Source organism: Acidobacteriota bacterium, from assembly GCA_033549365.1.
Lineage (GTDB): Bacteria > Acidobacteriota > Aminicenantia > Aminicenantales > Saccharicenantaceae > JAWSUF01.
This window is the reverse complement of record JAWSUF010000007.1, coordinates 1-115343: the sequence shown is the minus strand read 5'-3', so window position 1 is coordinate 115343 and position 115343 is coordinate 1. Positions and strand designations below refer to the sequence as shown.

Annotated in this window: 102 protein-coding genes, 1 tRNA gene and 2 pseudogenes (1 of these 105 running past the window's edge); 60 read left to right on the top strand and 45 right to left on the bottom strand. The window is 58.5% G+C overall.

The annotated features are described in order from the left end of the window. From SCM96_11280 to SCM96_11240, 9 genes are all read right to left on the bottom strand, one after another. Positions 1-116, bottom strand: the beginning of a protein-coding gene (locus tag SCM96_11280) for a hypothetical protein (GenBank protein MDW7761204.1). 667 nt of this gene lie to the left of the window's left edge; the window shows 116 of its 783 coding nt (coding positions 1-116); the start codon lies at positions 114-116; its stop codon lies beyond the left edge, outside the window. Between the two features lie 61 nt (positions 117-177). Then, positions 178-906: a DNA repair protein RecO gene (gene recO, locus SCM96_11275; GenBank protein MDW7761203.1), complete on the bottom strand. Its 729-nt coding sequence runs from the start codon at positions 904-906 to the stop codon at positions 178-180. A gap of 17 nt (positions 907-923) precedes the next feature. Continuing rightward, positions 924-2300, bottom strand: coding sequence for a sigma-54 dependent transcriptional regulator (locus SCM96_11270; GenBank protein ID MDW7761202.1), 1377 nt, complete (start codon positions 2298-2300; stop codon positions 924-926). After that, entirely contained in the window at positions 2297-4462 is a 2166-nt protein-coding gene (locus SCM96_11265; protein ID MDW7761201.1) for an ATP-binding protein, read from the bottom strand. The genes SCM96_11270 and SCM96_11265 overlap by 4 nt, the downstream gene beginning before the upstream one ends. Beyond that, complete coding sequence (locus tag SCM96_11260) at positions 4459-5253, bottom strand: DUF4115 domain-containing protein (protein MDW7761200.1); 795 nt, start codon at positions 5251-5253, stop codon at positions 4459-4461. The genes SCM96_11265 and SCM96_11260 overlap by 4 nt, the downstream gene beginning before the upstream one ends. Positions 5254-5543: 290 nt before the next feature. After that, on the bottom strand, positions 5544-6440 hold the full coding sequence (locus SCM96_11255; GenBank protein MDW7761199.1) for a permease-like cell division protein FtsX: 897 nt from the start codon (positions 6438-6440) through the stop codon (positions 5544-5546). Then, positions 6437-7105, bottom strand: coding sequence for a cell division ATP-binding protein FtsE (gene ftsE / locus SCM96_11250; protein ID MDW7761198.1), 669 nt, complete (start codon positions 7103-7105; stop codon positions 6437-6439). The genes SCM96_11255 and ftsE overlap by 4 nt, the downstream gene beginning before the upstream one ends. Positions 7106-7109: 4 nt before the next feature. Continuing rightward, positions 7110-7292, bottom strand: a complete 183-nt coding sequence (locus SCM96_11245; protein ID MDW7761197.1) for a hypothetical protein — start codon at positions 7290-7292, stop codon at positions 7110-7112. Next, on the bottom strand, positions 7289-7657 hold the full coding sequence (locus SCM96_11240; protein MDW7761196.1) for a DUF6677 family protein: 369 nt from the start codon (positions 7655-7657) through the stop codon (positions 7289-7291). The genes SCM96_11245 and SCM96_11240 overlap by 4 nt, the downstream gene beginning before the upstream one ends. A 118-nt stretch (positions 7658-7775) precedes the next feature. Here SCM96_11240 and SCM96_11235 point away from each other — a divergent pair, with 118 nt between their 5' ends. From SCM96_11235 to SCM96_11195, 9 genes are all read left to right on the top strand, one after another. Next, entirely contained in the window at positions 7776-8261 is a 486-nt protein-coding gene (locus tag SCM96_11235; GenBank protein ID MDW7761195.1) for an SH3 domain-containing protein, read from the top strand. Continuing rightward, positions 8258-9172 carry a M48 family metalloprotease gene (locus tag SCM96_11230; GenBank protein MDW7761194.1) on the top strand — a complete coding sequence of 305 codons (915 nt, stop codon included), beginning with the start codon at positions 8258-8260 and terminating at the stop codon, positions 9170-9172. Before SCM96_11235 ends, SCM96_11230 begins: the two co-directional genes overlap by 4 nt. A gap of 18 nt (positions 9173-9190) precedes the next feature. After that, a complete protein-coding gene (locus tag SCM96_11225; GenBank protein MDW7761193.1) occupies positions 9191-11278 on the top strand; it encodes an adenylate/guanylate cyclase domain-containing protein in 2088 nt (695 codons plus the stop codon). Between the two features lie 3 nt (positions 11279-11281). Further along, a complete protein-coding gene (locus tag SCM96_11220) occupies positions 11282-12097 on the top strand; it encodes an MBL fold metallo-hydrolase (protein MDW7761192.1) in 816 nt (271 codons plus the stop codon). A gap of 153 nt (positions 12098-12250) precedes the next feature. After that, positions 12251-12328 (top strand) — tRNA-Arg (locus tag SCM96_11215). A gap of 100 nt (positions 12329-12428) precedes the next feature. Continuing rightward, positions 12429-13082, top strand: a complete 654-nt coding sequence (locus tag SCM96_11210; protein MDW7761191.1) for a tetratricopeptide repeat protein — start codon at positions 12429-12431, stop codon at positions 13080-13082. A 28-nt stretch (positions 13083-13110) separates the two neighbouring features. Further along, entirely contained in the window at positions 13111-13356 is a 246-nt protein-coding gene (locus SCM96_11205; GenBank protein MDW7761190.1) for a YfhL family 4Fe-4S dicluster ferredoxin, read from the top strand. A gap of 73 nt (positions 13357-13429) precedes the next feature. Next, positions 13430-14362, top strand: a complete 933-nt coding sequence (locus SCM96_11200) for a site-2 protease family protein (protein MDW7761189.1) — start codon at positions 13430-13432, stop codon at positions 14360-14362. A gap of 158 nt (positions 14363-14520) precedes the next feature. Beyond that, positions 14521-15243 carry a hypothetical protein gene (locus tag SCM96_11195; protein ID MDW7761188.1) on the top strand — a complete coding sequence of 241 codons (723 nt, stop codon included), beginning with the start codon at positions 14521-14523 and terminating at the stop codon, positions 15241-15243. Here SCM96_11195 and hypF read toward each other — a convergent pair. From hypF to SCM96_11170, 5 genes are read right to left on the bottom strand one after another with little or no spacing between them, the layout of a single operon-like run. Further along, on the bottom strand, positions 15209-17494 hold the full coding sequence (hypF, locus tag SCM96_11190; protein MDW7761187.1) for a carbamoyltransferase HypF: 2286 nt from the start codon (positions 17492-17494) through the stop codon (positions 15209-15211). The two genes, SCM96_11195 and hypF, sit on opposite strands and share 35 nt — an antisense overlap. Further along, a complete protein-coding gene (locus SCM96_11185; GenBank protein ID MDW7761186.1) occupies positions 17491-18174 on the bottom strand; it encodes an epoxyqueuosine reductase QueH in 684 nt (227 codons plus the stop codon). Before SCM96_11185 ends, hypF begins: the two co-directional genes overlap by 4 nt. 43 nt (positions 18175-18217) lie before the next feature. Beyond that, positions 18218-19051: a hypothetical protein gene (locus SCM96_11180; protein MDW7761185.1), complete on the bottom strand. Its 834-nt coding sequence runs from the start codon at positions 19049-19051 to the stop codon at positions 18218-18220. Positions 19052-19063: 12 nt separating this feature from the next. After that, on the bottom strand, positions 19064-20380 hold the full coding sequence (locus SCM96_11175; GenBank protein MDW7761184.1) for a M14 family metallopeptidase: 1317 nt from the start codon (positions 20378-20380) through the stop codon (positions 19064-19066). After that, positions 20377-21627, bottom strand: coding sequence for a hypothetical protein (locus SCM96_11170; protein ID MDW7761183.1), 1251 nt, complete (start codon positions 21625-21627; stop codon positions 20377-20379). The genes SCM96_11175 and SCM96_11170 overlap by 4 nt, the downstream gene beginning before the upstream one ends. 84 nt (positions 21628-21711) lie before the next feature. Here SCM96_11170 and SCM96_11165 point away from each other — a divergent pair, with 84 nt between their 5' ends. After that, a complete protein-coding gene (locus SCM96_11165) occupies positions 21712-22704 on the top strand; it encodes a beta-ketoacyl-ACP synthase III (protein MDW7761182.1) in 993 nt (330 codons plus the stop codon). A gap of 22 nt (positions 22705-22726) precedes the next feature. Here SCM96_11165 and SCM96_11160 read toward each other — a convergent pair whose 3' ends face one another. From SCM96_11160 to SCM96_11120, 9 genes are all read right to left on the bottom strand, one after another. Further along, positions 22727-23218: a TlpA disulfide reductase family protein gene (locus SCM96_11160; protein MDW7761181.1), complete on the bottom strand. Its 492-nt coding sequence runs from the start codon at positions 23216-23218 to the stop codon at positions 22727-22729. Between the two features lie 90 nt (positions 23219-23308). After that, on the bottom strand, positions 23309-24208 hold the full coding sequence (locus SCM96_11155) for a 3-methyl-2-oxobutanoate dehydrogenase subunit beta (protein MDW7761180.1): 900 nt from the start codon (positions 24206-24208) through the stop codon (positions 23309-23311). Beyond that, complete coding sequence (locus tag SCM96_11150) at positions 24205-25359, bottom strand: transketolase C-terminal domain-containing protein (protein ID MDW7761179.1); 1155 nt, start codon at positions 25357-25359, stop codon at positions 24205-24207. Before SCM96_11150 ends, SCM96_11155 begins: the two co-directional genes overlap by 4 nt. Then, a complete protein-coding gene (locus tag SCM96_11145; protein MDW7761178.1) occupies positions 25356-25661 on the bottom strand; it encodes a 4Fe-4S binding protein in 306 nt (101 codons plus the stop codon). The genes SCM96_11150 and SCM96_11145 overlap by 4 nt, the downstream gene beginning before the upstream one ends. 4 nt (positions 25662-25665) lie before the next feature. Further along, the gene (locus tag SCM96_11140) at positions 25666-26220 is read right to left on the bottom strand and encodes a 2-oxoacid:acceptor oxidoreductase family protein (GenBank protein ID MDW7761177.1); all 555 of its coding nucleotides are present in this window, start codon (positions 26218-26220) and stop codon (positions 25666-25668) included. Positions 26221-26291: 71 nt separating this feature from the next. Then, the gene (rffA, locus tag SCM96_11135; protein ID MDW7761176.1) at positions 26292-27428 is read right to left on the bottom strand and encodes a dTDP-4-amino-4,6-dideoxygalactose transaminase; all 1137 of its coding nucleotides are present in this window, start codon (positions 27426-27428) and stop codon (positions 26292-26294) included. Continuing rightward, entirely contained in the window at positions 27425-28153 is a 729-nt protein-coding gene (locus SCM96_11130; GenBank protein MDW7761175.1) for a GNAT family N-acetyltransferase, read from the bottom strand. The genes rffA and SCM96_11130 overlap by 4 nt, the downstream gene beginning before the upstream one ends. Beyond that, entirely contained in the window at positions 28150-29118 is a 969-nt protein-coding gene (locus tag SCM96_11125) for a glycosyltransferase family 2 protein (GenBank protein ID MDW7761174.1), read from the bottom strand. Before SCM96_11125 ends, SCM96_11130 begins: the two co-directional genes overlap by 4 nt. Continuing rightward, positions 29115-29798: a class I SAM-dependent methyltransferase gene (locus SCM96_11120; GenBank protein ID MDW7761173.1), complete on the bottom strand. Its 684-nt coding sequence runs from the start codon at positions 29796-29798 to the stop codon at positions 29115-29117. Before SCM96_11120 ends, SCM96_11125 begins: the two co-directional genes overlap by 4 nt. A 157-nt stretch (positions 29799-29955) precedes the next feature. On the opposite strand from SCM96_11120, the gene SCM96_11115 reads away from it, so the two are divergent. From SCM96_11115 to SCM96_11085, 7 genes and pseudogenes are all read left to right on the top strand, one after another. Continuing rightward, positions 29956-32067 (top strand): hypothetical protein, encoded by a 2112-nt coding sequence (locus tag SCM96_11115; protein ID MDW7761172.1) that lies wholly within the window; start codon positions 29956-29958, stop codon positions 32065-32067. A gap of 88 nt (positions 32068-32155) precedes the next feature. Then, complete coding sequence (locus SCM96_11110; GenBank protein ID MDW7761171.1) at positions 32156-34693, top strand: amidohydrolase family protein; 2538 nt, start codon at positions 32156-32158, stop codon at positions 34691-34693. After that, on the top strand, positions 34674-35918 hold the full coding sequence (locus SCM96_11105; protein ID MDW7761170.1) for an amidohydrolase family protein: 1245 nt from the start codon (positions 34674-34676) through the stop codon (positions 35916-35918). The genes SCM96_11110 and SCM96_11105 overlap by 20 nt, the downstream gene beginning before the upstream one ends. A gap of 53 nt (positions 35919-35971) precedes the next feature. Further along, complete coding sequence (locus SCM96_11100) at positions 35972-36748, top strand: hypothetical protein (protein ID MDW7761169.1); 777 nt, start codon at positions 35972-35974, stop codon at positions 36746-36748. A 234-nt stretch (positions 36749-36982) separates the two neighbouring features. After that, positions 36983-37210, top strand: a pseudogene (locus SCM96_11095) (hypothetical protein). A gap of 65 nt (positions 37211-37275) precedes the next feature. After that, positions 37276-37404: a DUF5674 family protein gene (locus tag SCM96_11090; GenBank protein ID MDW7761168.1), complete on the top strand. Its 129-nt coding sequence runs from the start codon at positions 37276-37278 to the stop codon at positions 37402-37404. Then, positions 37401-37757 (top strand): hypothetical protein, encoded by a 357-nt coding sequence (locus SCM96_11085; GenBank protein ID MDW7761167.1) that lies wholly within the window; start codon positions 37401-37403, stop codon positions 37755-37757. The genes SCM96_11090 and SCM96_11085 overlap by 4 nt, the downstream gene beginning before the upstream one ends. A gap of 165 nt (positions 37758-37922) precedes the next feature. Here SCM96_11085 and SCM96_11080 read toward each other — a convergent pair whose 3' ends face one another. From SCM96_11080 to thiC, 3 genes are all read right to left on the bottom strand, one after another. Beyond that, positions 37923-39323 carry a serine hydrolase domain-containing protein gene (locus SCM96_11080; GenBank protein ID MDW7761166.1) on the bottom strand — a complete coding sequence of 467 codons (1401 nt, stop codon included), beginning with the start codon at positions 39321-39323 and terminating at the stop codon, positions 37923-37925. Between the two features lie 82 nt (positions 39324-39405). After that, complete coding sequence (locus SCM96_11075; protein ID MDW7761165.1) at positions 39406-40308, bottom strand: TIM barrel protein; 903 nt, start codon at positions 40306-40308, stop codon at positions 39406-39408. After that, positions 40292-41599: a phosphomethylpyrimidine synthase ThiC gene (thiC, locus tag SCM96_11070; GenBank protein MDW7761164.1), complete on the bottom strand. Its 1308-nt coding sequence runs from the start codon at positions 41597-41599 to the stop codon at positions 40292-40294. The genes SCM96_11075 and thiC overlap by 17 nt, the downstream gene beginning before the upstream one ends. 88 nt (positions 41600-41687) lie before the next feature. On the opposite strand from thiC, the gene SCM96_11065 reads away from it, so the two are divergent. From SCM96_11065 to SCM96_11010, 12 genes are all read left to right on the top strand, one after another. Next, the gene (locus tag SCM96_11065) at positions 41688-42257 is read left to right on the top strand and encodes a hypothetical protein (protein MDW7761163.1); all 570 of its coding nucleotides are present in this window, start codon (positions 41688-41690) and stop codon (positions 42255-42257) included. Between the two features lie 58 nt (positions 42258-42315). Beyond that, positions 42316-42867 (top strand): 16S rRNA (guanine(966)-N(2))-methyltransferase RsmD, encoded by a 552-nt coding sequence (gene rsmD, locus SCM96_11060; GenBank protein MDW7761162.1) that lies wholly within the window; start codon positions 42316-42318, stop codon positions 42865-42867. 85 nt (positions 42868-42952) lie between these two features. After that, positions 42953-43828, top strand: a complete 876-nt coding sequence (locus SCM96_11055) for a hypothetical protein (GenBank protein ID MDW7761161.1) — start codon at positions 42953-42955, stop codon at positions 43826-43828. A gap of 32 nt (positions 43829-43860) precedes the next feature. Further along, positions 43861-44067 carry a 50S ribosomal protein L31 gene (gene rpmE, locus SCM96_11050; protein MDW7761160.1) on the top strand — a complete coding sequence of 69 codons (207 nt, stop codon included), beginning with the start codon at positions 43861-43863 and terminating at the stop codon, positions 44065-44067. 5 nt (positions 44068-44072) lie between these two features. Next, positions 44073-45176 (top strand): peptide chain release factor 1, encoded by a 1104-nt coding sequence (gene prfA / locus SCM96_11045; protein ID MDW7761159.1) that lies wholly within the window; start codon positions 44073-44075, stop codon positions 45174-45176. Then, entirely contained in the window at positions 45082-46017 is a 936-nt protein-coding gene (gene prmC / locus SCM96_11040) for a peptide chain release factor N(5)-glutamine methyltransferase (protein ID MDW7761158.1), read from the top strand. The genes prfA and prmC overlap by 95 nt, the downstream gene beginning before the upstream one ends. 74 nt (positions 46018-46091) lie before the next feature. Then, positions 46092-47744 (top strand): urocanate hydratase, encoded by a 1653-nt coding sequence (gene hutU, locus SCM96_11035; GenBank protein ID MDW7761157.1) that lies wholly within the window; start codon positions 46092-46094, stop codon positions 47742-47744. A 238-nt stretch (positions 47745-47982) separates the two neighbouring features. Then, on the top strand, positions 47983-48201 hold the full coding sequence (locus tag SCM96_11030; protein ID MDW7761156.1) for a hypothetical protein: 219 nt from the start codon (positions 47983-47985) through the stop codon (positions 48199-48201). Positions 48202-48262: 61 nt separating this feature from the next. After that, positions 48263-49255 (top strand): 6-bladed beta-propeller, encoded by a 993-nt coding sequence (locus tag SCM96_11025; protein ID MDW7761155.1) that lies wholly within the window; start codon positions 48263-48265, stop codon positions 49253-49255. Beyond that, positions 49252-49737, top strand: coding sequence for a redoxin domain-containing protein (locus SCM96_11020; protein ID MDW7761154.1), 486 nt, complete (start codon positions 49252-49254; stop codon positions 49735-49737). Before SCM96_11025 ends, SCM96_11020 begins: the two co-directional genes overlap by 4 nt. Next, positions 49710-50444 (top strand): hypothetical protein, encoded by a 735-nt coding sequence (locus SCM96_11015; protein ID MDW7761153.1) that lies wholly within the window; start codon positions 49710-49712, stop codon positions 50442-50444. Before SCM96_11020 ends, SCM96_11015 begins: the two co-directional genes overlap by 28 nt. Continuing rightward, positions 50441-51301 (top strand): ABC transporter ATP-binding protein, encoded by an 861-nt coding sequence (locus SCM96_11010; GenBank protein MDW7761152.1) that lies wholly within the window; start codon positions 50441-50443, stop codon positions 51299-51301. Before SCM96_11015 ends, SCM96_11010 begins: the two co-directional genes overlap by 4 nt. A gap of 80 nt (positions 51302-51381) precedes the next feature. Here SCM96_11010 and SCM96_11005 read toward each other — a convergent pair whose 3' ends face one another. From SCM96_11005 to SCM96_10950, 12 genes are all read right to left on the bottom strand, one after another. Further along, a complete protein-coding gene (locus SCM96_11005) occupies positions 51382-53751 on the bottom strand; it encodes a hypothetical protein (protein ID MDW7761151.1) in 2370 nt (789 codons plus the stop codon). Positions 53752-53860: 109 nt separating this feature from the next. Beyond that, positions 53861-55624 (bottom strand): hypothetical protein, encoded by a 1764-nt coding sequence (locus SCM96_11000; GenBank protein ID MDW7761150.1) that lies wholly within the window; start codon positions 55622-55624, stop codon positions 53861-53863. A 72-nt stretch (positions 55625-55696) separates the two neighbouring features. Then, positions 55697-56287: an exopolysaccharide biosynthesis protein gene (locus SCM96_10995; GenBank protein MDW7761149.1), complete on the bottom strand. Its 591-nt coding sequence runs from the start codon at positions 56285-56287 to the stop codon at positions 55697-55699. A gap of 1 nt (position 56288) precedes the next feature. Further along, a complete protein-coding gene (locus tag SCM96_10990) occupies positions 56289-57410 on the bottom strand; it encodes a hypothetical protein (protein ID MDW7761148.1) in 1122 nt (373 codons plus the stop codon). A 16-nt stretch (positions 57411-57426) separates the two neighbouring features. Further along, a complete protein-coding gene (locus SCM96_10985) occupies positions 57427-58212 on the bottom strand; it encodes an SDR family NAD(P)-dependent oxidoreductase (protein ID MDW7761147.1) in 786 nt (261 codons plus the stop codon). Then, entirely contained in the window at positions 58209-59450 is a 1242-nt protein-coding gene (locus SCM96_10980; protein MDW7761146.1) for a pyridoxal phosphate-dependent aminotransferase family protein, read from the bottom strand. Before SCM96_10980 ends, SCM96_10985 begins: the two co-directional genes overlap by 4 nt. A gap of 81 nt (positions 59451-59531) precedes the next feature. Then, entirely contained in the window at positions 59532-60485 is a 954-nt protein-coding gene (locus SCM96_10975; protein ID MDW7761145.1) for an ATP-dependent 6-phosphofructokinase, read from the bottom strand. Positions 60486-60502: 17 nt separating this feature from the next. After that, positions 60503-60814 (bottom strand): zinc ribbon domain-containing protein, encoded by a 312-nt coding sequence (locus SCM96_10970; protein MDW7761144.1) that lies wholly within the window; start codon positions 60812-60814, stop codon positions 60503-60505. A 1-nt stretch (position 60815) separates the two neighbouring features. Beyond that, positions 60816-62303 carry a sodium/proline symporter gene (locus SCM96_10965; GenBank protein ID MDW7761143.1) on the bottom strand — a complete coding sequence of 496 codons (1488 nt, stop codon included), beginning with the start codon at positions 62301-62303 and terminating at the stop codon, positions 60816-60818. A gap of 92 nt (positions 62304-62395) precedes the next feature. Next, on the bottom strand, positions 62396-64150 hold the full coding sequence (locus tag SCM96_10960) for a sodium:solute symporter (GenBank protein MDW7761142.1): 1755 nt from the start codon (positions 64148-64150) through the stop codon (positions 62396-62398). Between the two features lie 69 nt (positions 64151-64219). Next, positions 64220-65221, bottom strand: coding sequence for a hypothetical protein (locus SCM96_10955; protein MDW7761141.1), 1002 nt, complete (start codon positions 65219-65221; stop codon positions 64220-64222). 149 nt (positions 65222-65370) lie between these two features. Further along, on the bottom strand, positions 65371-66171 hold the full coding sequence (locus SCM96_10950) for an ion transporter (protein ID MDW7761140.1): 801 nt from the start codon (positions 66169-66171) through the stop codon (positions 65371-65373). A gap of 123 nt (positions 66172-66294) precedes the next feature. Between SCM96_10950 and SCM96_10945 the strand changes: the two genes are divergently transcribed. Together SCM96_10945 and SCM96_10940 are read left to right on the top strand one after the other, a co-directional pair. Next, positions 66295-66588 (top strand): antibiotic biosynthesis monooxygenase, encoded by a 294-nt coding sequence (locus tag SCM96_10945; GenBank protein ID MDW7761139.1) that lies wholly within the window; start codon positions 66295-66297, stop codon positions 66586-66588. 139 nt (positions 66589-66727) lie between these two features. Next, on the top strand, positions 66728-67708 hold the full coding sequence (locus SCM96_10940) for a hypothetical protein (GenBank protein MDW7761138.1): 981 nt from the start codon (positions 66728-66730) through the stop codon (positions 67706-67708). A 182-nt stretch (positions 67709-67890) separates the two neighbouring features. Here SCM96_10940 and rsgA read toward each other — a convergent pair whose 3' ends face one another. From rsgA to SCM96_10925, 3 genes are all read right to left on the bottom strand, one after another. Further along, the gene (gene rsgA, locus SCM96_10935; GenBank protein MDW7761137.1) at positions 67891-68964 is read right to left on the bottom strand and encodes a ribosome small subunit-dependent GTPase A; all 1074 of its coding nucleotides are present in this window, start codon (positions 68962-68964) and stop codon (positions 67891-67893) included. 4 nt (positions 68965-68968) lie between these two features. Next, entirely contained in the window at positions 68969-71680 is a 2712-nt protein-coding gene (locus tag SCM96_10930) for a protein kinase (protein ID MDW7761136.1), read from the bottom strand. A gap of 158 nt (positions 71681-71838) precedes the next feature. Further along, positions 71839-72903 carry a DUF5700 domain-containing putative Zn-dependent protease gene (locus SCM96_10925; GenBank protein MDW7761135.1) on the bottom strand — a complete coding sequence of 355 codons (1065 nt, stop codon included), beginning with the start codon at positions 72901-72903 and terminating at the stop codon, positions 71839-71841. A 138-nt stretch (positions 72904-73041) separates the two neighbouring features. Here SCM96_10925 and SCM96_10920 point away from each other — a divergent pair, with 138 nt between their 5' ends. Both SCM96_10920 and SCM96_10915 read left to right on the top strand, forming a co-directional pair. Beyond that, a complete protein-coding gene (locus SCM96_10920; GenBank protein MDW7761134.1) occupies positions 73042-73263 on the top strand; it encodes a ribbon-helix-helix protein, CopG family in 222 nt (73 codons plus the stop codon). Next, the gene (locus SCM96_10915) at positions 73260-73673 is read left to right on the top strand and encodes a putative toxin-antitoxin system toxin component, PIN family (GenBank protein MDW7761133.1); all 414 of its coding nucleotides are present in this window, start codon (positions 73260-73262) and stop codon (positions 73671-73673) included. Before SCM96_10920 ends, SCM96_10915 begins: the two co-directional genes overlap by 4 nt. A 153-nt stretch (positions 73674-73826) precedes the next feature. Here SCM96_10915 and SCM96_10910 read toward each other — a convergent pair whose 3' ends face one another. Then, positions 73827-74990, bottom strand: a complete 1164-nt coding sequence (locus tag SCM96_10910) for an ATP-binding protein (protein ID MDW7761132.1) — start codon at positions 74988-74990, stop codon at positions 73827-73829. Between the two features lie 112 nt (positions 74991-75102). Between SCM96_10910 and SCM96_10905 the strand changes: the two genes are divergently transcribed. Then, entirely contained in the window at positions 75103-75996 is an 894-nt protein-coding gene (locus SCM96_10905; protein MDW7761131.1) for a hypothetical protein, read from the top strand. A gap of 32 nt (positions 75997-76028) precedes the next feature. Here SCM96_10905 and SCM96_10900 read toward each other — a convergent pair whose 3' ends face one another. After that, the gene (locus tag SCM96_10900; protein ID MDW7761130.1) at positions 76029-76475 is read right to left on the bottom strand and encodes a hypothetical protein; all 447 of its coding nucleotides are present in this window, start codon (positions 76473-76475) and stop codon (positions 76029-76031) included. Positions 76476-76812: 337 nt separating this feature from the next. Here SCM96_10900 and SCM96_10895 point away from each other — a divergent pair, with 337 nt between their 5' ends. Further along, positions 76813-77844, top strand: coding sequence for a thiamine pyrophosphate-dependent dehydrogenase E1 component subunit alpha (locus SCM96_10895; protein ID MDW7761129.1), 1032 nt, complete (start codon positions 76813-76815; stop codon positions 77842-77844). Next, a complete protein-coding gene (locus SCM96_10890; GenBank protein ID MDW7761128.1) occupies positions 77841-78872 on the top strand; it encodes a transketolase C-terminal domain-containing protein in 1032 nt (343 codons plus the stop codon). Before SCM96_10895 ends, SCM96_10890 begins: the two co-directional genes overlap by 4 nt. Positions 78873-79171: 299 nt before the next feature. On the opposite strand, the gene SCM96_10885 is transcribed toward SCM96_10890, so the two are convergent. Continuing rightward, complete coding sequence (locus SCM96_10885) at positions 79172-79492, bottom strand: nucleotidyltransferase domain-containing protein (GenBank protein ID MDW7761127.1); 321 nt, start codon at positions 79490-79492, stop codon at positions 79172-79174. A 110-nt stretch (positions 79493-79602) separates the two neighbouring features. Between SCM96_10885 and SCM96_10880 the strand changes: the two genes are divergently transcribed. The 24 genes and pseudogenes from SCM96_10880 (at position 79603) to SCM96_10765 (ending at position 114544) form a co-directional block, all read left to right on the top strand. Continuing rightward, positions 79603-79893 (top strand): hypothetical protein, encoded by a 291-nt coding sequence (locus SCM96_10880; GenBank protein MDW7761126.1) that lies wholly within the window; start codon positions 79603-79605, stop codon positions 79891-79893. Further along, positions 79856-80512, top strand: a complete 657-nt coding sequence (locus SCM96_10875; protein MDW7761125.1) for a nucleotidyl transferase AbiEii/AbiGii toxin family protein — start codon at positions 79856-79858, stop codon at positions 80510-80512. Before SCM96_10880 ends, SCM96_10875 begins: the two co-directional genes overlap by 38 nt. A gap of 97 nt (positions 80513-80609) precedes the next feature. Continuing rightward, positions 80610-81887, top strand: a complete 1278-nt coding sequence (locus tag SCM96_10870) for a helix-turn-helix domain-containing protein (protein MDW7761124.1) — start codon at positions 80610-80612, stop codon at positions 81885-81887. Between the two features lies 1 nt (position 81888). Further along, positions 81889-82929 carry a Fic family protein gene (locus SCM96_10865; protein ID MDW7761123.1) on the top strand — a complete coding sequence of 347 codons (1041 nt, stop codon included), beginning with the start codon at positions 81889-81891 and terminating at the stop codon, positions 82927-82929. A 158-nt stretch (positions 82930-83087) separates the two neighbouring features. Continuing rightward, complete coding sequence (locus SCM96_10860) at positions 83088-84398, top strand: ATP-binding protein (protein MDW7761122.1); 1311 nt, start codon at positions 83088-83090, stop codon at positions 84396-84398. Between the two features lie 37 nt (positions 84399-84435). Beyond that, complete coding sequence (locus tag SCM96_10855; GenBank protein MDW7761121.1) at positions 84436-87159, top strand: hypothetical protein; 2724 nt, start codon at positions 84436-84438, stop codon at positions 87157-87159. Further along, entirely contained in the window at positions 87156-88478 is a 1323-nt protein-coding gene (locus tag SCM96_10850; protein ID MDW7761120.1) for an AAA family ATPase, read from the top strand. Before SCM96_10855 ends, SCM96_10850 begins: the two co-directional genes overlap by 4 nt. Before the next feature lie 125 nt (positions 88479-88603). Next, positions 88604-89563, top strand: a complete 960-nt coding sequence (locus tag SCM96_10845) for an HNH endonuclease (GenBank protein MDW7761119.1) — start codon at positions 88604-88606, stop codon at positions 89561-89563. A 174-nt stretch (positions 89564-89737) separates the two neighbouring features. After that, positions 89738-91132, top strand: a complete 1395-nt coding sequence (locus SCM96_10840; GenBank protein ID MDW7761118.1) for a DUF4007 family protein — start codon at positions 89738-89740, stop codon at positions 91130-91132. After that, positions 91129-91593 carry a hypothetical protein gene (locus SCM96_10835; GenBank protein ID MDW7761117.1) on the top strand — a complete coding sequence of 155 codons (465 nt, stop codon included), beginning with the start codon at positions 91129-91131 and terminating at the stop codon, positions 91591-91593. Before SCM96_10840 ends, SCM96_10835 begins: the two co-directional genes overlap by 4 nt. After that, positions 91590-95522 (top strand): DNA methyltransferase, encoded by a 3933-nt coding sequence (locus SCM96_10830; protein MDW7761116.1) that lies wholly within the window; start codon positions 91590-91592, stop codon positions 95520-95522. The genes SCM96_10835 and SCM96_10830 overlap by 4 nt, the downstream gene beginning before the upstream one ends. An 11-nt stretch (positions 95523-95533) precedes the next feature. After that, positions 95534-97378: a DUF262 domain-containing HNH endonuclease family protein gene (locus SCM96_10825; protein ID MDW7761115.1), complete on the top strand. Its 1845-nt coding sequence runs from the start codon at positions 95534-95536 to the stop codon at positions 97376-97378. After that, positions 97371-101426, top strand: a complete 4056-nt coding sequence (locus tag SCM96_10820; protein MDW7761114.1) for a hypothetical protein — start codon at positions 97371-97373, stop codon at positions 101424-101426. The genes SCM96_10825 and SCM96_10820 overlap by 8 nt, the downstream gene beginning before the upstream one ends. Then, positions 101413-103821: a hypothetical protein gene (locus SCM96_10815; GenBank protein MDW7761113.1), complete on the top strand. Its 2409-nt coding sequence runs from the start codon at positions 101413-101415 to the stop codon at positions 103819-103821. Before SCM96_10820 ends, SCM96_10815 begins: the two co-directional genes overlap by 14 nt. Then, positions 103821-105827, top strand: a complete 2007-nt coding sequence (brxL, locus tag SCM96_10810; GenBank protein ID MDW7761112.1) for a BREX system Lon protease-like protein BrxL — start codon at positions 103821-103823, stop codon at positions 105825-105827. Before SCM96_10815 ends, brxL begins: the two co-directional genes overlap by 1 nt. 502 nt (positions 105828-106329) lie before the next feature. Then, positions 106330-106464, top strand: a pseudogene (locus SCM96_10805) (helix-turn-helix domain-containing protein). A 57-nt stretch (positions 106465-106521) separates the two neighbouring features. Next, complete coding sequence (locus SCM96_10800; GenBank protein MDW7761111.1) at positions 106522-107211, top strand: hypothetical protein; 690 nt, start codon at positions 106522-106524, stop codon at positions 107209-107211. 565 nt (positions 107212-107776) lie between these two features. Then, complete coding sequence (locus SCM96_10795; protein MDW7761110.1) at positions 107777-107995, top strand: hypothetical protein; 219 nt, start codon at positions 107777-107779, stop codon at positions 107993-107995. Positions 107996-108283: 288 nt separating this feature from the next. Continuing rightward, positions 108284-109003: a TIGR02391 family protein gene (locus tag SCM96_10790; protein MDW7761109.1), complete on the top strand. Its 720-nt coding sequence runs from the start codon at positions 108284-108286 to the stop codon at positions 109001-109003. A 680-nt stretch (positions 109004-109683) separates the two neighbouring features. Beyond that, positions 109684-110259, top strand: coding sequence for a hypothetical protein (locus SCM96_10785; protein ID MDW7761108.1), 576 nt, complete (start codon positions 109684-109686; stop codon positions 110257-110259). 84 nt (positions 110260-110343) lie between these two features. Next, positions 110344-111504: an SIR2 family protein gene (locus SCM96_10780; protein ID MDW7761107.1), complete on the top strand. Its 1161-nt coding sequence runs from the start codon at positions 110344-110346 to the stop codon at positions 111502-111504. A 111-nt stretch (positions 111505-111615) separates the two neighbouring features. Further along, positions 111616-112755, top strand: a complete 1140-nt coding sequence (locus SCM96_10775; GenBank protein MDW7761106.1) for a DUF4263 domain-containing protein — start codon at positions 111616-111618, stop codon at positions 112753-112755. 589 nt (positions 112756-113344) lie between these two features. Then, a complete protein-coding gene (locus SCM96_10770; GenBank protein MDW7761105.1) occupies positions 113345-113728 on the top strand; it encodes a TIR domain-containing protein in 384 nt (127 codons plus the stop codon). Between the two features lie 6 nt (positions 113729-113734). After that, a complete protein-coding gene (locus SCM96_10765) occupies positions 113735-114544 on the top strand; it encodes a hypothetical protein (GenBank protein ID MDW7761104.1) in 810 nt (269 codons plus the stop codon). 454 nt (positions 114545-114998) lie between these two features. Here SCM96_10765 and SCM96_10760 read toward each other — a convergent pair. Continuing rightward, positions 114999-115343 (bottom strand): ATP-binding protein (locus tag SCM96_10760; protein MDW7761103.1); only part of this gene is annotated, 345 nt, incomplete at its 5' end.

The window sequence follows — 115343 nt, the reverse complement described above, 5'->3', positions numbered from 1 at the left end:
ACGAGGACCAAAACGGCGATCAGAGCCACGACTCCGCAGCCGATGGCGATCTTGGCGCCTGAACTCATGCCTTTTTTCGCCGGGGGTGCGGCGACGGGTTGAGCTTCTTGATTCATGTGAAAACCTCCTTTAATGATCCCTATTCTACCCTTGTCGGGATCGACTTTGCAAATCGATTCAGGTCTTCAGATATCGCCAGGACCGGGGTTCGCGTTCCAGGTGAAAGGCGATCAGAGCCCGAAGCGTCCGTCTCAGGTCCTCCCGCCGTCCGGCCGGAAAATCGGGCGGTCGATCGCCCGGAGGATTCTTCAAAATCCAGCCGACGATCTCCGATAGGCCGCCGTCGACGCTTTCCGTGCGGTGCGGCGCGCAGGATCCGCAGAAGACGCCGTCACGCCCGGCCGACAGCCTCCCGGCCCCGATTTGCTTTCGGCAGGCCTTGCACCGGGTCAGATCGGGCAGGAATCCGTTGATCCGCAGAATCCAGGTTTCGAAGTAGAGAGTCAAAAAATCTCCGTCACCGCCGTTTTTCGCGGCGCGGAGGACGGAGAGAAGGAGCCGAAAGAGAAGATTGTCGCCGGCCCGCGACGGAGAAAATTCCTCGACGAGCTCGGCGAAATAACACAGGATGCAGGCGGTCTCCGGGTCTTTTTGAATGTCGAAAAAGGATTCCTGGAGATCGGCGCCGGTCACGGTGACGAGATCCCGGCGCTCTTTCTCGTGGTAGAAGACCTTGACCAGCGACATGGGCTCCAGGCTGCTTCCGAAACGGTTGGCGAATTTTCGGGCGCCCTTGGCCACGCCGCGGAGAACCCCCTTGTCGCGAGTGAAAAAGACGGCCAGTTTGTCCTGTTCGCCGAAGGGGAATGTCCTGAGGATCAGGGATTCGCTCTGTTCGGCGGGCATCGCGGGCGGTTTCCGGATCAGTCGCTGAGGGTGATTCCGTAATCGGCGATCTTTTTCCGGAGGGTTCCCTCCTCGATTTTCAGGGCATGCGCCGTGCGGGACACGTCCCAGCCGTTCCGCAGCAGGTGATTCCGGATGGTGGTCCGCTCGAATTGCTCCGTTGCCGCGGCCAGAGAGCGGTTTCCGGCAAGCTCCGGCCCGGCCTCGGTTTCCCGGGTTTCGACCAGGAGGGCGAGGTGCCCGGCCTGGATGACGTCGTCGGGGACCATGATGACGAAGCGTTCGATGACATTCATGAGTTCGCTGACGTTGCCCGGCCAGGAATAGTTCAGAAACGCGCGTTCGGCTTCGGGGCTCATGGTTTTGGGCCGCTTGCCGTATTCCGCGGAAAAATAATCCAGGAAATATTCGATGAGGAGCGGAATGTCCTCGACCCGATTCCGGAGCGGAGGAATGTTCAGGGGAATGACGTTGAGTTTGAAAAAGAGGTCTTCGCGGAACCGTCCCTTGGCGATGGCCTCCCGGAGATTGCGGCTGGAGGCCGCGATGATGCGGACATCGACCGTGATGGGTTCCGGAGCTCCGGACGGTTCGATTTTTCCGTCCTCAATGGCCTGCACAAGGCGGGACTGGGTCTTGAGACTCATGTCTCCGATTTCGTCCAGAAACAGCGTTCCCCGATCGGCGATCAGGAACTTGCCTTTCTTGTCTTTGGCTCGAGGCCCGCCGTTGTCCTGAAAACAGCCGAAAAGCTCGTTGTCGATCAGGTCGTCGGGGATGGCGGCGCAGTTGATCTCGACGAGCTTCTTGTCCCGGCGGCGGCTTTGCTGGTGGATGAGGTAGACGATGCGTTCCTTTCCGGTTCCGTTTTCTCCGGTGATCAGGACGCGGCCGTTGGACGGCGCGGCGCGCTCGATATCCTGGCGCAGCTTCTGGATGCCCGGGCTGCGGCCGATGAGCGGGAAGCGTCCCCGGACCTTTTCCCGAAGCCGGAGGTTTTCCTCCTCGAGTTTCCGGCGCCGGAGGGCGTTTTGAACGGTGATGACGACCTTCTGGAGGGACAGGGGTTTTTCCAGGAAATCGTAAGCGCCGAGTTTGGCGGCCTTGACCGCGGTTTCGATGGTGCCGTGGCCGGAAATCATGATGACCTGGGGAGCCTCCTCGGACGTCAGGATCTTCTGGAGGACTTCGATGCCGCCGAGAGAGGGCAGCCAGACGTCGAGGAGGACGGCGTCGAAGGATTCACTCCGAAGCATCTCCAACCCGTCTTCGCCGCTCTCCGCGGTTTTGACGAGATACCCCTCGTCTTCCAGAATGCCCTGGAGGGAAGACCGGATGCTGGATTCGTCGTCGATGACAAGGATTTTTTCCTGGCTCATATCGGATTCTTTCATGCCGGGATCCGCAGAATGAATTTGGCGCCGTGCGGCCGGATGTTTTCGACATCGACGGAACCGTTGTGCTCCTGGACGATCTGGTTGACGATGGCCAGGCCGAGTCCCGTGCCCCGTTTCTTTGTCGAGTAATGGGGAAGGAAGAGTTTGAACTTGTCGTCGACGGCGATGCCCGGACCGGAATCGCTGATCGCGATGTTGACCCGGTTTTCCGCGGCGTCGAACGAGGTCACGATGGAAATCCTTCCCTTCTTATTCATGGCGTCGATGGCGTTGTCGAGGATATTGATGACGGCCCGTTTGAGCTGTTCCGGGTCCACGGAGATCGGAGAAGGAATATCGGCGGCGTAGTGAACGTCGAAGTCGATTTCGGAGAAGATGCCCTTGAACAGGGCGATCGTCTGATCCAGAATGGCATGGAGATGAGACGGTTGGGGCTGGATCTTGGGCATGCGGGCGAAGTTCGAAAATTCGTCGACCAGGGACTTGATGGTTCGGGCCTCCTGGATGATGGTCCGGGCGCCCTGAGCGATGACGTCGGGGCGGGCGGTTTCGTCGCGGTTCAGATTGTTGATGATGCGTTCGGCCGAAAGCTGGATCGGGGTCAGGGGGTTCTTGATTTCGTGGGCGACGCGCTGGGCGACTTCCTTCCAGGCGGCGATTTTTTGAGTGTTGATGAGCTGGGTCAGGTCGTCGAGAACGACGATCAATCCTGAGAAATCGTTGGGGCCCTGCCGGAGCGGGGACAGCGACAGGGCCAGATGCGTCACCCGCCCGTTGGAGGAGAATGTGATTTCCCGATGCGGCAAATGGCGCTTGTTTTTCATCCCCCAATCGATGTTTTTCCGGATCTCGGAGAAAGCCGCCGGGCCCAGAATCTCGGCGTAGCCTCGGCCGATGACGTCGGCGTCGGATACGCCCAGCATCTCCCGCGCCGAGGGATTGATGGTGGTGATCGTTCCGCCGCCGTCGAGGGCGATCACGCCTGTGCTGATCTTGTTCAGGATGGTCTCGATGTATTGTTTGCGGCTTTCCAGCTCGTTTGTCTGGCGGGCGATGTTCTGCTGGCTGTCGCGGAGGTCGGATGTCATCTGGTTGAACGATTCGATGAGAAAGCCGATCTCGTCGGATGCAGGATCCTCGATCCGGACGTCGAGGTTGCCCCGCGACACCTCCTTGGTCGCATGGGCCAGTTTCTCGATGGGAACCGTGATGCTCTTGGCCAGTTGAAAGCCGATCCAGCTTGCGGCGAAGATGATGAGCAGGGTGATGAACACCAGGGTCATGAAGTAGAAGGATTTGACCGGGTTTTTCTGGGTTTTGCCCAGCCGGTAGCGCTGGACGTAGGAGTTGATGTTGGAAATTCTCTGGGCATAGTTTTCGGGCAGATATTTGCCCGTGGCCACCAGGACGTTTCCGATGCCGGCGATCTGGAAGGCCGTTCCCCGGCGGATCATTTCTCCGGAGCCCATGGGTTCGATGCTTCTCAGGTCTTCGCCCAATTGGGCGCGCTTGACGATGTTCGTTTTGAGATCCCGGTAATAGCGGAGGGGAAGATTGGGATTGAGGTAGGAAAACAGCTCCTCGTCGTCGAGAAAAATGCTGATTTCATCCAGTTGATATTCCTTGAGTTTTTCCCAGATGAAGTCCCTCAGGGCGGGCCGGTTTTCGGGCTGGATGAGTTTGCGGGAGCGGATGACCCGGGCGAGCTGCTGGGCGTGATGGAGGGTGATCTCCTCGCCGCTTGTGTAGAAGCCCTCGGCCAGACCGCGGGTGTCGTCGAGGATCTTGTCGAGAGGCGTCTGAAACCAATGTTCGATGTTCCGGCTGACGAAGTCCGAGGCGAAGATGAAAAGAAGAACCGTGGGAATGAAGGACAGGGCGATGAAGAACATGACCAGCTTGGTCCGGAAATGGGCGCCCAGAACCCGCCGTTTTCGTTCGAGGTAAAGCTTGGCCATATAGCGGCCGAGAATGACGAAGAGGATCAATCCGAGAAGGATGACGATGATCTGGAGGGAGGACAACAGGATCCGGGTCACGCCCGTCGGGGAAAACTCCTGGGATTCCCGGATGAAGAACTCGATCGTGAAAAACAGGAGGATGAGCAGGACGATGACGGCGCCGACAAGACGGGGTCCCTTTTTCTTGGCCGGGGTCATGGGCGCAGGCTCGGCTTCCCGTTCTTTTCGGGTTCGGGATCGGCCAGGAAATCGCTCATGTTTTCCGGCGTGATGAGAATGTTCTTGACGACGGCTCCCGATCTGCCGAAGCTCCGACCCCGGCGGCCGTTGAGCGTGTAGTCAAAGCCGCCGGCGTTTCCAAGATGGATCAACAGTTCTTTCTCGGCGTGAACCCGGCTGGTTGCCCCCGGCAGGCGGATGCCGTTGACCTCGATCAGGCCGTCGGCATAGACCTGGATCCAGGTTTCCTGGCGGAAAGAGGCTTCGAAAACGAGTCCGCTTTCCTCGTCCGGTTCTTCAATGAGTCCGGCGGCGGGATAATCGGCCGGGGCGGGTTCCGCCGCGGCGGGCGGCGCGGCGAAGATCGCCGGGTCATCCGCCGGCGCGTCTTTTTTCGATTTTAGGGAGAAAAAGAGCAGAAGGGACGCGGCCACCAGAACCAGGCCGGCTCCGATCGAAACTATCAGCCTCTGCCGGCCCGGGACGGGGGAGGATTCCCGATGTTTTTCGGCCTCCTCCTCGTCCTCGATGTCTTTCAAAAGTCCGGATTCGCGGTATTTTTCGAGAACGGCCTGCGGGTCCAGACCGATCGCCTGGGCATAAGTCCGGATGATGCCCCTGACAAAAAACGCACCGGGAATTCTGTCCAGACGATCGTCCTCAAGAGCCTCCAGATAACGGAGGACGATTTTGGTCGAATGGGAGATGTCCTGAAGCAGGATGTTTCGGGATTCCCGTTCTTTACGAAGCTCGCCGCCGACGCCGGTCATATCCTCCAAATTCTAGGACAGATGGTCCGGACTGTCAATCGCCGCCGCAAGATCGTTATTCACGAGCCTCAGTTGTTCGGTATGGCCTCGGAGCCGGGGTTGTGCGCGAGCCGAGGTCGTGCGCGAGTCGAGGTTGCCGTAGCGATAAGGAGCGGACTGCGCAGGCGTAGTGAGCCTACGTCAAGCAGGCCGGGACGAAATCGATGCGGTAAGATCGGCTCGCCAGTAGGGCTGAAATGCCGGAAAAAAGAGAAAATAATGAATCCCGGCATTTCAGCGCACGACCTCGGCTAGACTTTGAGGAAGCGTGAGAGGGAGGTACTGCTCCCCAACAGCCCGATCCCCGCACCGGCGGCAACAAGTCCCGCCGCCTGAGAGGGCATCAGAAAACGCAGGTTCAGAATGTCCTGCAGGGCGCCCACGGACGTCCCGATATAAAGGGGAAAGAGCTTGATCGTCAACAGCAAAAGGGCGAGGGCCAGGAGACTGCCGGAGATGCCCAGAACCAGACCCTCCAGAAGAAAGGGAATCCGGATGAATGTGTTTGTGGCTCCGACAAGGCGCAGAATTTCGATTTCGTTCCGCCGGGCGAAGACATTGAGCTTGATGACGTTGGAGATGATGAAAAATGACGCCAGGACGAGAATCCCGCCGAGGAAAAATCCGATGGCCTGGGCCACGCGTCCGAGCGACTGCATTTTGTCCACGATGTCCTGATTGAATTGGACGTCCTCGACGTCCTTGTGCATGCGGATTTCGTCGACAAAACCCCGGAAACCCCAGGGTTGGGATCTCTCCCCCCGGATCCGGACGTCGAACGAGGGCGGGAAGGGATTCACATCGAGGCTTTCCACGATGTCCCGGAGTTCGGGGAAGGTTTCCCGGAACCGCTCGAGGGCCAGGGCCGCCGGGATGAAGTGAACCTCATCGACCATATCGAAGGTCCGGATCCGGCGTTCGATCTCGTCGATGTCTGATTTTCCGGCATCGGCGCCGATGAAAAACGTCACGGTCATGTTGTCCGCCAGAACCTGGGCCGCCTGGCGGAGGTTATTGGCCACGGACAGAAACACCCCCAGGGTCAGGAACGACAGGCAGATGATGGCCACCGAAAAAAAGTTCCGGGTTCGGAATTGCCAGAGGCTGCCGGCAGTCGCCCGGATGAAATAGCGGATGCGGCGGATCATGGGGATGCCTCTTGGCCGAGAAGCTTTCCTTTCTGGAGAAACAGGATGCGGCTGCCGAAGTGGCGGATGAGTTCGCGGTCATGGCTGCCGATGATGACGGTCGTTCCTTTTCGGTTGATATCCCGGAACAGGCTGACGATTTCGAAGGCCAGACCCGGATCCAGGTTGCCCGTCGGTTCGTCGGCCAGAATGATCCGGGGATTGTTCACCAGGGCCCGGGCGATGGCCACCCGCTGCTGTTCCCCATAGGAGAGATGCTGAGGGAATTCCCACATTTTCTGATGGAGGTTGACGCTGCGCAGGGTGTTGAAAACCATGCGGCGGATCTCCTTGCGGGGCGTTCCGGCGACCTGGAGAGGGATGGACACGTTCTCGAAAACGCTGCGGTGGAAGAGAAGCCGGAAGTCCTGGAACACAATGCCCATTTTCCGCCGCAGGAGATAGATTTTATTGTTGGGGATTTTGAGGATGTTCACGCCGTCGACAACGATCTGGCCTTCGGTCGGCAGCAGTTCGCGGAAAATGATCTTGAGAAGCGTTGTTTTTCCGGAGCCGCTGGGCCCGGCGATGAAGACGAAGTCCCCGCTCTCGATGCGCAGAGTGATGTCGGAAAGAGCCCAGTTGGGCTTTTGATACTGTTTCGAGATATGAAAAAGTTCGATCATCCCGTCAGCGGATGAAAAGCGCCATGAACCATCCGAACACAAGGGCTCCGGCGGCCATGATCGCGAATAGGGTCAGGCCGTAACGGATACGGCTTCGCGTGTCGTTGCGGCGGAGAAGGGCCAGGACGAGAGAGACGAAAAACGCATAGACGATCATCGAAAGGAGGTGGCTTTGGAACAGGATCATGTCTTTTTCCCGGCGGCGATGTCGTAGGCGTCGATGGCGATGAGGTAATTCAGGAGGCCCGCTCCGGCGATGTAGGCCGTGCCGAATTCGAAGGTCGTCTTTTCCAGGGTGCCGCCGCCGATCGAAAACAGACGGGCGAGGAAATAAAAGAGCCCGTTGCCCAGATCGGCGAAAAAGGCCAGAACGGTCAGGGGGTTTTCAGTCTGCAGGCCGTAAACCCGTCCCCCCATCGCCAGCCCCAGGGCCGTCATGGCGGCGACGGCGCCGAAAAAGATCAGCCCACGGGATGTTTTTTTCTGGACGATATGGCCCAGACCCGGGACGAACCAGCCGGCGGCCATCGGAATCATGGCTTTCATTTTCATGGGAAGTCCATCATAAAAGAATCGTCCGTCCAAATCAAGCGTTTCGGGTTTCGCGGCCTTTTTAATTGACAGCGATTTCTCATTAGTCATATATTGAAACGGAAGACAGGAGGTTGAGATGAAACGGTCCGTCCGCATAGCGGCCTTTATCGCGGTTCTGGCCGCGGCCGCAGCCTTATTGATCGCGGAGACGCTCGTCATCAAAGTCCAGACAACGAGTCTCCGGCGCGAGCCCAAGTTCTATGCCGCGTCGGTTGCAACCCTCCGCCAGGGAGAGACGCTGGAGCGGATTTCCGCCGAGGGAGCCTGGATCCAGGCCAGGAACACCGCCGGAGTGACCGGCTGGGTGCATGAAAGCGCCGTCGAAGCCCGGAAATTCAAGCTTGCGGCCATGGATAAGGGCCTCAAAACCCAGGCCACGGCCGGAGAGGTCGCCCTGGCCGGAAAGGGCTTCAACAAGCAGGTCGAAGACAGTTACAAAGCCAGGAACACCGGCGCCGATTATGACGCCGTGGAACGAATGCTGAAAATCGCGGTGTCTCCGGAGGCCGTTCTGGCTTTCCTCAAAAAAGGCCGCCTCGACGTCGAGGGAGGATCCCGATGAGAGACCTGAAGCTGTCGGTTTCGGCGGTCGTTCTCGGGTCTCTCATTTTGTCGGGGTGCTCCGTCATCGACCAGGGATTGGATCTTGCCGGAGACAAAAGCCCGATCTCGTCGGCCGACCGGCAAACCGTCGGCAAAACAACGCAAGCCCTGCGATCGACGTTCGCCGAAATCACGGACGAGGAGGAATACTATATCGGCCGGGCCGTGGCCGCCCTGATTCTGGCGCGTTACCCCGCCTATGAAAACCGCGAACTGACCCAGTATCTGAATCTCCTGGGAACGGCCATCGCCTGGAATTCGGACCGTCCGGAGACTTTCGCCGGCTACCGGTTCCTGGTTCTCGACACGGACGAGGTCAACGCCCTGGCGGCTCCGGGCGGATTCGTTTTTGTTTCCAAGGGTCTTTTGCGGCTTTGCCGCGACGAGGACATGCTGGCCGTCCTCCTGGCCCACGAAATCGGGCACGTCACCGCCCGCCACGGCCTGCAATCCATCAAAAAATCCAGGCTGGTCGATGCCTTCAAGGTCATCGGTTCCGAGGTCGCCCGGCGTTACGGACCGCAGGAATTGGCCCAACTGACCGATGTGTTCGAGGATGTTCTCGGCGATATCGTGGAGAGTCTCGTTGAGCGCGGTTATGACAGAAAGTATGAATATGAAGCCGACGCGCTGGCCGTCCGGTTCGCTTCCGGAACGGGTTACGATCCCCTGGCTCTCCCCGATCTTCTTCAGGCGATTGAAGACCGGTCCGCCGATTCCGAGGGGCGAGGCTGGTACCGGACTCACCCGACACCGAAACAACGCATCGATCGGGCCGGCAAACACATCGCCCCTCTTCCCGAGCCGTCACCGGCCGGGGCCGATGTTCGATCCCAACGTTTTGCCCTGGCCATGAAAAACCTGAAGTAGGCGCCGCGGCGGACCGGGATGAATCGAAAAATCCTGCGGGGCGCCGCCGTCGGTACGGCCGCCGGAATCGTGATCGCCGTTCTGGCCGCTCTCCATGTTTTCGACCATCTCGAGTGGAAATCCTGGGACCTGAGACTCAGGCTCCTGTCGGATGCCGACCGGGCCTCGAAGGATATCGTCGGCATCGAAATCGATCAGTATAGCCTGGATCTTTATGCCGGAGAGCAGGGACTTCCCTGGCCGTGGCCGCGCCAGATGTACGCCGCTCTGGTGGATTTTCTGAGGACCGGCGGCGCCGCGGCCGTCTTTTTCGACCTGATTTTTTCCGAAGGGTCCGGATACGGTGACGAGGATGACGCATCGCTGGCGGCGGCGATGGCCGAGTCGGAGAATGTGTTTCTCCCTCTGTTCATGAGCGGGGGTGAGCCCGCTCCCTATCTCTCGGAAAGAGAGGGGGAACTTCGAGCCCTGGACCTCGGAAGCCGCATCCCGCGCCGAGCCCTCGTTCCGGAAGCGACCGCGGTTGTCCTGCCCATCGAACCCCTGGCCAGGGCCGCGGCCGGCCTGGGAAATGTCCAGTTTCGACCCGACGGCGACGCGATTTATCGAAGAATTCCCCTGGCCGGACGATTCGGGGATATCGTTCTGCCGTCGCTCCCGCTAAGGCTTGCCGATTTTCTGATGGGAGGCGTCGATCTCTCCCGCATCCCGTTGGACCGCTCCGGATGCCTCATCCTGAAATACCACGGGCCTTCGGGGACCTACCGGAAGTATTCCGCGGCTGCCGTCATCAATTCGCAAGCGCTCATGGAAGAGGGGAAACCTCCCCAGATCGATCCCCGGGAATTCGCCGGAAAAACCGTCGTCGTCGGGACGACGGCCGCCGGGCTCTTCGATTTCCGGCCCGGCCCCTTCGGCGCCGTCACGCACGGCATGGATATTCTGGCCACGGCCGCCGACAACCTCGTCCGGGGGGATTTCGTCCGGTTTCCTCCGGCCTGGGTTTCATTCATGACCATCATCGCATTCGCCCTCGTCGCCGGCATTGGAACGTCGCTCATTGTCAAGATCGTCTGGGCCGGGTTGTTTTTCCCCGTCGCCCTGGCTCTTCCCGGACTGGCGGCTGCGGCGGCCTTCCGTTCGGGCTGGTGGATGGAGGCGGCGGCGCCGTCCGCCGCCGTCATCATCGCTTTCCTGTCGGCCGCGCTCCTCAACTACGGCATCGAGGGACGGCAGAGGCGGTTCATTAAAAGCGCTTTCCGTTATTACCTCAGTCCCGATGTCATCGACAGGGTCATTCGCGACCCGTCTCTCCTCGCTCTCGGTGGAGAGAGACGGGAGATCACCGCCTTCTTTTCCGACGTGGCCGGGTTCACGTCGATCGCCGAAAAGCTGTCGCCGGACGAACTCGTCGCCCTGCTGAATGCCTATTTGTCGGAGATGACGGACATCATTCTGGCCGAGGGCGGCACTCTGGACAAGTACGAAGGCGACGCCATCATCGCCTTCTGGAACGCCCCTCTCGACCAGCCCGACCATGCTCTCCGGGCCTGCCGGGCCGCCGGGGAATGCCAGAGGCGCCTGGCGGAGATCCGTCCGGAATTCAAGGCGCGGTTCGGATGCGATGTCGCCATGCGTATTGGACTGAATTCCGGCCCCGCCGTCGTGGGCAACATGGGATCCCGGAACAGGTTCGACTATACGGCCATGGGCGACACCATGAACCTGGCTTCGCGGCTGGAGGGCGTCTGTAAACATTACGGTGTGCCCATCCTCGCCGGGGAAGAAACCGTCCGTCCGGCCGGCGCCGGCTATCTCTTCCGGGAAATCGATCAAATCCGGGTGATCGGGAAAAGCGTTCCCGTCCGGATCTTCGAGCCGCTGGGAGAACCGGGGCGGCTTTCACCGGACACGGCCGCGCGCTCGGCAGCTTATGCCGCCGCCCTGGCGGACTACCGGGCGCGCCGTTTCGAGTCCGCCCTGGAGGGCTTTCTGGGTTTGGAGGGCGATCCCGCGGCGGCGGTCTTCGCCGCGCGTTGCCGCGCGTTGCTGAATGATCCGCCGTCCGGAGATTGGGACGGGGTCTTCGTCCTGAAGGAGAAATGACGCATGTCCATAGGGATCGAATTCTGGGGAGTCCGGGGGACGTTCCCGTCGCCGGGACAAGACAAGATCCGCTACGGCGGACACACGCTCTGCGCGTCCCGGCGCCTGTCTTCGGAGGCCGTTGCGATCATCGACGCCGGAACCGGAATCCGGCCCCTCGGGGATCGATTGATGAGGGAAACCTCCGGGAAGGATCTCCGGGTTTTTCTGTTCTTGACCCATTTCCATCTCGATCACATCATCGGGTTCCCTTTCTTCGCTCCGCTCTATTCCTCCCGGACCGAACTCACGGTCCTGGCGGCAACCGATCCTGAGGAAACGCGGGAGATCCTGGCCGGTCTGATGAAAGGGCGGGCATTCCCCCTGGATCTCGATGAGACACCCTGCCGCAAGACATTCCGGAAGTTCGAAGAGGGCCTCGAGATCGCCGATGTCCGATTCTCGTCCTGCCCCCTGCGCCATCCTCAGGGAAGCACGGCGTTCCGCCTCGATGCGGGCGGCGCGAGTGTGGTTATGGCGATGGACACCGAACACCCGGACACGGGCGTGGACGAAGTTCTGGCGATCTTGGCCCGAGGTGCCGATCACCTTGTCTATGATGCGACGTATACCCCTGAAGAATACAACAAGGGAAAAAAAGGGTGGGGACATTCCACCTGGCTTGAAGGAACGCGGCTGGCCCGGGCGGCCGGCGTCGGGCATCTGGTGCTGTCCCACTGGAATCCGGATCATTCCGACGAGCAAGTGGAGGCTCTTCTCGAATCCGCGCGGCGGGAGTTCCCCCGGACATTGGCTGCCGCGGAAGGCATGAGGCTGTAGCGCCGCCCTTATTTTTTTAAGGAGCGATATCGCCTTGAAAAAGCTTGTTTACCTCTTCCGGAAAACCGCCGATTGAGCGCGGCGGGGCGACAGGCGCCGGATTGAAAAAGAGCCGGGATTGGGCTATAGTGATGGCGGCTGAAAACGCAAGGTACCCCTGTAGCTCAGTATGGATAGAGCAATGGATTCCTAATCCATGTGTCCCCGGTTCGAGTCCGGGCAGGGGTGCCATCCCGCGCCCGGAAGCCGGATGCCCGGTGCGGAAGCGGCCGTCTTGGTTTTCGTCCCCGGTTGTGCTAACCTGAGGGACTCGCGGAGCGAGGAGTCAACGATGAAACGTACGGAAAGACATCAGCTCAAGGAAGACGGGTTCGTTGCCGGACTGAACCGTCTTTACCTGTTTGCCCGGGAATGGAAAAAGGAAATGCTGACCGCCCTGGGCGTCGTCCTGATTCTGGTCGCCGCCTATGCTCTTCTGGTCGTCGTTCAGGCGCAACAGGCGAAAAAACAGAGCCGGATCCTGGGAGAGATCATCCGCGTGACGGAAGCGGAAGAACTCGATGAAGCCGGGCTCGAGAAGCTCAAAGAGCTTTCCGGCCGCGGCCGCTATGCCCGGGTCGGATATCTCCACCTGGCCGGATATTGGCTGGAAAGAGGAGACCTGGATCAGGCGGAATCCTATGCGGCCCTCGTTTCCGGGACACGCCGGGATCTTGTCTCCGCTCAAGCCCGGCTTCTTCAGGCCCGGATCCATGTTCTCCGCGGCGAATACGAACCGGCCATGGAGATTTACCGCAGACTCGAACGGGAGAGGCCGCGCGGTTTTCCTCTGGATGCCGTGCTTTATGAATATGCCGAAACCCTGGAAAAAAACGGCGAAAAGAGCTTGGCCGACGATCTCTACCGGAGACTTGCCGAGGAATACGGGCAGACGTTTTTCGGATACGAGGCGATGCTCAAGCTCAATCGACCGGATTTTCGCTGAGAACCAGCAATTTATTGAGGAGGATGTTATGGCTTTCTTGATCAACGAGGAATGCATCAACTGCGGCGCCTGCGAACCCGAATGCCCGAACCAAGCCATCAGTGCGGGCGACGAACGGTACGTCATCGACCCCGACAAGTGCACGGAATGCGTGGGCCATTTCGATGAGCCGCAGTGCGCCTCGGTTTGCCCGGTGGATGCCTGTATCAAGGATCCCGATCGGGTCGAAACCAAGGACGAGCTGATGGCCAAGTTCCAGAAGCTCAAAGGCTGACCGGTCGCCAACCCCTCATCCGATTTTAAATAGGAGTGAGCCCCTCACTCCTATTTTTTTTGGCCGGAAGACCATGGACACCAAGCCTTTCATCGCCCGCCGCGGACTCAATATCCTGTTGTTCATTCTGACGGTTCTATCGACTTATGCAGTCGGCCTGACATGGAGCGTGAGTTTCTTTCATGCCCAAAACATGGCGCTCGATTCCGGGCCCACGGACATCCGGTCTCTTATAGACGGTTCCGTCCTTGTTCTCAGCGCGATTTATGTCGTGGTTCTCCTGGGGATCCTGGTCGGTCATGAACTCGGCCATTATCTTGCCTGCCGCCGCTACGGCATCGAGGCCACCTGGCCCTATTTCATCCCCGCGCCGACGCTTGTCGGCACCCTGGGCGCCTTCATCAAAATCCGCTCGCCCATCACGCGCAAACGCCAACTCTTCGATATCGGGGCGGCCGGACCGATTGTCGGCTTTTCTCTGGCCTTGCCGGCTCTGTTTGTGGGGCTGGCTCTGTCGAAAGTCGTTCCCGCCCTCCCCCGGGAGGAAGCCATCGTCTTCGGGGAATCCCTGATCCTCAAGTTTGTCGCCGGGCTTGTCCTGGGCCCGATTCCTCCCGCGCACGATGTCGTTCTTCATCCCATCGGCTTCGCCGGTTGGGTGGGGATGCTGGTCACGGCCTTCAATCTCTTCCCTTTGGGTCAATTGGACGGAGGCCATATCGCCTATGCGGCCTTCGGCGGAAAGTCCCTTCGGGCAGCCAGGGTCTTCCCCGCGGTCCTGTTCGTCATGGGGGTTTTTTTCTGGCTCGGCTGGTTTGTCTGGATTCTGGTCATCTTCATGCTGGGTCTCAAGCACCCCCGGATTCTCGATGAGGATATCCCTTTGACCCCGGGCCGGCGGCTGACGGCGTTTCTCCTCATTCTGGTTTTTCTTGTGACATTCGTTCCCGATCCGATCAAGGGATTCAGCGGTCTTTCTCTTTTGAGGCAAACCGGTCTGTTCTAGGCCGAAAAATATTCACAGTTCGTGTGAAAATCGTTGTGGAAAAGGGGCTTTTTCCAGGCAAAAAATCAAGGCAGTCATGAAGATATGACGGAATGCACAAAAAAACGACACTTCCTTTCCGGGCCCGGGTCATTCCTGATATAATACCGGAAAGATTCATGAACACCGATGAATTCAGAAATGTCGAGACGGCGCTCGCCCGCATGAAGCGCCGGTTTCGCAATAAAGAGATCACCAAACAGGAGTTCATCGAAAGCCTCAAAAAGCTGCGGGTCCGGGACGATCAGGGCCGGTTCTGGATGATCGGCGTTCAGACCGGCAAATGGTACGTCTTCGACGGCCGCAAGTGGACGCCGTCCCATCCCCCTTCCGCCGGTGAAGGGAAAGCCATCTGCATTCATTGCGGTTTGGAGAATGATCTGGACGTCGAAGCCTGTGAGAGGTGCGGCGGTTTGGTCGACGGCGCGGACGACGAGGATCGGATCGATTCCTTTTCGGATACCGACGGACTTCTTGAAAACTTGGGCCGCGTCACAGGCGAAGGCGACTTCGCCGAGGAGGAGAGCGTCCGCGTTCTGAAATCCGTCCATCCGATATCTTTGGCCCTTGTCGCCGGGACGGCCGGGGCTTTTTTCGGGCTAATGGCCGGAGTTCTGGCCGGCTCGACGACGTTTTTCCCGGCCCTGTCGAGCGCCCTCCCGGAATTCCTGAAGGACATTCAGGGCAAGCTCCTGGGCGGCATCCTCTTCGCCGCCGCCGGCGGCATCGCCGGATTTGCGGCCTCCGGAGTCTTGGGATGGATCGCGGCCGGAATCCTGAACGGCATTCTGTCCCTGTCCGGAGGGATCAAATTCCGGACGGGCAAGATGCCGGAGGAATAGCCCGGGCCAGGGCGAAGGCAGCCTGCCCGAGAGACAAAGATTCGTCATTGGGGGAATAGCGGACCGGCCGCAGGACGCGAAACCCGTTCCGTTCGAGAAGAGTTTCCGTCCGTTCGAGGAGCACCCGATTCAGGAAGACCCCACCGACAAGAACCACAATCTCCACCCCGCGCTCCTTCCGGGCCGTCTCTGCGATGCGAACGATCAAGCGGGCCAGGGATTCGTGAAATTTCGCGGCGATCCAGGCTGCCGAGACGCCGCGGCCGAGATCCTCGAGGATGCGGCGAATCATCGGTCGGAAGGAGGCGGTGAGGGGCCGTTCGCGGCGCCGGATGGCGACCGGATATCGACCCCGGGTCTGACCTGAAACCGCGGCTTCCAGGCGCATGGCCGCTTCGGCCTCGTACTCCAGCGTCATCGGGGCAAGACCGCAGAGAAAGGAAACGGCGTCGAACAGGCGCCCGCAGCTCGATGTCTTCAGGTCCGGCCGCCCGCTGGCCATCAGGGCCGCAACTGCCTCTATTTTGGCCCGTCCCACGCCCCTTAGTGCCTCTCGGGGAAATGCGTCGCCGTAGGCCCTCTGGAGGTAGGAGGCGGCCATCCGCCAGGGCTGCCGGGCGGCCAGGTCCCCTCCGGGCAGGGGGACGTCTTCGAGATGAGCGTATCGTTCATAGGCGGTGTAGTCGGCCAGCAGGAATTCGCCGCCCCAGGCTTCTCCGCCCGGGCCGTAACCGTAACCGTCGAAGGCGACCCCCAGAACTTGGCCCCGGGGTTGGATGCCGTGTTCGAGCAGCGGTGCCAGGACATGGGCGAAGTGATGTTGAACCTGAAGGTGGGGGAGGCCCAGGGATTGGGCGTAACGCGTCGTTCGAAAGTCCGGATGGAGGTCGCTGACCACAATGTCGGGAGCCGCTCCGAACAGCGCCTTCAGGTGGTCGACGGTTTCCTCGAAATAGCGGAAATTTCTGTAGTCGTCGAGATCTCCGAGAAACTGGCTGGTGACGACCGAGCCGTCCTTATAGAGAGAGACGGCCACCTTCAATTCGCCGCCCAGGGCGAGGATGGTCTTCCGCGATTTCAGGAATTCGGGAACGGCCTGAGGGGAAGGGACATATCCCCGGGCCCGGCGGACGAACAGCGTCCCGCGCCGGGAGGCCTTGAGCACGGAGTCGTCGGCGCGCATGGCGATCGGCCGGTTGTGGCTGAGGACGGCGTCGCATAAATCGGCCAGGCCCTCCTTTTCTTCCGTCATGATCGGGGCGTCCTTGGGGTTGGAGCTTGTGGCCACGACAAGCCCTGTCTTTTCGAGAAGGAGGGCGTGAAGGGGCGTGTAGGGGAGCATGATGCCGACTTCACGGAGATGCGGCGCGATCAGCGGGAGAGTCCCGCGGCTTTGGAGAAGGACGATGGGCCGGCGCGCCGAGAGAAGCAGGGCTTGTTCCTCGGGGCCGATGCGGGCCGCCCGGGCGGCCGTTTCGAGATCCGGGGCCATGAGCGCCAGGGGTTTTCTTTTCCGCTGCTTGATGTCCCGGATGCGGCGCACGGCGGTCCGGTCGAAGGCCGAGGCCATGAGATGAAAGCCCCCGATGCCCTTGACGGCCAGAACGCGGCCTTTCCGGATGAGTTCGGCCGCGGCCTCGAGGCCTCCCGGAATGCGGCGGCCGCTTCGCGCGTCTTTCAGGGTCAGATGCGGCCCGCAGGCCGGGCAGGCGATGGGCTGGGCATGATATCTCCTGTCGCGAGGATCGCCGTATTCCCGGGCACAGTCCGGGCACATTTCAAACCGGGCCATGGTCGTTCCCGGTCTGTCATAAGGAAGGGATCGGACGATGGTATAGCGCGGCCCGCAGTCCGTGCAGTTGGTGAAGGCGTAGCCGAAGCGCCGCTCGGCCGGATCGCGGATTTCCTCCAGACAGGCGGCGCAGGTCGCGATATCGGGGGAAATGAAAACGACGCCGGCGCCTGGTTTCGATTTGAGGATGCGGAAATGGCGGTATCCGCGGAAGGCGGCGGGTGCATGGGACAGCGTTTCGATCTTCGAAAGGGGAGGCTGGTTTTTTTCCAGAGAGGCGAGGAAATCCGGGACGGCCCGGGGATTCAGGGATTCGACATGGATCTCGACGCCGTCTCCCGTGTTTTTCACCCAACCCTTGAGGCCGCTGGCTTCCGCTTCTCTGAAGACAAAAGGCCGGAACCCGACGCCCTGAATGACCCCGGAGACCCGGATTCTCTCCGCCCGGCCGTCTTTCATGCCGTCGCTCCCCCGGCGCCCCGGCAGCGCGCCGCCTCGAGGCTGAACAGGCAGCCACAATAATTCTGACGATAGATCCCCTTTTCCCGGCTCAGGGCGACGCTGTGATGGAAGCCGTTTTTTTTCTTGAAGTCGGCCTCCAGGAACGTGAGGCCGTGGCGGGCGGCGAACATGCGGCCGATCCTGTTGATGACGGCGGCCTTTTTCCAGGGGCTGAGCGACATGACGGTTGTAAAAACGGGGATCCCGAGATCGGAGGCTTTTTGCGCGGTCTTTTGGATCCTCACGGCGTAACAGACGTCGCAGCGCCGGCCTTTCTCCGGCTCGTTTCGGAAAGCCCGGGTCAGATCGAACCATCGTGCGGCGTCCGGGGGCTCGACGAAAATGGGGACGCCCAGGATCCGGGCGGCCTTTTCCGTCTCACGGAGCCTCAGATCGTGTTCGTCTTCGGGATGGATGTTGGGGTTGTAGAAGTACAGGCAGGCGGCGTATTCTCCGGCCAGGATCCCGGCGACATAGAGGGCGTCCGGAGCGCAGCAGGCATGGAGCAGAATGCGCGGCCTTTCCATGCCGCCATTGTAGCCGCCGATCCTCATCCCGTCCAGCCCGGCTCCGAAACTGTGCGTGAAAACTCTATCCGACCATTCCGGCTTCGTCGCAGCCTGCTCGACGTAGCTCAAGCAGCAGATGCGGCCGGATCGGCTCGCCCGGAGGGTCAAAATGCTAGCGGAGTTTGTCGATTTTTTGCTGAAGTTCCCTGATGGCGTTGTGGACGCTGTCGAGCTGGAAATAGATGACACCGAGGTCCTTGAAGGCTGGACGGGTTTTGTCGGCCGCCCGGCCCAGGCTCTCGAACAGGGGCTTGGTGCGGCGGCGCAGATCGATGATATTTTTCTGGATGCGGTCGCGTTCTTTTTCGAGCTCCTTGATATTTGCGGCGAATCCGCCGGCCGTTTTTTCGGCCTCGTCCTGAATGACGCGGATCTCGCCGAGGATGGTCTTCAGGCGGAGCGACTCTTCCGATTCCCCGGGATCTCCGGATTCCTTTTTGGCCGCGGCGGCCGTTGCCCGAATTTTTTCCTCGAGTTCCCGGATGGCGGTCTTCCGCTCTTCGATCAGGCCGCCGGCGCGGGTGCGTTCCGCTTCGGCCTCTTTCGTCAGGGATTCGATGCGGGAACACGTCTCTTGCCAGGTGCTCTGGAGAAGGCTCTTTTCTGCGTCGTAAGCTTTGAGTTGCTCCCGGATGTCGGCCGTTCCCTCGATGGGCAGGCCTTCGGCCCAGATTTTTTTCCCCAGGTCCTTGCGCAGATCCGCGCAGGCGTGTTTTTCTCTTTTAATCTTGAGAGACAGGCGGAAGCGGATCATTTTTCTCCGGGCCCGGGAGAGAAAGGCGCTCAAACGCCGTCGCAGGTCCTTGTCGCGAAGGAAGATGAAGATGAGGAGAAGAAGAATGATGCTGAGAAGCAGATAAAACGCCCAGAAGGGCAGCCCCTCCTTGGAAATGCTGTCTTCGATCATCCGGGCGGAGGGGGCGGTGAGGACGGGTGTTGCGAACATGGGGATTTCAGGTTAGCTCCGGGGGTCCCGTTTTGTCAAACCCTTTTTTTTCCGGTTTTCGTCCCGGTCTTCGTCTCCCCGGCGCGGTGGAAAAGCCTCATCGGTCGCGGCGTAGGACAAGAGGTAGAACATGGCCGGGATGTTCTCGTTGACAATGGGGATGATGTCGGCTTCGGCGTTGAAAAATCCGCCGCCGAGGATGTCGACGGGAGGAAGTTCGAAGGTGAAGGACGGGACGCCGCGCGTCCCGAACGTCCAGTCCGTCGTGTCCCCGTTGGTGAGATACAGCGATGCCGACGCCCGCCCGTAGTCGTAAACGCGTCCGTTGACGGGCGCCATCAGCGCGGACATGTCGGCTGCCATCCGCTCCATTTCGAGGTCGCGCTCGGTCGGCAGATCGGCGAACCCCCAGGGATAGAGAATGATCCGGGAGTAGCTGTGGTAGGAAACGACGGCCCGGAAATCGTGCCGGAGGAACAAATCCCGGACGGCGGACGTTTCCGGTTCCGAGAAGGCCGATGTTCCGCGATAGACGTCTGAGGCGGGCGAGGGGCTGGAGCCGCGGTTGTCGAGTCCCCATTGGAAGCCGAAGTTCCTGTTCAAATCCACACCGAAACTTCCGTCGCCGTTGGCCCGTCTGTTCTTCCGCCAGTAGCGGTAGACGCGGATGGAGTATTCAAGTCCGTCCGGGTTGACGAGCGGGACGATCCAGGCATCGACCCGGTCGAGCAGGCGGCGGATATCCGGATCGCTGTTGTAATTTTCCAGGAGATGAGCGGCGAAGAGAAGGGGGACTTCGACCGAAATCCATTCCCGGGCATGATGGCAGCCCAGAAAAAGAACCGCGGGTTTGGCCCGGTTGTCTTGAATGCCGGTTCCGATTCGCAGAGCGGAGATCCGGCGCTTTTCAAGGCTTTCGCCGATGACATGAAGGCGCGCCAGGTTGGGGTGGGCGGCGGCCAAGTCCTTGAGACGGGCCTCCGTTTCGGCATAGGAATGGAAGGCGCCGTTCAGACCTCCGGCAACGGCGATGCGGCCGCCGCGGGCTTCGGGGAAGCGGTGGGTCTCCAGGGAAAACGGGATGTTTTCCCCGATGAGAGCCGCGATAGCTGCGGGTCCGGCCACGGCGAAGATTCGCCCCTCATGTTCCATGAGGGGGTCGAGGCCGAGTCCCGCGAGACGGGCGCGCATTCCGGCCGCCGGTTCGACGGCGACGATTTCCATCGCCCGGTGGTCCGGCGGGGCCGGCGAGGGGATGAGCTGGAGGCAGAGAATCAAAAGGACGGCGGTCCGCAAAATCGGCAAAACCGGTCTTCGGCCCGTTCTCATCGTCCGTCTCCCCACTCATATCCCAGAGACAGGGCGCCCCGGGCCACGGAGAGGGAATGGCCGGAGCCTCGTTCGCGGCCGATGGAAAAGGCGAAGGCGGCCCGAAAAGGACCGGATTCGAGCCCTGACCCAAGAGTCAGATGACCATAAGTCGAGCGAGGCTCCCTCATCGGTTGCGGATCGAGAAACGCCCCGGCCCGCAGAGGGATGAAGACGGACCGGCCGAAAATCCGCTGGGAGATCCGGTATTCTCCGCCGAGCCGCACCGTCATCGTGTTGCGGAACGATCTTTCAAGACTCTCTCCGAACGACCGGATGCGGTAGGCGGACCAGCCGGCGACGGCGATTTCTGCGGCCAGCCTGAAGACTGAGGACGGGGTGAAGGCGGCCCCCGCGCCGGCCCGCCACGGCCGGCGGATTTTGTCCTCGGCGTCGGCGGCGATGCGGATGTCCGTGCGTCCGAGCGGCGCTTCGTAACGCAGGAGGCTGCGGTTTCGGGCGTTCAAAGTCGAGGGGGGACTGGCGACGAGAGCCAGGGTGAGAGACCGGGTTGCGTCGTATGTCATTCCCGCCGTCATCGAAAAACCCTCGAACCGCCGGTTTCTTTCGTCCGTGATCCGAACATTCGAATAGATCCACTGTTCCTCGAACTCCCTCTCCAGGGTTCCTTGGGCGACATGCAGGGTCAGGCCGGCGCCGATCGAGGGCCCCAGGCGCCGGGCCAGGCCGAAGGTCCCGATCCGCAAAAAGCCGCTCTGGCGGTCTTTCAGGTTGTACAGGGGACGCCCCTCGAATTGGTAGCTGTAATCGACAGGCGGGCGGTCATAGCACTCGCCGCTATGAACGGAGAACCCGGCCGTCCATCCGCCGGCCCGGAAAGAAAAACCTGCAAAATCCAGGCTGTTCCGGGCGGCGACGGGGTTCTCATAGGTGTCCAGGACTCCGGTGTTCACCAGTCCGTAGCGGAACAGAGCGGCCGATGTCCTCGACCCGCTCACCGCGGTCGAAAAGCGGGGAAGCCGGGTGAGAAGAGCCGGATTGGCGACGAGGCAGGTTGTATCGAAGGCCAGGGCCGTCGCCGTGCCGCCCATGCCGAGCGCGGCGGCGCTCAAAGCTCCCGGGGCGTTCCACGTTCCGAGCGGCGCTTCCTCTTCATACTGACCGACGATGAGCTGTCCGAAAACCGGGCTTCCGAGCGCCATGCCCCAGATCAGGAGAAAAATGAGGATTCTCAGCGTGTTTGTCATGGGCGGTCGCATTTTATCATCGGCGGGTTTATTTTCCAATGAAAACCATGTATGCTATCTTGAAACTTTGAAGGAGTCGACACAATGCGCGCGGATGGACGAAAGATCAGGATCGCCGGTTCGGGCATCAGCGTTCCGGAAAAAATCCTGACCAATGCCGACCTTGAGAGAATGGTCGAGACCTCGGACGAATGGATCGTCACCCGGACCGGAATCCGGGAGCGGCGGATCGCCCGCGACGATCAGGCCACGTCGGACCTCGGAATCGAAGCGGCCCGGGCGGCGCTGGCCGATGCCAAGTTGACCATCACGGATATGGATATCATTCTGACGGCGACGAATACGCCGGATACCATTTTCCCTTCGACGGCCTGTTGGATTCAGAAAGGCCTGGGCGGTCCGCCCGTCCCGGCATTCGATGTTTCCGCCGGATGCACCGGTTTTCTGTATGGACTGATCCTGGCCGAGAGCCTGATCCTGAGCGGCGCGGCCCGCCGCATCCTTCTTCTGGCTCCGGAAATGCTGACCCGGGTGACGAACTGGGAGGACCGCAACACCTGCGTTCTCTTCGGCGACGCCGCCGGCGCCGTCGTCCTCGAGGAGAGCGAGGATGAGTCCGGCATGCTGTCTTATTTCTGGGGCGCGGACGGCAATCTGGCTGACCTGTTGTCTCATCCCGCCGGCGGAAGCCGCCTGCCGGCCTCGGCTCAAACCGTGGCCGACAGAAAGCACTTTCTCCATATGAAGGGAAACGAGGTCTTCAAGCATGCGGTGAAACGGATGGGAGAGGCCGCTCTGGAGGCCCTGAAAAAGGCCGGTTTAAGCAGAGAGGACGTGGACTATCTCATCCCCCACCAGGCCAATATCCGAATCATCGAGGCCACCGGGGACAGGCTGAAACTGCCCCGGGAGAAGGTCTTCGTCAATATCCACAAATACGGCAACTGCTCCGTCGCCACCATCCCTCTGGGCGTTCACGAGCTTTACACCGAGGGCAAACTCCACAAGGGCAGCATCCTCGTCCTGGACGCCTTCGGCGCGGGATTCACCTGGGCGGCCATCGTCTACAGGTGGTGAGGCCTCCGGCCCGGCCTCGCGGCTATTCGGCCGCGAGTTCCTTGAAGATCTTGACGAGTTCGTCTTTTTTCAAGACGCCGACGTGGCGGTGGCGGATGCGGCCGGTCTTGTCGACCACGATGGTCGCCGGGATGTAGGGACCCGGCTTGTAGAGCTCGGTCATCTGCGGCGTGGTGAAGGTCACGGGATAGTTGATTTCGGCCATCTTCACCCAATCGGCGAGCTTGGCCTGTGACAGCCGGTCGACGGAGACTCCGAGAATCACGAGGCCCTCGGCGGAATATTCCTTATAGGCCGCGATGAAGTCCGGAATTTCCTCCCGGCAGGGCGGGCACCAGGTCGCCCAGAAGTTGATGAACAGGACCTTGCCCTTGTAATCCGAAAGGGTATGAGTCAGTCCCTTGAGATCCTTCAGTGAGAAATCCGGGGCGGCTTCCGCCCGGACATCAAGCGGCGTCAAACCGGCGGCAAGGGCCAAGACGGCGATGGCGGCGAGAGTTCGGCTGATCGACATGATCCACTCCTTCACAGGGTCGGTTTCTAATACACACCATTATTATAGGGTATCTAGGATCAAAAATGCAAGCGGGAAGCCGAATGGTGTTTATGTCGCGCCGCAGTTTTTGAGGAGCTTGTTCCACTTGCGGTCGACTTCATCCTGCATGGCCTGCAGCTCGGTCTCGCCGAGATGGCGGAAACGCCCTTGGAGGCGGATGTAGTCGATGATCGGTTTCTTGTCTTTCAGCTTGAGGTTGAGCGTCCAGTTTTCTCCGTCCGTGATCTCGTAGAGGGGAAAAAGCCCGTTCTGGACGGCCATCCGGGCCAGCTTGACGCTGTCTTCCGGGCGGCTCTTCCAGCCCGTCGGGCAGGGGGCGAAAACGTGGAAGAAACGGGTGCCCTTGATGTCCCGGGCCTTGATCATTTTTTTGTAGAAGTCCTCGGGATGGGAGACGCTGGCCGTGGCGATATAGGGAATCCTGTGAGCGGCCATAATGGCGACGATGTCTTTTTTCGGCCGTGTCTTGAAATGCTTGACCGGGGTCGTCGTCGTCCAGGCGCCGTAAGGCGTCGCCGAACTCCGCTGGATTCCGGTGTTCATGTAGGCTTCGTTGTCGTAGCAGACGTAAATGACGTCGTCGTTTCTCTCGGCCGTTCCGGACAGGGCCTGAAGTCCGATGTCAAAGGTTCCGCCGTCGCCGGCCCAGGCCACGACCGTCACGTCGGTTTCGCCGACCATGTCCAGGCCGGCCTTGACGCCGGATGCGGTCGAGGCCGCGGTTTCGAAGGCACAGTGATAAATGGGAACATCCAGAGAAGAGTGGGGGTAAGCCCCGTCGATGACCGCCCAGCAGCAGGCCGGAATGCAGAGCACGGTCTTTTGTCCGAGGGCCTTGAGCATATAGCGCATGGCCAGAGTGGCGCCGCAGCCCTGGCAGGCCAGGTGGCCGCAGCTCATGAGTTCGTCCTGGGGGAGGGTCAGTTTCATGGTCTTCGTCTTGGTCATTTCTTCACTCCAATCCAGACGATGTCGTCTTCGGGCCGTTTGTGGGAGAGCGTGTGGGCGGCGATTTCACGGAAAGAGTCCAGGGTGATATCCCGGCCGCCGAGGCCGGCGACGAAGCCGAAAACGGGCGGGTGGACATCCCCGCTGTAAAGGGCCGACTTGACTTCCTGATGGAAAATGCCGTGGCAGCCGTAGGACATGTTCCTGTCGACGACGGCCACTTTGGCCGCCTTTCCGGCGATTTCGCGGATCCGCTCGAAGGGGAAGGGGCGAAAAACCTTGACCCGGATGTTTCCGGCCTTGATGCCCTCTTTTCTCAGTTCGTCGACGGCGACGCGGGCCGTGTAACCGGCCGTTCCGGATGTCACAAAAACGAGATCGGCGCCGGCGCACTTGTAGTCCTCGACAAGTCCCATCCAGCGGCCGAATTTCTTTTCCCAGGCGGCTCCTGTTTCCTCGATGAGGGCGGGCGCCATTTCCATATCCTTCTGCAGTTTATAGCGAAGCTCGAAATAATGTTCCGATGATGTCAGGCCGCCGAAGGCGCGGGGTTCGGAAGGAGTCAGGCGGATTTGGGGTTTGAACGGCGGGAGATAGGCGTCGATCTCCTTCTGCTCGGGGATATCGACGACTTCATAGGTGTGGGACAAGGCGAAGGCGTCAAGAAGAATCATGCTGGGAATGAGAAGTTGTTCGGAAACCTTGAAGGCCTGGATGACCGTGTCCAGAACCTCCTGGTTGCTCGAGCAATAGTATTGCATCCATCCGGTATCCCGCTGGGACAGGCTGTCGTTCTGATCGGTCCAGATGCTCCAGCCCGGAGCCATGGACCGGTTGATGTTGCCCATGACGACGGGGTGGCGTCCTCCGGACGCCCAGTGAAGCAGCTCGTGCATCAGGGCCAGGCCCTGGGCGGAGGTGGCCGTGAACGTCCGGGCGCCGGCGGCCGACGCCGCGATGCAGGCGGCCATGGCCGAATGTTCGGACTCGACCTTGATGAACTTGGCGTCCAGGCGCTTGTCGGCGCACATTTCGGAGAGCAGCTCGACGACCTGGGTCTGAGGGGTGATGGGATAGGCGGCGATGACCTGGGATCGGGCCAGAAGCGCCCCGTAGGACAGGGCGTGGTTCCCCATGATGACCTTTCTCATTTCTCCTCCTCGACCATGACGATGCACTTGGCCGGGCATTCCTCGGCGCAGATCCCGCAGCCCTTGCAGAAGTCGTAATCGATCACGGGAAATTCGTCCTCGATGAGGATGGCCGGTTCGGGACAGAATTTCCAGCAGATGCCGCACTGCAGGCAGTTTTCGCGCTCGACGACGGGACGGATGTTCCGCCAGGCGCCGGTCTTGTTGAAGGATTGGGAGCCGACGGAGACGACGAGGGGGGCCATGTCCTTTTCCGACTTGAATACGACCCGCTGCGCGGATTTTCGATTTTCGAATTTCATGGCGTCAGGCCTCCTGTCCCGCCTGTTCGTAGGCCTCCCGGGCGGCCTTCACGTTGTCCTCCGGCTTGATGGGGATGCCTTCCTGGATGGCTTGGACGAGGGATTCGAGTTGGGTCAGGCCGAGAAAGCGGATGACGGCGCCGATGATGGCCGTGTTGACAATGGGGGCGGCCAGGCTGCCCAGTTTGTTCCGGACGGCGATTTCGGTGGCGTTGATGGTTCGAACCTTGAATTTTTCGGGGAACTTGAAGTCCGAGGGTTTGCGGTCGCTGTTGACGATGATCGTCCCGCCGTCCCGGAGGCCCTCGGTGACGTCGACGGCGTCGACAAGGGTCGGGTCGACGACGACGACATGGCCGGGCGCGTAGATCCGGCTTTTGTCGTAGATCGGCGTGGTGTCGATGCGGATGAAGGCGACGACGGGAGAACCCCGCCGTTCCACACCGAACTCGGGGTAGGCCTGGACGTAGTTGCCCTCGGCGGCGATGGCGTCGGCCAGGATTTTCGAGGCGACGACGGTGCCCTGACCGCCGCGGCCGTGGAAACGGATTTCGGTCATGCTCGGCTCCTTTTGGGAAGAGTAAGGGGACAGTTTAGGCCCGTGTCCCTCATGTGTCAAGGCGACGGTCGCTATCGGGCGAAGAAATCCCGGACGCCGCGGATGACGGTGTCCTGATCCTCCGGCGACAGATCGTTGTAAAAGGGAAGGCGGATCAGTCTGCAGCTCACGGACTCCGCCACCGGACATTGATTTTCGCGGCCGCCGAACGTCCGGCCCATCGGGGAAAGATGCAGGGGCAGGTAATGAAAAACGGCCAGAATGCCCCGCGTTTTGAGAAAGGCCAAAAGCGCATCGCGGACCTTTTCCGTTTCGCAGAGAAGATAAAACAGATGATAATTGCTCCGGCAATGGCCGGGAATGACGGGAAGTTTCACCGAACCCGCCGACTCCAGGGGGACGAGAGCCTCCCGGTAGATTTCATAAATCCGGCGGCGGCGGTCCATGGCGATATCCAGGTTTTCGAGCTGAGCCAGGAGAAAGGCCGCCTGAAGATCGGACGGCAGGAAGGACGATCCGATGTCCACCCAGGTGTACTTGTCGACCTCGCCCCGGAAGAATTTGCTCCGGTCCGTCCCTTTTTCCCGGAGAATTTCGGCCCTTTCGATGAAGGCCGGATCGTTGATGAACAGGGCGCCGCCTTCGCCGCAGGAGACGTTCTTTGTTTCGTGGAAACTCAGGGCGCCGAGCGGGCCCAGGGTTCCCAGGGGCCGGTCGCGATAACGGGCCTCGATGGCCTGGGCGGCGTCCTCGACGACGGCGGCGCCGCAGCGCCGGGCGATGTGTTCGACGGCGTCCATTTCGCAGGCCGTGCCGCCGTAATGGACGGGAACGATGACCCGGGTCTTCGGCCCGGCGGCGGCGTCGACACAGGCTTCGTCCATGTTCAGAGTGTCAGGACGGATATCGACGAAGACGGGTTTCGCTCCTCTGAGGACGAAGGCGTTGGCCGTCGAGACGAAGGTGAATGCCGGCAGGATGACCTCGTCGCCGGGTCCGATCCGGCAGAGAAGGGCGGCCATCTCCAGGGCGGCCGTGCCCGACGCCGTCAGCAGAACCCTGGAGACGCCGTAGCGCTGTTCCAGAAACTCCCGGCATCTCCGGGTGAAAACGCCGTCGCCCGAAATGTGCCCCGCCTCGACGGCCTGTTGCATATAGAGAAGCTCGTTTCCGAAGAGATGGGGGCGGTTGAAGGGAATTTTGATCACGGCTCGACCCAGACGTGGTAAAACAGATTCTGGGAGACGATCCGGAATCCGGCGGCCTGGTAGGTCCTCAGGGCGGCGATGTTGTGGCCCTGGGTGACCACATTGAGGCGGCCGGCGCCCCGGGTCTTCACCCGGGCTTCGGCCGCCCGGATCAGCATTCCGCCGACTCCGCGTCCCCGGGACTCGCCGGCGACGCCCAGAAGGTCGATGTGGGGCGCCCCGTCCTTCGTTCTCAGCGTTATGAAGCCCTCGGCCCGGCCGTCTTTTGTCGCGACCATGAAATCGGAGACGAATCCGCCTTCAAGAGAGTTCCGGAGCCATGTCCGGTATAGCCGAGTCGCGCCCGCCATGCCGAAACGGGGATCGAAACGAAAACGGCTGGTCTGCGATACGGCTTCCGTGATGTCTTCCAAGACGGGATGATGGGCCTCCTCGGGCGGGACGACGGACCATCCCGGCTCTTCCGGAGGAGCTTCGGGAGACGGACGTTTGCTCAGCACGGTTTTGATGTCGACAAGCAGAAAATCCGGCCGCGCGCAAAACGCGGTGACTTCGGGCGACACGAACGGCATTTGGAGATACAGACAGGCGAGCTTCATGTTCTCCGCACTGCGCAGGGCGGAGGCGATCGCGCCCGGGTTCAGCCGGTCCGGCGGGAAGTCGACCCGGCCGATGGGAATGCCGAAAAACCGCGAATCCCAATCCAAAAGGCGGACTTCGGTCATGAGGGGTTTTCGTCTCCGCCGGCGTTCAGAGATGTCTCCACGATGTAGAGAGGGCGATGTTTGACCTGCTCGAAGACTTTTCCGACATAAATGCCGACGACGCCCAGCACGAAGATGATAAGTCCCGAGAGAAACCAGATGGAGACGATGACGCTCGACCATCCGGCGACGCTCTGCCGGATGACGGCCGCTCGCACGGCCAGGGCCAGGGCCCAGACAAAGGACAGGAGCGAAATCGAGAATCCCAGCTTGACGACCAGGCGGAGCGGCTTTTCCGAAAAGGAAATGACGACGCCCAAGGCCAGGCGGATGAGTTTGCCCACCGTGTAGGAGGACCGGCGGTTGCTGCTCGTTCCGTGCTCGACATCGACAACGGCCGATCGGAACCCCACCCAGCGGATCATGGCCGGAAAATAGCGCAGGGTTTCCCGCATCGAGAGCACGGCACGGATCGCTTTTTGGGAGTAAATCCCGAAGTTGGCGATCGAGGCGTCCTGGCGCGTTTCGGTCAGATAGCCGAAAAGGGCATAGAAGACCCGGGAAGCCAGTCTCCGATGGATGCGGTCGTTGCGGATCGTCCGCCGGGCCTGGACGACATCGAAACCTTCGAGGGCTTTGGCGTAAAGAAGAGGAATGGCCTCAGGGCGGTCCTGAAGATCGCAGTCCATGATGACGATCCGATCGCCCGCGGCCCGTTCGAGGCCGGCCGTGATGGCCGCGTGCTGGCCGAAATTCCGGCTGAGCTTGACGCCCTTCACTTTCGGATCCTTCCGGCAGATCTCTTCGATGGCCGTCCAGGAGGCGTCCGGACCTCCGTCCTCGACAAGGATGATTTCAAAGTCCTTCGACAAGGGCTCGAGAACGACCTTCAATCGTTTGTGGAGAGAAGGCAGGCAGGCTTCAGCCCCGAAAACGGGGACGACAACGGAAAGATTCGGCTTGTTCATGAACGATCCGTGCTTCATTTTGCCTCAGACCCCCTTTCCTTTTCAAGTCCACTGAAGGGTCGGATCGGATGTTCCGGGGGGGTTTTCCAGGCGTTGATCACACAGTGATCGTAAGGAACTCTGAGGGCGTCGTGACTGATAAAAAGCTCCCAAACGGGAAAATGAGTCCGGATCAGGTTGACGTATCCTTCCTGGGTTCGGACGTTGCGCCCCCTGTCCCTGGATATCAGATATCCGGCCACGGGGTGCTGCCGGGCCAGGATGACCGGGTCGAAAGAAACGAACATCCCGTGAGGTTTCAACGCCGTCTTCGCCGTTTGAATCAGAAGCCCGGCCGTCGGCGTGTCGAGGTGGTGCAGGACACCGTCGGCCAATACAATATCGTAGCTTTCCGGGTCCTGAAGACGATAGTCTTCGATCGAAGCGACGACGAACTCCGCCCGGCGGCCGTGCCGCCTTCGTGCGGCTGCGATATACCGCGGATTGGGGTCGAATCCGGCATATTCGACTTCCGGAAGGAAATCCAGGATATCTGCGGTCCCGCAACCGATATCAAGAATTCTGGCGCCGCGATGGGGGCGGATGAACTGGTCCACACGGTATTGCTCGGAACTCCGCGTCAGGATGATTCTCTTGAACAAACCATAGATCCTATGGTCGGCCAGCATGAATCCACGGAGTCCTTTTTTCAATTCCATGTCGCTTCCTGCTATTCTACAATATTCGCGCAACAAAGCGCATCGGTGTCGAACGGATATCCCGACCGACCTCGGTTGAGGAGACTCTATGACGAATCGTGTGGTTTGACAGGAAGGGACCGCGTAGTGTAATTATCGTTAAGAACAAAGGCTTCGGATGCGGAAACTCGCTGATTTCGGACTTGGGCATTTTGTCGGGATCCTTCTCGCCGCCGTCGTGGGTTTCATCCTCATGATGAGCCGCTTCGGTGTGTCTCCGGCCGACACCGGCTTGTTCCTTCTCGGTCTTTTCGTGGGTGTTTATGTTCCCGGGACCGTCCTATGTGCCCTGGCAAAGCTCGAAACGGGCCGCCTGGAGAGATTCACGTTGGCCCTCATCTTCGGAATGACGGCGAGCACCTTTATTTACAGGATCGCCGGAATCGTGGGCGCAGAGTGGATATTCTGGATCTGGCTTGTTCTTGCCGGTCTTGTCTGGATCGCCCGGATCGTCGCCGCACCGCCGTCCCTGTCTGCTTTTCGTTTCCGGATCACTCCCGTCGGCCTCGGCTGTGTCGTTCTGGCCGCCGGCCTGACGGCTCTTCTGGTCACGGACAATTACCGCAATGCGATGACGCTCCCCGACGGTTCCCAGCGCCTTCACATGCGGTATTACGATGGATTCACCCGGAGCGCACTTGTGCGGGAGCTCTCCCATTCCATCCCTCCCCAGATGCCGTTCGCCGCCGGCATGCCCATCAGTTACCACTATGATATGAACCTCTTCGTTTCGGCTTTCTACAAGCATCTTGCCCTGAGCGTTCCGGATCTGATCCACCGTTTCACTCTCACCTTTTTTTTCGCCGTCTTTTTTCTGGCATTTTTCATCTTTGCGAGACGATGGAGCGGTTCCGGAGGCATCGCGCTTCTTGGACTGGCATTGGTTCTCTTCGGAAGCGGCGGGCTGGGTTGGGCTCTCGCCCTAAATTCGGGCTACGGGGGGCTTTGGGGCATGCCGTTTTTTTCTTTTTACTATCTTGACCTTGCGGCCATAAACCCGTTGCTTCCCGCCTTGGCGATTTTATTTGCGGGTTTGTTCGCTCTCCTGAAATATTTCGAAACACGATCGGTTTCCTGGGTTGCGGCGGCGGCGTTCCTCCTGGCCGTTGTCACGGGATACAAAATGCCCTTCGCCCTGCCTGTTCTCGGGGCATTGGCCGGAACGGCCGTTTTTTATCTTGCGAAACGGAAGGACCCGCTTCCCCTGCGGGCCTTTCTCGCCGTGTCCGCCGCGACGACGCCGTTTTTGGCCACGGCTTATCTTTTCAATATCGGGGGGATTCCGTTCACCTACAGGATTGTGTTCAGCAACTGGATCATCTTTTCTCTGCTGGACATCAAAAGCATGTCCTTAGCGTGGGCTTGGAGCGACTTTGTCAAGTTCACGGCTTTGAATCCGAAAACGGTGATCCTGGCCCTGGCGGCGATCGTCGTTTTTTTCCTGGGAGCCTTCGGCGTTTCACTGGCCTCCCTGCCCTCGCTGGTTGCGCGGACACTGGCTTCCCGGCGGGAGGACCGAATGTCGGCGGTTATCGGGTTTCTGGTCGCCGCAAGCTGCGTCGTCTTTTTCTTTGCCAATCCCTTCCTGGGTGAAAGATCCCGGAATTGGATCTTTATGGACCTGTTCAAGCTCGCCTCGCTGCTGGTGCTGCTTTACGCGGCCGTCTGGTTGGGCCGGAATTTCCGGAAAAAACCCGGATGGTTCGCCGTGTCGGGAGCGCTCCTTTTTCTGCTGAGCGTTCCCAATACCGCACAGTTCGTCCATGTGAAATCCAAATACCCATCAACCATGATCGTGGAGGCCCCCTTCCTCGAGGCTGCAGCCTATCTCAACGAACAATCGGATCCGAAAGACGTCGTCCTTCACAGCGTGAGCGTGCTGTTCGTCTGCTATTTCTCCGACCGCAGGGTCGTTCTGGACAACTCCCCCCACTCCTACCTCGATTTCCACCTGCTCCCGGAACACCAGGAAGCCCGGCGCGCCGATATCGCCCGGTTCTTCGCGGCCCCGTCCGAGGCCGGGGACGTTCTCGACAAGTACGGCGTCGGATATGTCTGGGTGAAAAGACGGGTCGATACGTCGATCTGGTCCGAACGCCTGCCGGAGAGCCTCGCGGTATGGACAAGGGGCAGCGATCCGGGGGCCGGCAAAGACGTGCCGTCGCACACTTTGGACCTCGCTTTCTCCAATTTCCGTTACGCCCTCTACAAGGTCATCCGGACGGTCTGAGACATCCTCCTCCAAATTGACGCCCGGGGAAATGCGGTGGTATAGTTCAATCCCCGCTGTTTGGATTCATCGAAGAGGAGGTCGGATCGTGACAACCGTCAAGTTCAGAATTTTGATCCCGGCATTGCTTCTGGCGCTGGCTGCCGGGCCAAGCCCGGCCCCCGCGGCCGGCGATGTCCTGGCCGTCAAGGCCGAGCGGATTTACTCGGCCGTGGGAGAACCTGTCGATAACGGCGTCATCCTCATCGAAAACGGAAAAATCAAGGCCGTCGGCAAAGACCTGGACATCCCCGCCGGAGCGCGCCTTCTCCGGGCCAAAGTCGTCATCCCCGGCCTCATCGACATCCACACTCATCTCGGCGTCTACAGCCTCCCGAGGGTCGATGAAAACTCCGACGGCAACGAAATGACCAACCCCGTGACCCCCCAGGTCCGGGCCCTGGATTCCTTCAACTTCGACGATCCCGCGATCGCCGTCGGCCGGGCGGCCGGCGTCACGACCATCGTTTCACGGCCGGGCAGCGCCAACGTCATCGGCGGGACGAGTGTCGCGGTCAAGCTCAAAAACGCCTCCCCGGACAAAATGGTTCTCGTCGAAGACTGCGACCTCAAGATGGCCCTTGAGGGCAACCCCATCGGCGTCTACGGCGCGAAAAAACAGATGCCGGTCACGATGATGGGGGTTTATCACCTGGCCCGCAAAGCCTTCCTCGAGGCCCAAGATTATCAGAAAAGCTGGGAAACCCATGAAAAGGACAAGGCGGCGGGTAAGAATCCGGTTCCGCCCAAGCGCGACCTCGGAAAAGACAACCTCGTCAAGGCGCTGCGCCGGGAGATCCCGGTCCACATCCACTGCGCCACGGCCTCCGAGGTTGTGACCTCCATCCGGCTGGCCGACGAGTTCAATCTGCGGCTGAGTCTCGGCCACTGCTACTGGGCCTACCTGATCGTGGACGATCTCCGGGACCGCCGGGACGTCCATTTCAATGTCGGGCCGCCGATGTTCTTCACCTACTTCGACAACCACGTCGAGCTCCGGAACGGACCGGCCATTCTGGCCGAGGCCGGGCTCAAGGTTTCGCTCCAGACCGACGCTCTCGGCGGCGGCCAGCAGAACCTCCGCCACCTGGCCGCGCTCTGCGTCCGCTACGGGATGACGGAGGACGACGCCCTCAAGGCAATCACCATCCGGGAGGCCGAAGCCGTCGGGCTCGAGGACCGGATCGGAAGCATCGAACCCGGCAAGGACGCCGATCTCGTTTTTCTCGACGGCGAACCCTTCGAGTTTCTGACGGGAGTCGAGAAGGTCCTCATCGACGGCCGCGTCGAGTTCGAAAGACCGGAGGAAGAGCCGGCGCCTCTCCGGATCGAGGCCGGATCGGCGACGGGCGCGCTGGAAATTCCGGATGCCGTCGGCGCGGGGAGCGCTTACGCGATCAAGGCCGGCACCCTGCTGACCATGGCCGGCGCGCCGGTTGCGAACGGCGTCGTCCTGGTCAAGGACGGCAAGATCGAGAAGGCCGGCGCCGGACTCGCCGTTCCCGAAGGATACGCCGTCATCGACGCCGGCGGGTTCACCGTCATGCCCGGACTCATCTCGCCCCGCTCGTCGCTCGGCATCACGACGAACTGGCGGAACCAGAGCTCCCTCAACGAAAGCTCGAGCCCCATAACCCCCGAGATGGACGTTCGTCACGCCGTCGAGCCCCAGGCGCCTCTCTTTGCCTATGCACGCCAATTGGGCATCACCTCGGTCCTGGTGACTCCGGGAAATCTCAATGTCATCGGCGGGCGTGGCGCGACCCTCAAAACCGCCGGCGATGTCGTCGACCGGATGATCATCAAGGATCAGGCGGCCATGGTTTTCGGTTTTGGCGTCTCGGCCAAGCGAAAGGAGCAGTCTCCCATGACCCGGATGGGCTTGGCCGCCCTACTCCGGGACAACCTGGTCAAGGCCCGCGAATACGGCGCCGCCCGGGAGAGGTATGAGAAAGACAAGAAGGGGACGGAGCCCGCGCGCGATCTGGCCATGGAGGCTCTTTTGCCCGTTCTTCGCGGCGACATGCCGGTCGTCGTCCACGCCGAGCGCGAAGACGACATCCGGACGGCCCTGCGCATCGCCGACGAGTTCGATCTCCGGATCATCCTCGACGGGGCGACGGACGCCTACAAGCTGGCCGGGGAACTGGCCCGGCGCGGCATCCCGGTCATTCTGGCCGATCCGTTCCGGGGCGCCGGAAACATCGAAGACCGCGGCTTCGACCCGGCCGCGGCGGCCGTTCTGGCCGAGGCCGGTGTGCGTCTGGCCTTCCGGGCCGCGGAGGGATCGCGCTGGACTCCGGCGGCCGGCGAGGCGGGAGGCGATCTCCTCGAGATCGCGGCCTTCGCCGTGAAAAACGGACTGGACGAAGAGGCCGCTCTCAGAGCCGTGACCGTCGATGCCGCCGCGATCGCCGGGATCTCCGGCCGGACGGGAAGCCTCGAGGCCGGAAAGGATGCCGACATCCTCATTCTCCGGGGCCATCCGTTCCGGACGAAATCCGTGCCCGAAGCCGTCTTCATCGACGGGAAACTCGTCCATCGCCGGGCGGAAAGGGAGAGAGGCCATGTCGCGGGTTCAAAGTAAGATGACGGCGGCGGCCGTTTTCGCCGCCGTTCTGCTTATCACGGTTCCCGCGGCGGCCGGAGAGACGACGGCCGTTCGCGGCGCAAAGGTCGTGACCGGGACGGGGGAGATTGTCGAGGGCGGTATCGTGCTTGTCCGGGACGGCCTCATCGTTGCCGTCGGAAAGGATGTCGCCGTTCCGGAGGAGGCGAAAATCGTCGATGTTCCGGGCGGTTGGATTTTTCCCGGATTCATCGATGCCCTGACCGATCTGGGCGCGGCCGACCGGCCGTCCCGGGGCGGAGATTCCGATGAGGCGACGGATCCGATCACGCCCCAACTCCGGATCGTCGATGCCGTCGATCCCGGAAGCGAATTTATCGCCCGCGCCCGGACATCCGGCCTGACGGCGGCCCTGGCCGCCCCGGCCCTGGGGAATCTCCTCTCCGGACAAAGCGCGCTCATCCGGCTCTCGGGCGATGATGTCGCGGACATGATCGTCCGGTTCCCGGTCGCGGTTCACGGCAGTCTGGGTGAGCCGCCTAAAATGAGATATGGAACGAAGGGCCGGTCTCCCCAGACCCGGATGGGTTCGGCGGCCCTCCTGAGGCAGACGCTGTGGGACGTCCGGAATCGCATCGCCCTCCTCGAAGACCATGACAGGAAACGTGCCGGATTCCGCGTACCTCCCGCCGCGGATTCCCGTTTGGATGTTCTCATCCCTATTGTCAAGGGAGAGAGTCCTCTTGTCCTCAACGCCAACAGGATGGACGACATCCTTACGGCGCTTCGGATCGCCGAAGAATTCGGACTGAAACTCATTATCAGCGGAGGGGCCGAGGCTCATAGGGTCAAGGAACGGCTGGCCGCCTCCGGGATTTCCGTTCTTCTCAGGCCGGCCGATGCCGCCGGACCGACCGAAGAGACGGCCCGTGCGGAATACGGATCCGCCGCGGTCCTTTTCGAGGCCGGCGTCCGATTCGCCTTTCAGACGGGCTCTGCGGGTCTTTCGGGCGATCTTCTTTCGCATGTCCGATCCGCCGTCGCCCACGGCCTCCCCTGGGAGGAAGCGCTCCGGGCCGTCACCGTCAGCCCGGCCGGGATCTTCGGCGCCGTTGACCGGATCGGCAGCCTGGAAGCGGGAAAATTTGCGGACATGGCGATTTTCGACGGCAATCCCTTCCGGGAGCCGGCCCGGGCGGTCGTCGTCATGATCGGCGGAAAAACCGTCTTCGACCGGAGATAGAGGCCCGGCGCTATCTTCGAACAATAGATAGATATCATCAAGGAGGAAAAGTCATGTTGAGCATATTCTTGAAGAGATTCTCGATCCCGGCGATTTCAATTGTTGTGTTTTCAGCTTTGTTGAATGTCGGATTCGCGCATGTTTCCGTCGGCGACGACATTCCCGCCGAGCGGCGCGAGGGGACGTATCTTTACCGGTTCGCCATGCTCCAGGCGGGTCCGGGGAGCATGCTGGAGCTCATGAATTCGCTTAAGAAGATCGGGGACTCGATGACGGAAGAGGGCGAGGAGCGCCCGATCATCGTTCAACATCACCAGGGCGATCACTGGGACCTCCTGGTTATCTATCCGCTGGACGGCCATGCCCCCTTCCGGGTGACGGAGGCCAACGGCCGGAGAGCCGAAGCCGTGCTGGCTGAAATCCGGCCTCTTCTTTTATGGCACGAGGACCTCTTCGTCATGGGACCCGAAGTCGATGTGCTGCGCGGGTTTCTCGAGGGCAAGGGGCTTGTTCACTTCGAGATGATGCAGTCGCTTCCCGGAAAGTTCGAGAATCTGGTCGAGGAGCGTCGCATGGAAAACACCTACAACCGCCTCAGGGGCAGGGGACAGACGCTCATTTTCACTCACGCGGCCGGAGCGGCCTGGGATGTTGTGACCCTGGGGGCCTACAAAGACTGGTATGAATACGCCGACAGCGCCAAGATCCCCCGCGAAGTCAGCGACAAGGCCGCCCGCGATGCGGGTTTCCCAAGCGCCGCGGGCGTCGGCCTGTACATGCGGACACTGATTTCAACTCACCGGGACACTCTGGGCCCGGTCATTTATTGACCGGCCGGGAGACAGACCGGACCGTCAGAGAGAGAGGGTATTCAGGAATCCCGGCGGGCGGCGGGCCCGGACGGCCTGTTCGAAAGCGTAGGCAAACTAGATCAGGATCGGCTCGCTCCAGGCCCGGCCGAAGAAAGACAGGTTGACCGGCAGACCGAACACGAACCCGGCTGTTCCCACCGCAGCCGCGGCGCCTCGGCGTTCGAGACCGAACAGGATAGAGGTCTCCAGAACATGCCCCGTTTCGACTTGTCCTGTCCTGTTGTAGATGGGGATAACGCCGCGGAGGCTGTGGAGAGCCCAATCGGTGATGATCACATGGGGGCCATTTTGTGGTATAAAGAAGCCATGAAGATCATCGATGCGCCGGTGCCTTTGGACGACTTCAAGCTCATGGCCCAAGGCCTGTTCGGGAATCTTGTCAAAGCCGTGGTTGACGTGGAAAAGAAGATCATGGCCGTCGACGGAGAGCTTCATGCCGACGAGGAGGCGCTTCTCCTCGGGTCCGGCTCCCGCCAGGAGGATAAATGCCCGACCGCATTGAATATGATTCGGTCATCAACATCAGGCCTTCGCAGGGGAACAGATCGCGAGGCGTCGATAATCCGGAGACCCGGGAAGCGATCCTGAGTATTGTCGAGGAGCTGGTGAAATGACGGCTGTTGCCCACCCCTCTCTGGCGGCCGGCCGGTGGCAGGCGTTCTCACTCATGGAACAGTTGGCCAACGTCGGCAGCGAGGTCGAACGGGCCCTCAATTGGAGGGAAAAGGGCAATCTTGAGTACAGCCGCCTGGCCTTGGAACGGGCGCTGGAGTTGCTGGGACTGACCATCGGCGATCCGCGCCACAAGTCGCGGCTGAAGGAAATGACCCGTTTGAGAGAAGTTCTTCTGGACTATTTCATGGGGGATAACGAGTTCCGCTCGACGGAGAGATCGTGGCGCGGCTATTTTTACGGCTTTGCCTATGCCGCGGCGGCGCAAAAGACCCGGCCTGCAGTCGAAGGATAACTGCCCGGGGCGATTTCCCAGTTATGTCCGATCCGACCTGACGGCCCTTCAGCGATTCTGATCCGCTTTGCCCCGGCGACTTCCGGGAACCCCGCCTTTCGTTCCAGCTCCGCCAAGCGTGGAGGATTATCTTTTAAGGGTCCTTAATAGCGGTCGAGCCAACTGTCATCTAGAGCGCGGGAGCCAGGCCCGGATCTGCCGGGCGACGCGGCCGGCGGCCGGGGGGCTGAGGTTGGCCATGACGACGATCGTGATGCCGCTCTCGGGCATCCATTCGAGGGCGGCGTTCAGGCCCGGCGCTCCGCCGGCGATGCCCATCCCGCCCTGGCGCGCCTCGCCGGCCTCCCCGAACAGCCCGTTTTCGAGCGCGATCGTGTAATTCAGGAGGTCGCGGGCCGTGGCATAGCCGCCTCCGGCCGAGCTTCCCCGTCCCGGCAGCGTGTCGAGGTTCGTTTTCCAGGAAGAGCCGTCACGGACATAGCCGACCGCCCGGTTGGGAACGTCGGCGTCCCGGGCGGGCCAGCCGGAATCCGTCATGCCGGCCGGCGCATAGATCTTGTCCCGGATCCAGGTGTAATAATCGATGCCCGTGACCTTTTCGATGATCAGGCCGAGCACGATGTAACCGCCGTTCGAATAGAGATTGCCGGAGCCCGGTTCGAAGGCCAGGGGATTGTCGGCGAAGAGGGGGAGGTAGTCGGCCAGGGTCAGGATTTTGGATCGGTCGGCCGCCTGGTATCGCTCGCCGAAAAAGTCGCCGATCCCGGACGTCATGGCGATGAGCTGGCGGACCGTGACCTTGGCCGCCGCGTCCTGGTTGGGATAGTCCGGCAAAAACGCGCCGATGGTGTCGTCGAGGGACAGCTTGTTTTCCGCGGCCAGCATTCGGACGGCCAGGCTGGTGAAGGACTTGTTGATCGATCCCACGTTGAACCGCGTGTCCGTCCGGTTCGGGATTTTTTTCTCCCGGTCGGCCCAGCCGAAGGCCTCCTCGAAAAAGGGCTCGCCGTTCCGGGCGATGAGGACGACACCCGAAAATTCCCCGGCCTCGGTCAGTGAACGGAGATGATTCCGGACCGCCGCCGCGAGTTCGGCATCGTCCGCCTTGGGATCGGGCGGCGGAGCCATGCCCTCGCGGGCGGCCAGGGCCTCGATGCGGATACCCAGGAGGCCGTGGGGCTCCAAGGCCTCGAACTCGAAATCGAGTTGCAGAAGGCGGCCGCCCCGGTCCTCGGCGGTCACGCTCAGGGCGTTCGTCCCGGATGCGAGGATCTCCAGGGGTTCGAGCGAACCGAGCTGCCCGCGCATTTTCCGATAGCGGTCCAGGCGGATCTTGATGGGAATTTCCCGGAGGGAGTCCCGAGATGAAAAGGCTTCAAAAAACTTCCGCATGGCCCCTTCACCGGCGTTGAAGGCTTCGAAATAGGCCGCCGCGGCTTTCCCGGCCGCCGTATCCGGGAACCGGACGTCCGGGCGGGTGATGTCATCGGTTGACCCTGTTGCCGTCACATATAATGAGGAGAAGCCGAAAAGAAGAGACAGGACGATCGCATGCCTGACGGTCATGGATAAAACTCCTTTCCTGATAGAAAACATCACACGCTCTCAAAAACGCCGGATTCCCAGCGGGCGTTGCCCCCCAGGGCCGTTAACGCCCGCGGCCGAAGGCGGCGGTGCCGGGTTTGCGGTCCGGCCCGACGGATCCCTTGATTTCCTGAGCCGCGTGGAGTTTTTTGAGCATCAGCGCGTCGGTCTCCAGATTGGGGCTTTCGCAGATGACCATCCCGGCCGTGCCGAAATCCCGGAGCGCCTGGATCCATTCGTCGTAGCGGAACCCGGAGTCGACGAGGTCGAGATGCCGGATTTCCCCCGAGGCGTTGAATTCCACCCCGGCGATATGAATGTGGACGTTCCGGAGGGCGGCCCGCCCGAGCTTTTTTTCGACCTTGCGGAGAACCCTGTGAAACTCCGGATAGCTGTTGACCTTGCCCTCCCGGGCATAGATGTGGCAGAAGTCGAGGCAGGGTTCGAGACCCTCAAGCTCCCGGCAGAGGAACAGGACTTCCTCCAGGGAACCGAACTGGGATTTCTTGCCCATGGTCTCGATGCGGAGTGTGACGGGCAGGCGTTCGGTGCGGACGATGGACAGGACGGCCTCGAGCTCTCTCCGGATTTCGGCGAAGGCCCGATCGGGAGTCTCCCGGCCGTAAAAGCCGGCATGAAAGACGACGCTCCGGGCGCCGCAGAGGGCGGCCGTTCGGACCGTGGTCAGGATCCTTTCCTGGCTGGAGAGGCGTTTTCCCGCATCTTCGGAATTGAGGTTGATGTAGTAGGGGGCGTGGGCGCTCAGAGCCAGGCCGAGGGCTTCGGCCTTCTCCTTGATGCGGGCCGCCGTATCCCCGCCCATCTTGACGCCCTTGACGAACTCGATCTCGAGGCAGTCCAGGCCGAGTGCCTTGATTCTGTCAAGCGCGGATAGAGTCGAGGTGTCGGCGGCGGTATGGGGGACGCCGGCCGTTCCGAAAAGGAGCGCGTCACGAACAGGCGCCATCGGCCTTTCCCCGGGGATTCAGGAAGTCGGTGACGATGCGCATGGCGCAGAAATCCCCGCACATGGAACAGGCCTTTGTCCTGGACTTGCGTTTCCTTCGGATGCTCCGGAATTTCTCCGGGTCGATGACGAGTTTCTCCTGGGCCTCCCAGTCCAGGGCTTTGCGGGCCTTGGACAGGGCGAGGTCCCTTTCGCGGGCGCCGGGAACGCCCTTGACGATGTCGGCGGCGTGGGCGGCGATCCGCGAGGCGATGAGACCGTCCCGGACGTCATCGGGTGTGGGAAGGCCGAGATGTTCTGCCGGTGTGACGTAGCAGAGGAAATCGGCGCCCGCCGCGGCGGCCAGGGCGCCGCCGATGGCCGACACGATGTGGTCGTAGCCGGGGGCGATATCCGTGACCAGAGGGCCGAGAACGTAGAAGGGAGCCTCCTCGCAGACACGTTTCTGGAGCTTCATGTTCATGACGACCTGGTCGAGCGGGACATGCCCGGGTCCCTCGACCATGACCTGAACGCCGGCCTCGCGCGACCTGCGGACCAGTTCGCCGAGCGTCAGAAGTTCCTCGATCTGCGCCCGGTCCGTGGCGTCGGCGATACAGCCGGGCCGCAGTCCGTCGCCCAGGCTAAGCGTGACGTCGTGGCGCCGGGCGATCGAAAGAAGACGGTCGAATCCGGCGTAGAAGGGGTTTTCCAGGCCGGTGTGAAGCATGAGGGCCAGGTGAAAAGAGCCGCCGCGGGAGACGATGTCGGCCGTGCGGCCCTGGGCCCTGAGTCTTTCGACGGCCCGGATGGTCAGTCCGCAGTGGACGGTCATGAAGTCCACGCCTTCCTCGGCCTGAGCCTCAATGGTTTCGAAAAGATCGTCATCGGTCATGGAGACGATCGAACCCCGCCTTTCGATTGCGGCCACGGCGGCCTGGTAAATGGGCACGGTCCCCAGGGGAACCGTCGAGCGGGCCAGGATGCGCCGGCGGATCTTCCGGAGGTCGCCGCCCGTGCTGAGGTCCATCAGGGCATCCGTCCCGTAGGCGATGCTGATGTCCGTTTTCCGGATCTCGTCGCGGACGTCGGGAAAGTCGCGCGATGTCCCGAGGTTGACGTTGACCTTGGTCCTGAGCCCGGTCCCGATGCCGGCCGGACGCTTCGGCGCATGGGCGGGATTGAAGGGGATGACGATTTTTCCCGAAGCGATGCCTTCCACAAGGGTTTGAACGGGCATTTTTTCGTCGCGGGCGACCTGTTTCATCTGCTGGGTGAGGGCGCCTTTGCGGGCTTTTTGGAGCTGGGTCATAGTAAAGCCAGTATAGTGTACGCCCCGCAAACCTGTCAAGGAAGGGTAATCCTTTCCAGTTTGCGGGAATTCTGATATCTTTTAAGGTATGAAAATCGTGCCGGCGGTGATTCTGGGCCTTGCTCTGATCGCATCCGGACTCTTTCCGCAAGATCTCCCCGCGGATGTCCGCGAGCGGGCCCTGAAGGTCATTCGTCTCCTGGAGTCCATAGACGGCGCCGGAAAAAAAGCCGGAAGCCGGGCTCGGACGGCCGTCGTGGACGAGCCGTGCGTGAATGCCTTCATCGCCTACCAACTGGCTGCCGGAGACGACCCGCTTCAGGAACTCGTCCTCAAGCTCCGTCCCGGCGACAAAGTAGAGGGGAAAGCCGTACTTCTTCTTAAGGGGAAGCATGTCCCCGCCTTCCTGCAGGCTCCTCTCCCGTTTGTCTTCGAGGGCCGCCTCGAATCGTCCGAAGGCCGGGCCCGATTTCATATCGACAGATTGTTTCTCAACGGCCAGCCGATTCAGCCGGCCCTGCTCGACATGATCTCCGCCCTCGCTCAGGGCGTTTCGGGGGACCGGGGATCGGCGGGCGGTCTCAACGACTGGTACGGAATACCCTACGGCATCAAAAGAATCACGATCGGCAAGGGCGCCCTGACCCTGCATTATTGATGGGGAAAACGTGGAAGACGATGGGAATGATGAAGAATCATGAACAAGGGCGGTCGGTATGATCCGTGTCATCAGCGGGCGCTACAAGGGCCGCCGTTTGAAAAGAGTCCCCGACAGCCGGGTCCGGCCCATGCCGGACAAACTCAAGGGGGCGATTTTCAGCATTCTGGCCGAGAGCATCAAAGGAAGCACCTTTCTGGACGGTTTCGCCGGGACGGGATCCGTCGGAATCGAGGCTCTGAGCCGGGGCGCGGAAACGGCCGTTTTCATTGAAGAATATCCCGCCGCCGTGAAGATCATCAAGGACAACCTGGCCCGCTGCGACGCGGAGGATCTGGCCGTTGTTGTCGATCGCGAGTTCAACAGGGCGGTCATCGAACTGGCCCGGCGTGGCGCCTGTTTCGACATCGTTTTTCTCGATCCTCCTTACCGGCTCCTCGAGAAGAGAAACCCTCTCAAGGTCATCTTCAAAAGAGGCATCCTGGCCCCGTCCGGACTGATCGTGCTGAGGCGCCATTTCAAGATCGCACCGGAAATCAAGGAGTTCGCCCTCGCCCGCACCTCCCGCATCGGCGACGACGTTCTGGATTTTTACCGAAAAATCGATTAAGATATCTCTTCCCAAAAATTGTTTCGAAGTTTCGGGAAAGCCTGGAGGGGACAACCACCGACAGATCTGAGAGGCGGATAAAGACGTGAAAAAAACGGACAACAAAGTGATGCCCTTATGGGAGGAATCTCCCCTTTTCGAGGAAAAGGACATCCTGACCGACCGGACGTCGGGGCGGGGGAGCCTGCTCTTTCTCGGACGGTTTTCCCTGAAAGAGGTTCAGGCCGTCCTGGGCAAGCGAAATTTTTTCAGGGAAGCCAAGACCCGGGATCTCATCCCGCTCGAATTCCGGTTGGATGCCTCGGAGCATCCTCTGCAGAGATTTCAAATCTATCACCGCGCCGCGGTTCCCGAAAACCTGATTGTCGACCTGAAGATCCGCGAGATGGAATACCTTCCCCAACCGCTTCCCGGCGCGCCGGCGCTTCTACCGCAGAAATGCCTGGCCCTCGAATGGCTCACCCTTCAAAATCCGCGCCTGTCTTTCTGCGAGCGCAAAGCGCCGCTTCCGGGCCAGCAGCATCCCGGCCTGGGCATGGGCCGAAAAGTCGTCGAGGTCTTCGCCTATCTCGGCAAAGTGACCGACAAGGACGGTATCCTGGCCTACCCGGCCTACTTTCATAACGCCGTTCTGTTTTCCCGCTTTTTCCGGTTTTACAATCCGGTCAAGGAAGGGGAAATCGCGGCCATCCGTCGCCGGTTCCGGAAAATTTCCCTCAAACAACTGGCCTGGATCGTCCATCTGAACTGCCTGCGGCGCCGGGACGGATCGGTTTACGAATGGGCCGCCGAGGAGCAGGTCTATGCGCTCCGGCGTCCGTTCAAGGCTTATTTCGATTCCCGGGCCTACCGGGACCGGGTCAAGGCCGTCGAAAGAGAGTCCGTCTTCACCGTGGACGAGGCGGCCCTGGAAAGCCGGCTCGACCGCATTCCCGCGCTTTGCCGTCCGATCGAAATTTGATATAATACGCCGTCCGATGAGGAGATGATCTCATGAAGAGCGATATTCATCCGAGTTATGCCGAGTGTCTGGTGACCTGCGCCTGCGGGAACACCTTCAAGACCGGATCGACGAAAAAGGAAATCCGGGTCGAAATCTGTTCGCAGTGCCATCCGTTTTTTACGGGCAAACAGAAGTTCGTCGACAGCGCCGGCCGCGTCGAAAAATTCAGGAAAAAATATGGCATGCCGAAGACATAACCTCCATGCTTGCGGAGCTCAAGGCACTTGAGGAGAAGTTTCGCAGCCTGACGCTGTCTCTGTCCGACCCGGCGCTTCTCGCCCAGCCTCAGAAAATCCGCGAGATCTCCCGCGAACGGGCCGAACTCGAGCCCGTCATCCGGACTTACGAAAAATTCGAGAAAGTCCGGCGTGAAATCGCCGACACCCACGCCATCCTGGCCGATGCCGGCGCCGACCCCGATCTGCGGGGGCTGGCCCGGGACGAGATCAAGGTTCTCGAAGACCGGGAAGCCGCCCTGGAATCCGAGCTCCGGAATCACCTCCTTCCGAAAGATCCCAACGACCACAAAAACGCCATTCTCGAGATTCGGGCCGGTGCGGGCGGCGACGAAGCCTCGCTTTTCGCCCAGGACCTTCTGAGGATGTATTCGCGTTTCGCCGACCGCAGGAAGTGGGTGTTCGAAGTGTTGGACAACAGCATCTCGCCGGCCGGCGGAATCAAGGAAGCCGTCGTCAACATCCGGGGCCGGGATGTCTACGGGATCATGAAACATGAAAGCGGCGTCCACCGCGTTCAGCGCGTCCCGCGGACCGAAGCCCAGGGGCGCATTCACACCTCGACGGCCACGGTCGCCGTGCTGCCCGAGGCCGAGGAGGTCGACATCCGGATCGACCCCAAGGACTTGAAGATCGAGGCCTTCGGCGCCTCGGGTCCGGGCGGCCAGAGCGTCAACCGCAATTACACGGCCATCCGCGTCACGCACAAACCGACGGGCATGGTCGTCTCCTGCCAGGACGAAAAATCGCAGCACAAGAACAAGGAGAAGGCCCTGCGCGTTCTCCGGTCCCGGCTGCTCGACATCGCCGAAAGCGAACGGCACGATCAGGTCGCCAGAGACCGCCGATCACAGGTCGGGACGGGGGAGAGGAGCGAAAAGATCCGCACCTACAACTTCCCTCAATCCCGGATCACGGACCACAGGATCAACGAAAATTTTCATAATCTCGAAGCGTTTCTCGACGGGGAGCTCAATGACATCCTCGAAAAACTCGCCCTCCACTTCCAGTCCCGTGCCGCGGCCGGACTGGACAAACCCGGAGGCGGGGCCGCCACCAGGCGGTCCTGAGACGCTGGAGACCCTGCTCCGCGAAGGAGCGGAGCGTCTGGCGGATGTCTCGTCCTGCGCGGGTCTCGAAGCCCGGGTGATTCTGGCCCGGGCGGCCGGCTGGCCCGCCGAGAAAATCCTTCTGGAGCCGCCGTTGCGGATGATCCCCCGGCGGACCGCCGACCGCTGCCGGCGCTTCATCGCCAAACGCGCCTCCGGAATTCCTCTGGCCTATGTCACCGGCGTCAAGGAGTTCTGGTCCATGCCTTTTTTTGTTTCGCCGTCGGTTCTGATTCCGCGGCCCGAGACCGAACACCTCGTCGAAAGCGTTCTGTCCCTGCCCCGCCGCCCCGGCGAAAAGATCCTGGATCTGGGGACGGGAAGCGGGGCTCTGGCCGCGGCCCTGGCCCGGGAAATCCCCTCGGCGGAAATCCACGCCGCGGATATTTCCCTCCGGGCTTTGAAGACGGCCCGGATGAATGTCATTCACCTCGGTCTCGGCCGCATCCGTTTTCATCACAGCAACGTCTTTTCCGCCTTCCGGTCGTTCAGGGCGGAGTTCGATATCATCGTCTCCAACCCCCCTTATGTTGCAACCGGCGAGTGGGCCTCCCTTCCGCCCGACGTCCGCGACCATGAGCCGCGCCGGGCTCTCCTGGCCGGACCGGAAGGCCTGGATTTCATCCGCCGTCTCGTCCGTCAGGCGCCCCGTTATCTCAAGCGGGGCGGCCATCTCGTGTTCGAGTTCGGAGCCGGACAAAAGGACGCCGTTTCGGCCCTTTTCGGGAAGCGCTGGTCACCGGTCGAAATCGGCCTCGATCTCGGCGGCCTGGCCCGCACGGCCCTGGCCCGCCTCCGTTAATCCCGGAATTTTGTCATCGGATTCGGCGTTGTGGTAAGATTCCGGCTGAAATCGCCGGATACAGGAGGGACGACATGAAGGAACATCAGGATATCCGGGCGCCGCGCGGCACGCAGCTTCGAACCAAGGGCTGGTCCCAGGAAGGGGCCCTGCGGATGCTCATGAACAATCTCGACCCCGACGTGGCCGAAAAGCCGCAGGACCTCATCGTCTACGGTGGAACAGGCAAGGCGGCCCGGAACTGGGACGCCTATCGGGCCATCGTGAAAAGTCTGGAAGAGCTCGAAAACGACGAAACCCTCATCGTTCAATCGGGAAAACCCGTGGCCGTTTTCAAAACGCATCCGGAAGCGCCGCGGGTTCTGATCGCCAATGCCAATCTCGTTCCCCATTGGGCGACCTGGGACGAGTTCAGGCGTCTCGAAGCCAAGGGATTGATGATGTACGGCCAGATGACGGCCGGAAGCTGGATCTATATAGGAACGCAGGGCATTCTTCAGGGAACTTACGAAACCCTGGCCGCCGCGGCCGACAAATATTTCGGCGGGACTCTCAAGGGCCGTCTTGTCGTGTCCGCCGGATTGGGCGGCATGGGCGGGGCCCAGCCCCTGGCCGTCACCATGAACGACGGCGTGGCCGTCGTCGTCGAGGTCGATCGGGACCGGATCCGCCGACGTCTCGAAACGCGCTATGTCGACACCTCGGTCGAAAGTCTGGACGAAGCCCTGAAACTGGCCGCCGAGGCCGTTAAGAAAGGGGAGCCCCTGTCCATCGCCCTGCTGGGGAATGCCGCCGAAGTTCTGCCCGAAATGGTCCGGCGCGGCGTCGTCCCCGATATCCTGACGGACCAGACCTCGGCCCACGACGAACTCCACGGCTATGTTCCGGCCGGTATCCCCTACGAGGATGCCCTGGAAATGAGGAAGGCGGCGCCGGACGACTATATCCGCCGCTCCATGGAGTCCATGGCCGCTCACGTGCAGGCCATGCTGGCCCTCCAGGCTGCGGGCGCCAGGACTTTCGATTACGGCAACAACATCCGCGGTCAGGCCCTCAAGGCGGGCGTGGCCGACGCCTTCACCATCCCCGGCTTCGTGCCGGAATACATCCGCCCGCTCTTTTGCCTTGGTAAGGGACCGTTCCGCTGGGCCGCTCTTTCAGGCGATCCGAAGGACATCTACGCCACGGACGAGGCGGTGCTCAAGGAGTTTCCCGAAGACGAAGCTCTGGCCCGCTGGATCCGAAAGGCCCGGGAAAAGATCCAATTCCAGGGACTCCCGGCCCGGATCTGCTGGCTTGGCTACGGCGAGCGGGCCCGTTTCGGGGACATCATCAACCGTCTGGTGAAGAAGGGGACGATCAGCGCCCCGATCGTCATCGGGCGCGACCATCTCGACACCGGTTCGGTGGCCTCGCCCAACCGCGAGACGGAGGGCATGTTGGACGGCTCGGACGCGGTCGCCGACTGGCCCATTCTGAACGCACTTCTGAACGCCGTCTGCGGCGCCTCCTGGGTTTCGGTCCATCACGGCGGCGGCGTGGGCATCGGGTTGTCCCTGCATGCGGGCATGGTCATTGTCGCCGACGGAACGGACATGACGGCACGGCGGCTGGAGCGCGTCCTGACCGTCGATCCCGGACTGGGCGTCGCCCGCCATGCCGACGCCGGTTATGAGGAGGCCCGGACCTGCGCAAAGGAGCGGGGGGTCAAGATTCCGATGCTCTGACGAAAATAAATGTGCCGCGGACGGCACAGATTGTGACACAAATGGGGGGTGAAACGCGTCGATTATATGGAGGCCGGACTTCCGGCGGCTCGACTTGTGCCGTGGGATGTGCCGCGGAATTCCGGATGTGCTTTCCGGAATTTTTATAAAAAGTTGATAAATAATAAGATGACGAATCCAAGGGCTGATTTCCAGTTGGCATGCCGCGTGCATGATGTCAAAGCGAAAGGAGGTCATAATGAAAAAGACCATCGCTTTGGCAACGGCCGGAATTCTGGCCCTCTCCCTGGCGGTTTTCTCTCCGCCGTCCCTTGGAGCGCACGACGTCGACCACTGCTTCAGGGATCACGAGATCTGCCGTCAAAACGCCATGAATATGGAGGCGCCCTGGTACATGGTCATGCTGTACCTGTCGGCATGCGACGTCGCCCTGGGTGTCTGCATTTTCAAGGTCTGAAAACCGGGGGGCTCTCCCGCGCCGGGGGAGCCCCCCATTCCCACGAAAGGAGATGAATGGAATGGCCGGAAAAAGAACCTGGACGCGGGCCGTGGGAGTTGCGGCTATGATGGTGTTGATTGTCGTGTCGGCGTTTCCTTCGGACGTCCGGCGGATCAGGGCCCGCGACATTCATCCCGAGCTGCTCACAAGCCGTGAGGCCGAGCTGAGCCTGACGGCGGGAATTCTCCATGATCGCGAGTTCGTCTATGTTCTCGACCGCAGCGATCATGCCGTCCGCGTCTACGAAAAAAACGGGCGTTTTTTGAAAACCTACGGCCGCCGGGGACAGGGCCCCGGAGAGTTCAACACCCCGTCGGGCCTTTCCATTCTCGAGGGCAACCTCTATATCGCCGATTCGGGAAACGCGAGAATCCAGATCCTGTCGCGGGACGGAGATTACCTTTCGAGCCTCAAGCTGCCTTTCCGCCCGTCCGATGTGGCCGCCCTGAGCCGGGATGTCATCGCGGTTTCTTATTTACCGTCTTTTCGCGGGGGAAAGGAAAACATGATCTACGGTTTCTCTCCGACGGGCGAAAAACTCTGGGAATGTCTCGAACCCGCTCTCACGGGCGACTCGCTCTTCGACACCATGGTCAACAGGTTCCTGATCCTGCCCGGCGGTCCCGGAGAATTTCTGGCCGTTTTCAAATCGGAACAGGCCCCTTTGCGGCGGTTTGACCATGACGGGAAACTGATCGCCTCGCCGGTCCCGCCCCGTGGATTTCCCCTGAAAGGGCTCACGCTTCCCCTGTCCGGAGGAAAGCGAAAGCTGACCGGGTTCTGCTGGCATGCGGCTTTTTCAGACGGCCGGCTTTTCGTCCTTTCTCCCGACCGAACGGAAGAAGGGGATCTCGGGCCGGGCTTCGAAGTGTATGTTTTCGTTCCGGGCGGGCCGTTGGAGGCCGTCATCGAGCTTCCCGGCCCTGTCGTTCGCATTTCCGTCGACGGGAACCGCATCTACGCCGTGGACGCCGATCGGATCCTGAGGATCTATCGATTCGAGGGGTTATGAGAACCATGGCTTCGGCGATTTCTTCAACGGTCATGGTGGGCCTTGCGGTGGGGCTTGTTTGCGGGGCGGAGGCGCCGCCTGTTTTTCCGGAAAACGATCGCATTTTTTCCGACCTCGAATCGATTCTGCCTTCTTCGGGTCCCGTGCTTCTGGTTTTCTTTTCCATCGAATGCGCCGTCTGCTGGGACGATCTTTTCGAGATGAGCTATTTTTGCGCGAAAAACGATCTCGACATCCCCGTAGCCGGCATCGCGGCGGCCGGCGGAGAGGCCCTGCACGATTTTCTGGGTAAATTCGGGTCCCGGCTTCCCGTGGTCGCCGACCCCCGGCGCAGGATTTTCCGGCGTTACAACGTACTCATGGATCCTTTCAAGATCGTTCTCGTGGACGGGCGCGTCGTTTACCGGGATGATCCCTACCGGTCGTTTTTCGAAAGACGCGAGGCGGCGAAACAGTGCCTGAAAACCATCGCTTCGCGCTAGGGTCCGTCCTGGCCGCGAAAACGGTTTTTTCCAGCCGGACGAACGGCGCAGTCTTTGCCTTTCCGCCCCTTCTTTTCGGAATACTTTGGCATTTCGATTCCTTCGGGACGGCGTCCGGCTTTCTGCTTCTCCTTTTTCCCTATGTGTTTCTGTTTCTCTCGCGCGACATGATGAAAAGCGACATCGAAAGCGGCGCTCTCGAAAACACCCTGCTCATCGGCGGCGTGTTCCGGAGCGTGTTGTGGGTTCGATTCCTTACGGTTTTCGGAATCGGGCTGGCCTACGTTTTTCTTCTTCATGTTCTCTGCGCGGCGGCCGGAATGATCTCCGGCCATCCCTTTCCCTGGTCGCCTCTCCAGGTCGCCGGCGGGCTTGCGGCCGGCGCCTATTTCGCGGGATGGGGCGGTTTTCTGGGATTTTTTCTCAAGTCCGGATCGAACGTCCTGTCCGTGCTTCTTCTCCAGGCGGCAACCGGCATCGTCCTGCTCATGTCACTTGGGCGGCATGTCGAATTTTTCTCGATGTTCCATGACGGCGTTTTCCCCGATGCCGGGTCGCTCCTCAAGTTTCTGGCGTTTCTGGCCGTTTTTCCGAACGTCCTGGTTCGAAATAACCTGGCACCCTATATCCCCTTCGTCGCAGCCCTGTCCGCAGCGGCCTGGATTCTGGTCCGGATCGCGTCTTCCCGGGCGGAGATGACGAAATGAGAGAAGACATGATCCTCGAAGCCCGGGGTCTGGCTCGGCGTTTCGGCCGTGTCGCGGCGGTCACATCGGCCGACCTCGAGGTCCGGGCGGGCGGCATCACGGCCCTGCTGGGCGAAAACGGGGCCGGCAAGACGACGACCCTCCGCATGCTTCTCGGCTTCCTCCGGCCGCAGGCCGGGAGCTTTTCCTGCCGGGCCGGACGGATCGGCTATGTCCCGGATGCGCCCGTCGTCTTTTCCTGGGCCCGAGGCTGGGACCTTCTCGAATTGACCGCCCGGCGCCACGGCCTTTCCGATCGGCGGCTTCTTGCCGCCGCCGAGTCCCTGTGCGGCCGCCTCGCGTTCGATCCCGGACTCCTGAAAAGACGGGTCATGACCTATTCGACGGGGAACCGGAAAAAATTCGCCTATCTCCAGAGCCTGGTTTTTTCCCCCGATCTTCTCGTGGCCGACGAGCCCTTCTCCGGACTGGATCCGGTATCGGTCGTCCGTCTTCGCGAGATCTTAATAACCCTAAGGAAAGAAGGCGCGTCGGTCTTTCTGAGTTCGCACATTCTCTCGGAAATGGAGAAAATCTGCGATGCCGTCATCATATTGCGCAGAGGGAGGACGGTTTTTCAGGCGGATTTCAGACGGTTCCGCGAGGGCCATGTTTTTGTCCGCGCCAAGGCCGGCCGGGCCGTCGCCGCTTTCCCCCCGGGTTCGATCTTCCTTTCGAGAGACAGGGGAGAGGCCGTCGACATCATTCTCAGAAAATCGGCCTGGGACGACTACCTCTCCCGCGACGGAACGGGGAGAGACGGGTTCACTCCGGAACCCCTGGACCTGGAAAAACTCTTCCTTTTTTTCGCGGATTGACAGCTTTCCCCCGGCCGTCAAGACGGCCGATTGCGGCGGGCCGACCGCGCCCGGCGGCGTCGCCGGCCCGCCGTCCCGGCTCAGCGCCCGTGGCTTCTGACGGCCGAGATGTCGTCGATCACCCAGATGCCGCGGCCGTAAGTGGCGATGACGACGGCGTTGTCCCGGGGGTGAACCTTGAGGTCCCAGACGAGCGGCGCCTTGGGCAGCCCGGATCCGAGATAGTTCCAGGACGTCCCGCCGTCCGTGCTGACGAAGGGTCCGAGTTCCGTTCCCGCGTACAGGACGTTGCCGGCCATGGGATCTTCCCGGATGACGTTGACCGGCGCGCCGGGCAGGTTGTTCTGAATGCTCTTCCAGGTCTTGCCGTAATCGGCGGATTTGAAGATGTAGGCGGCGAAGTCGTCGTCGCGCCGGCCGTTGAGCGTGATGTAGACCGTGGCCGGGTCGTATGCGGACGCCACGATTCTCGAAACGTGCTTGTTATAGGGCAGTCCGGCCGTGATTTCGGTCCAGTTCGCGCCGCTCGTCCGGGTCACCCAGACCCGGCCGTCGTCGGTCCCGGCATAGATCACACCGAAGGCGAAGGGCGATTCGGAGACGGCCGTCAGGCTGGCATAGGGGATGGCATAGGGGAGATTGCCCTGTTTCGCGGGGTCGTTATAGGTCAGGTCGGGGCTGATCCGTTCCCAGGTTTCGCCGCGGTTCATCGACCGGAACAGGTACTGGAAGCCGTGGTAGACGACATGGGGATTGTGAGGAGAGAGAATGGTCGGCGCCAGCCATTGGCCGCGAAGCGGCGGTTCACCCTCTTCGGCCCGGGGCTGAATGTCCTGGCTCTGCCAGTATCCGTCGCGAAACTCCGAGCGTTGAAGGCGGCCGTAGAAGGTCGAGGAATAGACGACTTTGGGGTCGACCGGGTCGATGGCGATCAGCGTGCCCTCGCCGCCGGGCGAGCTTTCCCAGCGGGTCACCGGACCGCGCCGTCCGCGCTGGCGGGGTTTCAAGTGATCGACATTGCCTTTATAGGTGCCGTGGTCCTGCACCGAGCCGTAGACGTTGAAAGGGCTTTCCATGTCCAGGGAGACGTTGTAGAACTGGATGAGCGGGAGTTCCTTGTGGAAGGCCCGCCAGGTTTCTCCGCCGTCGAAGGAGGCGTTGATGCCGCCGTCGTTGACGTTGAGAAGATAGTCGGGATCGGTCGGGTCGATCCACAGGCCGTGGTGGTCGCCGTGGAGCCCTTCGAAATAGAGGATCTCGAACGATTTCCCGCCGTCCGTCGACTTGGCCAGGGGAAGGCCCATGATATAGACGGTGTTTTCGTCCGTCGGGTCGACCCGGATCTGGCCGAACACCCAGCCGTAGGTGCCGCTGAACCGCTCCATCATGTTGTCGTCCGGGCTGACCTTGCGCCAGATCTCGCCCTTGTCGTCGCTCCGGTAAACCTCGGCTCCGATCACCGACGGTCCGGTTTTCAGTCGCCCGTAGGCGTCGCGTTCGCCTTCCTTGGGCATGCGGCCCAGGTGGTGGTTGTCGACGAAGGCGTAGAGGACGTTGGGATTGCTGCGGGCGATGTCGATGCCGATGCGCCCGGTGAGCTTCGTGTCGGGAAGCCCGTTGGTCAGGGTCTTCCAGGTCTTGCCGCCGTCCGTTGTCTTGTAGAGATGGTCGCCGTCCTCGGGGACGGGATCGCTCCAGCGGCGGCGGATCCGGTTCCAGGTCGAGGCGTAGACGGTGTCGTGGTCGATGGGATCCATGACCAGGTCGATGGCCCCGGTCTTCTCATCCTTGTAGAGAATCTTCTGCCAGGTCTTGCCTCCGTCCGTCGTCTTGTAGACGCCGCGGTCCGGGTTGTAGGTCCATTCATTTCCCGAAGCGGCGACGTAAACGATATCGGTGTCGACCGGGTGGACGACGATGCGGGCGATCGTGCCCGTCCCTTCGAGACCCAAGTGGGTCCAGGTTTTTCCGCCGTCGGTCGTTTTATAAATGCCGGTGCCGGCGACCGAAGCCCGGAAGATGTTGGCCTCACCGGTTCCCAGCCAGACGACGTTCGGATCCTTCGGCGAAATCGCCAGGTCACCCATGGACGGCGTCGGCAGACCGTCGGTCAGAGGTTCCCAGGTCGTCCCGCCGTTCGTCGTTTTCCAGAAGCCTCCCGTAGCCGAGGCGACATAGATGAGGTTGCGGTTGCCCGGAACGGCCTCGACGTCGGTGCATCGGCCGCTGATGATGTCCGGCCCGATGAACCGCCAGGTGAGCCCTCCGAACGGCGTCTGGGACTTGAGGGCGACGTGATTGTCAAACCATTTCAGGCGGAGAGCCGCGTCGGTGTTTTCGGTTTTTTTCGCGCCGCGGGCCGCCGATTGGGACATGGCGATGCCCCCGATCAGGGCCAGACAGACGGCGAAAGCGAGGGTTACGGACAGAATACGGCCGAATTTTGTCATGGCTGGGTTTTCCTCCCCGGAAAGATAGATTGAGGCTTCGAATAAATCCTCATGATAAGATATTAAAAATATGATATTTCAGGCGGGAAGTCAAGCGGCTCGGTTCGGCTCAGAAACCGGCCGGGGATTGATACCGGCGGCTCCATTTTTTGAAGCGGACCATTCTCTCGAGATGCTTTTGGCTGGAGGATCCGAACGACCGGGCGATCATCTCGTCGATCCCCGGAGCGATGCGGGCATAGTCCCCCTTTTCGATAAGTTCCATCATGTCCACAAACGATCCGCGGCTGTAGGAGGGCTTGACGGCATTCCAGGCTTCGACGGCGCTCTCGAATCTCCTGTTGGTCCAGTGAAGGCAGCCCAGGGAGAAAAGGGCGCCGTCCCGCGTCTCTCCTCCCGAATCGGCGAGACTCCGCAGCAGCTCGATTTCCCGGCTTTCGTAGAGATCCAGGAGTTCGCCCTGGGACCGGATTCCCGACCGCACCATGGCTTCCATCACGGCATCCAGGGTCTTCACGATAACGAGGGCTTTGGCTCTCGGATTGAGAACCTCGGTCCGCCGTTCCTTTCCGTCCAGGACGGCGACCGCCGTTTCATAGGCGTCGAAAAGATAGCCGAGCGTTCTTTTTTCGAAATCCAGAAGTCCGGCGAGAACGGAGAGGATCTCCCGGCCCGTTCGGGTCGTCCGGTTTTTTCTTGCGTAGGTCTCCAGATAGCCCTGGACCCGTTTGTTGAAATAGAGCTTTTCGACAAAATCGAAGGCCGCGGAAAAACGGGAAGCCACGATGAAGACCGCGCTCTGGTTCCAGGTCATGAATTCCCGGGCCAGATGGGCCAGGTCTTCCTGGTCGGGATCGTAGCGGTCCAAATATTCCGTGACGAATTTCACGAACTGTTTCTCCTCGGGCAAAGCCATGAGGTCGTCCAAAACGGCCATGCGTTCTTCCGCCGAGAGTGCGAGCGGTTCGAGAGTCTTCAGGGCGGAGTCGGGGCCGGATTTCTGGCTCCAGGATGCGGCGTCGACGAGGATGACGCGGAAGGATCCGCCGCCGCGGGACACGGGTTGCCGTTCATCCGAAGTTTCCGTCCGGGGATCGATGCCGGGCGCCTGGATATCCGGGAATCCCGAGACAAAGGCGAACAGGCCGGCGCCGACGGCCGCCATTTCTTCGTAGGGACAATCCCGGAAAAAATAGTCGGAGGGAATATCGCGGATCCCCGAGCCGCCGTCGACCCGGACGTAACCTCCCCGGACTTCCGTAGCGGCCCGTTCGAATTTTTCCTGATATCTCAACATGGCCAGTCGCCTCGAAATCGAGGGATCGACTCGGTAGAGCGCCGGACCTCCTGAAGAGAAAGGTCCCGAATCGACGACACGGGTTCGGATCCGCCCGACCGGAGGCCTGATCCCGGCACCGTCTGAGGCCGGGCCGGGCTCGCCGGACAAAAGCGAAAGCAGATCTTCATCGGAGAGGCCGGCAAGGAAATTGAGAAGGATCTCGGTGCGTTCTTTTTTCGTGAACCGCGGATCGAGGGCGGGCAGGCCGGACAAAAGGGCCAGGATGTCTTCGTCGCCGAGCTCGGCGAGCCGGGTTTCTCCGGGCGTTTCCGCATCCATCAGGGCCGCGGCCCGCCGGTAGGCATCGATATTCGTCGAAAACCCGTCGGTTCCGCCGCCGGAGACGATCCTGAGCGGATCAGCGGACAGGAACAGCCAGAAAACCCCGAGATGAAAGAGGCCCGAGAGAATGATGTAGAAGGAAAACGGCCGGGCCGCCCCGCGGGCCGACGATAAGGATGTGCGAATTCTTGTTGCAAACGAGGGCCGGGGTTTGAGAAACCCGGAAAAAAGCTCTTTATTCCCCCTGTCCATTAAAAGCCTCACCGCGGGCAGGCGGAATCAATATAAGCCCGGGCCACAGCCCTGTCAAATGTCAGCCGCTCGCTATCCGGAGAAGCCGCTGCGGAGGATGGCCCAGAGGCCGCTTAGAACGGCCGCCATTCCGACCGATGCGACAATTGCGGCGACGACGGCCCAGGCAATGAGTTTTCCGTCCCGCTGGATGATGCCGATGCCGAGGCCGACCGTGCCGAAGGCCGCGACGATGTTGAGGCCGGGAATGGGAACGGCCAGGACGATGGCCAGCAGCATGCCGACCAGACCGTGCAGCCTGTGGGCGGCCGCCGGGCCGGGCCAGCGGGGCTTGGCCACCCGTTCGAGTCTCCGGATCCAGGGGAGACCGCGGTCGACGGCCCGCCGGAACAGGGCGCGCTTGATTTTTTTCCGTCTGAGCCACCGGGGCAGCGGGCCGGCCTGTCCTCTGAGAGCCAGCCCCAGGGCGGCCAGAAAAATCGGCGCGGCCAAAATGGCGGAAAACCCGACCATGGGGATGGTCTCCGGCAGACCCAGAACGACAAAGACGAGACCCGGGATGCGGCCGCCCGTCGCGTCGGCGATCTCCCCGACGGTCAGTTTGTCGCCCCCCTCCCGGTTTCGAAGATCGAGAAGAAGGTCGGACGCCGGAACGTGAGGCATGTCAGAGCGATTTATTGACGATCCGTTTTCTTTTGTGCTGGCGCGATTCGTAATACTTCCAGAAATCCTGGACTTTTTTGTTGTCTTCCTGCTCGCTGTTGGTTTCGGCGAGCTCGATCCCGTTTTCGAGAGTGATCCGGTTCAAATCGACCATGAAGACGGCGTTCAGCCCCTGGTTCTGGTATTCGGGCAGGATGCCGACCAGGTAGAGATCGATCGTTTTCGGTTTCTTGAGCGCTTTCAGAAGGTGGATCCAGCCGAACGGATAGAGCCGGCCCCGGGCCTTCTGCATGGCCCGCGACAGGGACGGCATGGTGATCTGAAAACCGACCATCCGGCCGTCCGTGTCGGCCAGAAGCGAAACGTATTCCGGCTGCAGGAAGGAGAAATATTTTTTCGTGTAGTATTCGACCTGCCTGTCGCTGAGGGGCACATAGGCGAAAAGGTGGCTGTAGGTCCGGTTGATGATCCCGAAAACGTCCTTGGCATAGGGAAGAAGTTCCTTTTTGCTGCCGGGCTTGATCAGGCGGATGCCCTTCCGCTTCATGACGATGTCGGCGATGCGTTGGGCCTTCTCCGGGATCTCCTTCGGGGGCTTGACCTCGAATTCCAGATAATCGTTCACCTTCTCGTAGCCGCGGTCTTCGAGGTGGGAGAGATAATAAGGATAATTGTAGGCCGAGGCGATGGTCGGGAGCTCGTCGAAGCCCTCGATCAGAAGACCCTGGTGGTCGAAATTGGTCAGCCCCATGGGGCCCTGGACGGCCGTCATGCCGCGCGCCCGCGCCCAGTTTTCCGCCGTTTCGAGAAGGGCGCCGGAAACCTCCCGGTCGTCGACGGTTTCGAACCAGCCGAATCCGGCCGTGGGCGTTTTCCAGATGTCGACGAATTTGCGGTTGACGATGCCGGCGATGCGCCCGGCGACCCGCCCGTCTTTCAGGGCCAGCCAGAAGGCCGCGTCGCAGTATTCGAAAGCGGGATTTTTTTTCCTGTCGAGCGTGCTCATTTCGCTCTGGATGAGAGGCGGCACCCAATAGGGATTGCCCCGGTAGTGACGATAGGGGAAACGGACGAATTCTTTGAGATCGCGGGACGTTCTCACGTCTTGAATTTCAACGGCCATGCGGGATCTCCTTAATTCATATCTTGTAGGTTCCCCGGACCAGGCGTTCGGCCAGGCGGTCGGGAACAAGACGCCGGGCGAAGACCATGAGCGGGGCTCCTCCGCCCACGGAATAGGCGGGCGCGGGCCGCTTTTTCCGGAGTATGGCGGCAATCCGGCGGGCCGCGATTTCCGGATCGGCGGCCTTGGCCATCCGGGCGGCCCGCACCTCCTGCATGCGTCCCAGCGCGTCGTGATAGTCGGCGGCCGGACCCGTGACAACCTCGGGTTCGATGGTGGTCCGGATGTCGTTGGGGCTGAGCAGGACAACGCGCACGCCGAGCTTTGTGACCTCGTTTCTCAGGGACTGGGTGTAGACGGCCAGGGCCGCCTTGGCCGCGCTGTAGGCCGATTGAAAGGGCACGGGAAAAACGCCGGCCAGCGAGCCGATGTTCATGATGAACCCCCGCCGGTTTTCCCTCATGGCGGGCAGCACGCCCTGGATGAGCCGCATGGGACCGAAAAGGTGGGTCTGAAACAGCTCCCGGACCTTGTCCGTCGGATCGAATTCGGCCGGAGCGAGGCGGCTTTCTCCGGCGTTGTTGATCAGGATGTCCACCGGCCCGGCCTGCCGCAGACAGTCTTCGATGGATTCGGGCCGGTTGAGATCGAGGGCGATCCAGCGGATGCCCGGCGGAACGGGCGAGAGCGCCTCCGGGCGGCGGCTTGTCCCCGTAACCTCGTATCCCTGGTTCGAAAGCAGGCGGGCCGCGGCCAGGCCTATCCCCCGGGAGGCGCCGGTTATCAGGACTTTTTCTTTCATGACTTCCGCCTCAGGATCGCCGGCGGGTCCAGTTTGAGCTTGAGATCGTCGCGCACTTTTTTGAAGGCGTCGAGCGTGACTTGAATCTGTTCGTCGGTATGGGACGCGGTGGGAATCATCCGGAACAGCAGGATGCCCCGGGGCACGACGGGGTGGATGAGGCCGGTGATGAAGATGCCCTGGTCACGCAGGCCCCGGACGATGCTTTCCCCCGTCGGGATATCGCCCGCCGGAACGTAAACCGGAGTGATGGGGGCCTGACTGTTCCCGACGGTGTAGCCCAGCGCCCGCAACCCATCCTTGAGCCTGGCGGCGTTTTCCCACATTTTCCGCCGCCGTCCTTCGCGGTCATCGCGGATGAGTTCCAGGGTCTTCATGATGACCTCGACGTAAACCATGGGCAGGCTTTTCGTGAAGATCTGGGTTCGGGCGTTGAACTGGATCCAGTCCACGAGCTTTCGGCTCGACGCAGTGACGCCGCCGATTGCGGCGAAGGCCTTGGAAAAAGTCCCGAAAAGAACGTCGACCCGGTCCTGGACGCCGAAATGGAAAGCCGTGCCCTGTCCCCCCTCGCCCATGACGCCGAACCCGTGGGCGTCATCGACGAAAAGGCGGGCGTTGTACTTGTCCTTGAGGTCGCAGACGGCCGGCAGATCGCCCAGGTCGCCCTCCATCCCGAAGACGCCTTCGGTGATGATCAGGACGCCGCCTTTGCGCCCGTTCTTGTTGATGCTCTTCAGATGATATTCCAGGTTGTCCATGTCGTTGTGCTTGAACACCCGGTATTGGCCTCGGGAGAGGAGCGTGCCGTCGATCATGGAGGCATGCGACATTTTGTCCATCAGGACGATGTCGTCCGGGTCGGCCAGGGCCTGAATGGTTCCGGTGACGCCCAGGAAGCCCGAATTGAACACGATGGCCGCTTCCTTACCCTTGAAGTCGGCCAAGCGGCGTTCGAGTTCCTGGTGGCGTTCGGTGTTTCCGGTCATCATGCGTGATCCCATGGGGGCGCTTGTGCCGTAGGTTTTGACGGCCTCCACGGCGGCGGCCTTGATCTCTTCGTTTTCCGCGAGACCCATGTAGTTGTTGATGGACCACTGGATAACGGGTTTCCCCTCGAAGGTCATTTGGGGACCGGGCAGGGGATCGAGGACGGGCCGCGTGAAATATTTGTCCTTGCGGAGCCGAAATGGGCCGAAATAGCCGCCGTCGGTGTCAAATTTGCTGAAAAGATCCATAAAAAGCTCCAATATTAACTTGTGGCGCCCCATCATAAACGGCGGGTTCCGCGTTGTCAATAAAAACAGGCCGGATCGGCCTCAGGTCAGGAGCCGGAGAAGGCGATAGTCGTCGTCGGCGTCGAGGCGCTTGGGTCCGGCGGCGGCTTCGAGCGGCAGCGTTTCGAGCCGGCCTTCGTGCCGGCGGACGTAAAGGCCCGCTTTTCCGTCGAGAAGCGTTTCGACGGCGAAACTTCCCAGCCGCGAGGCCATGACCCGGTCGAAGGCCGTCGGCCGTCCGCCGCGCTGGATGTGGCCGAGAACGGCGATCCGGGTTTCAAGCCCCGTCATCCGGGAGACTTCCTCGGCGACATCGCCGGCCGAGGCCCGGCCTTCGGCAACGATGATGATCCAGCTGATCTTTCCCTGGGCGTGTCCGTCCCGGATCTCGCGGCAGATCAAGGCCATGTCCGTCTCGCGTTCGGGAAGAAGGACTTCCTCGCAGCCGCCTGCAAGAGCCACCTGCATGGCCAGGTAGCCGCAGGCACGGCCCATGACCTCGACGATGAAAATCCGCTCCAGGCTTGTCGCCGTGTCGCGGATCTTGTCGAGCGCGTCCATGGCCACGTTGATCGCCGTATCGGCGCCCAGAGACGGATCGACGCCCGGAATGTCGTTGTCGATCGTGGCCGGGACGCCGACGACGGCGAAGCCGTGCTCGCGGGCCAGCAAGCCGGCGCCGGACAGCGTGCCGTTTCCGCCCACGACGATCAGGCCGTCGATTCCGTTTTTCTTCAGTTGGGCCGCGGCCGCCGCCCGGCCTTCTTCCGTGCGGAAGCGCTCCGACCGGGCTGTTTTCAGGATTGTCCCGCCCCTGGAGATGATATTGGAGACCGATCTTCGATCCATGGGCAGGAACTCGCCGTCGATCAGGCCCTCGTACCCCCTCATGATGCCCACGATTTCGACGTTCCGGTGGACGGCCGTCCGGACGACGGCCCGGATCGCGGCGTTGATCCCGGCGCAATCCCGGGTCAGGATTCCGAGGTGTTTCATCGGTGTTCTCGACCCCATCATATCGAAGATCCGCAGTAAGGGCAAAATCGGAAATCCGGCTCGACTCTCCGGCCGCAGCTCCGGCAGCGGCTTGTCCCGGAGCTTTTCTCTCCGAGCAGGGGTTCGCCCGACGCAAACTCGGCGCCGCAGCCGCCGCAGGCCGCAAAGGGTTCACCGCGTTTCACCCGGAAAAGCGGGATGAAAAAAATGCTGAAGTATTGGTCCGTCCGCCGCAGCCGCAGCGCAGGCCGATTGCAGGCCGGACAGGTTCGGGGCGGGCTGTCGAGATCCCGTGTCCGCGGCTGAAGCCCGGCGATGAAGATGAACATGTCACTCGTCCTCGCGCATGCAGGACATCAGGCGGTCGATTCCGGCCGGGGGAGAGGTGGCCAGACTGACGGCGACGACGGCGGCCAGGGACATGAAGAAGGCCGGGACCCATTCGGCGATCACGGCCTTGAAGGACGGCGTCAGGTACCAGGCGATCTGGACGGCCGTTCCCGTGAAGACGCCGGCCACGGCGCCGGCCCGGGTGACTTTTTTCCAATAGAGGGAAAGGAGAATGGTCGGACCGAAGGCGGCACCCAGGCCGCCCCAGGCGAACAGCACGAGATAGAAGACGAGCTTGTCGGCGAAGGCGCCGAAGACAATCGCCGCGACGGCGACGAGAAGGGTGGCCGCCCGGCTCAGGAAGACGAGTTTTTTCTGGGCGATCTCCCGACCTTCCGCCATCGTTCTCTGGTAAATGTCCCGGACGACGGTCGATGCGGCCACCAGGAGCTGAGAGGAGGCCGTGGACATGATGGCCGCGACGACGGCTGCGATGGTCAGCCCGAAAAGAAACGGATGAAGATGTTCCGAGGCCAGAAGCGGGTAGATGTTTTCGGGGTCGGCGCCGGGAAGGGCCGAGACGTCGCCGTAGAGCGCCCGCCCGGCCAAACCGATGTAAATAGCGCCCCAGGACATGAGGACATTCCAGATCGTTCCGATGAGCCCCGTCTTCCGCAGGTTTTCCGGCTTGTCGATGCTCATGTAGCGGTTCAGGATATGGGGATTTCCCGGCGAACCCAAACCGATGCCGACATAGCCGATGAGGGCCCCGGCGGAGATGGCGAAGGGGTCGATGAGCCGGGGCGAGAAGGCCTGCAGGGTCTCAAGGAGGACGCCGAATCCGCCGAGATGGAGGATGGAAATTGCGGGCAGGATCATGAGGGCGAAGATCATGAAGAGGCCCATGAGCATGTCGGTGATGCAGACGGCCAGGAAGCCGCCGGCGACGCTGTAGAAAACCACGATTCCGGCCGTGAGAAGAAGGCCCTGGAGAGGGGTCATGCCGAAACTCGCCGACAGGGATTTTCCGCCGGCCGTGAACTGGGCGGCGAGATAGGCGGTCATGAAGATGAGAATGGGGACGGCGGCGATGACGCGGAGCTTATGCGTCCTGTCCTCGAAGCGCGATTCGAGATAGTCGGGAACGGTGATGTCGTCCATCCGGCCGGTGAAACAACGCAGGCGGCGCCCCGCGTAGAGGAAAAGAAAAAGCTCCATGAGAATGTAGCCGACGACGGCCCAGACGGCCGAGACGCCCCGGGTGAAGGCCAGGCCCGACATGCCGATGAGAAGCCAGGCCGAGCGGCCCGAGGTCACGGCGGACAGGGCGACGACGAAGGATTTCATGCGGCGCCCGCCCAGGAAAAAGGCCCCGATCCCGGACGACGAGAAGCGGACCGTGACGATGCCGATGACGACCATCAGGACGAGATAGATCAAAAAGGCGGCGATGGACCAGGGCTGGGATCCGGGTGCGGCGGGAGTCATCTCTTATCCCGGTCTTTGAAGGCCAGCCAGAAAGCCAGAATGAGGATGCCGAGCGGCATCACGACGAGTCCGAACAGAGCCCCCGTCATGCGTTACCCCGTAAAGTACAGGTAGGCGGCGACGATGAGGGCCAGAACCAGGGCGGAGGCGAAGACGTCCCCGCGCGTCCAACTGCTCCGGGTTTCCCGGCGGTGGTCTTCGGTGACGGTTCCGTAGGTCAGGCCGCTGATTCGGTCGTAGACGGGCGGGGCGGTGGCCAGGCTCACGGCGACGGCCACGGCGACGCAGACCAGGAGAATGATCAGGCTGTAATACTGGAAGAAGATGTTGTTGACGATCCAGAAAAAAGAGCCCTCCGCATAGGAAAAGCCGCCTGTCAGCTTGACGGGCGTGTCGACGGCCAGACGGAAGAGGCCCAGCACGAATCCGGTAAGGAGCGCGGACAGGCAGCCCTTGGCGTTCATGCGCTTCCAGAAGACGCCGAGGAAAAAGACGACAAAGATCGGCGGCGCAAGATAAGCCTGGACACCCTGAAGATAGTCGTAGAGGCCGCGACCGCCGCGGATGACCGGGATCCAGAAAAGCCCGATGAGGACCATGACCGTCGTCGCGATGCGGCCCATCCAGACGAGCCGGGCCTGGGAGACTTTGGGCCGCAGCCGCGAATAGAAGTCCATGGTGAACAGCGTGGACGAGGCGTTGAAGACGCCGGCCAGCGAGCTCATGAGCGCGGCCAGAAGCCCGGCTACGACGATGCCGCGCACACCGATCGGCAGGACGGTCGCAACGAGCAGCGGAAACGCTTTCTGGGCTTCCGTGCGGAGAAGTTCGCCGCCGGGGCCGATGAGCTGTTCCTGGATGACCGGGCTCTGTCCGCTCTTGGCCAGGGCGTAGGCGATCATGCCGGGGATGATGAAGATGAAGACGGGCAGGAGCTTGAGGAAGGCGGCGGCGATCGAGCCGCGGCGGGCTTCGCGCTCGTTGGGGGCGCCGAGGGCGCGCTGCACGATGTATTGATCCGTGCACCAGTACCACAGTCCGATGATGGGCGCGCAGAAGAGCATGCCGACCCAGGGATAGTTGTCGTTGAAATACCAAGCCATGCGTCCGGCTTCCCGGACGGGCGCCCAGGTGCCCTCGATGCCGGCCGGAACGAGGGGCTTCCACAGGTTGAACATTTCGGACCCGGCGATGGCCCGCAGTTCGCCCCAGCCGCCGAGGGCCTTGAGTCCGAAGATCGTGACCAGGACCGATCCCAGGACCAGGACGAGGGTCTGCATGGCTTCGGTGTAGGCGACGGCGCGCAGCCCGCCCAGAATCGTGTAGATCCCGGTGAAGACGATGACCAGGATGGAGCCGACCCAGAAGCTGTCGAGGCCGAAGAGGTTGATGTCGGGAAGAAGGACGCTGAAGACGATCCCGCCGGCGAAGATCCCGACGGCGATCTTGGTCAGGACGTAGGCGACCAGGGAAATCAGCGAAAGGACGGTCCGCGAGGCCGGGGAGAACCGCTTTTCCAGAAATTCCGGCATGGTGAAGACCTTGGACCTCATATAGAAAGGAACCATGACCCAGCCGAGGACGAGGAGGCACCAGGCGTGGAGTTCATAGTGGGCCATGGCGACGCCGTCCGTGGCGCCGGATCCGGCCAGGCCGACCAGGTGCTCGGAGCCGATGTTGGAGGCGAAGATCGAGGCGCCGACGATGAGCCAGCCGAGGTGGCGTCCGGCCAGAAAATAGTCCGTGGGCGTCTCCTGCCTCTTGCGGAGGACATGCCAGGCCAGGGCCATGATGATCAGGAAATACCCCAGGATGATGAGCCAGTCGACGGTATGAAGGACGGACATGGGCGCTCCTTTCACTCGCGGCGTTTCCCCAAGATTTTAATCGATCCCGCCAAAGATGTGTAATGTTTTTTATTCAATAATAAAAAATTTGCCTTCGGTGATTTTGGTGCCGTTGACGAACAGCTCGACCCGATAGATTCCGGGCTGCCAGCCTCCCCGGTCCCGGTACCCGAACCCGCTGACGTGCTTGGAGCCCGTCCATTCCGGCTGGAAATTGTACGCATGGGTTTTTCTGATTATTTCCCGGCCGTCCGGAGCGGTATAGACGGCTTCGACCGAAAAATCGATCCGGCGTCCCGGAGCCGGGTATTCGAAATGAAGTTTCCACCAGATCAAACGGCTGGCCGCTTTGGGGAATGTCGCGCGATAATCCCGGAATCCGTCCGCGATGCCCTCCATTCCGGCTTCGTAAAACCGCAAAGCTTTCAGGGCCGGCGAATGCGAAGCGAAAGTCACGGTCTCCGCTTGTTCCTCGTGCCGCAGCCGGACCGGCGGATCGACCTTCTGCACGGGCGGCTTCCTATCGACCGGGGGCCGCACTTCAGTCCCGGAGGGCACGCTCCTCTTTAGGATGTCGCGCAGCGCCCCGATCACTTCGTCGATGAGCACGAGGTCGTCCTCGTAGTCGTCCTTGTTCAGCAGGAAACGACGCTCCGCAAGGCTGATCGTCCGTTTGAGATTCTTTTCGGCGGCTTCCAGGCGGGCCAGTTCTTCGCCGGCGCCCGCCCCGGGGATTTCCGCCCGGCTGTCGATTTCCAGACGGTTCATCAGCGAGTCCCGGGCACCGAACATGGACCCATAGGTGGTCACGGCATTGAACTTGGTTTCCGCTCCGCTCCCCATCACCGCTGCGACGACCCCTCCGAAATACCGCTGCAACACGTTCGAAATCTCCCGGTTGATCTCGTCCGGCATGTTTCCGGACGGGGCGCGAAGGTGCGCCATGGCTTTCCCGCTCAGTTGAATGGGGCTTTCGGCCTGCCCGGCCGCTTCGAGGCAAAGGATGCCGATGCCCGCCAAGGCGGCGGCAAGACACAGGATCAACCATCGAGACACGGATAAGAATGTCATTCTTCCCCCCGGATCCGGAAATTCTGCAAGATCGCCTTCATATCGTGTCTTGCCCTTGCGGATCAGCATAAATCCCCCGTTCAGGGATTGTCAATGCCGGGTTTGGTTGTATGGCTTGGCTTCGAATTTCCAAAGCCAAGCAACGAGAATTAGAAAGCATGGCCGCAGTGGCTGCAGAAACGGGCCGAAAGCTCGTTCTTGTGACGGCATTCCGCGCAGGCCTTCCGGGCGCCGTTCGACCGGATCATCTCCGCGGTGAAGATCCCGGTGGGGACGGCGATGATGGAGTAGCCGATGATCATGATGAAGGACGATATGAATTTGCCGAGCACGGTCTGCGGGACGAGGTCGCCGTAGCCGACGGTTGTCACGGTGATCACGGCCCAGTAGATGCCCTGCGGGATGCTCGAGAAGCCGTTTTCGTCGCCCTCGACGAGATACATAATAGACCCCATGATGACGACGAGGGCCAGCATGGCGAACAGGAAGGCGCTGATCTTGTAGACGCTCGCCCTCAGGGCCGCCGTCAGCCTCCGCGCCGCCGCGACGTGGCGGTTCAACTTAAGGATGCGGAACACGCGGAACAGTCTAAGCGCCCGGACGACCATGAAGGACTGGGAGCCGGGGAATATCAAGCTGAAATACGTCGGAAAAATGGCGATGAAATCGATGAGCCCCCATCCGCTGAAAATGTATTTCAGGGGCTTCGAACTGCTCCAGATTCTCAGCAGGTATTCGACGGTGAATGCGATCGTGAAGAACCATTCGACGGCCAGAAGCGGCCGGGCGGCCATGTCATGGATCTCGGGAACGCTGTCCAGGATGACGACCAGGATGCTTGTGGTGATGAGCCACAGCAGAACGAGATCGAACCGCCGCCCCGCCCGCGTTCGCGTCTCGAAAATGATTTCGTACAGTTGTCGCCTGGCTTTGGCAAGTTGCGGACGCATGTTTTTGACTATGTTATCAAACATCCAATGGTGTGGCAATCCGTCATCTTGCTTTTCCGCATGCGTCTTGACAACGGGCGTCCGGCGGCTTATTGTATCCTCAGAACTCAAAGGGGAACGAACATGTTTGCACGCCTGACGACACTGTCTTTCCGCAACGATAAGTTCGAAGAGGGCGTCAATCTCTTCAAAAAGAGCGTCGTCCCGGCCGCCCGGGCCCAGGAGGGCTTTCAGGCCATTTACCTGCTTGTCGATCGAGAAGCCGGCCGGTGCGTCGCCATGACGCTCTGGAAGGATCGAGCCGCGGCCGCGGCCAATGAGCAAAACCGCTATTATCAGGAGCAGCTCGTCAAGTTTCTGCCTTTCTATACGGCGCCGCCCATCCGCGAAGGGTACGATGTCGCCGTCAAGCCCTAAGCCGGACAATTTCGCTCGGAACCGCAATAATTCATAAAAACGCCGTTTTGGACCGAGCCTTGTTTTTTGGCGCACAATTTCCTACCATGTTGACAAAGACTCTTGAAGGCGAGCGTTTCGCTTTGGAAGGAGATCGAGGGTGAGACATAATCCGTTGATCATTGCGGCGGCTTTCCTTGCGCTGGCGGTCTCGATCGTGGTCCCCGCGCCGGTCCGGGCCCAGATGGGGGGCGGTTCCGATCAATCCCGGATTCTGAAACTGGATCTCGTCGGGGATATGATTGTCGTCTATGAGGGCCGCCAACCCATCCTTCAGATCCGTGCCCAAAGCCTCCCCAACTTCGACCAGGTCGGCATCGTCCTGATTGACGGCGCCCGCCTTTCCAACCCGGCTGCGCCGCATCGCTCACCCCTCATGGACCTCGCCGAAAAGGCCGTGCGCGGCGGCGACCCGAAATCCTTCGAGGCCCTCATCGAGGCCGGCAAGAGAATGCCCGGCATCACGCGTCCCGGCGCCTCGCGCGTTCCCCGGCCCGTGCCCCACGCCATGCCGCCGCGCGCCCAGCCGCCCATGGCGCCACGCGGCCCGATGACCCCGGCCTTCGCGCCCGTTCGCACCTTCATGGACATCGTCGGCGCGCTGGCCTTCACGGACTTGGCCCGGAAGGGAGATCCGCAAGCCCTGATCAACATCAGGAATGGAACCCTCCGCCTGAATGTCGAAGAGTTCCGGCGCCATCTTCCGCGCGATTACTCCGGTGTCGTCCACGCCAGGGCCTCGGCTGTTCCCGATGTGCGCTTTTCCGGAAGGGACGACGACCTGGCCGGCCTCCTGAACATGGCCCACGAGGCCTGGAGGCGGGACAATCCGGAGGCGCTGGCAAGCTTTAAAGCCTCGGCCGACAAGGCCGGGATCGGTTGGCTCGAGGTGGCCTTCCGGGACATTCAGGGCCTGCTTGTCGAACCTTCGGATGTTTTCAAGAGACCGCCGCGCTCGACAACCGGCCCTGTGCTCTTCCGGGAAGGGATCTTCCTCATCGTCGACGCCCTGGGGCTTCTGGCCTGGGAGGACGGCATCGAGCGCCCCCTCGTCATCGTCCTCCCGGTTGCCGGCCGCTAATTTTTTGTCCGCCTAAATCATACTTTACAACTACGTTCGATCCTGCTTTGGCTGCTGGATATTGTTGATATTGAATAATATAAGCGTTTTTTGCCCTGTTTTTTCGGACTTTTTTTGATATGTTATTCATTATCAGTAACTTGCAGCAGCCAAAGCAAAAGGGCCCAGCAGGGGCCGCCCGGTCATTTGTAGCGGGGCTTGTTCCTCTTCACTTCCTTGAGGCGGACGGCGAAGCTCCGTCCCTCCGCCTTCTCCTGCCGGCGGCGCGCCTTGTCGTCTTTCTTCAGCTCTAGGAAACGGATCTCGCGGCGAAGCTTCAGGAAGCTTTCGAGCCGCCGGGGATCGAGCAGCCCCCGGCCGGCCGCATCCCGCACGGCGCAGTCCGGCTCGGCCTCGTGGCGGCAGTCGGGAAAACGGCATCGGGCGGCGAGCGCCTCGATGTCGCCGAAGGCCCTGTCGAGGCCTTCCTCGCCGGTCCAGAGCTGAAGCTCGCGCATCCCGGGCGTATCGACGAGCAGCGCCCCGCCGGGAAGCCGGACCAGCTCGCGCGACGTCGTCGTGTGCCGGCCCCGACCCGCGGCGGCGTCGCTCATGGGGGATGTCCGGAAATGCTCCTCGCCGAGCAAGCAATTGATGATTGTCGACTTGCCCACGCCGGACGAACCCAGCAGGGCGATCGTCGTCCGGGGGACGAGAAAAGAAGCGAGCCCGGAAAGCCCGTCGTCGTCGAGGGCGCTTGCGGCGACGATCGGCAGGCCCGGCGCAACCGCCCGGACTTCGTCGACGATCTCGTCGAGATTCGGCCGGAGATCCGCCTTGTTGAGAACGAGGACCGGGGCGGCGCCGCTCTCCAGGGCCGCGGCCAGATAGCGCTCGATGCGGCGGAGGTTGAAATCGCCGTCGAGCCCGCTGACGAGGAAGACGGTGTCGATGTTGGCCGCCGCGACCTGGGCCTCGACGGTCTCTCCGGCGGCCTTTCGGGCGAAGGCGCTCCGCCGGGGGAGAAGGGCGTGGATGAGGGCCGTCCCGCCGTCACCCGGCTCGACGACCGCCCAATCGCCGACGACCGGGAAATCGGCCGGGCCCGCCGCTTCGTGCCGGAAACGCCCGGAGACTTCGGCCGCCGCTTCTCCGTGCGGGGTGATGAGCGTCGAGCGGTCCCGGGCCTGTTTGACGACCCGGCCCGGAACGCAGCCCGGGGCTGAGCGCGACGCGAACTCCGCCGCCCACTCTTCATCCCAGCCGTACTCGATCATGTCCTTAATTTTTAGGGGTGGCCAGGTAGATGTTTCCACGGCATTCGGAGACCGTGAAGATGATCCTGTCGGCGGCGACGGCGATATTTCCGTTGCCCTTCGGGAAATTCAGCATATTGCGGGACTCAGCCGAGACGTAGATTTCGCGCTCGGGTCCGGCGGGCCTCATCGTCCGGGGGTCGAGCTCGAGGGCGACGATTGAAGTCCGGGACGATTTTTCCGAGAGATAATAGAGCCGCTTTCCGTCGGGTGACCAGGCGGGCGAACCGAGATAATGGTCGGCCTCCGCAAGTTCGACCATAACACGCGAGTCACCGGGCGGACCGTCGACGGGATAGACGCGAAGCGCGACCCGGCCGTCAGCGAGGCCGCCGAGCCAGGCCAGCCACTTTCCGTCGGGGGAAAGTTCGGCGTCGAGGAACCGTTCCTCGAAAGCGACGAGCGGAGTCATTCCTCCCGTCCCGAGGTCCATTTTATCAAGCCGGCCGGGCTTGATCCGAACCAACGCGGAATCATTGTCCGGGAAAAAACCGATCAAAAGGCCATTCTCGCAGACCTCGCGTCCCGCCGAGCTCCCCGGCTGGAGCAGATAAGTCTTCATCCTGCCGTCGACGGCATCCCGATAAGCGAGGTGTGTTCCGTCCGGACTCAGGACCGTTCCGGTAAGGATGCTTCCCTGAATCGGGATGGCCGTCTCCTGACCGGTTCTCAGGTCCTTGACCCGCACCTCGCGTCTGTTGTCATGAATTCCCCCGAAAGCGATAAATGCGGCTTTCGATCCGTCGCGGGCGATGGACGGCGAGAATTTCTGCATGAGGTCTTCGGTCAGACGGCTGGGGCTTCCCGTGACAACGGCGTCCACGGTTCGGGCCGGGAGGCTCCAGGTCGTGATGGACGCCGTCATGTTGGTGAAGATAATCCGTCCGTCGGGAAGCACCGCCGCAAAGATCTTCATCCCCAGTCCCGTCGTGACCGCTTCGGCCGGGCCCCGGATCGCCAGCGTTTTGGGATCGATCCGTGCGCGAAAGATGTTCACGCCATCGATCGTCGTTCCGGAAACATAATAGATGTCGTTTCCCGCCCAACCGATGGGATAACAGACCATCGGCGAGAGAGAAAGGGTCTCATAGGCCCGGGTCCGGACGGGTTCCCCGCCGTCCACCAGGACCGCCCAGAAATCGGAAGCGCGATCCCCGTCGAGCCGCCGTCCCCGGAACATCACGTGCCGGCCGTCGGGCGACCACACCGGCGCGGCGCCCTGAATGATCCATCCGGGCGAGAAATCCGGGCACAACAGTCGAGGCTCACCGCCCCTCGGCGATACGAGATACGTTTTCGCGAGACGGGAATCCAGCGAAGGCGGCAGCACGATATAGGCGATGAATCGGCCGTCGGGCGAAAATTTCGGGGCGAAGCCCCGGTCCGCGATGCGCCGGGATTCTCCTCCCAGGGCGTCGACGATGTAGATCCCGCCGCCGTCGCGCTCCGAGCGGAAGGCGACGGACCGGCCGTCAGGTGAGAATGACGGCAGCCAGTCGTCGGCCGGATGGTCCGTCAATTGCAGCGGAGTTCCTCCGGACAATTGCCGGACCCAAATATCGAAGTTGCGGCCGCCCCCGTGGTCCGAGCTGAAGGCCATCAGGTTTCCTTCGAGGGGAAGAGACGGCTGCGCGGTCAGCCCCGACTCGTAGGTTAAGGGCGTGATCTCGTATTCGACCGGTCCGGCGGGTTTGATCAAGACGAAACGCAGAACCAGGGCTAAGCCGGCGACGGCAAGGAATGCCGCGGCGGCGGGCGCCCAAAGCGTTCTTTTCTTCCGGCTTGAAGGAACCGCGGCCAGGAGCCGGCCCGACTCCGAATCTTCCTTGAGATCCTGGAGGGCGATCTTGAGATCCGACATCGTCTGCCAGCGTCGCTGGGGATCCTTGCGCAGGCAGCGCGCCAGGAGGCGCTCGAGTTCGGCGGGTACGGATTCGTTCAGGGCCGAGGCGGATTTGGGCTCTTCGTTGAGAACGGCGGCCAGGGTCTTGAGCGATCCGGCCCGGGCGAAGGCCTTGTGTCCCGTCAGCATTTCGTAGAGGACGGCCCCGAAGGAAAAGATGTCGGACCGGGCGTCGACGGCCTTTCCCTCGGCCTGTTCGGGGGACATATAGGCCGCCGTGCCGAGAATATAACCCCCCTCGGTGCGCGGCTTGTTCTCGTTGTCGAGGGTCAGGGTCGATCCGGCGGCCGAATCCGGAAGGCTTTCGGTGAGCTTGGCCAGTCCGAAATCCAGGATCTTCACTTGACCTTCGCCCGTAACCATGATGTTGGCCGGCTTGAGATCGCGGTGGACAATGCCCGCGGCATGGGCCCTGGTCAGGCCGTCGGCGATCTGGACGGCATAACCGAGAGCCTCGTTGAGCCGGAGTCCCTTGCGGCCGATCAGTTGGTCGAGGGATCGCCCCTCAACGTATTCCATGACCATGACCTCGCGTCCGTCTTCGGAGGCGATGTCGTGGATGACGACGATGTTGGGGTGGCGAAGGGCGGAGGCGGACTTGGCCTCCTGGATGAACCGCCGTCTGCGGTCGGGATCGGCGACCTTTTCCTCGGGAAGGATTTTCAAGGCGACCGGCCGGTCGAGATGGGTGTCGACGGCCTTGAAGACCACGCCCATCCCTCCCTCGCCGATCTTCTCGACGACATGATAATGAAGAATACTGCGGCCGATCATTCCGGGACTCTTATCTGCTTGTATCATATATAGATCAGCGTCCGGACAAAGTCAATCCGCCCCCATTTTTCCAAGCTGAACGATTTTGCTTGAAAGCGCGTTTTTAGGGGCAAAATGGGGCTCAGCAAAATCCCAAAGACAAGCAACAAATAAAAACTCTACCGGTCAAATACCCGGGTGACGACATCCAGGGCTTTTTGGGAAAACCGGGGCGTTTCGTTTTCTTTCCCGGACGCGGCTTTTTGATAAAGGAGAACAAAGGCCAGGGGATCGCCCGTCGCTTGGATCAGATCCTCCTTCCCCAGGACATCCAGGATGGTCAAGGCCATGTAAAACCCGGTCGGATGGCCGCTTCGGGGAACGGTGCTCTTGAGTTCCTTTCCCAGCTCCACCTGCTTTTCGGGCGATTCCGCCGCACGTTCCAACAGGTCGTTCAACGTCCGCAGGATTTCGGGACTCTTCTCAAACCATTTTTTAAAGTCCTCGGGGAGGCCGCCGGCCGGGTCGTCGTCTTCCAGAAGATTCCGGTACGTCACCAGATTCGCCATGCCCTCGGCCTGAAACTGGTCGAAAACCCAGACGATGTCCTCATCTTCGTCCTTGACGGCTTCCCTGTCATAGACGAGAATTCGGTTCCTGTAGTAATGATGAAACTCGTGCGCCAGGAGTTCGACGAGCCGTTCGCCCAGGTCCATGCCGAGAAGAACGTCGATGACAACCGGTATGTACCCTCGGGCGTCCGGCCCGAAAACCACAAAGGAAACGGGAGGAGGGCCATCTATGGCCGCCGGCGACAACCAGGCGGCCGCAATGTGAGCGGCCCGCCCGACAAGGGATTCCGGGACGAAGGATCTTCGGAATTCCATGATGGGCGTTCTCCTCTCGCCCGCGCGTTGGATGTGTTCGAGATGTGCGACGGCCCACTTCTTCTCCGAGCGCAGAAACTCTTCCCGTTCTTCCTCCAGGGACGGCTTGAAGGCCAAAGAAAACAGCCGGATGAAGAACTCCCTGGAAAATTCACTTTTTGTCAGGACGGCATATCCGGGAGTGGCAAAAAGGCGATTCCAAAGCCCGTCTTCCGGGTCAGCGTCCTGTTCCAGGATCAAGACCACGTCCCAAAACATGTCGAGTCCCGTAAAATCGACTTGAGCGAAGGCCGGCGCGGCGACGGCGACCGGCAAAAGGGCGGCGACGAACATCCATCGGATCCGTCGACTTGTCATGGCGGACCTCACGCTTTTCGAATTTCGATTCCTATTCTAATCTTTTCCGGTTCCTGAAGAAAATCCCTTGCGGGCGGGGCTTGAATGATCAGCCTTTAGCAATTGACAACGGCTGAGCGGCGTAATACAATGCAATACATGAAAACGACGATGCTGACGATCCGGCTGGATGAAGAACTCGAGGCCCTCCTCGACAAAGCCAGCCGGCGGACGGGGAAGAGCAAGAGCGAAATCGCCCGGGAAGCCCTCCGCCGCCAAATCCGTCTCGAAACCTTCGAATCGCTGCGCCGGAGGATCATGCCCTTTGCCGAGGCCCGCGGACTTCTGACCGACGAGGATGTCTTCTCCAAGATCTCATGAGGGTGTTCCTCGACACGAACGTCATCGTCGGTGCTGCGGCGGCCCGGGGGCTGTGCGCCGATCTCCTTCGCGAGGTTCTGGCTCGACATGAGCTTGTCGTTTCTGAAGTCCTCCTCGATGAAGTCCGCACTGTGCTGACGGGCAAGATCGGCGTTCCCCGGGATATTGTTTCCGAGGTCGTCGCTTTGCTTCGGGACGGCGCGGTTATGGCATCGCCGGAACCCGTCCTCTCCCTCCCTGGCTGCGATCCCGCCGACACCGCCTTGATCTCCGCGGCGATCCATGGAAAGGCCGCCCTATTCGTGACGGGCGACCGCGAACTGCAGGCGCTGCGCGCCGCGCTCAAAGGTCCGGGCCTTCCCGCGATCGTTTCGCCCCGGGAATTCTGGAATCGCCTGCGCAAGCCCTGATCCAATTGTTGCAATTGTTGCGTGGCTTCAACAAGCGAACTGAACGATTTCGCTTGAAAGCGCGTTTTTTGGGGCAAAATGGGGCTTCTAAAAAATCCCAAAGCCAAGCAACAAAGCACAGCCGTGCCCGATCATGCCGTTTATGATGTTGGATTATATCCTGTGCTGTTCGAGTTCCTGAAGAAAATCCCTTACGGGCAGGGCTTCGATGCCGTCCTCGGTGCGAAAAGGACGTTCGCCCATGAAGACAATCAACCGGCGCCGTAGACCCTTTAATCCGGCGACGGCTCGGAGGCCCTTGAAATCGCGCGAATCGAGGCTTTCCGCCGCCTTGACTTGGACGGCCGTGAATTCCTTTCCGCGCCGAACCAGGAAATCGACTTCCGTGTCGCCCCCGGCGGGAGCCCAATAGAACATCCCATCATGCCGCAGCCCCAACCCGCAGCCGGGTTCTCCGTAGGCTTTCAGCAGCCCTCCGACCCAGCCTTCGAGCAGAGCGCCGCGTTCCATGGTCCCCGGCGGATGAAGTTCGCGCTTCACCGCACGCATGACTCCAGGATCCGTCCAGTAGAGTTTCGAGTGTTTCCGCTCCCTGACTCTCAGTCCGGCTTCGTAGGCCGGAAGAAGCCAGGCCAGGTAGGTGTCGGCCAGAATGTCCAGGTATGCAGAGACCGTGGTGCGGGCGACGCCGGCGTCCCGGGCCAGTCCCGCCACGCTCAAGACCTGTCCGTGGAACAGGGCGGCGACGGGCAGGAAGCGGGCAAATCCCGGAAGATTGCGGACCAGAGCTTCCGCCTGAATCTCCTGCTTGAGATATAACTGAACATAGGCGTCCAGACTTTCCGCCATCGACGGCGATTGCCGGATCACGGGAAGCGTTCCGAAACGGAGAGCCTCCGCCAGGTCGAAATCCGCGCCGAGTTCCTCCGGCAGCAGCGGGTGCATGATGCGCCGCAGGGCGCGCCCCGCAAGCAGATTTGTGCCCGCCTGCTTCAACTTGCGGGCGCTCGATCCGAGCAGAACGAATCGCAGGCCGCGGCTTTCAATGAACCGATGCACGTCATTCAGGAGCACGGGCAACCGCTGGACTTCGTCCACGATAACGGTTTGATCCTTCGGAATGCGTTCGAGTTCTCGTCCGAACAGCCGGGCGTCGCGAAGATAATCCTGATAGAGGCCCTCGTCCAGCATGTCGAACCGCGGGGCATCGGGAAAAGTGCGGAGGGCCCATGTGCTCTTGCCGGATCCCCGCAGACCGAAGAGAAAAAAACTCTGTTTCGGGGCCTTGAGAAGCCTTGGATAGTATCGAGGTGTCACTATGTCGTCATAATAGCCGGAAAAATGACGGCTTGTCAACATTTTGTTGCTTGGCTTCTGCGTTCCCGCCGGCTTCCTTGACATCTCCTGAACGGAGATTTATTCTTGCCACATGGTCGGCACAGGACAAAAATGGCTGATCGGCTGCGGCATCGGCTGCGGTTTCGTCATCCTGATCGCACTCCTGATCATAGGGACAGGCGTCTTTTTTGTTAGAAGCACCGTTCAGAACATCAGGGATGTGGAAAAATTGCAGGAACAGGTGGAGTTGCGGTTCGGGCATGTCGGCGATTTCCGTCCTGCGCCGGATGGTTCCGTTCCCGCGGAAAGCATGGAAAAGTTCCTTGCCGTCCGCGATGCGATGCGGGAAGCCGTCGGGGCCCTGGACGGCGCATTTGACGGGCTGAAGAGTCATGCCGATAGAATGGAGAAGGGATCGAAATCGTTCGGCGATGTGCTGGGTTTGATGAGGCGAGGCATGGATTTCGTGCCGGCCATCATGCGTTTTTTTTCCGTACGCAATCAGGCGCTTCTGGATCGGGATTTGTCTCCGGGCGAATACATCTACATTTATGTGCTTGTTTATTATTCCTGGCTGAACAAAAATCCCGGAGACGGACCGGATCTGTTCCAGCAGGGGGATTCCTATTCTTTTTCCTTTCCGGCGGAAGGCCGTCATGATCAAACCGAGGCGGATCGGACCGAACACATGAAAAAGGAAAGGACGCTGACGATGAAACGGCAGGCCGGCAGAACCCTTCTGCCCATGCTCCGCAATCAATACGCCGAAATCGAAAAGAATCCGTCCGCGTATGACCCGGCCTGGACGCGGCGGCTTAAAGGGGAAATCGATGCGTTGGAAGGTGACTTCGACCGCCTGCCGTATGAAGACGGCCTGCCTTCCGCGATTTCCGGATCCTTTGAGCCCTACCGCGCCCGCCTCGAGGCGGCCTACAACATGACGACCAACGCCTTCGAACTGGGGTCGTTCAAAGAGTTCAGGTAAACTGAACGATTCCTTTCAGTTCCTCATCTCAATCATTTCCGTTTCATCCTGTGGGTGTTTTGATCCGTGACGGCGTCGAAGGACTGGGGCCGTTTCCCGCCGGGATCGAAATGAATTTCCGCCTCATCGTCGGATAAAAACCTCAGAATTCCGACGGTCGTCACCCACTCCGAACCTGGGTTGCTGAATTTGCCGACGCAGAGGTCGATGGCCCAGGGTTCTGTGGAAAGATCGAGTTTGTACTCTCCCTTGTGGGTTACGGCGGTGCCGTCGGGATGGTGTTCCGTCAACGTGTATGACATGTCTTCCCGGAACACGGCCTCCCCGCCGGACGTTCCATACTTTGAGGTCACGATCCAATCGCCCAAAAGCTTGGATGCGGCATCCTGCTCAACGCCGGCTGCCAAACCATGAATGACAGCCAGGCCCAGCCCTGCGCACAACAGCGGCCCGGCGAAGATAAAATAAAGTTTTTTCATGATGACTCCTTCCTTCCTTCATTTCTTGGTATCACACCGACTAATCGATTGCAAGGATTGATCGCCCCAGACCTTGTTGCTTACCTTGTTGCTTGGCTTCAACAAGTCGCACATAACAAATCAATTCCGTTTCCGCCAAACTGTACGAATTCGCTTAAAGCTGCGTTTTCAGGGCAAAACCAGGGTTCCAAGCGATTTCGTTCAGTTTGAGAAAACAGCAAAAAATGTAAACCCATGCGGAGCCCGGCCTGTCGCGCTCCTTTCTCACATCGACGCGAAATTCTGGACTTGACATCCCGCATCCGAATTCTTAACTTGATAACAAGCAAGAGACCCCATGCCCCCCGATTTATGGATGCTATATGAACGGATGGTGAAAAGCCGTCTGTTCGAAGACGCCGTCGCCGAGCTCTGGCGCGACGGATCCATTTCGGGCGAAATGCACCTGGGAACGGGCGAAGAAGCCGTTGTCGCGGGCGTCGTCGCCCACCTGCGCGAAGGCGATGCCCTGGCCCTGGATCATCGCGGCACCGCGGCGTTGCTGATGCGGGGCGTGGATCCTGTTCTGATCCTGCGCGAGCTGCTGGGCCGTTCGGACGGGTTATGCGGAGGCATGGGCGGGCACATGCACCTGTATTCCAAGGATCACTTGGCTGCGTCTTCGGGGATCGTCGGCGCATCGGGACCCGCCGCGGCCGGTTTCGCCCTGGCCGCTCAGCACTTGCGGCCGGCCGCGATCGTTGTCGCCTTCTTCGGGGAGGGTGCGGTGAACCAGGGCATGTTGATGGAATCGATGAACTTGGCCGCGGTGTGGACGCTGCCCGTTGTGTTTGTCTGCAAGGATGACGGCTGGTCCATTACCACTCCCTCCGAGAAAGTCACGGGGGGCAACTTGCGCGATCGGGCCAAGGGGTTCGGTCTCCCGTTTGTTGAAGCGGACGGGTTGGATGCGGCCGCGATGTGGGATGCGGCCCGTGGCGCCGTCGAACATGCCCGTTCCGGCCGTGGACCCATCTTTCTGCATGCCCGCTGCCTCCATCTCGAGGGACACTTCCTCGGCCTGCAATTGATTCGGGCCGTCCGCGACCCGCTCAAGGAGATGCCCGGAATCGCCCTTCCGTTGACACGGTCTTTCCTGTGCCCCGGCGGGGCCGCCCCGGGCGAGCGGTTGGCCGGACTCAAGACCGTCGTGGACGCGCTTTTCCGGACGCTGCGCGATCCCCGCCGGGACTCCACGCAGGATCCCATTATCCGCGCGCGCGCGGCGCTCGAAGCCGAGAGCCCGGAACGCCTTCAACAACTGGAAGACAGGCTCAGGGGAGAGATCCACGGCATCCTGCGATCGGCCCTGGAGGAGGCGCCGTCATGAGGGTCATGTTCTTCACACAGGCCGTGGATGACGCGCTCGCCCAAGCCATGGCCGACGATCTGCGCATCGTCGTCTTCGGAGAGGATGTTCCGCTGCTGCGGCGGGATCTGCTTGTGCGCTTCGGTCCCCAACGCGTTCGGGGCGCGCCGATCAGCGAAAGCGCCTTGCTGGGAATCGGGACGGCCGCCGCCATGGCCGGGTTGCGCCCCGTCGTGGAAGTGTACATGGCGGATTTCCTCGGCGTGGGCATGGATGCCCTGCTCAACCATGCCGCAAAAGTCGAGACCTTCTCCGGCGGCCGATGGACGGCGCCGCTTGTCGTGCGCGCGCCGTGCGGCGCAGGCTACGGCGACGGGGGACAGCATGGGCAGTCTCTCTGGGGATGGCTGGCGCATATCCCCGGGTTGATCGTGGTTGTCCCCTCCACGCCCGCCGATGCGGGAGGTCTGATGACGGCCGCCTTGCGGCATGACGGCCCGATCGTCTTCATGGAACATAAGCTGCTCTCGGAGACCTGGCTGGAATTTCTGGGGTCGGGAGGACGGCGCACCGTGTACTTCGATGTTCCCGCGGCCGGCGCCAGGGGACCCGTGCCCAAAAAATGGGAACCGCTGCCTTTCGGCAAGGCCGTCCTCCGGCGGCCCGGGGACGATGTGACCATCGCCTGCGTCGGCGTGGATGTCCACCGCGCCCTGCAAGCCGCGGAATCCGTGGAGGCGGAGGGTGTTTCAGCGGCGGTTCTGGACTTGCGAACCGTCGCCCCTCTCGACAAGACGGCCCTCCGCGAATCCGTTGCCCACACCGGGCGGTTGCTGATCGTCGATGAAGACTACGAGGGCTTCGGACTTTCGGGCGAAGCGGCCGCTGTCATCCTGGAGGGGGGTCTTCCGCTGAAGTTCACCCGGGTGGGCACACGGACGACCATCCCGTACGCCCGTGACCTGGAAGATCAAACCCTGCCGAACGCCGGCCGCATCCGCTCCGCGATTTTGAAGCTTGTCGAGAATAAACACCATCCGCCAAACTGAACGAATTCGCTTAGAGCCGCATTTTCCGGCCCCGAAATGAGCCTCTAAGCGCTTCTCTTCTTTCATGTCGCCGTGCATGCTGATATAATACGGCCGGAAGGGCGCGATGACCGGTCCGACTATCGGATCACTCCGGAAGAATATATTAAGTGTGCTGGGAAAAGTCTCTCTATCCGGATCCACTGGATCGTCAGGCCGGATGCGCAGCAGTTCCAAAAGGATATGCGATCGATCGCCCTGGATATGCTGGGGTTGAAAAGCCTTCCATAAATACGGCAAAATGGAGCTTCTGCGATGGTTTACGCGGCGAAAACCACTTCTCCCTGCCGGGCCAACTCAACGGCTATCGAGCGACTCTCCCGCCACTCTCGTGAGGTCATGGCCATCGCTTCAATCGGCTTGAAGACTTTGTATATGGCTTCCGAGATCATGTCGATCCGTTGCCAATAATCCATTCCGGAAAAATCATCGGATATGACAACGATATCGATGTCGCTCCCTTCATGCTCTCTTCCGGCGGCATAAGAACCATACAGGACAATGCGCTCGATGCCGATTCCGTTTTCCTCGAGAACAGCCCGAAATCGGTCGATGATTTCTAATACTTCCGCTTTATCCATATAATCGCTAACCATGTCTTAACTATAGGTTTCAGGGAAATAAATGTCAATTGGAAAGGTCCGCTTTCTTCCAGCCGCGCATGCTGATATAATGCGGTCGGAAGGGCGCGATGACCGAAAAAGCAAAAGAGGCGATCCGCCGCATCCTTTGGGACTATCGGATCACTCCGGAAGAATATCTGAAGATTCTCGATGGAGAGGACTGCGCGCCCGGATTTGACCGCCTCTGGGCGCTCCGCCGGGCCGTCGAGGGAATGAACTACTACGACCTGATCGAAATCGTCGGCCTGGACCGCATCGCCCGGGACTGGGACGCCTTGAAGCCCTCGATCAGAAGCCGGTCGCGGGTCAAGGGGATCGACTATGTGCTGGGAAAAGTCTCTCTATCCGCTTCAAGATAAGGTCTTGGCCGCCGTCGAAACCGCCGGCACCGGGTTTTATCTGACGGGCGGGACGGCCCTTTCCAGGTTCTATTACCAACATCGTTATTCCGAAGACCTTGATTTTTTCGTCAACGACGCCGACGATTTCGATCGCGAAATGACGGCCGTATTTTCAGCCCTGCGAAAAAACGCCGTCGCTTTTGCCGTCATGGTCAACGAGGACCGATTCCGCCGGATCGATGTCGAACAGGCTCTTAAGGTCGAATTCGTGAATGACGTCCCGTTTTACCTGGGGGAACGGCAAAAAATCCCGGGCGCGCCGTTTTCCGCCATCGACAACCCCCTGAACATTCTGGCCAACAAGATCCCCGCGCTCAGAGACCGCGACGAACCGAAGGACGTCGCCGATATCCGTGAAATCGCACTGAAGATCCGTCCGGATTGGCGGGAGATCTTCAGCGCCGCAGAGTCCAAGGCAGCGGGTATTTTTCCCCCTGAAATCGCCGAAAAGCTGGAGCGTTTCGACCCGGCCCTTCTCGACCGGATCCACTGGATCGTCAGGCCGGATGCGCAGCAGTTCCAGAAGGATATGCGATCGATTGCCCTGGACATGCTGGGGTTTAAAACGAATCCATAAGGTGCTTCCGAATAACCCTAGGAAAAATCCGCGCGCCCGTATTGACTTTCTCCTAACCCGGTGTTAAAGTCGGCTCACCGATTCGGGGATATGCCTTATGGGGAATTTCGACGCCTCGCGCTTCAAGGCGGCCCGCGAAGAGACGGGCCTCACCCAGGAGGCCTTTGCCCGCTCCCTGGGCCTGTCCGCTGAGTTCATCTCCCTTCTCGAATCCGGTAAACGCGCCCCCTCCCTCACGACCCTCTCCCGGATCGCCGCCTTCCTCAAGCGCGACATGGGCGATTTCCTGCCCTCCCGCGAGACGACCTTCGCCGTCCTCTTCCGCGCCGCCGGCCCCGCCTCCCTCATCCGCGACGAACTCGCCGCCTTCCAGCGCTATGCCGAAGACTATCTCCGCCTCGAAGAGCTCACCGGCCGCCGCCTCGCGTCCGCCCCGCTCTACGCCTCGCTCTCCGGATTGAACGGCGCCCGCCTGACTCCCGCCCGCCTGGCCGCCGAAGAGCGCCGCCGCCTGGGCCTCGGCGACGAGCCCGTCCGCGACATCTTCGCCCTCCTCGAACGGAGCGGTCTCCGCATCCTCCGCATGCCGCTTCCCGCCGAAGCCTGCGTCTCCGGCGTCTTCATCCACCTCGACGACCGCGACGCCTCCTTCGCCCTCATCAACTCCACCCAGACCGTATGCCGCCAGGCCTTCACCGCCGCTCACGAATACTGCCATTATCTCCGCGACCGCCACAGCGCCCCGGTCATCGACGGCTTCGAGATCTTCGCCGCATGCGGCCTCGGGTCGCAGCCGGGCGCGCATAACGCAACCGCGGCGCCTGCATCCTCGGCCGCATCCGCCTTGCCCGATTCCGTGCCCGAGTCTTCTGCGACGCCTGTGACGCCCGAATCCGCCACCGCCTCAACATCCGCCGCCGCCCCCGCGGACGCCGGCGAGCCCGCAGCATCTCGGTCGCCCACCCCTCACCCCGAACGCGAGCAGTTCGCCCAGGAGTTCGCCGCCCACTTCCTGATGCCGCCCCTGCGCGTCCTCGATTTCGTCGAATCGGAGATCGGGAGCGGGGGAGGTCGCCGCCTGTCCTTCGACGACGTCCTTCTCGCCAAGCGCTACTTCGGCGTGAGCGCCCAAGCCATGCTCCGCACCCTCCGTGACCTCGATCTCCTGACCGCCGCCGAATTCAAGGATTATCTCGCCCGCGACCCAGCACCCCGGGAGCGCGCCGTCTTCGGCGACACCGACGAAGAGTGGGAGGGCGCGCCGGGAAGCATTGTTAAGGCGGATGAGAGCGGCCGAGGCGGCCGGGAGGGCGCGGGCGCCATCGTCTCGGACAGGTACCGGCTGTTGAAATCGGAGGCGGAAGCAGGAAAATAACATGCATACCCTAAGAATGTTTTTGGAATCTCCGCCGCTTATTCCTCCGCCTACGGCTTGGTATCTGTCCGATATCGCGGAATCCCGGGGAAAGCAGGCGTTTTTCACCGGACAGTCTCCCCAGAGACTCAGGGTCCTGCGCGAGCACGCCCTGATCGAGAGCGCCGTCTCCTCGAACCGCATGGAAGGCGTCATCGTCGAAAAGGCCCGTGTCGCCACGGTTGTTTTCGGCAAGTCTCTGCTCCACGACCGGAACGAGGAAGAAATCAGGGGTTACCGCGACGCTCTCAGACTGATCCACGAAAAGGGAAAAAATCTTGAGGTGAGCGAAGACACGATCCGAAGACTGCATGCCTTGACGAGGGCGGAGACAGGCGATGCCGGTCGCTATAAGCTGAAAGACGGCGACATCATCGAAAAACTTGCCGACGGCCGTATTCGGATCCGTTTCAGGCCGCTTTCCGCCGAAAACACGCCCCGGGCCATGACCGGGCTTGTCTCGTATTGGAATCCCGGAGTTGAAGACCGCCGGATTCCTTTGCCGATTCTCATGGCCGCCTGGAACCTCGATTTCCTATGCATTCATCCTTTTCGTGACGGCAACGGAAGGGTGTCGAGGCTTTTGATGCTGCTCCAATGCTACCACCTGGGACTTGAGGTCGGTCGCTATATCAGCCTCGAAAGACACATCGAAGAAAACAAGGAAAGATATTATGAGGCTCTGGAAGAAAGTTCAAGGGGTTGGCACGAGTCCCGGCATGATCCCTGGCCATATATCAACTTCGCTCTTTACACAATTAAAGCCGCCTATAAGGAGTTCGAGGAACGCGTCGGCAATATGGCGGGTCCCCGCGGCGCAAAAACCGATCTGGTGCTTTCGGCGGTTCGCTCATTCCCGGGTTCTTTCTCGCTGTCCGACTTGGAGCGGGCCTGTCCGGGAGTCAGCCGCGACATGGTCAGACATGTGCTCAAGAAACTCAAAGCAAACGGCGAGGTATCTGTTTCCGGACGCGGGCCGGGCGCCAGATGGGAAAAGAGGTAATGCCCTCTAATGAGGGTAATAATAAGGGTAATAACGATGACCCCAAGTGAAATCCGCTTGAAACTCGCAATGTTCACGTGGATATCACATGGAATTGTTTCTTTAGGGTTGACATGGTAAACAATATTGGCATAAATTGTTTATCGAGGTAAACAATTATGGATAACACCGCCCTGCAAAAAGTCATCGCCGACTGGCTCCGGAGCGCGGACTTCCCCGCGTCGACACCCCGGGAAGCTCCCGTTCCCACACTCGACCCCCCTCGGCCGGTCCTTTCCGTCGCCGGCCCGCGCCGCGCCGGAAAAACCGTCTATCTCTACCAGCTCGCCGCCGGCCTCCTGAAATCCGGCCGGGCCGTCCGCGAAGACATTCTTTTTGTCGATTTCGAGGACTACAGGCTCCGCGACTTCCGCCCCGAGGACATGGATCGCCTCCTCGCCGCGTTCCATCAACTGACGGGCCGCTCGCCCAGCCGGCTTTTCTTCGATGAGATCCAGCGCCTCCCGGCCTGGAGCCGCGTCGTCCGCACGCTCCACAACACCCGGAAATACGCCATCGTCGTGACCGGAAGCAACGCCTCGCTTCTCGGTTCGGAAATCGCCACGGAACTCCGCGGCCGGTACGAAGACGTCCTGATTCTGCCTTTTTCCTTCCGGGAATTCCTGGCTTTCCGCGGCATCTCCTGGTCTCCGGCCCTCCTTTCGACGCCCGAAAGCGGACTCGTCCTGCGGGCTTTCGACGAATACCTGCGATACGGCGGATTTCCCGAGGTCGCCGCCGCCGCCGACGAGCCCGCGAAGCGAAAGCTCCTGCAGACGTATTTCGACACGACGTTTTACCGCGACATCCTCGACCGCCACGGCATCCGCGCCCGCGATCTGCTCGATCTTCTCATGAGAAACCTCCTCGAAGGCTATGCGTCCGTCTTCTCCATCTCCGCGTTCGAGAAACAACTGAAAGCCCACGGCCTTCCCGGGAGCAAGCGAAGCATCGCCAATTACCTCCGCTTTCTGGAAGAAGCCTTTTTCGTGACGGTCTGCGAGAAGTTCGATTATTCGCCCCGGAAACGCACGATGAATCCGAAAAAAATCCATCTCGTGGACACCGGCCTTTCGCTCCTGAGCGGCTCGTTTTCCGAAAACCGGGGCCGCCTGCTGGAAAACGCCGTCGCAGTGGAGCTTTTCCGCCGCCGCGAAAAGCCCATGTATTTCAAGGGCCGGGGCGAGTGCGATTTCATCGTCCGCAGGGGAAACCGTCCCGAGGAAGCCTGGCAGGTCTGCTGGGAGCTCAACGCGGCCAACAAAAAGCGCGAACTGAACGGCTTCGCCGAAGCGCGGCGCGAGCTCGGCATCACAAAAGGCGGCATCCTGACATACAACCAGGAGGAAACGCGAACCCTCAACGGTGAGAGTGTCCTCGTCCGGCCGGTTTGGAAATGGCTGTTGGATGCGAATTCAATGCAGGCATGAATGAAGGCATAAATATGGGCACATGGAGGGCAAGGCGATGAAATCCGGCGAAATCCGAGTTCTCGGCATCGACTTGGGGACGACCAACTCGGCCGCAGCTGAGATCGTCTGGGAGCCGGCCTCCGGCGCGCCGCCCGAGGTCCGCGTCCTCGAGATCGAGCAGCCCACCCGCGAGGGCGTCTTTTCGAGCCCGCTCGTGCCCTCGGTCGTCGCCGTGCTGCCCGACGGCGCGCTCTGGGTGGGGGAGGGGGCCAAGCGCCTCCGCGCCTTCCCGGCCGACTACGGCCTGCTGTTCGAAAAAACCCTCTTCTACGACACGAAAAACGAAATGGGCCTCCGTAAGACCTACTTCCGCGCCTCCGAGCCGCTGAACCACGCCTCGAAAATCGCCGGCAAAGTGCTGGGGTTCATCGCCGGCGCCGCGTCCGCGATCCCCGCCGCCGGCGCATTGCCGTTCGATTCCGAAGCTCCCGGCCGCATCGCCGTCACCGTCCCGGCCTCCTTCATGCTCAACCAGCGCCGCGACACCCTCCTCGCCGCGGGCTTTGCCGGCCTGCGCATCTCCGACGACGACCTTCTCGACGAGCCCACGGCCGCGCTCATCGACTTTTTCATGTCCGGTGGACTGCGCCCGGGGCCCCGCGCCGCATCAGGCGGCGGTTCGTCCCGGGCCTCCGGAAGCAATACAAACAGCCAGGTGGGCTATTCGGGCGGCGAGTCAGGCGATCCCGACTCGCCCGGGTTCGAGCTTCCGTCTAATCGCCCCGCGCTCTGCGTCGTCTTCGATTTCGGGGGCGGAACCTGCGACGTTTCGGTCGTCGAGATCTCCCGCGCCCCATCCGACGCGTCATCCGACGACCCATCCGATACTTCAGCCGCGGCTCTCCTCCGCCACATCCCCCGCGGCCTCACGATCTCGCACCTCTCCGTCTCCCGCTATCACCGGCTCGGCGGAGGCGACATCGACGCGGCCATCGTCCACGACATCCTCATCCCGGAGCTTCTCCGGGAAAACGGCCTCGACCCCCTGGCCTTGACCTTCGCCCAAAAGAAAAAAGGCCTCGAGCCCCAGCTTCTCGGAAAGGCCGAAGCCCTCAAGATCGCCATATCCACCGAGATCAGCCGCCTAATAAAGTTCGGCCGCTACTCGCGCTCCGGCGCCGGCGCCCCGTCCCCCTCCAACGACCCCGCCTCCATCGTCGTCCGCCAGCCGTCCGCCTCCTGCGTCCTCGGAAAATCGACCTACACCCTCGCGCGCCCGGCCCTCACCGCCGCCGCGTTCGAAACGCTCCTCGCGCCCTTCCTCGACACGGAGTTTCTCTTTGCCCGCACCACGGAATTCCGCCTGTCCCAGTCGATCTTCGCCCCCCTGCGCGACGCCATGGACCGGGCCGACCGCGACCCCTCCGACGTCGACCTCTGCCTGACCGTCGGCGGAAGCAGCCTCATCCCCCAGGTCCGCGCCGCCCTCCTCGCCTTCTTCCCCGCCGCCCGCCACGTCTTCCACGACGACAGCCTCGACTCCAAGCTCTGCGTCGCCCGCGGCGCTGCCTGGAACGCCCTCCACCTGGCCCTCCTCGGCCGCCCCTTCATCCGGCCCGTCCTCCACGACGGGATCGCCCTCGTGACCTCGGACGGCCGCCTCAACCCGCTCGTCCCCTCGGGCGTCGAGCTGCCTTTCCCCGCCGACGGCTCGTTCCTCAAAGAGCGCCTCGCCGTCCCCCTCAACGCCCCGCGCCCCGTCCGCGAGCTCCGCTTCGAGATCGTCGGCGAATGCGACAGCCAGCCCATCTTCGACGAGATCTGGCGCCTTCCCGACGGCGTCTCTCCCGGCGACGCCCTCCAGCTCGAATACCGCCTGACGCGCGGAAAGCAGTTCGAATGCCGCGCCTCCCTGATCGACCCGCCCTCCGCCTCATCCGCCGTAGCCGCCTCCGCCCCGTCCGCGCGATCCGGTTCCTCCGATCCATCCGACCGCTTCTCCTCCTCCGCGTCCCCCGGCGCGCCCTCCGCCGTCCTCGAAAAAACCGTCGAAAACCCCCTGGTCAACATCGCCAATCCCGGCGAAACGCAGGTCAAGATCGAGGAGATCGAAGAGGACCTCCGTCGCCGCAAGGGCGGAACGGCCCGCGACCGCGAAACTTACATCGAACTCGCCCGCCTCCACGCCGAACTCAACCAGCACGAAAAGGCCCTGGATTACCTCCGCGCCGCCCAGAGCCGGATCAGCCGGCCTGATTTGGAGATCCTCAACCTCCAGGGGATTTACTTCACCGAACTCGGCGACTATCGACGGGCCGAAACGGCCTTTCTCGAAGCCGACAAGGTGAGCCCCTATTGGGGTGGTCCGCTCTTCAACCTGGCTATGAACTTCAGGCAGCGCGGCCTGCACGACGAGGCGCTGAGGACGATCGACCGGGCGCTTCTCAAGGAAGAAGATCCCGGGCCCTATCTCGCTTTCAAGGCCGTATGCCTCCATTCTCTCGCTCGGCAGGACGAGGCGGTCCGATTGGCGGCCGCATCCGTCCGCGCCTTCCTGCCGCCTCCCGTCCTCGACGAATGGGCGCTGGGCTGGCTGCAAACGGCCGCCCGGATGGCCGGCGACGACGCCCTGGTCAAGCGCGCCGAGTCCGAACTCCGCAAGCGCCGGCGCGCCGGCATCGATCTCCGCGGCGACGTCACGCGCCCCGACGCCTATGCCGACTCCGGCCCTCCGCCCGACTCTCCGCCCGGCAAACCCCGAAAGGGCCGCGCCTCATGATCACCTGGCTCGTCCCCCGGCAGGACCTGACGCTCGACCAGCGGCGCGCCGTCGTCATGCCCCCGACGCTCAACCGCATCGTCATGGGGTTCGCCGGTTCCGGGAAAACGCAGATCCTCATCCACCGCGCCGACCACATCGCCCGCACCTGCCGCATCCCGCCGGACCGCTTCCGCGTCTTCGTCTTCACGAACGTCGTCAAGCAGTACATCCGCTCCGGGTTCGAGTTTCTGGAGATTCCCGACGAGACGGTCAGCACCTTCGACATGTGGTGCGTCACCCTCTACAGGAGCCACATCGCCCGCAGCCTGCCCTACCTCAACGGCGGCTTCCAGCCGGACTTCGACCTCATCCGCCGCACGGTGCTCGACCTCGTCGGCCGCAAGACGTCCTTCCGCAACTCCCTGGAGTTCGTGCTCGTCGACGAGGGCCAGGACCTGCCGCCCGTCGTCTACGACATCCTCCGCATCGTCGCCCGCCACGTCACGGTCTTCATCGATCCCCAGCAGAGGATCTTCGACGACGGCGCCGACCCGTCGTTCATCCGTGAAAAGCTCGGCATCGAGGCCCCCCAGGTCTCGCTTCTCGGCGCCTACCGGAACGCCTCCTACGTGGCCGACCTGGCCGCCCACTTCATCGACGATCTCCTCAAGCGCTCCCAGTACCTGGCCCAGGTCGGGGCCGAGCAGCGGGTGCGGGACCGGCCGCTTTTCTTCACGGCCGCATCGACCGAACAGGAGATGGACCGGCTGGCCGAGATCGTCCGCCACCGCCAGGTCCAGAACGACCGCATCGGCATCATCGTCGCCCGAAACCACCTGCTGAACTCCGTGGCCGGAGCGCTCGCCGAACGCGGCGTCGAGGTCGAACGCGCCGTGTCCAAAAACAAGGACCGCGCCGCCCGCGGCCCCTGCGACTTCGGAAACCTTGTCCCCAAGATCGCGACCTTCCACCAGGCCAAGGGCCTGACCTTCGACAGCGTGCTCCTCCCTCGCCTGACCGCCGCGGCCCTGGCCAAGTTCTCCCTCGACACGCGCCGTCGCCTCCTGTTCACGGGCATCGCCCGCGCCGCCCAGTGGGTCTATCTCAGCACGGTCGAGGGCGAGGAGGTCGCTGAGCTTGCGGCGCTCGATGACGCCGCGGCCCAGGGCCAACTCACCGTCCAGAGGGCGGAGGACTGGAGAGGCGGTGTGGGAGTGAGGCGTCTGGTGAAGAAGCGGAGGGGGAGGGAGGAGGATGATGGCACAGGGCTGTTGTTTGGAGTGGGGGAGGAGGAAGGGGGAGTGGAGGTTGAGGATGATGGGTATACGGTGTTGTGAATTCATCCCCCTGTTCACCTTGAGAGGTGATATACGGGGAAAATGAGCTTGAATAATAATATCTCAAAGCAAGAAAGGAGTCTGATGGCTCATACCGGTACACTCTTTAGCCAGGATGGCTTCCTATGAGGATTTATGCCGGCGTCACAGATCAGGATTGGTTCGATTATTTGCGCTCTCAGCCCGGCATCGACGAGGTCAACTTCTGGCAGCCATCGCCTAGTTCAGAATTTCGCGCCCTCAGCAAGGGGGACCTTTTCCTCTTCAAGCTGCATCGCAGCCAAAGAACAGAAAATCGTGATCTGATTGCAGGGGGCGGGGTCTTCCTCTATTTCACAACTTTTCCGATCTCTTTCGCATGGGAGAATTTTGGAATCCAAAACGGAGCGGGCTCATACACAGAAATGCACCGGCGGCTTATCCGATATCGAAGGATTCAGGATAATCCTCACGAAGATTTTCAGATCGGTTGTATCATTCTCACCCAACCGTTCTTTTTTGATGAGTCATTGTGGTTTCCTGCCCCCGAATGGAGCGCATCGATTGTTCGAGGCAAGGCAAAGGGCTACGAACTCGACAAGGAAGCCGGTCAGTTTATCTGGAAAAATCTTCAGCACGCATGGCAGGTCCACCGTATTCATGACCTTGATAGAGAAGCCCAACGGATCGAAGAAGAACGAGCCCGCTTTGGCAAGGAAACCATGATCAAGCCCCGCCTTGGTCAGGCATCATTTCGGTTACAGGTCACCGATGCCTATCGACGGGCCTGTGCGATTACCGAAGAGCATTCCTTGCCCGCCCTCGAAGCCGCTCATATCAAGCCCTACACCGAAAGCGGCCCCCACGCCGTTTCGAACGGCTTACTTCTCCGAAGCGATTTTCATCGTCTCTTCGACCGCGGCTACATCACGATTACGCCGGAATATAGAATCGAAGTCAGCCGCCGCCTCAAGGACGAATTTGAGAACGGCCGTTCATACTATCCGTTTGATGGTCGGCCTGTTGCTCATTTGCCGCCCAATCCCATCGATCATCCATCTCGAAATTTTCTTTCATGGCATAACAGAAACATATTTAGGGAATAGATCATACATTGAGAAATAGTATGTTTGGGTTATTTAACATGGTCTGGTGAAAATACAATAATTCAGATAAAGCCATTGATGAGCTTAAGAATGAGTTATTCGCAAAAATAAAATGATGTGGCATAAAATGAACAGAAGAAGCAAAATAGGGCCAATCTATAACAATGGGGCAACATGACGGAAAAAAGAAAAAGAGGACATAGGCAAAGACTCAGAGATCGCTTTTTGTCGGGCGATGTGGAGTCGCACTCTGACGAAATGTTGCTGGAACTGCTTCTCACCTTTGCCATCGGGCGCAAGGATGTCAAGCCGCTCGCTGAGGAGCTCATACGGGTTTTTGGCAGTCTCTCTAAGGTCCTGTCCGCCTCACAAGATGAACTTGCAAAGGTGAAAGGCTTAGGACAATCGTCGGTCGCTTTGCTCAAAGTGGCTGATTTCATTGCAACAGGAGCCATCAGATCTGTTATTTCAAAACCGCCTCCCGCCAAAATGGCAGCAGGAGCAACACATCAAAAGTTGTTTCAAAAATTGCCGAATGAAGAAAAACCGAACCCCTCGTCTTCCAATCCCCAAAAAAAGAAACAGGTGGAATCGGTAAGTCCCTCTGTCGCGGAGCGGAAACCGGAGTCTCCTGAAAATACAAATGAGCGTAGCGTGAGTCCACCCTCTTCAAGGCCTTCAAAGGAAAATACTACCTCTCCAAAAAACACTCGGCGTAAATTTCAGGTCAGCAACGGCTACCTCCTGGAGTTTGATCAACTTGCTCGGATTCTTCATTTCCTCCTTGAGAATCGACAGGCGAAGAAAATTAACCGCAAGGTTCTGCAAGAAGACACTGGGCTTGCGGATCGACAAGTTGAAAGCTTGATCAGCATTGGCGCGGCGATGGGATTGATTAAGCCGGGAAATCAGGTGTTGACGCCGACAGGATTACTCTTTGCAGAACATGATATTTTCATTGAAAAGACAGGATCACTGGAGTGGTGTCACTACGTCGGTGCCGGCTCTTTTCGCAATCTGATCTGGTTTGAAATATTCAATCACCTGCTGACTCAAGCATCGGCAATGACACAGGAAGAGTGGACTGAACGTCTCAGAAGCGATTTGGCAGGGAAATACGGCAAGAGGACAATCAGCAAGGGGCTTTACGAAGAGGTTCGTTTTGTTGTCGATGCCTACATTGAACAAAATCTTAAAAACTTAGAGATTTTGCAGCGTACGTCGGACGAATGCCTCTACCGTCGCCGTTACACACAATTTTCGCCTCTTGTAATAAGTGCCATGATTTATGATTTCTGTGCTGCAAAAGGCACCCATCTTTTCCAGGTTAGTGAGATGGCGGCAACACCTGGCTCCCCAGCCATGGTTTTCGGGCTTGATGCCGCATCGTTCCGGCAACAGATCGAAGGGCTTCACGAACGTGGCTGGCTGCGGTACGAAACCACCCACAACCTCGATCAAATTCGTCTCAAGCCGGGCCTCTCGGCGCTCAGTTTTTTGTCCGCCCATTTTGAAGACCGCGAGCCGCGTGAAGACAGCGAGCAATCACCGGGAGGCATTTTTCAATGAGCGATCCTGTCAACATGGTTCTACTTGTGAGATCCCTGCCCTCCCGCCCCCGCGGTCGGGCTTGCATCGTTCTGACCCATGAGTACGAGGGCCAAAAAGAGTGGGCTACAGAGTTGGCTCGCCAGACTGATTCCGAACATCTTGATCTGCTGGAGCTTTTCGCTCAGGACGTAAACCTCGGCAACAAGATCGGCCAGTTCCTGATTCCAAACCTTTTCGATTTCTTGAAAAGGTATGACAAGGCCCCTGTTTTAATCGTCTCAGGCATCGAGTTTCTCAAGGCCACCTGGTCCGGCCAGGCAAACAGCGTCGAACAGTTCACCACCCGTGTGGAAACCTGGAACCAGAAGCCCTGCCTGTTATTCGTTCTTCAATACGACAAGATTATCGCGACCCGTGAATTCCGACGCTATCGTCAGTACACATTCGTGGTCGATCAGAAGGAGACCCTGGCACTATGAAGAATAACGGCCTGTTCAGCTCGCTTTTTATTGAGGAATTGAAAGACGTCGTCAAACTCGACGATGCCGCACAGGGCCGCATGGCGACCCTGGCTCAGACGTGGCGGTCCCGGAATTCCCAGGACACCGAGTCCCTGTGGGAATCTTTCTTGAAACAGGCGTTGAGCTATCTCGAGTTCGTCCCTCCCGGCAATCCCATCGCTCCGGGCGTTTACCCGCTTTTTGAAGACTGGGGGTTTAAAAACTGCATTGGAGTGCTCTATCTTGCGCCGCCTGGATCATATATAGACAACACATCCGTCGGAAGCTTTTACCCCGCCAAGCTTCTGGCGCAGCTCAGGGAACGTAAGCTCAACTGGGGAATCCTGACAAACGGTGCCCTTTGGCGGCTTTACTCCACCAAGAGTTCAAGACCCTATGAAGATTACGTGGAACTGCCCTTAGAGCAGGCGCTGGAAGGATCGGATGAGGCTGAATATGGCCTTTTCGAGCGATTCTTTCACAAAATTTCTTTCATTGCAGAGGACGTTGATGATGCCGAGGTTGGACAGCAGGATGAATCCGTCGGCGTTTACAAGTGCAGGCTCGACCGCGACCGGGAACAATCAGAGCAAGTGCTTGAAGACAGCGTCAAGACACCTTTTCTTGCCCAGGTGGACGAGGTCCTGCAGTACATCTGCAACGGTTTCATTTTTGACACCCAAAAAAGCGGCGAAGAGTACACTGAGGAAGAAAGGGCGGAAATCTTCGAGAGTGCCGTCAAGCTGATTTACCGCTGCCTGTTCCTGTTTTATGCCGAGGCCCGGCGACTGCTGCCCTCGGACCCGGAAAAAGCTGATCTCTACCAGCGGCACTCCATCCAAACACTCTGCAAGGAGGCTCGCAAATTTCGCTGGGGTGAACGCCACGAAACGGATCAGTATGATTTGTGGAAGCATCTCAAAGGGTTGATAAACGCCGTGAATGACGGTGACCCGGAATACGGCATCATGGGCTACAACGGCGGCCTCTTCGATGACGAAGAGGAGCCGTTCCTGGGTCAACATCAGCTGCGCAACGATTTTATGTGCCGAGCGCTTTACCTGCTGGCATTTGTCGAACCGTACAACAACGAGCCGGACGGAGAGTACGCCATACCCTATGAAGACCTTGAGGTTCGTCACCTTGGGGAGCTTTACGAGAACATCCTGGAGTACACAGTCCTGCTTGCCGATGCCGACCGCATCCGCCGCCGCACCAAGAAGGGTGTGGAGATGCTGTTGGCTTCCCAGACATCTAAAAAACAGGGTGACACCCTGATCAAAAAGGGGGATGTCTATTTCGGTGAATCCGCACTGGAACGTAAACAAACTGGCTCGTATTACACGCCTGAGGCGCTGGTACGTTTTCTCAACGAAAAAACCATCGTCCAACCGCTTAACCAAAAATTTGAGCAGGATTATCGAAATCGGTTCGACGAGCTGTTGGAGCAGGCGCGGAAAGGACACGATGTAGGCACCCGCCGCGGGGCGGCACAAGCCGCCTCAGCGCTGGTCGAACGTTTTGTCGAAGAGGAAGTGCTGGAATTCAAGGTCTGCGATCCGGCAATGGGAAGCGGACACTTTTTGGTGGACGCAGCTAACCAGATGGCTGGCCTAGTGGTCGCCCTGCTTGAAGAGGTGCCCCATGTCAAAGGAATGCGGGTTTCAGTCTCCAGCTGGCCCAATGACTGGCGGCGTCGCATCACCCGCCACTGTATTTACGGAGTCGACCTTAATCCTCTGGCCGTTAACCTGGCCAAACTGTCTCTTTGGCTCAACTGTTTTGCCATCGAACACAAGCTGACCTTTCTTGACCACCACGTCCGCTGCGGCAACAGCCTGATCGGCATTCGATCACTCGATCAGCTCGCTTCCATTCCGGAACGTAGGAAGGAGAGCACTAAAAGGAAAGACCAGCAAAGGCTGCTGTTTGACTACAACGACCTTTCCTCTGCCCTGGCCGAGGCTGGACAGGGTATTGCGTCCATCACCCAGATCGATGAGGACGACACGGACAGCCAGAAAGCCGTGTTGGATGAAGCGCTCGATGCGACGTCTCATTTGCGCCCCTTGGCCGATCTTTTTACGGCTTACCTGATGGACCTGGAAATCCAGACTGATGATTACAAGGACATATTTGAGCGGCTCGCAAAGGGGATGTCTGTAGCCAACACCCTGAATCCTGCGCTGCCTGAGATTCTGGAAACGGTAAAGGCATATCGAAAATGGCACCATTTTTATCACTGGCCTCTGGAGTTTCCCGACGTATTCGGCCTTAACGGAGTGGGAGGATTCTCGGCGACGGTCGGCAATCCACCCTGGGACGTACTGCAACCAAATACTCAGGAATTCTATGTCACTTATGATCCGGATTTCAGAAAATATAAAAAACAGGAAGCATTGAAGGTCATTAATAAACTACACAGGCAACATCCGATTATAGTTGAAAGGTGGCAGAAATATGAGGCGGGATTTAAGGATGCTTCAGCTTATTTCAAAGAGCCCGAGGCATATACATCTCTTCAGAAAGGGAAGATTGATCTTTACAAAGCCTTCCTCGAACGTTTCTTCGCTATTTTGAAAAACAGCGGTCGCATGGGGATCGTGGTGCCGAGCGGACTTTATACAGACCAAGGGTGCCAGCCATTGCGACAACGGTTTTTTGGTAGCAGCCAAATAGAGTTTCTGTACTGCTTTGAAAACCGGTGGCCCACTGTTTTTAGCGCAGTGGATGGTCGCTTTAAGTTCGTCACCTTCGGCACACAAAAAGGTGGGGAAACGGACCGGTTCAAGTGCGCCTTCATGAAACATAATCCTGAGCGATTGCCTGCTATCGACTCGATATCTATAACAATGACCCTTGACCAAATTCGTAGGTTCTCTCCAAGCACCCTAACACCACTCGAAGTAGAGGATGCTCGCTCCATTGATATACTTTCAAAATGTTACGAAAATGGTGAGATCATAGGGAGTTATAAACAGATAGATATCTACCAGGAACTGAATGTTACATCAGATGCTTCTATTCTGAACACTGAAAGTAAGGGCCTTCCGCTATGGGAAGGGAAAAACATATGGCAATTTGATCCTTATTTTAGCGAGCCAAGATTTTGGGTAGAGGAAAACAACGCAGCGGATCTGGCAAAAAAGAAATATCACAATTTACCAAGGAGAGGTCCCTCTCACTACCGGCTTTGTTTTCGTGGAGTTGCTGCCGCAACAAATGAAAGGACACTAATTGCCACCATTATTCCTCGGCAGTATCTATGTGAAGTAAAGTGCACATGCATTAATATCAATACACAGCAAATAAATTCATTACCTGTTCTTACAATACTGGCGATATTAAATTCGCATGTCCTCGATTTTTGTATACGCTTTCGGACAACATCTAATGTAAATATTTTCCACATTGAGCAGTTACCATTACCTTTGACAATGCTCGCTGGCGACTCCTTCTTAATTGCTCGTGCACTTAGACTTATTTGTGTGAAAGATGATTTTTATGCGCTCTGGGAGAAGACCTTTTCAACCAGCTGGCAGTCTCAAACTTTCTGGTATCCGCCATCAGCCCCAATCGATGCCTACGGTCCTGCTCATGAACAGGAAATCCGAAAACGCCTGCGGGACGGAGCCAAAAATCTAACACCAGAATGGGGACCCCATTGCGGCGTGCACGACCGCATGCCCGACCGACGAGACACCGGCGACAGGGCACAGCTTCGAGCCGAAATCGACGCCTACGTGGCTCACCTTTACGGCCTTTCACGCGATGATTTCGCCTACATCCTGGAAACCTTTCCGGTGCTTAAAAAGAAAGAGAAAAAAGCCTTCGGCGAGTTCATGTCCAAGCGCAAATGCCTTGAGGAATACGACCGATTAACACCGATTGTGGAGAGCCTAAAATGACCCAGGAGAGCGTGAAAATCGAGTCAAAAGATCTGTCCATCGAAGATCTGTATAAAGATTTTTACACTGTTCCCGATTTCCAGCGTGAATTTGTCTGGGAACGTGAACAGGTTGAGAAGCTGCTCCAGGATGTGCTTGATGAATTTTATGATGAAGATGGAATTATTATAAAGGGAACCGAGTATTTTTTGGGCAGCATTGTCGTATGTAGGGCGGATGATGGAACATTTAGCCTTATTGATGGTCAGCAGCGGATGACAAGTATTTATCTGGTGCTGTGTGCTATCCGCGATTTACTGAAAGAGATTAACGAAGAACCACACAGTACCTTGCTCAGCCAAATCGCGTTTGCATCGATAAACGACTATGGTGAAGAGGATTTTAGACACCGATTAGTTCTTCAGTATGATGATAGCAAGGGGATCTTAAAAAAGATAGTCGATGATCCTGCTCATCTGGAAGAAATCGCCGAAAACACCATTTCAGTCAAACGCATCCGGTCTGCTTATCAGGATATTTGCGATTTTTTGAGAATCAATTGCGATTCTTCACCAAAGAAGCTCAAGCTATTCTATGCCACCTTTACCAAGCGGGTAAAACTGATCCGCATCATTACCCCATCCCTTACAAACGCCCTAAAAGTTTTCGAGACGGTTAACGACAGAGGAGTTGGTCTGAATGCGATGGATTTATTAAAGAATCTGCTCTTTATGAAGACATCTCCTGCTGAATACCCAACGCTTAAACAGCGCTGGAAGGATTTAATCGATACCTTAGGGGCTTGCGGGGAAAAGCCTCTGCGTTTTCTACGATATTTCATCATGGCTCATTTTGAACTTGATTCAAAAAAACCCCTTCGAGAAGACGAAATATACGATTGGTTTACAAAAAATTCCAAATTGGCCGGGTTGGAAGATAAACCGCTTGTTTTTCTTAAAACGCTGCTTGAATGCGCGACTTCATGGCGTAGTTTTCTAAGTGCCAAGGACGTGACCGGGGCCATAAACCCTTATCTGAAAAACCTCACACTATTAAGCGGTGCTGCACGTCAGCACTTTATATTGCTTTTAGCCGGGCGTCATTTGCCTCAGCAGGAGTTCTCTCGACTGTGCCGTGCGATTGAAAACCTATTTTTTTGTTATATTATCACCAGGGAGCCTACACGTACTTTCGAACGAAATTTCGCCATTTGGTCTGCCGATCTGCGGAAGGCCAAGGACGAAACCGCCTTGGAGCAATTCATACACGACAAATTTATGTCAGATCTTGAAAAAAGGCGCGCTTCATTTGATTTTGCTTTCAAGGAACTGAAACAATCGAGAATCCAACAATATCGTATGCGGTATATTCTGGCTAAGCTAACCCAGTATATAGAGCAACAGGCCTGGAATAATCCGGCTCACGACAGCCTCGACCAATACATCGCCTCAACGGTTGAGGTGGAACACATCCTACCGCAGAATCCAACAAACGAGGTGAAAGAGGCCTTTGATAAAAAAAAGCTGTATAAAGAGTATGTTGAAAAACTCGGTAATCTTACGCTGCTTGAAAAGACCATTAATACTTCGGTTTCAAATGACCATTATCAGAAAAAGGTACCTGGCTATCGCCAATCTTCCTACCTCTTAACACGTTCTTTAGCTGAAAAACCGAAGGTTGGATTGAACACCCAGCTAAATCGTGCCGTGGAACATTTAATCACTTTCGATCAATGGAACTCTGAGGCGATTGAATGCCGTCAAGGCATGTTGGCTCGCCTTGCTGTATTCGTTTGGGATATGCCCGGAAAGCGAAAAATGCCGGACGACACCACTCCCGATTTAATAAATTCTGAAGGGGGAACAGACGATGAGTAAAATAAAGGACGTTGTCAAATTAAAATCCGGCTATGCCAATTTTGTTGAGCTTAAAAGCGCCTTTGAAGCGGTCCAGGAAAACGCCGACCGCATGGCCATGTATCGCCCGACCAAGGCCCACCGTCTGGCGTTTGAACGCATTTGTCGAGGGCTTTATCAACCCAACGACAAAAAGTTCTATTTACTCAGCGGCTCTTATGGAACAGGTAAGTCGCACCTTTGCCTGATGACGGCCAATGTGCTGAGCCGTTCCAGCGGTGACCCTGAAATTGCCGGGTTTTACGAGAACTACGCCAAGCTCGATCCGGAGAAGGCCAAGCTGTTGAAAAACATCCGCAAAGATGGTCAGTACCTGGTGGCGATCTGCGACTACTACTCGGGGCGTCAATTCGAGGATGTGGTTATGAAAGCGGTGTTTGATGCCTGCAAGGCCAAGGGACTGGATGCCGGCGTGGAAACGGAGTTTGACGAGGCGGAACGTCAGCTGACCGAATGGGAAAAAAAGGGAGACAAAGGCGGCATACGCAATTTTTACGTGGACTTCGGCAAGGTGCTCGAAGCGGTGGTTCCCGGACTCACAGTTGATCAGCTTAGCGCCGGGCTCAAGAACTACGATTCGGACGTGCTGGACAAATTCCGCACCGCGTTTAAGGAAATGATGGGTGGTGTTGAGTTTCAACCTCGGTCGGGCAATCTGATTCCCATTATACGAAAACTGGTGAAAAGCCAGGTTTTCAAAGACCGGTTCAAGGGGCTGGCTATATTCTTTGACGAGTTCGGGTTCACCCTGGAAAAAGCAGGCTATTCAAAGGACATCTTGCAGGGGTTCATGGAGACCATCTGTAAAAATGAACCCAACGTTCTGTTCGTCGGATGCATTCACAAAGATTTCAAATCTTACGCCGACCACTTCAGCAAAGACGACGCGGCCGTCATGAGCGCCCGCATCACCCAGGTGGACCTGCTCAACGAAGGCATCGAGGAAATCATTGGGGCCATCGTCGAAACTGAGAAGGATAGCGTTGCCTGGAGGAAAGAGATTGCCCCCAAAACTGGCATCTTCGATCAACTGGTGCCGCCGTGCAAGTCCCTCGATCTGTTTCCGTGGATTGACGATGTGAACCGCATTCGTGAACGTGTGCTGGAAGACATCTACGGCGTGCATCCCATGGCTTTGTCCTGTTTGTTGAAGCTCTCCTCGGAGATCGGTTCGGATGCGCGCAGCACCTTTACTTTTTTCTCAGGTGATGTGGGCGGTGAAAAAGGGTCGTACGCAGACTTTATCGAAAATGCCGACGTGACGGTTTCCGGCGGAAAACTTAACCTGTACACGGTGGACCAACTGTTCATGTTCTTCAGCAAGGAGTTATCACAAAAAAATTTGGAGCTCCGGGACCGGCAGCGGCAGTTTGTCAATGGCTATTACGCGAGCATGGACGCACTGCGTAAGGCGGCAGAAGGCGAATTGCTAGGTTTTCAGGAAGACGAGCGCATCCAGGTTCTCAGAACAATCCTGATTTATCAGCTGTGTCAGATCCCGACGAGCTTGGAAAATATTCAATTTGGGCTATATTGTCTGAGCAACTCTGAAAAAAAACAGGTGGAAGGCTATTTAAAAGACCTGGTCAAGAACGGTGCGGTCTTTTTCCGGCAGCAGTCGAAAACCTACGAACTGGCAGCAAGTACCGGCGAGGACCCATATGATCTGATTCAACGGTACGTCGCCGACCCCAAATTGCATCCATCGGATATGGTATCGGCTTTTCTCGAAGAGGTTGCTGGAAAGCACATCCCTGAATTCGCCGAAGCCAAGGGCCACAACCTGGCTTTTAGCGAGGACAAACGTTTCCGAACCCGTTTTGTGCGGGCCAAGGACCTCGGTGATGCGCTTTGGGACGAAATCCGAATTGACTACACCGAGAGTCGCAACAAGCCAGGCATAAGCTTTGAAGGCACCCTTGTCTATGTTCTTTGCGAAGACGACAGTGAGATCAATGTGGCTCGGGAGGCAGCCAAGGCCGTTGCTCATGAAAATGTGGCTCTGGCTGTGCCCCATGCGCCGCAGCCCTTTGCAGAGATCCTGCTCAGAGTGAAAGCGTGTCGGCATTACCTGCCGCCCAACGAGGCGGAAAAGATCAGCGCCCAGACCGAGTCGCGGCTGAGGGACATCTTCGAAAATCCCGAAGATGGATATCTTCAGATGTTGCAACGCGTTTATCGTGACATTGCGGAGGGCAGCGGGGCCTGCTGGTACTGGCAAGGCGGCAAAGTCCTGGTGGATAAGCCGAAACAGTCCCACAAACCGGCGGACATGTTGTGCGAGGAGCTGTTCAAGAAGCGATGCCGGATCAAACACCCTGATCTGAATTTCTCCCATGACGAAAAATGGCGCATGGGTAGAAACACCGCTTTGAAGCAGGCTGTAGGCGTTCTGCTGGGCGCGGAAAAGGTTTTTATTGACAACGGCAATCCCGACAATCACGGTGAGAAGCGGTATCTGGAAAAAGTCTTGCTAAGGGGTGCAGGGGCTCTAAAGAACGCCGGATCAGAAGGTGTTGTGTCCTACTTCACGTGCGTGACCGATCCCGCCAAACTCCACGATGATTTTCCGGTTTTCAAGGAATTGTGTAATCGCCTTGCTAATCTCAATCCAGGGGAAGCATTTTCAGTGGGCGCGTTCCTGGATGAAGCCAAAGATGCACCCTTCGGTGTTGGCGGTACGCCCCTAATCCTGTCGCTGGCGCATGTCATTCGGGCCTATGGCGAGCGATTGATTGTGTACAAAGACTCCACGCAGATGGTGGAGCAACCGCTCAGGAGCTATGACGACCTGGTCAATATTGTAGCGGATGCTGCTGCCAAGACCGTGTTTGTCGTCCGTGACATTTCTCAGGCCCAAATAACGCTCGTCGATCTGATTGCAAAAGCCGTTGATGCGCCGCCATTGAGGCACGGTGAGATCCGGTCCCTCAACTCCGCATTTGAAACATTTAAACAGTGGTGGAACGGGTTGCCGGCTGTTGCCAAAGTGATCGGCCTGTATGAGGAAGATCGAAAGAAACGCTTGATGAGTCTCAAGAGCCTGATGGATGGGCTAACCGGCATTGTGGACCGATTTGATTTCATGCTCGAACAGTTACCTGCTGTGTACAGCGGCGTTCCGGTGGGCGACACCCTGACGGAAAAGGATGCCCAGAGCATCTGTAAAGCCTTCGCCGAAGACGTGAGTCTTTTGAACTTGGGTGAACAGCTCGCTCAGCGGCTTGCGGCGCAGGCAGTTTGTGAAATATTCGGTGCCAAGGGTGACATGATCGAGTGCGAAAATGTGGTTAACAAGTGGTACTCGGGATTGAATCCAAGCCAACGCGATCTACAAAAGTGCGATCACGAAGACGCGAAACAATTCCTTTTGCGTATGGCCGATCATTCTGCCGCCTTCAGCACGAAAATTGTCAAGCTTCTGCCTAAGGATTACGGATTTGGTGCTGTAGCAGAGTGGACGTCGCTGCACATCAAGGACTATGCAGCAAAAATTAAACAGGCGAAAGCCGAGATCGACAAGGCCAAGCCGGTTGTCTACAAGCCTGTAGTTGATGAAGGCAAAAAAGAAATTCGTGAAACTGAGCAGGTTTGGGTAAAAATGCCTGAAGGGGTCAATTCATTGGTTTATACGACAGACGGCAGTGATCCACGAACATCCAGTAGCGCAAAAAAAATAACCGAAGATACGAACCTCGCTGAACTGTTAAAGAGTCGCTCAAATGTTAAGATCAATTTGCGAGCGGTTGATAATGAAGGCAACTATAGTGATCTGGTTAATTTAGAACTTATCAGCAAAGAACGAAAATATGAAATTCAGGAAAATTTGATCGGAGAAGCATCTTTCAAATGCCCTAATGATGTGGAAGGCTTAATGGCTGTTATGAAATCTATTATCGACTTTGGTGTGAAAAAAAAGATTTTAGACAAAAAGACGGCTGAACAAATCGCAATACTTTTAAACACCATTAACAAAGACAATAAGGAAGAATTGCGTGACAGAGAGTAAGCACCAACCATCCATCAGCTATATCGGCGATCTGACGTCTACTCTACCCGAAGGTGTTTTTTTGGTGGAACGGGAAGAGGATTATGTGCGTGCATGCCGACAATTGTCCGCCTCTGGGGCATTTGAATCCGGCCTGAAAGTGTGGGTGCGTTCAAAGAACCACTTTACATGGCTGAGGGATTTTACTGAACAGATTGGCTGTCCAACCTTTTTCAGTGAAAAAACGCCTCGCCTGGTACTTGCGGAAAAGTGGAATGTAGTTCTGCCTGATTGGTTGACGGATGCGGACGTACTTGACCAGGGACTTTTGAATTTAGATGTAAAGCCCCAGGCAGGACAAACGAGCTTCAGCAATCGACTGTTGGCGCACTTCTTGGGCTCAGTCTTCGAAGAGGATGCTTTCAACGCGAACGACCTCGTGGATGTGATCAAAGCGCTTGTCAGCGCTGATGCTAAGGCAGCCTTCAAACAATATCCCGTACTGTATCGCTCCCTGGAATCAAAATGTGAAACGTGGGCGCAGCGTAGTAAGTTGGTGTGGGTGAAGAATCTGTGTTCCCGCATTTCTGAAAACACTGGGGACCTGTGGCAGTGGCTCAGTTTGTGGGCCTGTTTGCACGGCTATCCTGAAAAGCTGTTGGAATATGTTTTGACTCCTGAGCAGGTTCTGTTCGTTCGGAACATCCCTGTTGAGGCGGTTTGCGATTTGCCTTTGGAGCCTGCGGCCAGGGAACAGATACTCACACAAATTGAGCTTTTGTTTGAAGAAATCCAGAGCCAAGTCACTTCCGGTGATGAATTCCGGAAGGTATTGGGTTGGACCTCCGGTCGGCTCTTTCAGGAGTATCACTTTATTTCTAAGATGCTCGGGAGCCGTCAATTTTCTCCCGCCACAGAGGATGTTCAACAAGTTCAGGTAAAGTTCAGACATTGCCCGGGTGTGAGTGAAAGCAGCCTAAACTCACTCCGACACTACATTGCACCCTCCCGACCAAGGCTAATCGGCCCGGAGGAAAAGTGGGACAGCGCAGAGTGGATACGATGGACCACAGAGGAATACACGCCGTACCGCACCTGGCAAAATTACAACAAACAATATGACGAAGAATTGGAACACGCCGTTGCTCGCTTTTCCGACTGGTTTATTGAGGAATACGCCGCCATCCACAAAGATCCGAACCTCAGCCTGGCCCACTGTCTGGCCGACATTTCTTTAAGCGGAACGGAAAAACAGTTGTCGATCATCCTCCTTGTTGACTGTCTGCCGTTGGAATTTGCGGGCCTCCTGGACAATGCGCTCCGTAACGTCGGCTACAGCCGCCATGACTTAAGGTATCGTTTCGCAGCGTTGCCGACCATTACGGAATACAACAAGCCAGTCTTGGTGAGTGGGCAGTGGCAACATGGCCCAGGAAATTATGATGCCATTCTCAAGATGCGCGCCCAGGTCGACTGGAACAACACAAAGGTTGTTTATCTTAGCAATTTGAAGGCGTTATCTGAACTGCCGGCACCGCAGGAGTCTGCCGTTGTCCTTTTGAATTTCTTGGATGGGGACGAGCTGCTACACTCAGACGTGGAATCAAAAGGAACATCTTACGATGAAGAGCTGCATCGGTTGTTTGCGCGCATGGCAACGTCTGTGGGCAGAATCTCAAAAGAGTGGGCTGGGACAAGGGAGCGTGTCAGCGTCTACGTGGTGACGGATCATGGTGCCTGCCGAATATTGGAGGAAGAAAAGAAATCTTTCAATTCCTCGGTTGTCAGCAAGCTGTTTCCCGAAGAAAAACATCGTTTCGCCGTGCTGGACGAGAAACAAGTGGGAAACATCCCCGACAACCTCTGGGAGTTGGGGTATCAATTCAAACAACCCTATGTGCCGGACAGCAGAGTATTTTTCTTGCCCAGGGGGCACAACACCGTGAGGCGGTCCAGCAAAGCAAAGGGCTTTTTGCACGGTGGAGTGACGCCGGAAGAGGTTGTGGTTCCCACCGCTTTGTACAAATTGGTAAAAGCTGCATGGAAAGATCCCGCTACGCGCTTCCTGGACTTGGATCTGATACGAGAAACAGGCAGGGCCAAGTTCTATATCCAGCGTGTCGTGACAGTAATAATTGAAATACAGAATCCGAACGCCGTGGACATCCGCGTTCTCCGGGCCAGTGTGGCCTCCCCCGAAACCGATCTTAAGAGCTGCGATGTCGGGGTCATACCGGCCGGGGCCGTGAATACGATCCAGATGAACTGTTATTTCAAAAAGGCGGCTTTGGGGGAGAAGAACCTTGAAATCGAGATCGCATATGAAATTTCCGGCGAACAGCACACTTATACCCTGACGCTTGAATGTGAATTCAAATCAGCCTTGGCCGGCGGGTTCAGTTTGCGAGACCTTTGATGGAGGCAACAAAAATGATGAAGTCATTTGAAAGCAAAGCAAAGGACTATTACGGAGAGGTCGTTATCAACAAAGGTCTCATGGGAAAGGCTGGTTTCGGCGCTCGCGCGATTCCCGTTTATGTCGGTGAGTGGATCATCAGCCAGTTCATGGACGGAGATGAACTCACTGAAGACGGCCGAACAGAAATAGTCAACACGATTTCTAAATACTTGCCGCAAAAAGCGGACAAGAACACGATCCTGAATCGCCTCATGGAGCAGGAAGAGGTTCGGATATTGGATGATTTCAGGGTCAATGTCAACCTGGAGCGCCACACGCACGATCTGAGCATCCCCCTTCTGGACGTCAGCAACGGAATGGTTCAAAAGGACATTATTGATAACAATCCCATGCTCTTGAAGACGGGTATGTGGGGTCTGGGCACTTTGAGATATGTGCCGCCTGACGGTGAAGACGTCAAAAAGGGGCAGATATGGATGGTCGAATTCAAGGCATTTCAGACCCCTGGGGTTGATCTGGACTACTTTCGGGATTCACGCAAGCACTTCGACATAGACGAGTGGATTGACCTCCTGGTGTCGAGTTGTCAATTTAATCCCGACGTTCACCGGCTGTCTCAGAAACTCCTGCTTCTCAGCCGAATAATCCCCTTGGTCGAACCCAGGGTCAACATCACAGAGTTGGCTCCGAAGGGAACCGGCAAATCATTCGTGTTTGACAACATCAGCCGATATGCGGCCGTCATTCCAGGCGGAAAGCTTTCTGCTCCGGCACTGTTTTTCAACAGCAACACAAAGCAGATTGGCCTCATACCGCGCTATGACGTCGTTGTGGTCGACGAAATCCAGAAAATTCATACCGATGCATCCGGCGAGGCCATGGCGGCGCTAAAGATGTACCTTGAAAGCGGAAGGTATCGCAGGGCAACGGGGAGTTTAGGAACGTCTGAGTCTGGGTTTGTGATGCTCGGTAATATTACCCTAGGAAGCAACAGGCTGCCGCTTTATGAGAGCGACGGGATATTTAAGGAACTTCCGAATGCTCTTCAGGAATCTGCTTTCATTGACCGCATTCACGGGCTGATCGAGGGTTGGTTCATGCCCCGCGTTTCGAGAAACACGCCATCAAGAACACTTGGGTTCAAGGGTGATTTTTTCAGCGAGGTGTTGCATGAGCTGCGTGTTGATTTGCGGTATGCCGACTATGTCTCACAGAGTTTGCACCTCCCGCAGTGTGAGGACATGCGCGACAACAAAGCCATTGCGCGACTGGCCGAGGGATTCTTGAAACTACTGTTTCCAGATCTCGTCCTGAGCGAGGAAGAGTTCATTACCTACTGTGTAAATCCAGCGGTGCGCATGCGGCAACAAATTCGGGATGAGTTGTCGAAAATCGACCAGGAATACAAATGGGTGACCATTAAAAGCGAAAGCCCTGACGAGTTTCAGCTGTCTCACCCGGATGAGAAACCGGACCCTGAACAAGAGGCGCAGAAAGTCGATCCGTTGTCACCAGACCGAAGCCCTGAGGAAAAAACGCTGGATATCGCTGAAGGCCAGAGAGGGATCTCTTATGAGAAGCTGTTTCTGCCGTATCTCAAGGGCGCAAAACTAATCAAGATATGCGATCCATACATTCGGCTGCAGTACCAAATATACAATCTCATGTCTTTTTGCGAAATGCTCGACCCAACAGATGGGCCCCTGAAACTCGACCTTGTTACAGCGTGTGATACTTATTTGGAAGCCGAGCTGAAGACGAAGCTGAACGAATTAAAAAAGGGGTTGAGCCAGGACCACATCGAGTTTGACTATGTATTAGCTGACAACATCCATGACCGCTGGATAGAAACAGATACCGGCTGGAGAATACTCCTGGGTCGCGGTTTGGATATTTTTCAAAAATCGGATGACAAGTTTACCCTGGGGTTTATGGATCAAACCAAACGGAAGTGCAAGGCAACAACCATTGCTTATACACGGATAAAAGACTCACGGCTATGAAATATGGATTTTTATGAGCTCGGTACTAGACAGTTGTGTTAAAAGAAGTTTGATTTTTGTGGCCATCATAACTCTCTTTATTTATACGTTTGAGCTGTCGGTTCATTAAGCCTGTCCAAAGATCCGCGGACCTTGTCCTCCCGGACATAGAGCCGATCGTTCTCCCAGTATTAAATGAGGCAAACTGCTTCTCAATATATTTGGACAGAGGGGAAGTTTTACTAAAAAGTAAATCTAACATCTGTCTGGAACAAGATTAGCCCAAGTTCGCCAGTTTCGGAAGTGCTTTTGTTGATAAACATAGGTATTCCGACGCAACTCGGCCGGGCATTCCGACGGAATCCGGCCACCCATTCCGAGCGAAGCCGGCCACTTTTAGCGGTTTTTTCGGAATAGGTGGCCGGAATGAATCGGAATGAAAAATTTTTCTGAATAAAGTGAAGTCGTCGCCGGGCTTTTCGGGGTAAGGTGTCTCATGATCCCACATGGAAAGGAGACACGGATGCCCGCGGAGAGACTTCCGATGCGCAAGATCAAAGAGACGCTTCGATTGAAAGAGGCCGGGTTGTCGGTTCGACAGATTGCCCGAGCTCTGAACGTATCCAGAAGCAGTGTTGCGGAATACCACAGGAGGGCGGCCGCGGGAGATATAACCCAATTTTGTGTATGAAAGGAAAAGGAAAGAGCGTATCCTATGTTGGCTTTTCAAATTCAACATGGACCCGGAAGGGTCCGAAAGGATACGCTCATAAACAAGATTACTGCAAAAGAGGAAAAAGATCGAATGGTTTCTGAGTCGCGCTCTTTTCTGGACAGAATCATTCAGGAAGGGGCGCAGCGCATGCTTCAGGAAGCTCTGAAGAACGAAGTGGAAGAGTACTTGAGCCGGATGGAGCATCAGCGGATTGAGGACGGCCGCCGGGCGATCGTCCGGAACGGTCATCTTCCGGATCGCGACCTGGTCACGGGTATGAACGGACATGCAAGAATCACCCCTTGTGAGCAACAAAAAATCACCCCATGTGTCTCTGAAAGGGGTTTTCTTTATGAGATCGGAACCTGTAATGTTCCTTCCGATATGGACATCAGAAGGAGATGGGATGATCAAGTCAGAAGTGTGGCACGAGATACACAGTCGGTTCAGGCTCAAGGAGACCAAGAAGTCAATTGCCCGGACCTTGGGGTACACATCCAGGCAGTCCGAAAAGTTCTGCGACAGTCCGGTCCTGCCCCTTACAAGAGGACGAAATCGGAGGCGGCGATTCTCACGCCCTATAAGGCCTATATCCTCCGGCGGCTTGCGGCCGTGGGATACTTGCGTAAGAGAGCTACCTACCAGGAGAAATTCCTGACAGACCTCATGGAGAGGGCCCTGCTGCTTTGAGGGGGAATTAGGAAGATTTCTAGAGTGAGAAAATTATTGTTTCTGAAACGTCTTCCTTATTGAACACTAATTCTTGTCTGAAATGGTATAAATTGGCTATATTACTCAACAAGATGCCGCGATATTTAATGGACCATTGTCTTAACAATCGACGAGATGGCTGTATAGAAAAAGTAAGATTTTCAAGGTGGCCAAAAGAGCTTAAAAAAATAGATGCAATCCCAAAATTTCCGATCGGAATGTATCAAGAAGAACTTGACGAAATATGCGAAAGATGTCCAATCTCCATTTTTTTTATTTATGACCGATGTCCAGTATGCGGAAAGAAAAGTTTAGCAATAAATTCACCCAAAAAAACTGTTTTTTCAGGAAGAATTGAAAAAATCATTGCTTACAAGTGTATATGTCTCCATTGTGGAAGGGATCTTTATTGCAGGTGATAATGAAATAATGTCTTTTTAAATGATTTTTACGAAGAGTAGTTAATAGTTTTCCCAATTATTTCCATTTTTACGACTAAACGGTTAGAGGTGGTGATAATAATGAGTATTAAAAGGAGAAAAATGTGAAAAAAAAACTTTCTGTTCTCTATCTTATTGCAGTGCTGATTTTTGGAATTATTTCCGCAACTTATGGAGTACCTGCAAAAAAAAGCTGTGAAGATAAGCATGCAGAATGTAAGATGAAAGCTGTTCAGGATGGAAAAACATGGTTAGAAATTGGGCTCCTTCTTCAAATGTGTGAATTATCGTATGATATATGCATCCTCCAGGTTGACCCATAATATTCTGAGTAAGCATGGAAAATCTATTTTCCAAGAAGGTGGGAAACCTGCTTGCCACGCTATAGGGAAATCTTCTTACCGCAGAGATAGGAATGACGTCCCTCCCATTTTTTGGACCAAGGGGGTGATAGAGTTTAGTTGCTATTATAGGCATAATCAGACCGAACAGATCTGAAAAGCAAGGGACAAAGAGGTGATCCGATGGATAGGATGAAACGAATACGCAAGCATAACAATGGCCTGCAGCGGATGGCGTTACGCCACCGCTAAAACTTATCGGTATGCGCCATGACGGGAAACGTGAGGCTTGACGAAATACTGCATCCCCGAATCGCCGGGGAATGTATTAAGCTGTACTTGGATGGTCAATTCAAGCACGCCGCTCGGGAGGCGATGACACAGGTGGAATTAGCCCTGAAGGAACGGGCGGGCGTCCCGAAACTCTACGGGATCAGACTCATAAATTCGGTTCTGGGTCCCGGGAGCGGAGTGAAGCTCCGTCTACCATTCGGCCCCGAGACAGAGAAGGAAGTACACGCGCTCTTTCAAGCCGCTTTTGCATACTATCGAAATTATGCGATTCATCAGGGCAGTCTCATTGATGAGAAGGCGTGCCTCAGGATCATGGTACTCGCTACCGAATTGCTTGAGCTGATAGGTGCATCAAAGAGGAGCTTAGCGAATATCGGCGGCGTCGATGGCCTCATTAGACACGCTGCCTTTGCTGATCGAGATGAGATTAAAGATCTTTTGAAGTTCCTTCATGAACGCGTTGTCCCGGAAGACGCGCCTGATGGCTTCTTTGAGGATCTGGCAGAAAAGGGCTACTCCCCGCAGAAATTGGATGCTCTCTTCGATGTCGGTCTGGTTGACTATAAGGAAAAGGAAGTGGAGATTCCTGAATGGGGATGCAATGAATTAAGAGATGTTTCCGAGAGGATAGGAGTATTCTTGCTGACACCATTAGGCAGGCAGGTACTTAACGAGATTCAAAAGGCTGGCGTATAACCTATGATCTTTCTCCCGAAGATTTTGAATATATCCTTTTAACCTTCTCTGTCTGCGCCAGAAAACGGCCTGAATATTTCGGATATCTGAAAAAATGAATTGTTGGGTGGCAAACTGAATGCAAAGGAGAAAGGGATATCAAGTAATATTCATCCTCTGAGTGCGGCATAATTCTTGTTGCCGCTGCGAATCATAAAGAATATAGCGCTGAGAAACAGGACGGTCATGCGAAAAAGGGGAACTGATCCAAAGAGTATTCGATAAATGTGGATCATCTCAAAAGAGGGAATACTAACAAAATGGGAATTCCGACGAAACTTGGTCGGGCATCCTGAGTGAGTCCGGCCACCTATGATTTGCTTGACAATGATATATCCACTTGCTAATCTTAATTCTGCCTAAAGGGGTGATATGAAGGTTGTCCCAGAAGTCAACTTCGTCATAGAACGGAAGCTCTTTTTTCCTTTTATCCCCCTCCCTTTCCTCAAATGCGCAATGTTTATCGGGTCGCAGATCCGTATAGTTGTAATTAGACGCCTCAAGGGGATTTGTTTGTGAGCAGCGAGCCAAGAAGCGATATCACTTTGAGGGAACCCAGCTCAAGTCTCAGCGAGCATCTGCTTAATATCTTCAAAGCCGTCCTCGCCTCGGCTCCATTCTGCGGGGGAATCGCATCATTGATGTCCGACTACATTCCCAGTAGACGTTTCAAACGTCTTGAGGCCTTCACTCAGCGAGTTGCAGAAGATCTGAATGTACTCAAAGACAACGTGCAAAAGGAACGGATCGAAACTGACGAATACGCCTTTATCTTTGAGCGTGGACTCCGTGGTGCATCGGATTTTCCGCAGCCAGAAAAACTTGATGCCTTCCGGGGAATCCTTGTCAATTCCTTGTTGCCCAACGATTTAACCCAAGACCAGCGCGAGTTCTTCCTTACCCTAGTCGAACGACTCTCTCCAGTTCACCTTCGAATCCTCCGGTTCATGGGAGATACACACAACTACCTATCTGCAATGTCAATTCCAATAAGCAAGATCCAAGGCGGATTCTCCACCTTTTTCCCGGTCGCTCTTCCAGGAGTTGGCCTACCTGTCATTCGTGCTGCCTTTTCAGATCTCTATACGCTCGGCCTATTAAATACCAGCCCGGACGTCTTCAGCACCATGACCTCGGCCCAAGGCCTGCAACTCCTTGGCAATCGGCTTACCCCACTTGCAGAGACGTTTGTTCGATTCTGCAAGTCACCTACGTAGCGACCGTGTTTCGGCGCATAACAAGGCGATACAGCCAATCGGCTTAGCCGATGGCTAAACGCTTGGGTGTTACACGGTGGAGATATGATGATGGCAAGGGATCTAGTCTTATTCCTGGGAGCAGGTTTCTCGCTGGATGCGGGACTTCCCCTGATGAGAGACTTCAGCGAGCTGAGTGTGAAGACCCAGCCAGGTCTGGAGAGTCGTCGGGGATACGTAGGAGAGCTGTTACGAGAGGCCAAACATATCTACGGAGAGTTCCGGAACTGGTGTATGTCCTCCGGGTTGGGAGGCTTCGACTGGAACAATGTGGAAGACGTCTTTGGTGTAGCTGAAGTCCTTCACAAGACTGGGATTGAGCGACTTACGCTGGGCCACCGAGAACTCCCGATTGCATATATCATCCAAAATATTGAACTGTGGATATGGAAAACTTATCATCAGTTGCAGATCAAGCGGAACGAGCCTCCCAGGGCGTTACCTGTAGATCGGGATCCCTACAAGAAGCTATTCTTAATGCTTCGTGATCTGAATCTCGCCTATCGTACGACCGTTGTCACGACCAACTACGACATCGTAGTGGAGTATGAATGCTTCCTTCATGGTATCCTTTGCGGCTATCCAACAAAATGGGATTCCAATTTTTCGGCGGGATATGGATCGGATTTGTTCGTTGATAAATCACAACTCAATCCCCCTGGGCCAATTGTTAGCAAACTCCATGGAAGCATTAACTTCTTTAAAGGAATAGGCGGCATGTCGAGAGGAATTGCGATAGCTGCTGATCTTGGAGATGGAAGGGATATTGGATCAAGTCGTGGCAGTTTTTTTAAGAATGAGCCTGCTGTCGTGGCCGTCGGCGCAATCGAGTTGCTCCACGAACGATACGGCCGCAAGGCTTCACCAGCAATTTTGCCGCCAAGCTATGCGAAGCTTCGCAGAGAGCCTTGGTTGACCGATATGTGGCGTACCGCTTTGAGTGCGCTTACAGATGCAAGAGAGGTTATCTTTATCGGTTACAGCCTTCCACCGTCTGACGGGTTCATTCGGTCCCTGCTGGCCGGAGTCGCAGCTCGGAGGAGCCACACTACGCCTCTGAATGTGACCGTCATCGACTGCTCTAAAGACGTTCGAAAGAGATACGTGAAAATGTTTGGGGCCATCAAGCCTTGTCGTCATCTTAAGTTTGCTGACGCCATAAAAACCGAGATCCCTAGAGTGCTCGAAAGATTAGCACATCTGTAGTAATGAGATGTCTTTTTACAGCCAACAGTCTAATAAGCCATTGGTGTTGAAGACCGCCTCCGGTGACTGCAAAATAACAGCAAGGCGTTAGGACAGCTTGAAGGAGTACAAATGACGAAAAAGGGTTTGCCGCCTGAAACATCGCTCGATGAGGTGATGGTGCGGATTAAAGAGGCATATCGGAATCCCAATATTGGCTGGATAAAACAATTGACCCTTAAAGAGGGACCGCGGACATTCAGAATCGCGACGTTAATGGAGATTGTCGACCCACAGACTGGCGAGCGTCACCACTATACCCTGAAATTGGACAGCATAGACCGGCGCAAGACGGGCTGGTTCAGCAAACCGGATCGATCGATTCGCCTCGACGGTCAAGATCCTGACGAGATTGAACACTTGCACCGCTTTCTGACAGCTCATCTGGAGGGGAAACTCACGAAAACGGGAGATCTGCATGTAATCGGGTCTGAGGATTTTACGAAGCTGGGGAATCTGATTGCCGAAATTCCAAACCTGGCGGCGCCAGACATGGTGGAACTAGTTAAGGTTATACTTCCGCGTATTCAAGATGCCCACGATTACCTTGATGAGTTCATTGAGATATTTGAGAAGAGTGATCCTAGAATGGTTGAGTATATGGCAATCGCTGCGCAAGTAGTTCAGTATCAGATGGCTTATGATTCTTTGGTGAAACTTGTTGAATCAGATGTTTCGGTCGAGCATGACTACCATAAACTTCTTGAGGCTAATCCATGGATGTTTGGAAGCGAATACAGTGAGCTGCTAGACCGACGGAAATGGACACGAGACGAAAGCCTTGACTTCATGCTGCGACGGACATCAGACAATTTTCTGGAAGTCATTGAGATTAAGACGCCTGCCATGATGCCGTTGATGAGATACGACTCATCACACAATTCTCACCATTTATCGGCGAACCTATCAAAGGTGATTGGCCAAGTTATTGGATATATAGAAGAACTTGAGAGAAGACGCGATTCAATCAGGAGCAAAGACAATGTGGATACCCTAAAAATCCGTGCGCGCATTATAGCTGGGAGAGACGGCGACGTTGCCGTTCAGGACGCGATTAGAAATCTCAATGCCCACTTGCATAGGATAGAGATTCTTACTTTTGACCAACTCGTACGAATCGCAGAGCGAGTGCTGACCATATTCAAATCAAGAGCTACCGGCGAAACCAATGTAGATGCTGTGCAAGAACTGGACGATGACATACCGTTCTGATGAGATCGAGCGGTTTAGATAGATATTGTCAATTCTTATTTGTCCTGAAGCGATAAACAAAGAGGCCGAATTGCCGGAATTGAAAGTCGTATGCTCCATCGTTCCAGCGAGTGAAATCCCGGTCAAGGTAAATACCGGAGAGCCCGCTCAGTCGACAGTCCTCTGGGCTTCAGTCATGGGAGGTTTCGTTGGTTGATTTTCTTGACATTTAGATATCCACTTGCTAATCTTATGTTCGCCTAAAGGGGTGATATGAAGGCTTTCCCTGAAGTCAGCTTCGTCGCGGAGAAAAACCGAATATTCCACCATTTCTCTCCACGCACAATGGAGGATCTACGGACGTTCGAAGCCCGGTGGCCGGAACCAAATAGCGAGGTATTATGCAAACCCGCATAACATGCTGGGATAAATGGTTAGGCCAGCATCATATCATTGAATGCATATTGCGTATTAGGGTTTTGTTGAAAAAAGCCAAATGTGTCTTATCTGGACCGGATAACGAGTCGCAGCATTTTTTACGGATTCGCCTAACTATTGTTAGGCCGACGACGCCAACACACGGCGATGAGAACCGACAAAGGAGGATCAGATGGCGAAACCACGAGCGTTCATCAGCTTCGAGATGGAGGATAAGTGGGCACGAGATTTCCTCGTGCAACAGGCCAAGGACAAGAACAACGACATCGAGTTCTACGATTATTCTGTCCAAGACCCGTTTGACGTGAAATGGAGGACCGAGTGCAAGAAGCGGATTGCAGCAACCAAGGGCACTATCGTCCTTGTCGGGCCCACTACCTATAAATCGGAGGCTGTGCTGTGGGAGGTTGCTGAAACGAATCGCCAGGAGCATTACATGTTCGGCATTCAAATCAACAGGGACAAGACACACCTGATTCCATCGGGCCTGCCGAGCAAGAACGTCATTCGCTGGGACTTCGATCAGATCGTAAAATGGCTGAATACCTGGACCTGAGTAGCCATGTACCTCGATGATCTTGCCGCTAGGATTCGGGGCCACGTTCCGGAGGATCGGATTCCGGATGCCGACTCCGACTCTCTCTTCCGGCTCTACGCAGTCCTCCTGCGAGCCAAGGGCGCGAATGTGACTCAGAGTGACGTCCATGATGCATGGTCGGCATGGATGGCGAAGCGTGATGGCGCGCACGCGTCCCTTGTCGCCTATGGCGATCTGTCCGAGGAAGTCAGGAAGGAAGATCAAGTCTTCACGACGGCCATTCACAAAGCCGCTGATCAACTCGACCAGGCGGGAGCCTCTCGGCCGTCGTTTTCAGAGATCCTCTTTCCTTCTGGGCCCCCAACGACTGATGTGGAGACTCGGCAGGCTCTTGACCTCTACAAGATTATGGTCGATAGCTCCGAAAGCTTGGTGAGTCGTCGGCAAGCTGTGAACACGTTCTTCCTGACGATGAACGGCGCGTTGCTAACCGCCTCCGGGATCATCGTGCAGAGCTCCGGTGGCAGTAGGCTAGGCGGCGTCGGAATCGCTGTATTGGCAGTCGCCGGAGCAATTCTCTGCGCGGCATGGAGAAGCCTGATTACTTCATTTGGCCAACTCAACCGCGGCAAGTTTCAGGTGATCAACACGATCGAGCGCTACTTGAAGGCAGCCATCTATGCCGCGGAATGGGAGGCTCTGAGTCGTGGCGAGGACCCGAAGGTCTATCGGTCCTTTACCTCACGAGAGATCTGGGTTCCAAACGCGTTGCTTGTTCTACACATTTTAACCGCGCTGGGCGCGGTCTTGTTCGCTAGTGGTTTCTTCCACTAGGGGGCAGGGGTGAGCGGCCTAACTGTCAGTTGCAACGGATGGTCGGTTGCGCGGCCCGCCGCTGAACCTGCCCGTTGTTACGATCATCAAATGAAGGAGGTGTGTGTCAACGGGCGACCTCCAGGGGATCGTCATCGGCGCAAGGGAGCTTCCGTACCTGGAGGAACTCCTGCCGGTACTCATGGAGAGGGCCCTGCCGTCCGGCCGGATGCGGGATCCTTCGCCCGGCTGGGGGAAATTCCTCCACGATCTGTGGTGCGAGAGCTGGCCCGCGGCCATGAGCCTGTCCTGCGCCGTCAGGGATCGCGCGGCCCGGCGCTTCCGCCTCGACGGGGACCAGTTGGAAAAGTCAAGGACTATTCCCATGCCCGCGGTAAGGAGATTTCCCTATAGCATGGTAAGTAGGTTTACCACCTTCATGGTAAACAGATTTCCCATGCCTCATCGGAATGATTCAGACCTCCTTTCTTGATTTTTTAAGACGATACGATTCCCCATCCAGGGTGAAGATCTTGGCGTGATGCAGCAGTCGATCCAGAAGCGCCGTAGTCATCACGGAGTCGCCCATCATCTCGGCCCAGGAGTCGAAGCTCTTGTTGGACGTGACGATCAACGAGGCTTTCTCGTACAACTCGCTGATCATGTTGAAGAACAGATTGGCTTCCCGCTTCTCGATCGGCGTGTAGCCGATCTCATCGATGATGACCAGGTCCGACTTCATGATCCTCCGGATCCGGTATTCCGACGTTTTCTGCACCTCCGCCGTTTTTAGAAGCTTGATCAGATTCGTGACCCGCTC

Bases quoted from the DNA above. Each gene is read 5' to 3' on its own strand.
- SCM96_11090 (MDW7761168.1), top strand. From the start codon at position 37,276: ATGCCCGACCGCATTGAATATGATTCGGTCATCAACATCAGGCCTTCG.
- SCM96_11000 (MDW7761150.1), bottom strand. From the start codon at position 55,624: ATGGACAGGGGGAATAAAGAGCTTTTTTCCGGGTTTCTCAAACCCCGG.
- SCM96_11120 (MDW7761173.1), bottom strand. From the start codon at position 29,798: ATGGAATTGAAAAAAGGACTCCGTGGATTCATGCTGGCCGACCATAGG.
- SCM96_11230 (MDW7761194.1), top strand. From the start codon at position 8,258: ATGAGAGACCTGAAGCTGTCGGTTTCGGCGGTCGTTCTCGGGTCTCTC.
- SCM96_11145 (MDW7761178.1), bottom strand. From the start codon at position 25,661: ATGAAATTCGAAAATCGAAAATCCGCGCAGCGGGTCGTATTCAAGTCG.
- rsgA (MDW7761137.1), bottom strand. From the start codon at position 68,964: ATGATCGAGTACGGCTGGGATGAAGAGTGGGCGGCGGAGTTCGCGTCG.
- SCM96_10780 (MDW7761107.1), top strand. From the start codon at position 110,344: ATGATGATGGCAAGGGATCTAGTCTTATTCCTGGGAGCAGGTTTCTCG.
- recO (MDW7761203.1), bottom strand. From the start codon at position 906: ATGCCCGCCGAACAGAGCGAATCCCTGATCCTCAGGACATTCCCCTTC.
- SCM96_11220 (MDW7761192.1), top strand. From the start codon at position 11,282: ATGTCCATAGGGATCGAATTCTGGGGAGTCCGGGGGACGTTCCCGTCG.
- prfA (MDW7761159.1), top strand. From the start codon at position 44,073: ATGCTTGCGGAGCTCAAGGCACTTGAGGAGAAGTTTCGCAGCCTGACG.
- SCM96_11140 (MDW7761177.1), bottom strand. From the start codon at position 26,220: ATGACCGAAATCCGTTTCCACGGCCGCGGCGGTCAGGGCACCGTCGTC.
- SCM96_11175 (MDW7761184.1), bottom strand. From the start codon at position 20,380: ATGAGAACGGGCCGAAGACCGGTTTTGCCGATTTTGCGGACCGCCGTC.
- SCM96_10845 (MDW7761119.1), top strand. From the start codon at position 88,604: ATGAGGATTTATGCCGGCGTCACAGATCAGGATTGGTTCGATTATTTG.
- SCM96_10995 (MDW7761149.1), bottom strand. From the start codon at position 56,287: ATGCCTCACGTTCCGGCGTCCGACCTTCTTCTCGATCTTCGAAACCGG.
- brxL (MDW7761112.1), top strand. From the start codon at position 103,821: ATGGAGGCAACAAAAATGATGAAGTCATTTGAAAGCAAAGCAAAGGAC.
- SCM96_11085 (MDW7761167.1), top strand. From the start codon at position 37,401: ATGACGGCTGTTGCCCACCCCTCTCTGGCGGCCGGCCGGTGGCAGGCG.
- SCM96_11255 (MDW7761199.1), bottom strand. From the start codon at position 6,440: ATGATCCGCCGCATCCGCTATTTCATCCGGGCGACTGCCGGCAGCCTC.
- SCM96_10885 (MDW7761127.1), bottom strand. From the start codon at position 79,492: ATGGATAAAGCGGAAGTATTAGAAATCATCGACCGATTTCGGGCTGTT.
- SCM96_11210 (MDW7761191.1), top strand. From the start codon at position 12,429: ATGAAACGTACGGAAAGACATCAGCTCAAGGAAGACGGGTTCGTTGCC.
- SCM96_11030 (MDW7761156.1), top strand. From the start codon at position 47,983: ATGAAAAAGACCATCGCTTTGGCAACGGCCGGAATTCTGGCCCTCTCC.
- SCM96_10800 (MDW7761111.1), top strand. From the start codon at position 106,522: ATGTTGGCTTTTCAAATTCAACATGGACCCGGAAGGGTCCGAAAGGAT.
- ftsE (MDW7761198.1), bottom strand. From the start codon at position 7,105: ATGATCGAACTTTTTCATATCTCGAAACAGTATCAAAAGCCCAACTGG.
- thiC (MDW7761164.1), bottom strand. From the start codon at position 41,599: ATGACCCAGCTCCAAAAAGCCCGCAAAGGCGCCCTCACCCAGCAGATG.
- SCM96_10970 (MDW7761144.1), bottom strand. From the start codon at position 60,814: ATGTTCATCTTCATCGCCGGGCTTCAGCCGCGGACACGGGATCTCGAC.
- SCM96_10770 (MDW7761105.1), top strand. From the start codon at position 113,345: ATGGCGAAACCACGAGCGTTCATCAGCTTCGAGATGGAGGATAAGTGG.
- hutU (MDW7761157.1), top strand. From the start codon at position 46,092: ATGAAGGAACATCAGGATATCCGGGCGCCGCGCGGCACGCAGCTTCGA.
- SCM96_10950 (MDW7761140.1), bottom strand. From the start codon at position 66,171: ATGCGTCCGCAACTTGCCAAAGCCAGGCGACAACTGTACGAAATCATT.
- SCM96_11240 (MDW7761196.1), bottom strand. From the start codon at position 7,657: ATGAAAATGAAAGCCATGATTCCGATGGCCGCCGGCTGGTTCGTCCCG.
- SCM96_11115 (MDW7761172.1), top strand. From the start codon at position 29,956: ATGCGGAAACTCGCTGATTTCGGACTTGGGCATTTTGTCGGGATCCTT.
- SCM96_11205 (MDW7761190.1), top strand. From the start codon at position 13,111: ATGGCTTTCTTGATCAACGAGGAATGCATCAACTGCGGCGCCTGCGAA.
- SCM96_10820 (MDW7761114.1), top strand. From the start codon at position 97,371: ATGAGTAAAATAAAGGACGTTGTCAAATTAAAATCCGGCTATGCCAAT.
- SCM96_10830 (MDW7761116.1), top strand. From the start codon at position 91,590: ATGAAGAATAACGGCCTGTTCAGCTCGCTTTTTATTGAGGAATTGAAA.
- SCM96_10945 (MDW7761139.1), top strand. From the start codon at position 66,295: ATGTTTGCACGCCTGACGACACTGTCTTTCCGCAACGATAAGTTCGAA.
- SCM96_11200 (MDW7761189.1), top strand. From the start codon at position 13,430: ATGGACACCAAGCCTTTCATCGCCCGCCGCGGACTCAATATCCTGTTG.
- SCM96_11105 (MDW7761170.1), top strand. From the start codon at position 34,674: ATGTCGCGGGTTCAAAGTAAGATGACGGCGGCGGCCGTTTTCGCCGCC.
- SCM96_10880 (MDW7761126.1), top strand. From the start codon at position 79,603: ATGACCGAAAAAGCAAAAGAGGCGATCCGCCGCATCCTTTGGGACTAT.
- SCM96_10975 (MDW7761145.1), bottom strand. From the start codon at position 60,485: ATGAAACACCTCGGAATCCTGACCCGGGATTGCGCCGGGATCAACGCC.
- SCM96_10890 (MDW7761128.1), top strand. From the start codon at position 77,841: ATGAGGGTCATGTTCTTCACACAGGCCGTGGATGACGCGCTCGCCCAA.
- rpmE (MDW7761160.1), top strand. From the start codon at position 43,861: ATGAAGAGCGATATTCATCCGAGTTATGCCGAGTGTCTGGTGACCTGC.
- SCM96_11075 (MDW7761165.1), bottom strand. From the start codon at position 40,308: ATGGCGCCTGTTCGTGACGCGCTCCTTTTCGGAACGGCCGGCGTCCCC.
- SCM96_10955 (MDW7761141.1), bottom strand. From the start codon at position 65,221: ATGACATTCTTATCCGTGTCTCGATGGTTGATCCTGTGTCTTGCCGCC.
- SCM96_10785 (MDW7761108.1), top strand. From the start codon at position 109,684: ATGTCCGACTACATTCCCAGTAGACGTTTCAAACGTCTTGAGGCCTTC.
- SCM96_11020 (MDW7761154.1), top strand. From the start codon at position 49,252: ATGAGAACCATGGCTTCGGCGATTTCTTCAACGGTCATGGTGGGCCTT.
- SCM96_11180 (MDW7761185.1), bottom strand. From the start codon at position 19,051: ATGTTCGCAACACCCGTCCTCACCGCCCCCTCCGCCCGGATGATCGAA.
- rsmD (MDW7761162.1), top strand. From the start codon at position 42,316: ATGATCCGTGTCATCAGCGGGCGCTACAAGGGCCGCCGTTTGAAAAGA.
- SCM96_10905 (MDW7761131.1), top strand. From the start codon at position 75,103: ATGGTCGGCACAGGACAAAAATGGCTGATCGGCTGCGGCATCGGCTGC.
- SCM96_11130 (MDW7761175.1), bottom strand. From the start codon at position 28,153: ATGACCGAAGTCCGCCTTTTGGATTGGGATTCGCGGTTTTTCGGCATT.
- SCM96_11160 (MDW7761181.1), bottom strand. From the start codon at position 23,218: ATGTCGATCAGCCGAACTCTCGCCGCCATCGCCGTCTTGGCCCTTGCC.
- SCM96_10840 (MDW7761118.1), top strand. From the start codon at position 89,738: ATGACGGAAAAAAGAAAAAGAGGACATAGGCAAAGACTCAGAGATCGC.
- SCM96_11065 (MDW7761163.1), top strand. From the start codon at position 41,688: ATGAAAATCGTGCCGGCGGTGATTCTGGGCCTTGCTCTGATCGCATCC.
- SCM96_11165 (MDW7761182.1), top strand. From the start codon at position 21,712: ATGCGCGCGGATGGACGAAAGATCAGGATCGCCGGTTCGGGCATCAGC.
- SCM96_11100 (MDW7761169.1), top strand. From the start codon at position 35,972: ATGTTGAGCATATTCTTGAAGAGATTCTCGATCCCGGCGATTTCAATT.
- SCM96_11010 (MDW7761152.1), top strand. From the start codon at position 50,441: ATGAGAGAAGACATGATCCTCGAAGCCCGGGGTCTGGCTCGGCGTTTC.
- SCM96_10930 (MDW7761136.1), bottom strand. From the start codon at position 71,680: ATGATCGGCCGCAGTATTCTTCATTATCATGTCGTCGAGAAGATCGGC.
- SCM96_11270 (MDW7761202.1), bottom strand. From the start codon at position 2,300: ATGAAAGAATCCGATATGAGCCAGGAAAAAATCCTTGTCATCGACGAC.
- SCM96_10835 (MDW7761117.1), top strand. From the start codon at position 91,129: ATGAGCGATCCTGTCAACATGGTTCTACTTGTGAGATCCCTGCCCTCC.
- SCM96_10925 (MDW7761135.1), bottom strand. From the start codon at position 72,903: ATGACAAGTCGACGGATCCGATGGATGTTCGTCGCCGCCCTTTTGCCG.
- SCM96_10920 (MDW7761134.1), top strand. From the start codon at position 73,042: ATGAAAACGACGATGCTGACGATCCGGCTGGATGAAGAACTCGAGGCC.
- SCM96_10985 (MDW7761147.1), bottom strand. From the start codon at position 58,212: ATGAAAGAAAAAGTCCTGATAACCGGCGCCTCCCGGGGGATAGGCCTG.
- SCM96_11245 (MDW7761197.1), bottom strand. From the start codon at position 7,292: ATGATCCTGTTCCAAAGCCACCTCCTTTCGATGATCGTCTATGCGTTT.
- SCM96_10900 (MDW7761130.1), bottom strand. From the start codon at position 76,475: ATGAAAAAACTTTATTTTATCTTCGCCGGGCCGCTGTTGTGCGCAGGG.
- SCM96_11080 (MDW7761166.1), bottom strand. From the start codon at position 39,323: ATGACCGTCAGGCATGCGATCGTCCTGTCTCTTCTTTTCGGCTTCTCC.
- SCM96_10875 (MDW7761125.1), top strand. From the start codon at position 79,856: ATGTGCTGGGAAAAGTCTCTCTATCCGCTTCAAGATAAGGTCTTGGCC.
- SCM96_10790 (MDW7761109.1), top strand. From the start codon at position 108,284: ATGACGGGAAACGTGAGGCTTGACGAAATACTGCATCCCCGAATCGCC.
- SCM96_11265 (MDW7761201.1), bottom strand. From the start codon at position 4,462: ATGACCCCGGCCAAGAAAAAGGGACCCCGTCTTGTCGGCGCCGTCATC.
- SCM96_11025 (MDW7761155.1), top strand. From the start codon at position 48,263: ATGGCCGGAAAAAGAACCTGGACGCGGGCCGTGGGAGTTGCGGCTATG.
- hypF (MDW7761187.1), bottom strand. From the start codon at position 17,494: ATGAAAGACGGCCGGGCGGAGAGAATCCGGGTCTCCGGGGTCATTCAG.
- SCM96_11150 (MDW7761179.1), bottom strand. From the start codon at position 25,359: ATGAGAAAGGTCATCATGGGGAACCACGCCCTGTCCTACGGGGCGCTT.
- SCM96_11235 (MDW7761195.1), top strand. From the start codon at position 7,776: ATGAAACGGTCCGTCCGCATAGCGGCCTTTATCGCGGTTCTGGCCGCG.
- SCM96_11170 (MDW7761183.1), bottom strand. From the start codon at position 21,627: ATGACAAACACGCTGAGAATCCTCATTTTTCTCCTGATCTGGGGCATG.
- SCM96_11225 (MDW7761193.1), top strand. From the start codon at position 9,191: ATGAATCGAAAAATCCTGCGGGGCGCCGCCGTCGGTACGGCCGCCGGA.
- SCM96_10855 (MDW7761121.1), top strand. From the start codon at position 84,436: ATGAAATCCGGCGAAATCCGAGTTCTCGGCATCGACTTGGGGACGACC.
- SCM96_10980 (MDW7761146.1), bottom strand. From the start codon at position 59,450: ATGGATCTTTTCAGCAAATTTGACACCGACGGCGGCTATTTCGGCCCA.
- SCM96_10895 (MDW7761129.1), top strand. From the start codon at position 76,813: ATGCCCCCCGATTTATGGATGCTATATGAACGGATGGTGAAAAGCCGT.
- SCM96_11260 (MDW7761200.1), bottom strand. From the start codon at position 5,253: ATGACCGGCGTCGGCGGCGAGCTTCGTAAAGAACGGGAATCCCGAAAC.
- SCM96_10865 (MDW7761123.1), top strand. From the start codon at position 81,889: ATGCATACCCTAAGAATGTTTTTGGAATCTCCGCCGCTTATTCCTCCG.
- SCM96_11195 (MDW7761188.1), top strand. From the start codon at position 14,521: ATGAACACCGATGAATTCAGAAATGTCGAGACGGCGCTCGCCCGCATG.
- SCM96_11155 (MDW7761180.1), bottom strand. From the start codon at position 24,208: ATGACCAAGACGAAGACCATGAAACTGACCCTCCCCCAGGACGAACTC.
- SCM96_10860 (MDW7761122.1), top strand. From the start codon at position 83,088: ATGGATAACACCGCCCTGCAAAAAGTCATCGCCGACTGGCTCCGGAGC.
- SCM96_10870 (MDW7761124.1), top strand. From the start codon at position 80,610: ATGGGGAATTTCGACGCCTCGCGCTTCAAGGCGGCCCGCGAAGAGACG.
- SCM96_10765 (MDW7761104.1), top strand. From the start codon at position 113,735: ATGTACCTCGATGATCTTGCCGCTAGGATTCGGGGCCACGTTCCGGAG.
- SCM96_10850 (MDW7761120.1), top strand. From the start codon at position 87,156: ATGATCACCTGGCTCGTCCCCCGGCAGGACCTGACGCTCGACCAGCGG.
- prmC (MDW7761158.1), top strand. From the start codon at position 45,082: ATGACATCCTCGAAAAACTCGCCCTCCACTTCCAGTCCCGTGCCGCGG.
- SCM96_10965 (MDW7761143.1), bottom strand. From the start codon at position 62,303: ATGACTCCCGCCGCACCCGGATCCCAGCCCTGGTCCATCGCCGCCTTT.
- SCM96_10990 (MDW7761148.1), bottom strand. From the start codon at position 57,410: ATGGCCGTTGAAATTCAAGACGTGAGAACGTCCCGCGATCTCAAAGAA.
- SCM96_10915 (MDW7761133.1), top strand. From the start codon at position 73,260: ATGAGGGTGTTCCTCGACACGAACGTCATCGTCGGTGCTGCGGCGGCC.
- SCM96_10775 (MDW7761106.1), top strand. From the start codon at position 111,616: ATGACGAAAAAGGGTTTGCCGCCTGAAACATCGCTCGATGAGGTGATG.
- SCM96_11125 (MDW7761174.1), bottom strand. From the start codon at position 29,118: ATGAAGCACGGATCGTTCATGAACAAGCCGAATCTTTCCGTTGTCGTC.
- SCM96_11005 (MDW7761151.1), bottom strand. From the start codon at position 53,751: ATGACAAAATTCGGCCGTATTCTGTCCGTAACCCTCGCTTTCGCCGTC.
- SCM96_10960 (MDW7761142.1), bottom strand. From the start codon at position 64,150: ATGTCCGTCCTTCATACCGTCGACTGGCTCATCATCCTGGGGTATTTC.